The following is a 114,287-nucleotide window of genomic DNA, read 5'->3' on the forward strand; positions in this document are numbered from 1 at the left end:
CCCGAGCGGCCAAAGGGAGCAGACTGTAAATCTGCCGTCACAGACTTCGAAGGTTCGAATCCTTCTCCCACCACCATTCTGCAAATCGCATATGAATCCCAAAAAACTACCCAAGCTTCCTGTTCTGCGGGGAGAGGGATGAGAACCTTCGATTAAGGTTCGTGTCGAGCATCGCGAGACAACGCGCTTCAGCGCGGCCCGCAGGGTGAGGCGCAACGCGCCGAATAATCCTTCTCCCACCACCATTCTGCATATCGCACACGAATCCCAAAAAACTACCCAAGCTTCCTGTTCTGCGGGGAGAGGGATGAGAACCTTCGATCAAGGTTCGTGTCGAGCATCTCGTGACAACGCGCTTCAGCGCGGCCCGCAGGGTGAGGCGCAACGCGCCGAATAATCCTTCTCCCACCACCATTCTGCAAATCGCATATGAATCCCAAAAAACTACCCAAGCTTCCTGTTCTGCGGGGAGAGGGATGAGAACCTTCGATTAAGGTTCGTGTGCAGCATCGCCCTTCTGCGCTACCCGATAATTCCTTACCCGCTTTCGACCAATCTTCCCCTGTTCTGCCATGACTTTATGCATAAAAATCGTTACCATCTCCGGCTATCACTTGCTGAACAATGGTCGATCTCATGAAATTTGTTTCATTTAACATCAATGGGTTGCGCGCCCGCCCGCACCAGCTTCAGGCGCTTGTCGAACAGCATCAGCCGGATGTGATCGGTCTGCAGGAAACCAAAGTTCATGATGACATGTTCCCGCTGGAAGAGGTGTCAAAGCTCGGTTATCACGTCTTCTATCATGGACAGAAAGGCCATTATGGCGTGGCATTGCTCACCAAAGCTCAGCCCGTGTCGGTCAGTCGGGGATTTCCGGATGATGACGAAGAATCCCAGCGCCGTCTGATCGTCGCGGAAATTCCCAGCCCGATTGGCGATATCACCGTAATTAACGGCTATTTCCCACAGGGAGAAAGTCGTGACCATCCCACAAAATTTCCGGCTAAAGAGAAATTCTACCGCGATCTGCAACGTCTGCTGACCGACGATCTGCCTGCTGATAAGCCGGTTCTGATTATGGGCGACATGAATATCAGCAGCACCGATTTGGATATTGGTATTGGTGAGGATAACCGTAAGCGCTGGCTGCGCACCGGCAAATGCTCATTCCTGCCGGAAGAGCGCGAATGGATGGATCGCCTGCTGAGCTGGGGACTGGTTGATACCTGGCGTGAGCACAATCCGGAAGTGGCGGACCGTTTCTCATGGTTCGATTACCGTTCGAAAGGGTTTGATGATAATCGCGGGTTACGTATTGATCTGGTGCTGGCAAGTAAAAACCTGGCGTCACACTGCGTCGAGACCGGCATTGATTATGCTATCCGGAGCATGGAGAAACCTTCTGACCATGCACCCATCTGGTCAACCTTCCGCTTTTAACTGACGGTCGCGTGGCAGAGCGCCACGCGACGGCTATTTGACGATCTTCCAGATCAGGTTGTTGGTGCCAATGGAGTGTTCATCACGGGTGCATTGCAGTAACACACCCTCTGATTTCACCACCGCACCTTCCGTATAATTACGGTTCTCAAAGATACAGCAGCGAAGACAGTCTGGCTGACGTCGCTCAGCCTGCGTCCAGGCTTCGGGGGGGATATCTACTACCACGTCAGTATTCCCACCGCTGTTACCCTGCGGTGGCATCGACTGATAACGACTGTTCGCCTGCGCTGCGCTGGTCGCCAGCGTCAGGGCGATGACCAGTAATACTGAATAACGCCTCATTCCGTCTCCTTCACTTTACGCCTGGTTTTGCGCACCGGACGTTTCTGTCCGGTGGACGGTAATCCCCGAAATGCATGCGCCGCAGGCTGCTGTCGCGCCTGCTGGATAAGCGTCGTTAAGGTCTGCACCAGCGGCTGCATGAACTCATCATAGCGGCAGGCCTTTTCACTGATACGCGTCAGTGTCGATTCCCACTGCGCGGTCATATCCGGGCGGGCAGCCAGATCGGGCAACGAGTGAATAAGGGCACGTCCGGCATCAGTCGAATTGATGTAACGGCCCTTCTTCACCAGGAAGCCACGACGAAACAGTAATTCGATAATGCCGGCGCGTGTGGCTTCCGTTCCTAAACCATCGGTCGCACGCAGCACTTTCTTTAATTCTTTATCCTGAACAAAACGGGCAATACCGGTCATCGCGGAAAGAATGGTGGCATCGGTAAACGGGCGCGGCGGTTGTGTCTGCTTCGCCAGCACCTCGCCCCGCTCGCACAGAAGCTCATCCCCTTTTGCCACTACCGGCAGCGGCATACCATCATTCTCTTCATCCCGCTCTTTACTGCCCAGCAGCGCGCGCCAGCCTGCTTCTGCAAGAAAACGCGCTTTCGCCACGAATTTTCCGCCCGCAATATCAAGGTCGATGACGCATTTGCGGAACACGGAATCGGGGCAGAACTGCATCAGATACTGGCGCGCCACCAGCTCATAAATATTCTGCTCGTTTTCACTGAGCTTAACCGCGCTGGAACGCGCCGTGGGGATAATGGCGTGGTGGGCATCCACTTTTTTATCGTCCCAGCAGCGGTTTCTGCGATCGGCATCGAAGTCTCCGGGCGGGATCAGCTGCGACTGATGGGCTTGTATCGCCTTTAATACCGCATGTCGACCGGCAAAATGCTCTTCCGGCAGGTAACGGCTGTCTGAACGGGGATAGGTAATCAGTTTATGCGTTTCATAGAGCCGCTGGCAGGTATCCAGCACCGTCTGCGCACTCAGCCCGTAGCGTTTAGCCGCCTCGATTTGCAGGCTGGAGAGGGAGAATGGCAGCGGAGCCACTTCATTTTCACGCTTATCACTGTAAGCGGTGACCGTTGCAGGCTGGCCGGTAATGCGCGCCACCACATGATCGGCCAGCGCACGCTTGAGCAGACGGCCCTCTTCATCCTGCCACGGCTCACAGGCTTCGCTGGGGATCCAGCTGGCGATAAACTGAGTGCCATCAGGCGTGATAATATGGGCCTTCACTTCGAAGTAATCTTTCGGCACGAAGTTTTCGATCTCTTCATCGCGCCGGACGACCAGCCCCAGCACCGGCGTCTGTACGCGGCCAACCGACAGCACACCGTCATAGCCCGCATTACGCCCGAGAAGTGTCCAGGCACGGGTCATGTTAATGCCGTAGAGCCAGTCAGCACGCGCGCGGGCCAGCGCGGAAACGCATAACGGGATAAACTCGCGATTCTCACGCAGGCGGTTTACCGCCCGGTCCACCGCCTGAGGATTGAGATCGTTGATCAGGCAGCGCTGCACGTTTTTACGTTTTTCTGGTGACAGATTCAGGTAATCGAGTACCTCATCCACCAGCAACTGCCCTTCCCGATCCGGGTCACCGGCATGCACCACTTCGCTCGCCTGCGCCAGCAATCCCTCAACCACTTTCAGCTGCTTCGCGACCGAGGGACGAGGTTTAAGCTGCCACTTTTCCGGAATGATCGGCAGATCGGCCAGCGACCAGCGCGCATAACGGCTGTCATAACTGTCGGGTTGTGCCTGCTCCAGAAGATGGCCTACGCACCAGGTGACGATCTGATCGTTGCCGCAGGCAATGAAGCCATCACCGCGTCGATGCGGTTTCGGTAATACATCCGCGATAGCACGCCCAAGGCTCGGTTTTTCCGCAATAAACAAACGCATTGAATCAGGTAATCCTTAACATCAGGGGAACACGTTGATAACCGGTTGTTCGCTGTCGGTTTGCATCTCGCGGGCTATGTTAGCCTGGCTGCTCTTCTGGCGTAAGCGTGATACGCGGTGTTAGCGATCGTTCGCACAGGAACCGTGCAAAAGGCAGGGCTGAAGAGCACCCTGCCCGAACCCGCAGACAATCAGAAGTAACGGACGAAAGGCGCAGTGTCTGGCGGGAGCACAGTAGTGCTGGATTTCAGTTGCGGGGTGCCCAGATAGAGAAAGCCGACGATAGCATCCTGCTCGCGGCAGCCAAAGGCCTGGCGTACCTGCTCGTCATCGGTCCAGGCTCCACTGCGCCAGATACCGTTGAAGCCCTGGGCCACGGCCGCCATCTGCATCGCCATCACGGCACAGCTTGCCGAGGCGATCTGTTCCCAGCGCGGCACTTTATGGTGCTCTTCACAATGCGCCACTACCGTGATGATCATCGGCGCGCGAAACGGTGCCTGGCTCGCTTTGTTAATCGCCTTTTCATCCAGCTGATTATCGTGGGCTGCTTTCTCCAGCAGCTGGCTCATCCGGTCGCGTCCCTCATTTTCTACAATGATAAAACGCCAGGGCTGCAGCGTCCCATGATCTGGTGCGCGCATGCCAGCCCGCAGAATGTTTTCCAGCGCGTCACCTGCCGGTGCCGGCTCTGTCAGGCGTGAGGCCGAACGTCGGTTGACCAGTAATTCAAGTGCGTCCATGTTTCTCTCCCGATCTCTGTAATGTGGCCGTTATCCTGGCACAGGCAGATTTTTTGTAACAGTGCACAGTGATTTCCTGCTGACTTTTAACACGCCGCTCTTTAGGATGAGCTCGTCGGGGAAGTCTGGTCCGCGCGGCGGCCACTTCCTGCTACATATTTATGGAGAGTCTGATGCGCACATTGTGGCGAATAATTGCAGGTCTGTTCCGCTGGAGCTGGCGGGTATTGAATTTTATCAGGGAATTTATTCTGAATATTTTCCTGATTTTGTTGATTGTGGTGTGTGCAGGGATCTGGCTGCAGGTCAGCGGATCGGGCGGCAGTTCAGCGCCGATTCAGCAAGGCGCACTGAAAGTCGATCTCAGCGGCGTACTGGTGGATAAACCCTCGGTGAGCAATCGTCTGAGTAAAATCGGCCGCCAGCTGCTGGGTGCCAGCAGTGACCGCCTACAGGAAAATTCGTTGTTTGATGTGGTCGACGCGATTCGCCAGGCAAAAGGCGACAGCAACATTAAAGGCATCGTGCTGGATTTACGCGAATTTGCCGGCGGTGATCAGCCTTCGCTGCAATATGTCGGAAAAGCATTACGGGAATTCCGTGACAGCGGCAAGCCGATTTATGCACTGGGCGACAGCTACAGCCAGGCGCAGTACTACCTTGCCAGCTACGCCACTAAAATCTATCTGTCGCCGCAGGGCAGCGTGGATCTGCATGGTTTCGCCACCAACGGGCTTTACTACAAAACGCTGCTGGATAAGCTGAAAGTCACCTCACACGTTTTCCGTGTCGGGACTTATAAATCCGCGGTAGAACCGTTCCTGCGTGACGATATGTCCCCTGCTGCACGGGATGCTGACAGCCGCTGGGTCGGTCAGCTGTGGCAGAATTACCTGAACACCGTGGCGGCCAATCGTCAGATTACGCCTGAGCAACTCTTCCCGGGCGCAGCGGCAATCATTGCCGGATTGAACGCGGTGAAAGGCGATACCGCGCAATATGCACTGGACAATAAGCTGGTTGATACGCTGGGTTCCCGTGCAGCAGCGGATGAAGAACTGATAAAGACCTTTGGTCTGGATAAGCAGAGCAATGATTATCGCAGCGTCAGCATTTATGACTACAGCGTGAAACCGGCTGGCTCTCAGCAGGATGGCAACATCGCCGTCGTCATGGCCAGCGGAGCCATCATGGATGGCGAAGAGACGCCGGGCAACGTCGGCGGCGACACCACGGCAGCTCAGATTCGCGATGCGCGTCTTGATCCGAAAATCAAAGCGATCATTCTGCGGGTAAACAGCCCGGGCGGCAGCGTCACGGCTTCTGAAGCCATTCGTGAAGAGCTGGCAGCGGCTCAGGCCGCGGGCAAGCCGATCGTGGTTTCAATGGGCGGTATGGCGGCATCCGGTGGTTACTGGATCTCAACACCCGCCAGCTACATCGTGGCGAACCCGAGCACGCTAACCGGCTCGATTGGTATCTTTGGCGTGATCAATACGCTGGAGAACAGTCTGGACAGCATTGGCGTACACACAGATGGTGTCGCGACCTCCCCGCTGGCGGATATCTCTACCACCAAAGCGTTGCCAGCCGAAGTTCAGCAGATGATGCAGCTGACCATCGAAAATGGCTACCGCAACTTTGTGGGTCTGGTGGCGAAGTCGCGTCACAAAACACCAGAGCAGATTGATGCCATTGCCCAGGGCCACGTCTGGACCGGCAGCGATGCAAAAGCCAATGGTCTGGTTGATGCGCTGGGTGACTTTGATGATGCCGTGAAGAAAGCAGGCGAGCTGGCGAAAGTCGATAAACCTATGCTGAGCTGGTATCAGGATGACCCGAGCTTCCTGGATATGATGCTGAGCCAGATGAACGCGTCTGTGCAGGCAGTATTGCCGGATACGCTGAAAGCCTGGCTGCCAGCGCCGATGCTGGATGTGATGAGTGCCATGAAAGCCCAGCCGGGTCTGTTTGACAAACAAAACGATCCTCAGAACCGTTACGCCCTCTGCCTGAACTGCGGCGAAGTGCGATAAACCTCTCAGCCCGGCCGCTGGTCGGGCTGCTTTTCCCCGCTATTCCCCTTATACTGCGCGTTTTATGGCGAGTCTGAGTTCTCTGATGCAAAAGAAAAATATCTATGTAGCCTACACTGGCGGGACAATCGGTATGCAACGCTCGGCGCAGGGCTATATTCCGGTCTCCGGACACCTGCAGCAGCAGCTGGCAAACATGCCCGAGTTCCACCGCCCTGAGATGCCTGATTTCACTATTCACGAATATCAGCCGCTGATCGACTCTTCCGACATGACACCGGAAGACTGGCAGTCTATTGCCGAAGATATTCGCCAAAATTACGATCGCTACGATGGTTTTGTGATTTTGCATGGCACGGACACCATGGCGTTTACCGCGTCAGCCCTCTCTTTTATGCTGGAAAATCTGGCTAAGCCGGTAATTGTGACCGGGTCGCAGATTCCACTGGCTGAGCTGCGCTCAGATGGCCAGCAAAATCTGTTAAATTCGCTTTATGTCGCGGCTAACTATCCGATCAGCGAAGTATCACTGTTTTTTAATAACACCCTTTATCGCGGCAACCGTACGACCAAGGCCCACGCTGACGGCTTTAATGCCTTTGCTTCGCCAAACCTTTCTGCGCTGCTGGAAGCGGGCATTCATATTCGCCGCCTCAATACGCCACCCGCCCCGTCCGGTCAGGGCGAGCTCAGGGTCCACACGATTACGCCTCAGCCTATTGGTGTGGTCACCATCTATCCTGGGATTTCAGCAGACGTTGTGCGCAACTTCCTGCGTCAGCCGGTGAAAGCGTTGATCCTGCGTTCTTACGGCGTGGGTAACGCACCGCAAAACAAAGAATTCCTTGCTGAACTGCAGCAGGCCAGCGAGCGCGGCATCGTGGTGGTGAACCTCACTCAGTGTATTTCTGGCAAAGTGAATATGGGCGGATACGCTACCGGCAATGCACTGGAACATGCTGGCGTAATCAGCGGATTCGACCTCACTGTAGAAGCAGCATTGACCAAATTACACTTTTTACTCAGCCAGGATCTGTCGGCCGATCAAATCCGTGCAAGAATGCAGCAGAATCTGCGCGGTGAACTGACTGAAGACTGAAACGGAGCGACAAATAATGAAGCGGGCACTCATCATTATTGATATCCAGAACGATTTTTGCCCAGGCGGCCCAATGGCCGTTCATGAGGGTGATCACACTGTCGAGGTGGCAAATCGTTACGCACGCATGTTCCGTGAAAACGGTGAGTGCGTTCTGGCCCTGCAGGACTGGCACCCGGCCGATCACGGCAGTTTTGCCTCGATCTCAGGCGAACCGGTTTACACCCTGGGCGAATTAAATGGTCTGGCGCAGATCTGGTGGCCCGATCACGGTATTCAGGGCTCAGCGGGCGCAGATTTTCATCCCGGTCTGGATCGCTCGCTGTTTGATGCGACATTCCACAAAGGCGAAGATCATGATGTCGACAGCTACAGCGCCTTTTTTGACAACGGTCATCGCCGTAAAACCGAACTGGACAGCTGGCTGCGTGAGCGTGGCATTACCCATCTGGTGATGCTGGGGCTGGCGACGGACTACTGCGTGAAATATAGCGTACTGGATGCGCTGGAGCTGGGGTATCACGTTGAGGTGGTCAAAGAGGGTTGCCGCGGAGTGAATCTGAATCCAGAGGACAGTGAGATCGCCTTCGCACAGATGACCGCTCAGGGCGCTATTTTGATTTAAAGATAGAGCTGGCTCGACGCCAGCTCTATTTCGTGCAGATTAGTGCAGATGAATCCGTGTTACATCCGGGTCGATGCCGAACTCTTCTTTCAGTTCTTTTTTCGACTTCATCACCATCTCGCCACCTTTACCGATGGTCATATGCTGTGGCGCGTCGTTGTGCCTTGCCTGCCACATCATTACCAGTTGCAGGCAGTTGTCACGCTGCTCCTGAGTCAGCGCCACACCATCCGGCCACTTACCAATCTCAACCGCCGTCGCCAGCCGCTGATAAACTTCAGGTGTCATTGACGCAAGCATTGCTTCAAGTTGTTCCTTCATTGCCGTTACCCTTTGGTCTGTTCGCCCTGCTCGTCGGTAAAATTCAATGAGGCGGAGTTAACACAGTAGCGTTCGCCAGTCGGTTGCGGGCCATCGGGGAAGACGTGCCCCAGATGCGCATCACAACTGCCACAGCGGATCTCAACACGCTGCATGCCATGTGAATTATCTTCGATGTAACGAATCGCATCATCACTTACTGGCTGATAAAAACTGGGCCAGCCACAGCCAGAATCATACTTGGTCTCAGAGAGAAAGAGTGGCGCCTCACAGACCAGGCAGTGGTAGATCCCTTCCTGCTTGTTGTGGAGCAGTGCGCCGCTGTAAGGCGGTTCCGTTCCGCGCTGCTGTGTCACATAACGCTGCATCTCTGTCAGCTCGGCGATTTTTGCGTCGGTTGCGGTGTCTTTAGCCATTTTAGGATTCCGGGGAAGTGCCATTCTGAAAAATTCGACTATTATTCTAACAAATGATCAACATAACCCGGGTCTTTTTTTGTGCTCACCCTTTCAGCCCGTCTGCTGCTAAGCGGATTTGTGACATCGATCACCTTTTGTTTCGGGCATCCCTATATATTCGGCGATTGAATCGACGAAGCGCGATATGATGAGCGGCGCGCAAGCGGTTGCGCATCGAATAATTCCTTTCAGGCGAATTGACCTGTCGCAACAATTGACACGATTCCGCTTGACGCCTGGTAAGGTTTTTGTAATTTTACAGGCAACTTTTATTCACTAACCAATAGCTGGTGGAATATATGACTATCAAAGTAGGTATCAATGGTTTCGGCCGTATCGGTCGCATCGTTTTCCGTGCTGCTCAAAAGCGTTCTGACATCGAAATCGTTGCTATCAACGACCTGCTGGACGCGGATTACATGGCGTACATGCTGAAGTATGACTCTACTCACGGTCGTTTCGACGGCACCGTAGAAGTTCAGGATGGCGCACTGGTGGTTAACGGTAAAAAAATCCGTGTTACTGCTGAACGTGATCCAGCGAACCTGAAGTGGGATGAAGTGGGCGTTGACGTTGTTGCTGAAGCAACCGGTATCTTCCTGACCGACGAAACCGCACGTAAACACATCACCGCGGGTGCTAAGAAAGTCGTTCTGACCGGTCCATCTAAAGATGACACCCCAATGTTTGTTCGTGGTGCAAACTTCGACAAATATGATGGCCAGGATATCGTTTCTAACGCTTCCTGTACCACCAACTGCCTGGCACCACTGGCCAAAGTGATCAACGACAAGTTCGGCATCGTTGAAGGTCTGATGACCACTGTTCACGCGACCACTGCAACCCAGAAAACCGTTGATGGCCCATCTCACAAAGACTGGCGCGGCGGCCGCGGCGCATCGCAGAACATCATCCCTTCATCAACTGGCGCAGCGAAAGCCGTTGGTAAAGTTCTGCCAGAGCTGAACGGCAAACTGACCGGTATGGCATTCCGCGTACCTACCCCTAACGTTTCCGTTGTTGACCTGACCGTGCGTCTGGAAAAAGCGGCGTCTTACAAAGAAATCTGTGCTGCAATCAAAGCAGCTGCAGAAGGCGAGATGAAAGACGTTCTGGGCTATGTTGAAGATGACGTGGTTTCTACCGACTTCAACGGCGAAATCCTGACTTCAGTGTTTGACGCTAAAGCCGGTATCGCGCTGAACGACAACTTTGTGAAACTGGTTTCCTGGTACGACAACGAAACTGGCTACTCAAACAAAGTTCTCGACCTGATTGCACTGGTTTCTGCTAAATAAGGCAGCCAGACAGCATTGAGAATAAGGGCGACTTCGGTCGCCCTTTTTTTATCCGTACAGGAAGGAAGCGAACATGCAAGATAAGCTGTTTACTCTGCCGGTGGTTAATCAGATTTCCCCTTACCTCACCCAGCGTCAGGTAGGTGAACTCCCGGCGATTGTCATCAGTCACCCTAAGGTTCGGGCTGCGATCACCCTGCAGGGCGCGCACCTGATCGCCTGGCAGCCAAGCGGTGAGAAGCCGGTGCTCTGGCTGAGCGATAAGAGTCTCTTCTCACCAGGCAAAGCAATTCGTGGCGGTGTCCCCATCTGCTGGCCGTGGTTCGGCCCGGCAGGCGAACCGGCACACGGTTTTGCCCGGATTCAGCCGTGGAAGCTGACTGCGCATGATGAGAATGAAGATGGCGTGATGCTGACACTGGTGCTGGAGAGCAATGCACAGACGCTGAAGCTCTGGCCGCATGAGTTTACCCTGATTGCCCGCTTCCGCCTGGGCCAGCATTGTGAGATCGAACTTGAAGCCTACGGTGACTTCGAAGCGACAGCAGCGCTGCACAGCTACTTTACCGTCAGCGACATCAACGGCGTTGAGGTTTCCGGTCTGGGCAATAGTTTTATCGACAAGGTGAATAACGGCGAGGCTGGCAGCAGCGACGGCAAGCAACGTTATCCGGGACGCATTGACCGTATCTTTACCGCCGCAGAAGATTGCTCGGTGATCAATGATACGGCGGATCAACGGCAGATTGAGGTTTATCACCATCACCACAGTGACGTTGTCACGTGGAATCCAGGTGTGGAACTCTCCTGCAGCATGTCGGACATGGCGAATGAGGGTTATAAAACCATGGTCTGCGTGGAGACGGCGCGCATCAGTAAACCGTTACGCAGCGCAGGTGAGAAGCCAGCACGCCTGGCCACGACTTTCCGCCTGAAGAAGAAAGCCGCAGCGGGCGACAAGGTCAGCGGCTAAACGATATCCAGCGGTAACTTATGCTGTGGTGCTGGCCAGGCACGATCGATGAGCTGCAACTCTTCATCGGTCAGGACGACCTCCAGTGCCGCAGCATTTTCCTGCACGTGAACGACTGAGCTGGCTTTGGGAATGGCAATCACCTCAGGCTGACGAATGACCCAGGCCAGCAGAAGCTGCGCGACGCTGATGCCCTTCTGTTGTGCAATCTGCGTCAGTACCGGGTCGGTAAAGAGTGAGTCACGCAGCCGTCCTGCCTGTGCCAGCGGACAGTAGGCCATTATCGGCATCTTACGCTGCTGACATGCCGGCAGCAGATCAAATTCAATACCGCGTGACGCCAGATGATAGAGCACCTGATTGGTCGTACACTGACTTCCTTCCGGTTCATCCCAAAGTTCTGCCATGTCATCTGTGTCAAAATTCGAGACGCCCCAGTGACGGATCTTGCCCTGCTGCTGCAGGCGTTCCATGGCGCGCAGGGTCTCTTCCAGTGGAACATTACCGCGCCAGTGCAACAGGTAAAGGTCAAGATAATCGGTCTGCAGACGGCGCAGGCTGCGCTCACAGGCTTCAATAGCATCCACTTCGCCTGCATTCCACGGATAGACTTTTGATACCAGCAGCGCCTTGTCGCGACGCCCCAGCATGGCCTGCCCGACCACCTCTTCGGCTCCGCCGTCGGCGTACATTTCGGCGGTATCAATCAATTGCAAACCACATTCAAGACCTGCCTGCAGTGCAGCGATTTCAGCGGAACGCTGCGCCGGATTCTCGCCCATGTACCAGGTGCCCTGGCCAATGACCGGCAGATTACTGAAGTCAGCAAAGTTAATCGTGTTGCGCATTCTGCTCTCCCGCCCCCTTTCGGGGCCCTGTAAAAGAACAGAGGGCAATAGATGCCCTCTTTTGGTGCGAATGAAGCGTTATCAGAAGGTGTAGCTGATACCCGTCCAGATTAACGCCTGCCCGCTTTTATCAATCATCGGGCTGTCTTTGATTTCGCTGTCAAAGCGCGTGTAGCGTCCTGTGAGGCTGGCATTCCACTGCGGAGAAATCTGATAGCTGGCATTCAGCTCAACGTAAGGGGACCAGCTGTCATCAGGCGTATAGCGACTAATACCGGTCCGGGCGCTTTCATGGCCGGAGACACCGTAGTAGTAACGGTTTTGATTGGCGCTGTTCCAGATAGCACCAATGCCCGGAGTAAGACTGAAGTCGCCCATCTCAAAGCGATAAAGGTAGGTTAAATCCCACATCATCCCGTTGCTGTTGTTCAGCACATCGCCCAGTAATGAAGTACGGACGATACCCCAGTCAGCAACGTGACGATACGTTGCGCCACCCATCAGCGTCATACGGCGTTTATCCAGCCCTTTCATGTCGCCCAGGTCATTCTCACTGGGTTTGTACTCCTGCGGTGAACCCAGCAGCGTCAGCGACAGCTGGTTCTGGGGATCTTTCCACAGATAGTAGCCACCCTGCAGGCTGCGGAACCAGAAGTCTTCACCCTCATAGTTGATCACCGGAAGGGGGAGATAGCGATCCTGACCGCCGCGATAAGGTGACTGGGCATAGAGTACCGACGCACCAAGAGAAAGCGGTGCGGCAAAGACCTGCGAGCTCAGTAAATAACACGGCAGAAGTGCAACAAGCGTCTTAAATTTGAATTGGTTCACAATTTATTCATTCCATAAATATAACAATCAAACAGGAAGTCTAACGTTTTTTTACGGCTGCATTAACTTATATCGAATTCCTTTAAGTTACTCACCAATCAAAGTGGCATTTAAGGTTAAAAACACGTTAAGTTAAAGCATCACCCATATGAACTCATCTCACGACAAACCTGAAATACTCTTGATCTCCCCCTCATTCACCTAAACCCGTGGAGGAAATTTCCTAGAAGCCATCTACAGTTAGAAGTAACAGCATAGAATTTGACCGAGCAGAGTAACCACAAACGTTGTGTATCCCGATAAAAAAGATCAGGTTGGCATAAGGGTTGCTGTACTCAACAGAGAATATCTTCCGGGAGCTGCTACAAGTCATTAATTGTGCTCCTTACCTGTGCTAAAAACGAAAGGACGGGCATCGCTATGAATATATTCGATCACTATCGTCAGCGTTATGAAGCTGCCAAGGACGAAGAGTTCACACTGCAGGAATTTCTTGCTATCTGTAAGCAGGATCGCAGTGCATACGCCAACGCTGCAGAGCGACTGTTAATGGCTATCGGAGAGCCGGTAATGGTCGACACTGCTCAGGAGCCACGCCTTTCCAGAATATTCTCCAACCGTGTGATGGGACGCTATCCAGCGTTCGAGGAGTTTTACGGCATGGAGGAAGCGATTGAACAGATCGTCTCCTACCTGAAACATGCCGCTCAGGGACTGGAAGAGAAAAAACAGATCCTCTATTTGCTGGGGCCGGTCGGTGGCGGTAAATCCTCACTGGCGGAACGGCTTAAGTCGCTGATGCAGCGGGTGCCTATTTATGTGCTCAGTGCTGACGGCGAACGCAGCCCGGTAAATGACCACCCTCTTTGCCTGTTCAATCCGCAGGAAGATGCGCACATTCTTGAAAAAGAGTATGGCGTACCGCGCCGCTACCTCGGCACGATTATGTCGCCTTGGGCCGCTAAACGTCTGCACGATTTTGGTGGTGATATTTCACGTTTCAAAGTCGTTAAAGTCTGGCCGTCGATTCTGGAACAGCTGGCGATCGCCAAAACTGAACCGGGCGATGAGAACAACCAGGATATCTCTGCGCTGGTGGGTAAAGTGGATATCCGTAAACTGGAAAACCATGCGCAAAACGATCCCGATGCCTACGGCTATTCCGGTGCCCTCTGCCGCGCAAACCAGGGCATCATGGAGTTCGTCGAGATGTTTAAAGCGCCGATTAAAGTGCTGCATCCGTTACTGACGGCGACGCAGGAAGGGAACTATAACGGTACCGAAGGCATTTCGGCCCTGCCGTTCAACGGCATTATTCTGGCGCACTCCAACGAATCTGAATGGGTGACGTTCCGTAACAACAAGAATAATGAGGCGTTCCTTGACCGTGTCTATATCGTCAAGGTGCCCTATTGCCTGCGGGTCTCTGAAGAGATCAAAATCTACGACAAGTTGCTTAACCACAGTGAGCTGGCGACCTCGCCCTGCGCACCTGGCACGCTGGAAACGCTGGCACGCTTCTCTATCCTGTCGCGCCTGAAAGATCCTGAGAACTCCAGTATCTATTCCAAAATGCGGGTGTACGATGGTGAAAGCCTCAAAGATACCGACCCTAAAGCGAAGTCCTGGCAGGAGTATCACGACTACGCCGGTGTGGATGAGGGGATGAACGGTCTCTCGACCCGCTTTGCCTTTAAAATCCTGTCACGGGTGTTTAACTTCGACCACGCTGAAGTGGCCGCCAACCCGGTTCATCTGTTCTATGTGCTGGAGCAGCAGATTGAACGTGAGCAGTTTCCACAGGATCAGGCAGAGAAATACCTTGAACATCTTAAAGGCTATCTGATTCCTAAATACGCTGAGTTTATCGGCAAAGAGATTCAGACTGCTTATCTGGAGTCCTACTCTGAGTATGGTCAGAACATCTTTGACCGCTATGTCACTTATGCTGACTTCTGGATTCAGGATCAGGAGTATCGCGATCCCGATACCGGACAGCTGTTTGATCGTGAATCGCTCAATGCGGAACTGGAGAAAATTGAGAAACCCGCTGGCATCAGTAACCCGAAAGACTTCCGTAATGAGATCGTCAATTTTGTGCTGCGCGCCAGAGCACATAATAATGGTCGCAATCCAAACTGGACCAGTTACGAGAAGTTACGCACGGTAATTGAGAAGAAAATGTTCTCGAATACCGAGGAGTTACTGCCGGTGATTTCGTTCAATACCAAGACCTCTACCGATGAGCAGAAAAAACATGATGATTTTGTCGATCGCATGATGGAAAAAGGCTATACCCGCAAACAGGTTCGCCTGCTGTGTGAATGGTATCTGCGTGTGCGTAAATCGTCCTGATAGAGGTAAGCTTGCCGGTAAGTGATACCGGTCTGACAGGGTCGGGTGCGCCCGACCTGCTTACAATGTAGTTTGGGGGAATACCATGGCCTATTTCATCGATCGCCGGCTTAACGGTAAGAACAAGAGCGCGGTTAACCGCCAGCGCTTTCTTCGCCGTTATAAGTCGCAAATTAAGCAGTCGATCTCCGAGGCCATCAATAAACGCTCGGTGACCGACGTCAGCAGCGGCGAGTCCGTCTCTATACCTATTGACGACATCAATGAGCCGATTTTCCATCAGGGACGCGGCGGAAATCGTCATCGGGTCCATCCGGGTAACGACCATTTTGTGCAGAATGACCGTGTTGAGCGTCCCCAGGGCGGCGGCGGCGGTGGCAGCGGACAGGGTAATGCCAGTCAGGATGGTGAAGGACAGGATGAGTTTGTCTTTCAGATCTCGAAGGATGAGTACCTTGACCTGCTGTTTGAAGACCTTGCCCTGCCTAATCTGCGCCGCAACCAGCATCGTCAGCTTAATGAATATAAGACTCACCGTGCCGGTTTCACCTCTAACGGCGTACCAGCCAATATCAGCGTCGTGCGTTCGCTGCAGAACTCACTGGCGCGTCGTACCGCAATGACGGCAGGGAAACGCCGTATGCTGCATGAACTGGAAGAGACGCTGCAGGAGATTGAGAAAACTGAACCTGCTCAGTTGCTGGAGGAGGAGCGGCTACGCAAAGAGATCGCTGAATTGCGGGCGCGCATCGAACGGGTGCCCTTTATCGACACCTTCGATCTGCGCTACAAAAACTTTGAGAAACGCCCGGAGCCTTCCAGCCAGGCGGTCATGTTCTGTCTGATGGATGTCTCAGGTTCGATGGATCAGGCCACCAAGGATATGGCGAAACGCTTCTATATCCTGCTTTACCTGTTCCTGAGCCGCACCTACAAGAACGTTGATGTGGTTTATATCCGTCATCACACGCAGGCCAAAGAGGTGGACGAACAGGAGTTCTTCTACTCTCAGGAGACGGGCGGCACCATCGTGTCCAGTGCACTGAAACTGATGGATGAAGTCGTAAAAGAACGCTATGACCCGGCGCAGTGGAATATCTACGCGGCGCAGGCATCGGACGGTGACAACTGGGCGGACGATTCACCGCTCTGTCATGAGATTCTGGCGAAGCATATTCTGCCGGTCGTGCGTTATTACAGTTATATCGAAATCACCCGCCGTGCGCATCAGACGCTGTGGCGTGAGTATGAGCATCTGCAGGCAACATTCGATAACTTTGCCATTGAACATATTCGCGAACCGGAAGATATCTATCCGGTGTTCCGATCGCTGTTTCATAAACAGGCAACGGAAGCCTGATCCACCAGGCCGGTTAATCACCGGCTTTTTTTATCTGCCGAATAACCTGCTAAAACAGTCTGTTTTCTCCCGCTTGCCTGCCAACCCCCTCATTCTTCACATTAATCTGATTCCATACCCTCTTCAGCAATTGGTATAATGATCATTTTCACAATGACAACTCCTTGATAAAACATTATCTTTCAGAGATAGCATGGATATTTGTCAGCAGTTGCTGCAGCGCACTGTCATATCTCAGGAGACCGGGTTTGAACCACACTATTGTCTACAGTCTTTTTATCATCGGTTCCGTGCTGGTAGCATCGAGCATTCTGCTCAGCTCTTTCTCATCCCGACTGGGCATTCCTATTCTGGTTATCTTCCTCGCACTGGGTATGCTCACCGGTGTTGATGGTATCGGCGGCATCGCTTTCGATAACTATCCCGCGGCTTACTTAATTTCTAACCTGGCGCTGGCGATCATCCTGCTGGATGGCGGTATGCGAACCAAAGCCAGCTCGTTTAAAGTCGCGCTCGGGCCTGCGCTGTCGCTGGCCACCGTCGGCGTGATGATCACCGCAGGTTTAACGGGCGTCGTGGCCGCATGGCTCTTTAACCTCGACATGATGCAGGGCTTCCTGATTGGCGCCATTATTGGCTCTACGGATGCTGCTGCGGTCTTCTCACTGCTGGGTGACAAAGGCCTGAATGAGCGCGTCAGCTCCACGCTGGAGATTGAATCGGGCAGCAACGACCCGATGGCCGTGTTTCTCACCATTACCCTGATTGAAATGATTGAACAGGGCCGCAGCGGCCTTGACTGGATGTTCCTGGTGCATCTGGTACAGCAGTTCGGTCTGGGTATCGTATTAGGCCTGGGCGGCGGCTGGGCGCTGCAGCAACTGATAAACCGTATCAGTCTGGCTCCTGGCCTTTACCCGTTGCTGGCGTTGAGTGGCGGCATTCTGGTGTTCGCGCTGACCACGGTATTAGAGGGCAGCGGTATTCTGGCGGTCTATCTCTGTGGCTTCTTACTGGGCAACCGCCCGATTCGTAACCGCCACGGCATTCTGCAGACCTTTGACGGTATGGCCTGGCTGAGTCAGATTGGCATGTTCATTGTGCTGGGGCTGCTGGTCACACCCTCTGATTTGTGGCACATCGCGGTGCCAGCCATGCTCCTCTCGCTGTGGCTGATTCTGGTGGCGCGTCCGCTGTCGGTCTTTATTGGCCTGCTGCCATTTCGCAACTTCACGACCCGTGAACGGGTCTTTATCAGCTGGGTCGGCTTACGTGGTGCGGTACCGATTATTCTTGCGGTCTTCCCGATGATGGCAGGCTTAGAGAACGCTTCGCTCTATTTTAATATCGCTTTCTTCGTGGTGCTGGTCTCCCTGATGCTGCAGGGCACCTCACTGGGCTTTGCTGCCAAAAAAGCCAAAGTGGTGGTGCCGCCAACCGCTTCACCTATCAGCCGTGTGGGTCTGGATATTCATCCGGAAAATCCCTGGGAGCAGTTCGTCTACCAGCTCAGCGCCGACAAGTGGTGTGTCGGTGCCGCACTGCGTGACCTGCAGATGCCACGAGAGACGCGTATCGCCGCCCTTTTCCGTGACAATGTGCTGATGCATCCCAATGGCGGGACGCGTCTGAAAGAGAACGACGTTATCTGCGTCATTGGCCGCGAGCGCGATCTTCCCGCGCTGGGCAAGATGTTCAGTCAGTCACCGCCGGTTTCGCTCGACCAGCGCTTCTTCGGCGACTTTATTCTGGATGCAGAAGCTCGCCTGCGCGATGTTGCGCAGATTTACGGACTGGAACTGGATGAGAGCACGAATGATCAGCAGTCACTGGGACAGCTGGTTCTGGCTATGCTCGGCGGTTCACCGGTGGTCGGCGATCAGGTGGAGTGGAATCAACTGACATGGACTGTTGCTGAGAAAGAGGATAACCGTATTGTGAAAATTGGTGTCCGGCCAGCGGAAGAGAAGGAATAATCCTAATGATTCAGCCACGTTATTTTCTCTCAATACGCTAAGCTTAACGTTCTATGCCAGTAAAAACGGGAGAAATGAATGGGACACGTGGTTAAAATTGGTCGTTATGAGATTGTTGATGCCGATCTTGGCGGTGAGAATCCGGACACTGTCAGTATCCCCTGTCACACTAATCCCGGTTTAATTACGCAACTTGATGGCTGGGATCGTGATACCAGCGTCCCGGCCTGGATTGACGGTGAACCGGTGAATCTGCAAATCGGCCATTACGATAAACAGCAGGACCGCTGGATTTTAAAGAAACCTGCCTGATGCGCGATCATTACCGCCAGTCGTCAGATTCGGCGGTAATTCCTAAAAAGCGTCTTAAACAGTTTAGTTATAACTGACCCCTTCCTTATTTTATCTAATTAAATCCACAAGTTAGCTATTTAAAACTTTAATCAGTTTTGATGTTTTCAGATTTTTTCCGTATTAACTCTGTCAAATAACTCCTGCATACTCATTCTCGATGCTGCAACATTCCGTGATTATCATCACGCTTTAATCGTTATCTTTTTTGCAGCTGAACTGGCTTTACTGACTGCAACAGACTGAAAATTATTTTTTAATTTTTCAGAGGCCCACTCCTGAGCGCGCACCTGATTCTGGTCAGGCCATCTTTTACTTGAGAAAGAGAGCAGGTTTTATGGCAAGTACATTGATAATGAATAGCCCGAGCCGCTCATGGAGCGGCACGCGTAAAAATATCATCGTGAAATTCGCCCTGAGCTTTTCCGATCTGATTGCACTTAACCTGGCACTGTTTTTATCTGCCGCGACGATACAAGGTATTTGGGGCGAGCTGGATACCTTTATTCCACCGCACCAGATCGAATATCGTTTCGTGGCACAGTTTATTATGTCAGTAATGTGTACCGGCTGGTTCTGGGTACGTCTGCGTCACTATACTTATCGCAAACCGTTCTGGTTTGAGCTTAAAGAGATCGTTAAAACATTATTTGTTTTTTCACTGCTCGACCTCGCACTGATCGCTTTTTCTAAATGGGACTTCTCCCGCATGGTGTGGGTCTTCAGCTGGACATATGCCCTGCTACTGCTCCCACTGATGCGTGCTCTGGTGAAACGCGCCATCAACAAGGCGGGCCAGTGGCAGAAAGAGACCATCATTATCGGTTCCGGCCGCAATGCCACCGAAGCTTATGCGGCGCTGCAGAGTGAAGAGATCCTGGGCTACAACGTGCAGGCCTTTATCTCGGTTGATGATGTTCCTGCCCAGCAGAGCGTGAATGGCGTGCCCGTTATCACCTGGAAAGACATTAACTGGCAGACCATTGACCGCGATAACGTGCAGTTTATTGTTGCCATGGAGTATGAGCAGCAGCCAATGCGCGATCGCTGGCTGAAATTCCTGTCGAAGATGAACTGCCGTTCAGTCTCAGTGATCCCTACGCTGCGCGGTGTACCGCTTTATGGTACGGACATGTCCTTTATCTTTAGCCATGAAGTGATGATCCTGCGCGTCAGCAACAACCTGGCGAAACACTCCTCCCGTTTCATGAAGCGTGCCTTTGACATCGTGGTGGCGTCAATGCTGCTGCTGTTCCTTGGCCCGATCTTCGCCCTGCTCTGCTACATGGTGAAACGCGATGGCGGCAATGCAATTTATGGTCACGAACGCGTGGGCCAGAATGGCAAAAAATTCAAATGCCTGAAATTCCGTTCCATGGTGACCAATTCAAAAGAGGTGCTGGAGAAATTACTGGCAACCAGTGAAGAGGCGCGGATTGAGTGGGACAAAGATTTCAAACTGAAAAACGACCCGCGCGTGACCCGTATTGGTAGCTTCCTGCGAAAAACCAGTCTGGATGAGTTACCGCAGTTATGGAACGTGATCCGCGGCGAGATGAGCCTGGTGGGTCCGCGTCCGGTTATCGAAGCGGAGCTGGAGCGTTACGCGGGTGATGTCGACTATTACCTGATGGCCAAACCCGGCATGACAGGTCTTTGGCAGGTCAGCGGACGTAACGATATCGACTATGACACTCGCGTCTACTTTGACTCCTGGTATGTCAAAAACTGGGCGCTCTGGACCGATATCGCGATCCTGTTTAAAACCGCAGGGGTGGTATTACGCCGCGACGGCGCCTACTAGGCCTTTAATGCGATGCCTGTTTACAGCAGGCATCGCACTTTCCGCACGACTTCCTCTATCTTTTTTGCCTCTGAATCATTACCCTCTTCGATCGTTTTTCAACAGAACGTTACCCTCTGGTTGTTATGCAAAAATTTACGCTGCTGTTATTAAGCCTGGTGCTGCTGGCACCCTTAGGCATTGATCTCTATTTGCCCACGCTGCCACAAATCGCAGAAGGGCTGGATACGCCGGTTAACCTGGTTCAGACCACGATTCCGCTGTTTCTGCTGGTCATGGGGCTGGGACAACTGGTCACGGGTCCGCTGGTGGACAACTATGGCCGCAAGCCGATTGCCCTGCTGGGACTTGCGCTTTACATCGCCGGCAGTGCTATCGCTGCCACGGCGACATCATTCCCGCTGTTCGTCGTTGCTCGTCTGGTGCAGGGCTGTGGCGTCTGTTGTAGCGCCGTTGTCGCCTTTAGCGGCGTGCGCGACCGCCTGAGTGGCGATGATGCCGCACGCGCCTATGGATTCCTGAACGGCGCACTGAATATCGTTCCGGCACTCGCTCCGTTACTGGGTGGCCTGCTGGCCAGCGCCTTTGACTGGCGCGCGCCCTTCTGGTTCCTCTGCGCCTATGGTCTGCTGATTACGCTGCTGGTGATTATCTGGCTGCCCGAGACGCGCCCGGCAGATACCCTGCGGGTGAAAGGATTACCGGTTAAGCAGTACGCTGAAATCCTGCGTCAGCCGCGTTTTCTGGCGTTCGCTTTTGCCAATGCCGGTGCGCTGGGCATGGTGCTGACCTACGTGTCACTGGCACCACAGGTATTAATGACCGAAGGCGGCCTGACGCCGATCCAGTTCTCGTTTGCTTTCGGGGCCAACGGTTTCTGGATTATGTTTGTCAGCATGTTTGTGAATAAAGCGATTCGCAAAGCGGGTCGCCCTTTCTGTCTGGCAATGGGTTTTTTAACGATGCTGCTGGGGGCGGTACTACTGATGGCGGGAACGCAGATATTTCCGGCGGAAATGCAAACACACTGGGCGCTCTACATGTTCCCGGTGGCGGTATCGGTTGCCGGACTGGCCTTTACGGTAGGACCCGCCACCAGCTATGCGCTGGAGCCGTATCAGCAACAGGCAGGCGTGGCGTCCGCCCTGCAGGGATTTATTCAGATGGCTGGTGGTGCAGCAGGCAGCCTGGTAATCGTTGCGCTGCCGGTGGCGGAGAAGCTCTCGCTGAGCCTGATGATGCTGCTGGGTGCAGCGCTGGCGTTTATCGCCTGGCGCTGCAGCAGAAAGATGCGCGGCAGCCTGACCGCGCTTAAATAACGGTGACCGGAACGCGGGGTGCCAGGGCGCACATCAGCTCATACCCTACCGTTCCGGCTGCTTTTGCGACCTGATCGATTTTCACCTGCTCACCCCACAGCTCAACGGCTGAGCCAATGCCAGCCTGAGGGCAAGGCGTTAAGTCCACGGTAATCATATCCATGGAGACGGCTCCCACCACCTGCGTCATTACACCATCGACGCAGACCGGCGTGCCGGTTGGGGCATGACGCGGATAGCCATCAGCGTAACCGCAGGCCACCACGCCAATCCGCTGCGCCGTGCTGGCATGATAGCGATAGCCGTAACCCACGCCATCGCCAGCCTGTAATTGCTGAACCGCGATAATCTCACTGCTTAAGGTCATCACCGGCTGCAGGCCACTGCCTGCAATGTCCTGCCAGTTACCGCTGGGCGATGCGCCATACAGAATGATGCCAGGACGAACCCAGTCAAAATGCGCTTCAGGATGCCATAAGGTGCAGGCGGAGTTAGAGAGCGATCGCGGGCAGCTCAACCCTTCTGCCGCCTGCTCAATGCGCTGCAGCGGTGCAACTAAACCCTGCGGATTTTCAGCATCGGCGAAATGCGCCATCAGCGTCATCTCACCGACATTGCTCAGCGCCCGCAGTTTCTGCCACGCGCCGTTGACCTGCTCCGGGCGAAAGCCCAGACGGTTCATCCCGCTGTTCATTTTGAGATAAATATCAACCGGGGCAGAGAGTTGGGCACTGGCCAGTGCTTTGATTTGCCAGTTGCTGTGCACACTGGTAGTCAGACGATAGCGATCGATTAACTGCAAATCTTCTGGCTGGAAAAATCCCTCCAGTAACAGAATCGGTTTTTTCCAGCCCTGCTCACGCAGCTGAATCGCCTCCTCCATATTAAGCAGTGCGAAGCCGTCAGTGGCAGATAACGCCTCGCGGACGCGTTCAATACCATGGCCGTAAGCATTCGCTTTCACCACTGACCAGACGCGGGATGCAGGTGCCGCCTGGCGAACGACCGCCAGGTTCTGACGTAACGCCTGCTGATTGATGGTAGCGATAATCGGACGTGACATCCTCTCTCTCCCTGAAGACTTAACGAGTTGCGTTGGCGTTACGCAGCGGCGATGACGTCGCCGCGAAACCGGGTAAGTAGCGGAACACCGCTAAGTCATCCGCCGCAATGGCAGGCTTTTTACCGGAGATGAGATCGGCCAGCAGCTGACCAGAACCACACGCCATCGTCCAGCCCAGCGTACCGTGACCGGTATTGAGCCAGAGATTAGAAATTGGCGTGGCACCCACAATCGGCGTACCGTCTGGCGTCATCGGACGCAGCCCGGTCCAGAAACTCGCCTGCGCGACATGACCGCCTTCAGGATAGAGATCACTGACGACCATCTCCAGCGTTTCCCGACGTGCTTCAGTGAGTCTGGTGTTAAAACCAACAATCTCTGCCATGCCACCCACACGAATACGATCGTCAAAACGGGTCACCGCCACTTTGTAAGTCTCATCCAGAATGGTCGAAACCGGCGCAGCGTCAGGGTTTTTAATCGGAATGGTCAGAGAGTAGCCTTTTAGCGGATAGACCGGGATATCAATGACATTTTTTAACAGCGCGGTGGAGTAAGAACCAAAGGCCACCACATAACTATCCGCCTTGATGATCTCCTCACCACACTTCACACCATAAATACGATTGCCATCGCGCAGCAGGTGGTCAACCGGGGTGTTAAAGCGGAAAACGACGCCCGCCTCTTCGGCCATTTTTGCCAGACGCTGAGTGAAAAGCTGACAGTCACCGGTTTCATCGTTGGGCAGCCGTAATCCGCCAGTGAGTTTATGCTGCGTTGCCGCCAGAGCTGGCTCAACGCGTGACAGTTCATGCGCCTCTAACAGCTCATAGGGCACGCCCGCGTCGCGCAGCACGGCAATATCTTTGCTGGCGCTGTCAAACTGCTGTTGAGTGCGGAACAATTGTAATGTTCCACCCTGACGACCTTCATAGGCGATGCCGGTCTCAGAACGCAGCGCTTTCATGCAGTCGCGACTGTACTCGGCAATCCGTACCATGCGGCTTTTGTTCTGCTGATAGTGGTTGATGTCGCAGTTACGCAGCATGCGCCACATCCACTCCAGCTGAAAACTGCTGCCATCCAGCCGGATAGCCAGCGGCGCGTGGCGCTGAAACATCCACTTCACGGCTTTCAATGGCACGCCTGGCGCGGCCCAGGGTGCGGCATAACCGGGTGAGATCTGACCGGCATTACCCGCGCTGGTCTCCATCGCCGCCGCGGGTTGACGATCGATGACGGTCACCTGATGTCCGGCGCGCGCCAGATACCAGGCGCTTGCCACTCCCACCACACCACTTCCAAGAATTACAACGTGCATAGCTCCCCCACCCGGCATGTAAAAGCATAATTCACTGTTAAGAAGATGATAGTCAGCGGATTTACACAGCGGACATCACCCCATAAATTCAGCATCCATTTCACATCTTTTTCACTTTTCAGGTAACTAAAATCTTGCTGCCCGGCTAATTTCAGCGCTTTATGCGCCTTAATCACGAAAGACAGAAATAAATGACAACAGTGGCAGCTAAATCTGCGCATTGCAGGAGAATCCTTCAACCCCATACATTCCGCTTATAAACAGGATTATATTCCGCATTTTAAATTAATAGTCGCATCAAAGGCTGTTAAATTCTCTGCTGCAACACTCTTAATGATTTTGTGCCAAAGAATTCATTTGAGTTCGCATTTCGGATAAGCGACAGTGGGCTATCATTGTTGTGTTCGCTCAGTTTTTTTCGGGTTCCCTTTTTCAGGACGAAGCCTTAAATAACCAGAACGGGTTGTCTTTCGGGTCAGCCGGTTTGCAAAAAAGAGGTGCGCTATGACGACAATCTTTGACGAAGCCATCAGAGACAGCAAACGACTCAATGACGGACCAGACTGGACATTCGAACTGCTTGATGTCTATTTAGCAGAGATCGACCGGGTGGCTAAACTCTACCGGCTTGATACCTACCCGCACCAAATCGAAGTGATCACCTCTGAACAAATGATGGATGCCTATTCCAGCGTCGGCATGCCCATCAACTATTCACACTGGTCATTCGGTAAAAAGTTTATCGAGACCGAGCAGCGTTATAAGCACGGTCAGCAGGGGCTGGCCTATGAGATTGTCATCAACTCGAACCCCTGCATCGCCTACCTGATGGAAGAGAACACCATGACCATGCAGGCGCTGGTGATGGCGCATGCCTGCTATGGTCACAACTCATTCTTCAAAAATAATTATCTGTTCCGCAGCTGGACCGATGCCGGCTCAATTGTCGATTATCTGCTGTTTGCCAAAAACTATATCAGTGACTGCGAAGAGCGCTATGGCGTCGAAGAGGTCGAGCGACTACTCGATTCCTGCCATGCCTTAATGAATTATGGCGTCGATCGCTATAAACGCCCGCAGAAGATCTCCCTGCAGGAGGAGAAGGCGCGCCAGAAAAGTCGTGAAGAGTATCTGCAAAGTCAGGTAAACACCTTGTGGCGCACGCTGCCACGACGTGAGACCGAGGCGGTGGCTTTTGAAGCCGCACGCTACCCTTCTGAGCCGCAGGAAAACCTGCTCTATTTTATGGAAAAAAACGCCCCGCTGCTGGAGTCCTGGCAGCGTGAGATCCTGCGCATCGTGCGCAAGGTAAGCCAGTATTTCTATCCACAGAAACAGACCCAGGTGATGAATGAGGGCTGGGCAACCTTCTGGCACTACACCATCCTGAATCACCTGTATGACGAAGGCAAAGTGTCGGAACGCTTTATGATGGAGTTCCTGCACAGTCACACCAATGTGGTGTTTCAGCCGCCCTATAACAGTCAGTGGTACAACGGTATCAACCCTTACGCCTTAGGGTTTGCGATGATGCAGGACATCAAGCGCATCTGTCAGTCGCCAACGGAAGAGGACCGCTACTGGTTCCCGGATATCGCCGGTTCCGACTGGCTGGAAACACTGCATTTTGCGATGCGTGAGTTCAAGGATGAGAGTTTTATCAGCCAGTTCCTGTCGCCGAAAGTGATGCGCGATTTCCGGCTGTTCACTGTGCTGGATGATGACCGCAATAACTATCTCGAAATCGCCGCGATCCACGATGAAGCGGGTTACCGGGCGATTCGTCAGCAACTTTCCGCACAGTACAACCTGAGTAATCTTGAGCCTAACATTCAGGTTTACAACGTTGATGTGCGCGGTGACCGTTCGCTGACACTGCGCTATGTGCCGCAGAGCCGCACGCCGCTGGATAAGAGCCGTCGCGAGGTGCTGAAGCATGTGCATCGCCTGTGGGGGTTCGATGTGATTCTGGAACAGCAGAACGAGGATGGCAGTGTGGAGCTGCTGGACCGCAATCCGCCACGGGGTTCTTCACTTTGAGGGGTCAGTTGAAGGTGACGGCTTAGAAACAAAAAACCGGACGCGATGTCCGGTTTTTTTTAACGTTTGTTGCCGAGATCGTCAGGCAAGTTTTTCTGCATGCTGTGCCAGATTTCACCGCTGCGGCGACCATAGTTGCGCACCACATCCACAATCTCATCCTGTCCTGGTTCTTTATCGCACAGCGCCAGAAGCTTAAGATAGAAATCGCGCGCGACCTGGCGAGCTTCCGGGTTAGAGAAGTAGTGACGACCAACGCGAGTATAGAGGCCTTTCAGGCCATTCAGAATCAAACCATAAATCGGGTTACCTGACGCAAATGCCAGGCCACGGAACACCCGATAATCAAGTTCGGTATAGGCATCAGCCTGATCGGCTGCGGCACTGACTGTCTCCAGCACTTCACGGGCTTTATCAGGATGATGGCGCAGCGCACGGCTGATAAAAATCGATGAAATGTTGCTGCGGACAGACAGCAGGTTGTCGATTAACACGGGAACGCTGTCGTGATCGAGACGGGCCAGGGTTTCCAGAATATTGAGGCCGGAGGTCTCCCAGAAATCGTTTACCCGTGTCGGTTTGCCATGCTGAATCGTCAGCCAGCCATCGCGTGCCAGTCGCTGCAGCACCTCACGCAAGGTAGTGCGCGTTACCCCAATCAATTCAGAAAGCTCACGCTCAGCAGGAAGAATCGATCCGGGCGGAAAGCGACTGTTCCAGATGCTTTCAATAATATACTCTTCAGCAAATCCCGCTGGACTCTGAGCCTTTATAACCATAGCAATGTGTTCTCGTTGCTTTTCTCATCATGATGTGGACTCATCATACCAGACGCCCTATAGCGGATATAGCCTGCGTACTCATTAAACCGGGCGTAGTCGCATATTTCAGAATGGCTGACAATCTAATCTGCTGCGCAGAGACAACCGTCATCAGAACAGTTTTATGGGCTGAAACAACCTGTGTCCCCGAACAGCATAATGGCGTTCTGAATGCGTGGACTGTTCGCGCAGGATAGTTGCTGCCAGCCGTTTCACTGACTGCCTTATGCGACCCACTCTCTCCGCCTGACTGATTTCAATCGCCGTGCTGATGCGACCTCCGCGGAGATAGCCTCTGCAGATCCTCATTTAACCTGTTCTGGATCAGAATCAGGTCATGTTTGCACACGATTTTTCCTTGCGACTGGCTGGTTTGCAAACGCTTTTGGTTTACACTGCGTGGCATTAACGTTTACAGGGAATGCAATATGTTGCGATATCTGAATCAATGTTCACGGGGGCGTGGAGCCTGGTTATTACTGGCACTGACGGCGCTTGCACTGGAATTGACGGCACTCTTTTTTCAGCATGTGATGGGCCTGAAGCCCTGCGTAATGTGTATCTATGAGCGTAATGCCCTGTTTGGTGTGTTGGGTGCGGGTCTGGTGGGCGCAATTGCGCCTAAATCGTCGTTGCGTCTGGGCGCGCTGGCCTTGTGGATCTACAGTGCCTGGGAAGGACTGCGTCTCTCCTATGAACATACGATGATTCAGTTGCACCCTAACCCATTCACCACCTGTGATTTCGCCGCACGCTTCCCCAGCGGATTACCGCTGGATAAGTGGATGCCATCCGTGTTTCAGGCTACCGGTGATTGCGCTGATCGCAGCTGGACGTTCCTGACGCTCAGCATGCCACAGTGGATGATTGTGGTATTCGCCGGTTATCTGCTGGTTGCGGCGCTGGTACTGATTGCCCAGCCGCTAAAACCAAAACGTCGCGATCTCTTTAGTCGCTGAGATCAGGAAAGGCTGCCAATGGCAGCCTTTTTTTCATATCCCGACTCACGCGACGCGTTTAGCCGTTGCGATCGGGGCGATCGATAATGTGATCTTCCCAATCCCGCACTTCACTCTCGCGCACGGCAATATACCTTACAGAAATACGCTTCGCGTGCATGGCGGTTTTAGAACCGGCTCGCAGCGGATGCCAGGCGGGGAGATCTTTACCTTCACCCAGCAACCGGTATGCACAGGTACGCGGTAACCAGTTAAACGTGGTCAGATTTTCGCGCGTTAACTTGATGCAATCCTCTTCAAGTTCGAAGCGGCGCTCATAGTTGCGGCACTGGCAGGTTTTAATATTGAGCTGATTACAGGCGACATTGGTGAAGTAGATCTCATCGGTGTCTGCGTCCTGTAACTTGTTCAGGCAACACTGTCCACAACCATCACACAAGGATTCCCATTCCTCATCGCTCATTTGTGCCAGGCGTTTTTGTTGCCAGAAAGGGGTGTCTGTCATGATGATTTGTCCGGGTTGTGCCTAAACCGCACCTTATAAAGCCTATGCTGCGGTGATGCAAGTTTTTAGAGTACGCGCGTGCTGATGCCGTGACCCGCCAGGGAGACTTCCAGCTGATCACCCGAGCGCATCGGGCCCACCCCTTCTGGCGTACCGGTCAGAATCACGTCGCCGGCGCGCAGGGTAAAGTAGTGGCTCATGTGTGCAATCAGCGGCAGGATTTTATGAATCATATCTTCGGTGTTACCGTGCTGCCGCACTTCACCATTCACCACCAGTTTCAGTTCGACATTCTGCGGATCGCCACTGAAGTCTGACACCGGGATAAAACCGGAAACCGGACAGGCGTTATCAAAACCTTTGGATTTTTCCCAGGGCTGGCCTGCTTTTTTCAGCCCGGACTGCAGATCACGCAATGTCAGGTCCAGCGCCACGCCATAACCTGCAATCGCTTTAGCCACATGTGCCTCCGTCGCCTGCTTCAGCGTCCCGCCAATCAGCACGGCCAGTTCGACCTCGTGATGAACTTCGCCAAATGCGTCGGGAATAGAGAGCGGCTGGCGTAAATCACACAGCGCTGTTTCCGGCTTGATAAAGATCACCGGCTCAGTCGGCGTTGCGCTGCCCATTTCTTTAATGTGTTTTGCGTAATTACTGCCCACGCAAACCACTTTACTGACCGGAAAATCTAACAGAGCGCCTTGCCAGTTACGATGCTGATACATGCTCATCCCCTGTTCAGGTTAGGTGTGATGCCAGCGCTGCTGGCGGGTTGATGTTTGCTTTTGTGTTGATCGAAATGCCAACCTCATGGCGTGATAATAAGATCCTTTTAACGGTCCGGGGGATGGAATTTGTCAAAAAGCGTAAATGGCGGCGCTGAGGTGCTGAATAATCGTACAAATCAGGCGAAAAAAATGGGCAGGAAATTTAGAAACGGGTGAAACAGATAAGCTGCGCCGTTAATTTTACGCAGCGTCGGGCAATATTATCCTGCCAGGATGACGCCGACAGGATTTATATTTACAGAAGAATCTGAGTTAAACTTTTTTATCAGCCTCTAAATGAATTTTTAGCAGACTTTCAATCGGCGGAGGAAGTTGCAAATAATAGCCCTGCTCACTCAACCCCTGCTTAACTTTATTGATATCTGCATTTGCCAGCCTGTCGCGGCCCGCCAGCTTTAGCACCATCGCCAACTGCGGCTTGCCAAACCCTTTCAGCAATTCTTCAGGAACGCGCGAGAAATCGTCCTTTTTTTCTACATAGAGATAAGTCTGGTCACGTAACGGGCTTCTGTAGATCACACAAAACATATTTTTTACTCGAATTAACCGGCGTTGAGGCTTGTCTGAATATAGCTGTAACTATAACATGCTTGCAGAACTTCGAATATTCACCGTTAGCGCTTCAGTGATGATTTTATCATCGGCTTGCTAACGGTAGTGAAAACAGGACTGAGTCGGGACAGATGTCGCAAACGCCAATCGAATTCAAAGGTAGCAGTTTCACCCTATCTGTCGTCCATTTGCACCACCATGACCCTGCGGTGATTCGTAAGGCACTTCAGGACAAGATTGATCAGGCTCCGGATTTCCTGAAAAACGCACCGGTTGTACTTAACGTCGCCACATTGAGTGCCGAGGTTAACTGGAAACAGTTGCAGCAGGCGATTCTCGCCACCGGTTTACGTATTGTCGGCGTAAGCGGCTGCAAAAATGACGCACTGAAACGCATGATATCCCGGGCAGGCCTGCCAGTTCTGGCAGAAGGCAAAGAGTCCAGACCGCGTGCAGAAGCGCCACCACCCGTGCCAGTTCCTGAACCGCTGCCGGTGGTCACCGAAACGGTGGCAACGAAAACACGCATCGTGAACACGCCGGTGCGTTCAGGCCAGCAGATTTATGCGCGTGACGCTGATTTGATTATCACCAGCAGCGTCAGCGCCGGCGCCGAACTGGTCGCCGATGGCAACATTCATATTTACGGCATGATGCGCGGTCGCGCACTGGCGGGTGCCAGTGGTGATCGCAATTGCCAGATTTTTTGTACCAACCTGGCCGCCGAGCTGGTCTCGATTGCCGGAGAGTACTGGATCATGGATCAGATCCCGCAAGAATTTTTTGGTAAAGCCGCGCGTCTGTGCCTGCAGGATGGCGCGCTGACTATCCAGACACTTAATTAGGCCCCTTTTCTTTTGTTAAGGAAATCAACATTTATGGCACGCATTATTGTAGTTACATCCGGTAAAGGGGGCGTTGGTAAGACCACGTCAAGCGCGGCCATCGCCACCGGTTTAGCGCAGAAAGGCAAAAAGACGGTCGTTATCGACTTTGATATCGGTCTGCGTAATCTGGATTTGATCATGGGTTGTGAACGCCGCGTGGTTTATGACTTCGTCAACGTTATCCAGGGCGATGCCACGCTGAACCAGGCGCTGATTCGCGACAAACGCACTGAGCAACTCTACATTCTGCCCGCCTCGCAGACCCGTGATAAAGATGCGCTGACTCGCGAAGGTGTTGAAAAAGTTCTGAACGACTTAGCCGCTATGGAATTCGATTTCATCGTCTGCGATTCACCGGCAGGGATTGAAACCGGTGCACTGATGGCGCTCTATTTTGCTGATGAAGCCATTATCACTACGAACCCGGAAGTCTCATCTGTGCGTGACTCCGACCGTATCCTCGGTATTATTTCGTCTAAATCGCGTCGTGCGGAAAACAGTCAGGATCCGGTGAAGGAGCATCTGCTGCTGACCCGCTATAACCCTGGCCGGGTTAACCGTGGCGATATGCTGAGCATGGAAGATGTGCTGGAGATTCTGCGCATTCCTCTGGTTGGCGTGATTCCTGAAGATCAATCGGTGTTACGTGCCTCTAACCAGGGTGAACCGGTGATTCTTGACGGCGAATCTGATGCTGGCAAAGCCTATGCCGATACCGTTGAACGGTTGCTCGGTGAAGTACGCCCCTTCCGCTTTATCGAAGAAGAGAAGAAGGGTTTCCTGAAACGCCTGTTCGGGGGATAAACCATGGCATTACTTGATTTCTTTTTATCCCGGAAGAAGAACACTGCCAACATAGCCAAGGAAAGGCTGCAGATTATCGTGGCAGAACGGAGAAGGGGCGACAGTGAGCCCCATTATCTTCCGCAACTTAAGCGCGACATTCTGGAAGTGATTTGCAGATATGTGAAGATCGATCCCGAAATGGTGACTGTGCAGCTCGATCAGAAAGGTGACGATATCTCGATTCTGGAGCTGAACGTAACGTTGCCGGAAACGGATGAAGTGACTAAATGACGCTGACGGTTTCCTGAATTTCCCCTGCGCTCTGGCAGGGGAAATTTTTACCGTTAACAACCCGCCAGAATCTCCTCAATGCCGGGTTTCAGCAGTTCGCCCCGCCATCCGGTCAGTAACTCCGGTTGACGTCCCTGTGGCTTAAGACCCCAGTGCTGGCTTAATACCTGATTAATCTGACGTCGTGACGCCAGTAATTCCTGACTGAACCCACTCTGCCCGCTGACCTGCTGCACCAGGGCTTTCATCGCTTTAAACACCTGCTTGTAATCAGGATGGTCGATCAGATTGCCCAGCGGAGCCGGCAGTTCACTTTCATCCAGCGCCTCTGCTTCGGCCACCAGCGCCACCAGCGTTTTACCGTGGAAACGGATTTCATGACCTGACAGTCCCAGATGATCCAGCTCACCCAGTGAACCTGGCATAAAGCGCGCGACTTTCCACAGGTGCTCTTCGCGCACAACAAAGTTAACCGCCATATCCTTTTCACGCGCCAGTTTCAGACGCCAGGCCGCCAGTCGCTGCAGCGCGGCCAGTTGACGCGGACGCAATTGCCAGGCATTGGTGATATCCCGCCAGGCTTCATCCGGCGAAAGGCTATCCAGACGACGCTGACAAAGATTGTCGCACTCACTGAGCGCCGCCGCCATGTTGCCGGCCTCTTCAGTGTTGATCATCAGCTGGCGCGCAATCGGCAGCAGATAGTGAACGTCTGCCGCCGCATATTCGCACTGACGCTGGGTCAGAGGGCGTGCCAGCCAGTCGGTGCGTGATTCACTTTTATCGAGTTCGACCTGCGTGAAATGCGCCACCATTGAGGCAAAGCCCCAGGAGAGCGGCTGGCCGGAGAAGGCTGCCAGAATCTGTGTATCGATCATCGGTGTCGGCAGCACGCCGAAACGGTGCAGGAAGACTTCCAGATCTTCACCTCCGGCATGGAGGAATTTGGTGACACGGGTGTCGGTAAGCAACGCAATAAAGGGTGACCAGTCACGGATATTCAGTGGGTCAATCAGCACCAATTGGTGATCGTCGAACAGCTGGATCAGGCCAAGCTGAGGATAGTAAGTACGGGTACGGACAAATTCGGTATCCAGTGCCACCGCCGCCTGCTGGCGCGCTTTCTGACACACGTCTGCCAGTTGATCATCCTGGTCGATAAGGGAATAGTTCACGTCTGATTTCCACCGCAGCTAACAACGCGCGGCGCTCCATGTTAAAAACAATAAAAACGCCGGACATGCCGGCGTTCAACCTCAATTTTGCCCGGATTCAGCTCGCGCCGGGTTTTACCTCGTCACGCAACTCGCGCCGCAGAATCTTGCCGACGTTGGTTTTGGGCAAATCATCACGAAACTCAATGATCTTCGGCACCTTGTAGCCGGTCAACTGACGGCGGCAGTGATCGAGCACGTCTTCTTTAGTCAGTGACGCGTCTTTTTTCACGATACAGACTTTTACGGCTTCGCCAGAAAGATCGCTCGGCACACCAATTGCCGCCGCTTCACGCACTTTAGGATGCTGCATCAGCACATCTTCGATTTCATTCGGATAGACATTAAAACCGGAGACCAGAATCATATCTTTTTTGCGGTCAACGATGCGGATAAAGCCTTCCTGATCAACGGTAACAATATCACCGCTGTGGAGCCAGCCATTTTTCAGCACTTCCGCTGTCGCTTCCGGATGCTGCCAGTAGCCCAGCATCACCTGGGGACCTTTGATGCAGAGCTCACCCGGCTCACCTGGCGGCACTTCGTTGCCATCGTCATCCAGAATCCGCACGTCTGTCGAGGGCACCGGCAGGCCGATACTGCCGGTATGACAGCTGATGTCATACGGATTGACTGACACCAGCGGCGAACATTCGGTCAGGCCATAGCCTTCCAGCAGATAGTGTCCGGTTAGCTTTTCCCAGCGTTCCGCCACCACTTTCTGCACAGCCATCCCGCCACCGGCCGAAAGACGCAGCGTTGAGAAATCGAGCTTATTGAACTGCTCATCGTTGAGCAGCGCATTGAACAGCGTGTTCACGCCAGTGATCGCGGTAAACGGAAATTTACCCAGCTCCTTAACGAAGCCAGGAATATCACGCGGATTCGTGATCAGCAGATTCTGACCGCCCAGCTCCAGGAAAAGCAGGCCATTCACTGTTAAAGCGAAAATGTGATAAAGCGGCAGCGCAGTGACGACAAACTCTTTACCGTCGCGCAGCACTTTACCGTAAGTCGCGCGGGTCTGCTCCAGGTTCGCCTGCATGTTGCGATGGGTCAGCATTGCCCCTTTGGCTACGCCGGTCGTGCCGCCGGTGTACTGCAGGAAAGCGAGATCGTCATTTGAGACGGTCGGACGCTGATAATTGAGTGTGGCACCCACGTCCAGAACATGACGAAAGGAGATGGCGCCAGGCAGATGATATTTAGGCACCAGCTTCTTCACATACTTGACGATAAAGTTAACCAGCGTCGCTTTTATGGGTGCCAGCTGATCGCCCATCCGCGTCAGAATGACATGACGCACCGCGGTTTCCGCCACCACTTTTTCCAGCGTGTGGGCAAAATTCGAGACGATGACGATGGCGCTGGCACCGCTGTCATTGAGCTGATGCCTGAGTTCACGTGGCGTATAGAGCGGGTTAACGTTGACCACCACCATGCCAGCGCGCAGCACACCAATCAGGGCCACCGGATACTGCAATAAGTTAGGCATCATCAGGGCCACGCGGTCACCCGCTTTCAGGCCCAGTTGCTGCTGGAGATAGGCGGCAAACGCGCGGCTCTTCTCCTCCAGCTGACGGTAACTCATCTTCTGACCCATGTTTATAAACGCGGGTTGATCAGCGTAGCGTTTTACGGCCTGCTCAAACAGATCCACCAGCGAGGTGTAACGATCTGCACTTATTTCGGCAGGCACATCTGCCGGGTAGCGTTTCAGCCAAACCTTATTCAAGGATTCACCCCGATAATTATGTTGTATTTCCATCGCTGCCTCAGCCAATCTGTTTTGTTAACAATATTTTAACTGATTGTACCAGTTTGCCTGGTTTGGCATGTTGAGGTTGCGAAGTGCATCACTAAATTTCGTGCAGCGAAAACAGGCAAATAAAAAGCCCGGCAGCGAGCACCGCAACCGGGCTGGATATCACCTTTTTCACCGTTACTCGGTCAGTATGGTTTGCACCTCAGTCGGCCCACTGTTAACCATACCCCAGTAAGGATTTGGGCCCCAGTAGCCGCCGCGATGACGAGTCGGACCATACCAGATCCAGGGATCCATTGGCTGAGGCGGTGCTGTTACCTGTTGCGCGAGACGCCAGCGCTGGTAACCTCGTACATCGATAACGGCAAATTTATAATCTGCCTCACCAATTTTGCCCTGCTCCGTTCCCTTCAGGGTACCCAGCACAGTGACATACTGGTTTCTGACATCCACTGGATCAACGAAGCCGTGGATATCGGCATAAATCCGCCCCACCGACGCCGCCCCCAGACGCGGTCTGGCGCTATCGTCCAGCGGCTGTGCAGCAATCTCAAGCCGGGTTTTGCCGTTCAGATTAGTGACATTCACGACCTTGCCGCCAAAGCGAGATTCCTGCCCGACGAAGATCGAAGGATCGCTCATGACCCGCAACAAATCCTGCTGCGGCTGAGGCGAGCTGCCCTGCAGTGTGTCGGGAATCGAGACACAACCGGTTAACGCCAGCACACAGGTCAGCAGCAGACCTGAAAGCCCTTTACCACACATTGACGACATAGACGTTCTCCCGTTAGGTAAAGACTTAGACTGGACGCATAACAATAAGTTGCGTGCATTTTACCGGCCAGGTAATTTTTTCCAGGCGACTTCATTGCGCAGATAAGTGGGCTCCGCCGTCTCCGGCAGCAGCGTATTCCCCTGCGCCAGAGCAAGTATCGCCAGCGGCAGCATATCCTGAGCGGCAGGCAGCGTGACCTCACTGGCAACCAGCGTCAGTTCATGTCCCTGCTGCAGGCCAGGATAAGCCTGCCAGCCGGTGCCAGCGGTCATCCATTCACCAGAGAGCGACTGCATGCGTGCCAGTGCCGCTTCCGGCGACAACACACTTTCGCTGGCTTCGCCCTGCCAGGCACCGTGCTCATCACGCTGATATTCGGCCCAATAGACTTCGCCCATCCGCGCGTCAATCGCCGTTAATACCCGGGTTGCCCCGTGAAGGCGCCATGCGCCTTCCGCCAGCGTCGCGAGGGTAGAAACCGCGATCATCGGCAGTGCTGCGCCCAGTGCAAGGCCCTGCGCAATGCCAATGCCAATGCGTACGCCAGTAAAACTGCCCGGGCCGCGACCAAAGGCGAGCGCGTCCAGTTCGGTCAGTTCCAGCTGCTGTGCCAGCAGGAGCTCTTCGACCAGCGGTAAAATACGCTGGGTATGATCACGCGGGGCGATCTCGAATCGGGCATCAATCTGTTGCTGATTCAGCAAGGCAGCTGAACAGGCTTCTGTCGCCGTATCCAGCGCTAAAATTCGGGCTGACATGACCACCTCAGAAGAAAGAAAACGGCGCGCATATTAGCATAAAATTATGCGTCTGGTTCGGGTTGCTGACGGATAAAGGCGATGGCACGATCAATGTCCCGGGTGCGCGGCGTAGGTGGCAGGCTGTTGAGAAACAACGCGCCATAAGGACGCGATACGAGGCGCTGATCGCAAATCACCAGCACACCCCGATCATCCGTATCACGGATCAACCGCCCCACCCCCTGCTTCAGCGTGATCACGGCATCCGGTAGCTGCACATCCGTGAAGGGATCGCCGCCACGAATCCGGCAATCTTCCATTCTGGCTTTTAACAGGGGATCTTCCGGCGAGGTGAACGGCAGTTTATCGATAATAACCAGCGACAACGCATCACCCCGCACATCAACCCCTTCCCAGAAACTGCTGGTCGCCACCAGCAGGGCGTTGCCTTTGTCGATGAACTGTTTCAGTAACTGACCTTTGCTGGTTTCACCCTGTACCAGCACAGGCAGGGTCATTGAGGCGCGAAATTCTGCCGCCAGTTCACGCATCATCAGGTGCGATGTGCAGAGGAAGAAACAGCGGCCTTTGTTGGCATCGATCAGCGGTTTCATCATCGCGGCCAGCTGGCGGGCGCCGCCGGGACGGTTAGGCTCAGGCAGATTGCGCGGCACGCAGAGCAGTGCCTGCTTCGCAAAATCAAACGGGCTATTCAGAATCAGGCTCTTTGCCGCATTCACACCCAGTCGTTCGGCGAAATGGGCCATTTTTTCATCCACCGCCAGGGTGGCCGAGGTGAAGATCCACGCCGCTTTACGGTTGTCCATCACTTCCCGGAATCGTTCAGCGACCGAGAGCGGCGTCAGCGCCAGAATAAAATGACGCGACGTACATTCATACCAGTAGCTGTAGCCCGGCTCGTTAATCGCCCGTAACCGTTTTAAGCGGGTACGGTAAAGCGCGGCGCGCTCAAAGGCGGCATCCAGCAGAGCTGAACGACCCAGCGAGAGTTTGATAACGTCGTAACAGAGCTCCAGCGCATCGTCCAGCAAGGTGAACATGCGCAGTATCTGGTTATCGCTCAGCAGTTCGCGTAAATTACCGCGATAACCCGGATCGCCTAATGACAGGCGGAAATCCTGTGCGCATTGCGCCAGTCGATCAGCTGATTTCTGCAGTTGCTGGGCATCACGCACTTCCGTGCGGTAGGCGGTAATAATATCTTTAGCCAGATCGAGTAACTGGCGGCTGGAGAGTTGCTGACCAAAATACTGGCTGGCGATATCGGGCAACTGATGGGCTTCATCGAAGATCATCACATCAGCCTCGGGAATCAATTCGCCAAAGCCCCCCTCTTTTACCACCAGGTCGGCAAGAAACAAATGGTGGTTAACGACCACCACATCAGCGTCCATGGCGCGCTTACGTGCCATGACCACAAAACACTCTTTATAGCGCGGACAATCCGTGCCCAGGCAGTTGTCGTTGGTGCTGGTCACCAGCGGCCAGATCGGGCTATCTTCGGTCACACCCGCACAGCTGCTGATGTCGCCATCTTTTGTCTGTGATGACCAACTGCGCAGCGTCACCAGATCGGTTAGCGCCTGCACGGTGAGCTCACCACCGGCCATCGACTGCTGTTCCATGCGTTCCAGGCAGAGATAGTTAGAGCGCCCTTTCAGCAAGGCCGTTTTCCCTTTGAACTTCAGTGCCTTAATCATGGTGGGCAGATCGCGGCCATAAAGCTGATCCTGCAGCGCTTTTGAGCCGGTGGAGACAATGACTTTTTTTCCGGCCCGCAAGGCGGGTGCCAGGTAAGCATAGGTTTTGCCGGTGCCGGTGCCGGCTTCAACCACCAGTTCACCCTGCTGTTTTACGGCTTCAGATACCGCCTGCGCCATCTCACGTTGTGCTTCACGCGGTTTAAAACCTGCGATCGCCAACGCCAGTGCGCCATCCACTGCAAAATCGTCTGCCACATACCCTCTCTAAGAACGGCAAAAACACTGTAATTATGTCAGTATTGGATAAACAAATCAAAATCGATAAATATCAACAGGTTGAGGTTTTAGCCGTTTCAGGTGCGGCGGTACGTGACCCGAAAGTACGATAAGAAAACCTGAAATTTTAGCGCTTCATTAAATACCCTGCTGAATAAGCTAATTAATAACAGGGACTTTATTCCATTCGCTTTTTAATCTGTAAGGCGATAAACCGCCGTGCATCCGCGCAGGAATCGCTAAAGGTTTTCATCGATGCGAATGTCAGTGAGACTAATGACTGAAGGATTTTATCCGGGCAGTTTATCTGAACAACCCGAGCGGTCAGAGGGTCATCACCAGGGTGTTGTTTAGCCAGATTCCAGCAACCCGGGTAAAGCTGAAAAGGCGCGGACAGAAGTGAGTCAATGAGACCGGTGTAGAAACCGCAAAACTGCGCGACTGACGGTTTTGCGGCGTGAGTCAGAATTCAGAAGAAATGGAGGTCGTCAGACAACCGTTTCAAACGCCTAAACATCCTTTTCTAAGGGATCGTTTTCCTCATCCTCTTCTTCATCTTCCGGATAGATCTCAGCATCATCTGGCAGCGGTTCATCGTAATCAGGACGTTCAGACATAATTACCTCCGGTGATAAATAGCAAGGCTGCTATTTCAACTGATCATAGTTAACACTCACTGGAGGCCGCACACTTTCCACCTGAAATGTGAACCAAACGTGAATTCACTGTAATGGACTGAAAACAGCCCAACCGCACCTTGCTAATGATGCAGGTACAGTGCACCCGCCAGCATGATGATGAACAGCACGGCAAAGGTAACAAATCCCTGCTTACTGCCTTTGGATAACCCCACAAATGCCGCGATAACAATAAACAGCAGCGTCAGAGCGCCAGCCATTACCCAAAAAAGATACTGCGTATTCGCCATGCTTTAATCCTCAACCTGTGGCGCAATCTCATGACTGATTTATAACATTTTTAAGCCGCCAGTTCCCCTAATTCCGTGTTTCTTATCCCCTGTCAGCGCTAACAGCAGGCGCGATTAAGGACACTTCATTGTCAGCGCAGTTAGCGCCACAGTGTGATGCAGTTATCAAATGCAAATGAACACATCAGGTAATCAAAAGGCAGGATTATAATGATTAAATCAGCTTACTGTTGGGATGTGGCACCCGTAGGCTGATGTGCTGAGACTGGCTTAACATTGCCCTTCAGGTGATGTTTCGCAGATGGCTAAACCCGACTGCCTGTTTCAGGCGGAGGTACATCATGAATTATGTCCGCATCGGATCTCTGGCTGGCGTACTGCTGCTCTGCGGCTGCCAGGCACCTACCCCTGATCAGGCTCGTCTGCAGCAACCCGTTTTCCAGGGCCAAAGCGCCCGCACCGTCCCTCAGCTCAGCGACTGTATTTATCGCGGCTGGTCCACCACCAGCGTCATTGCACGGGATAACACCACCCACACCCAGCCGAACGGCAGTGAGATCAGCGTCTTTACCTGGGAAGATTCTATTTTTGCGGATGTTTCGCCCCGCCGAAAAGGTGCTGATGTGAAATATTTCACCACCTTCCGGATGTCCCCGGACGTGATGGCAGACAGACAGGCGATTGTTGAGCGCTGCCTGTAAAGCGTAAGAGGTGACAGCGATATCAGGAGTGTGCCAGGCTAATGCGCAATTAACCAGGGAGAAACCGATGAGTATTACCCGCATTGACCCGGAACATCGTATGTCCGAAGCCGTCATTCATAACGACACAATCTATTACACCAGTGTGCCCGAAAATCTGGATGCCGACGCAGAAGCACAGACCGCCAATGCGCTGGCGGTGATTGACGCCATTCTGACCCGGCTCGGTAGCGATAAAAGCAAAATTCTGGATGCGACGCTGTTCCTGGTAGATAAAGCCGACTTCCCCGCCATGAACCGCGCCTGGGATGCCTGGGTTTCGCCGGGCAATGCGCCGGTGCGCTGTACGGTTCAGGCCGGTCTGCTAAATCCAAAATACAAGATCGAAATTAAAATCATTGCTGCACGTTAAACCTGCCGGGCGTTATTCCTCTTCGTTTTCGTCATCTTCGTCTTCGAATAACGCCCGAATACGTTCGCCCTTGTGATTTTCGCGGATTTCCTGCGCCACCTGGGCGATTGCTTCACCGCTCGATAGTCCGCCTGCCATCAGCGCCTGAATACGTTCGACGGCCTGTTGTTGTTGCTCATGAGAGAGAGCCGGTAATCCAATAAACATTTTTTACTCCTGCGTTGGGTCAGACAGTATCCCACGTGGAACTAACAGGTGCCAGTGAGGAAAAAATATGTCAGTCTGACCGCCTCTTAGCTTTCTGATTTGTCTGCCCGATGATTGTTGAAACCCTCACGCTTGATTATACCCCCGATGCGCTGACTCAGCGTTTCGCCACCCTTGCCCATCTGCCCTGGGCGATGCTGCTCTCCTCCGCGCAGGCCAGCCACAGTGACAACCGTTTTGATCTTCTGACCGCCGATCCCCGCGCCACCCTGGTGACCCGCGGCGCAATCACGACGCTCAGCGACCCAACCGGTACAACCGAATCAACCGCCGATCCCCTGTTGCTGGTGCAGCAACAGTGTGATGCGCTGGGCGTCACACCTGCATCCAGCGAGACGCTGCCGTTTCAGGGCGGTGCGCTGGGGCTGTTTGGTTATGACCTGGGCCGCCGGTTTGAGTCCCTGCCGCAGCGGGCTGCAGCCGATCTCACTACGCCTGACATGGCCACAGGAATCTATGACTGGGCATTGATTGCCGACCATCATCAGCAAACCCTGACGCTCGTGGCGTTGAGCAATGTTGAAGAACGTGCCGCCTGGCTGGCACAGTGGCCTGTACGCGAAACTGTACCCTTTTCGCTGACAAGCCGCTGGCGCTCTAATATGAGCTATGCCGAATACGCCGCGCGCTTTGCCGCCGTTCAGGCTTATATTCAGGCCGGTGACTGTTATCAGGTAAACCTGGCACAGCGTTTTCAGGCGGGTTATCAGGGTGATGAGTGGCAGGCATTCACTCTCCTCAATGCGGCTAACCGCGCACCCTTCAGCGCGTTTCTGCGGCTGCCTGACAGTGCAATTCTCAGCCTGTCGCCGGAACGCTTCCTGTCGCTGAATAACAAGCAGATTGAAACTCGCCCCATTAAAGGGACCCGACCACGCTGTGACGACCCGATTGCCGACGCACAACAGGCGGAGTCGTTGCGCCATGCGGAGAAAGATCGGGCTGAAAATCTGATGATTGTTGATTTGCTGCGCAACGATATTGGCCGTGTGGCGCGACCCGGTTCGGTTACGGTGCCAGAGCTGTTTGTGGTTGAACCCTTCCCCGCCGTGCATCACCTGGTGAGCACGGTGCGGGCGCAGCTACCTGACAGCCTGCAGGCCACTGATTTACTGCGCGCCTGTTTTCCTGGCGGCTCGATAACCGGTGCACCTAAGATTCGGGCAATGGAGATTATTGATGAGCTGGAACCGCAGCGCCGCAATGCCTGGTGCGGCAGCATCGGCTATATCAGCCTGTGTGGCCGGATGGATACCAGCATCACGATTCGCACGCTAATCGCCGAAGGCCAGCAACTCTACTGCTCTGCCGGTGGCGGATTGGTGGCTGACAGCGATCCGGAAGCGGAGTATCAGGAAACGCTCGATAAAGTCAGCCGGATCTTACCGACACTTGAGCAGGCAGGAGGTTCAGTTGGCACTGACGATTGATGTTTTTCGCAGCCGTTTTTTATTGCAGCAACCCGCCCGCAGCACCCAGCGTCTCTCAGGACGTCATGCTGCGGTGCTGGTGCCTATTGTGGCCCGTCCTGAGCCGGGTTTGTTGCTGACGCAGCGTTCGCAGGCCCTGCGCAAGCACGCCGGACAGGTCGCCTTTCCCGGCGGGATGCAGGATGACACCGACGCCTCACTGATCAACACAGCACTCCGTGAAGCGCAGGAAGAGGTCGGCATCGATCCGCAGCAGGTCGAGATACTGGGTGCGCTGCCTGCCGTCACCAGCAGCACCGGCTTCCAGGTCACGCCCGTGCTGGGCATTATTCCGGCCGATTTACGACTTACTCTTAACCCGGATGAGGTCAGCAGTGCTTTTGAGATGCCGCTGGCCGAAGCTCTGCAGCTAAGCCGCTACAGCGCGCTGGAGGTGCATCGGGCCGGTGTACGCCATCCGGTCTGGCTCTCGCGCTACCAGGATTATCTGGTGTGGGGCATGACCGCCGGAATCATCCGTTCATTGAGCACCCAGATCGCCTTCTGAAACCTTTTTGCCTGTTTTTTCACAGATGCTCGCCAGCGACCTGCCGGGCTGCGCTATAATTTTTTCTATCTTTTTAGATAAGTTTATTTCATGCGAAAAAGCGCTCTTTTCCGGTGCATGACTATTACTATGGGCGCCATAAACTGCCCCGGCAGACTGAGAATAATTGTGAGGAGTGTCACCTGTGATTAGTGTTTTCGACATGTTCAAAGTGGGCATCGGCCCATCGAGTTCGCATACTGTCGGCCCGATGAAAGCGGGTAAGCAGTTTGTGGATTTGCTGTGCGAACAGGAAAAGCTTCAGGAGGTGACCCGAATCGCCGTAGATGTCTATGGTTCTCTGTCTCTGACCGGCAAAGGCCATCATACGGATATCGCGATCATCATGGGTCTGGCGGGTGAATCGCCCGATACCGTGGATATTGATGCGATACCCGCGTTTATTAAAGATGTCGAACAGCGTGAGCGGCTGCTGCTGGCGAAAGGCGCGCATGAAGTCGATTTTCCGCGCGAAGGCGGCATGGTGTTCCGCAGCGAGAACCTCTCGCTGCATGAAAATGGTCTGCGTCTGCTGGCGTTTGCAGGTGACCTGCTGATTCTGTCGAAGACCTATTACTCCGTTGGCGGCGGTTTCATCGTTGATGAAGAGCACTTTGGGCAGTCGGCACTGGATGAAGTGTCAGTGCCATGGCCGTTTCATTCCGCTAAAGATCTGCTGGCGCACTGCCATGAGACCGGCCTCTCCCTCTCTGGCCTGGTGATGAAAAATGAGCTGGCGCTGCACAGCCGCGATGAGATCTATGCCTATTTCACCGATATCTGGCAGACGATGCAGGCCTGTATCGATCGCGGTCTGAATACCGAAGGTGTGTTGCCCGGACCGCTGCGCGTGCCACGTCGTGCTGCCTCACTGCGTCGCCTCCTGACCTCCTCCACTAAGCACTCCAGTGACCCGATGATTGTTATCGACTGGATTAATATGTATGCACTGGCCGTCAACGAAGAGAACGCCGCAGGAGGTCGTGTCGTCACCGCACCAACAAACGGTGCCTGTGGCATCGTGCCGGCGGTGCTGGCTTATTACGATCACTTTATCGAGCCGGTAACCCCCGATATTTTTCTGCGCTATTTCCTTGCCTCCGGCGCCATTGGCGTACTGTACAAAATGAACGCATCTATTTCCGGTGCTGAAGTGGGTTGCCAGGGTGAAGTGGGTGTGGCCTGCTCCATGGCGGCGGCCGGTCTGGCCGAGTTGCTGGGCGGCAGTCCTGAGCAAGTCTGCGTGGCCGCTGAAATTGGCATGGAGCACAACCTGGGACTAACCTGTGACCCGGTTGCCGGTCAGGTTCAGGTGCCCTGCATTGAGCGCAATGCGATCGCCTCAGTTAAAGCCATTAACGCGGCGCGAATGGCACTGCGTCGTACCAGCGAACCTCGCGTCTCGCTGGATAAGGTTATTGAGACGATGTATGAAACGGGCAAAGATATGAACGCTAAATACCGCGAAACCTCACGCGGCGGTCTGGCAATTAAAGTGCAGTGTGATTGAACGAAACGTTTAAATGTTTAAATAACGTTCAACTGTAATAAAATCCGCATCCTGCGCTATCTCAGCGCAGGTTTTAACGGTAGAGTGTTTTCCGCGCAACCGTCCGGCTTTCGTCGCTTTCCAGACCCGCTTTTCTGCATTTCGGCCTCAATATTGATCTGGCCGTGCCGATACTAACCCCGTAATTTTTTGCTTTATTCTGGCTTTTTGGGAAGGTGGATACTGATGTTTATGGCCCAGCAATTTGTTGGACAATTCAGACGCAAGCGTTTGCTCATAGCATTCTCAATCGCCATCGTGGTCATGATATTGACGCTGGCCTTTCGCTATTTTGAAGAAAAGTCACGTATTGAACGTCAGGCAATGGATTTCGCCAATAAAGCGATTATGCGGTTTGACCGGATGTTTTCGCCGCTGGAAGTTTCCGCGAATAATACGCTGGGCCTCGTGGGTGTACCCTGCAACAATGTTCGTTTTCCACTCATCGAAAAAATCTCTTCTCTGCAGACGCTCCGGGCGATTCTGCTGGTGGATAACGATGTACTTTACTGCTCCAGTGTTTATGGACCCCGCGCGATTCCTTTTAGCCAGACCTGGCCCGACCTTGCCTATAATGGCGAGCGTATGACCCTCTCAACCGATGATTATCTTCTCAAAGGCTCACCGATTTTAATGTTGTGGACGCCAAAAAGCCCGGATAACCGCTCAGGCATTTTGCAGGTAATTAACATCGAAATGATGAGCAATTATCTGCTGGAGCCGCAGTTACCCTGGGTTGAACGCGCCGTGTTTAACGTTAACGGACAGAGCCTGGAGTATGGTAATCCGTTGATCGAGTCGACAGTCGCTGCAGACGATGAGGTGAGCTATGAACAAGGCTCGCTGCGCTATCCATTCACGCTTACACTCTATGGCCCCTCTCCTACCCGATCGGCGCTGGCAACGCTTCCCTCACAGCTGCCGCTGGCAGTGCTGCTGAGCCTGCTTATGGGCTATATCGTCTGGCTGGCAACCGCAAATCGCATGAGCCTGAGCTGGCAAATCAGTTATGGCATTACCGCCCGCGAGTTTATGGTTTATTGCCAGCCACTGATCAATAGCAAAAGTGGTCAGTGCGACGGTATTGAGATACTGATGCGCTGGCATAATGCCCGTCAGGGCTGGATTGCACCGGATGTTTTTATTCCGCTGGCTGAGCGCCAGAATCTGATCAAGCCGCTGACGCGCTTTGTGCTGAATGAAGTGGTGAGTCAGCTACCGCTATTGCCCACGGATCCCGCCTTCCATATCGCTATCAACGTGGCTGCCAGTCATTTCCGGGACGGCGCAATTATTGAAGATCTGCAAAAGCTGTGGTGGCCCGCCTCGCCAGTGCCGACACTGATGGTGGAGCTCACCGAGCGGGATGCACTCCCGGTGGTGGATCAATCGGTCATTACGCAGCTGCATGATATCGGCGTTCAGCTGGCGATTGATGACTTCGGCACCGGTCATAGTTCACTCTCCTATCTGAAAGACCTGCAGCCCGACGTGCTGAAAATAGACAAAATTTTCACAGCAGCTATCGGCACTGACGCCATCAACGCGACGGTAACGGATATGGTGATTTCGCTGGCCCAGCGCCTGAACATCAGTCTGGTTGCTGAGGGCGTGGAAACGGCTGTGCAGGCGGCTTATCTGCGCGAACGCGGCGTGGATCATCTGCAGGGTTACTATTTTGCCCGTCCGATGCCGCTGCAGGATTTTCCGGCGTGGCTGTTACTGCACCAGGCCGATACCCACAGATAAAAAAACAGCCGCGACGTTGAAGCAGCGGCTGTCGGGAAGATTTACCGCGGCCGGTTATGCCAGCCGCGCCTTAGCAACAACGTGAAGAATTAACCCTCTTCATCTTCGTCATGCGGTTTATCTTTGGTGACACGCACCAGATCGATGCGGTAGTCGGTCGCTTCGATGATCTGGAAGTGCAGCGGAGTGATATCAATTACATCGCCAGGCAGCGGTAACTGCCCTTTCTGCTCAATCAGCAGACCGGCCAGCGAGGCGTGGTCCTCTGTCGGATCGACCAGCTCATGGAAATCGAGCAGTTGCTGCAGCGAATGCAGATCGGTCCCGCCCTTAACTAACCAGCCATCACCGTCCGCCACAATATCAGGCGTTTCATCTTCATCCGGGAATTCACCCGCGATCGCTTCCAGCACGTCCAGTGGCGTGATCAAACCCTGGACCACACCAAACTCGTTGGTGACGATAACGAAGCTACCTTTGGCACGGCGCAGCACGCCAAGCAGGTTAATCGGATCCAGCGTCTCCGGCACCACAATGGTCGGGCTATTGGCCGCAAAGGTTGCCACATCCACGCCATGCTCCAGCGCCACCAGCAGCTCTTTAGCGCGCACTACGCCGACAATTTCGTCCAGCTCACCCCGGCAGACCGGAAACAGACTGTGGGGGGTATCAAGCAGCTGACCGCGAATCTCATCCACCGGACGATTCGCATCAACCCAGGAGATTTCACCGCGCGGCGTCATGATGCTGCGAATTGAACGTGACGCCAGGGTCAGTACGCCATTAATCATGTAACGTTCTTCATCTTTAAACGCTTCCTGCGGCATCGCTTCCGCCAGCGCAGCCTCTTCGCTGCTGCTGGTGTTGCTGTTACTGGCCATCTGGGCACGATTGCGGCCTCCCATCAGGCGCAGAATCGCCTCTGCGGTACGTTCACGCATCGGACGGTTGGACTGATGGCGGATAAAGTTTCGACGCGCAATCTGGTTAAACATCTCAATCAGAATTGAGAAGCCGATTGCCGCATAGAGATAACCTTTAGGAATATGGAAGCCGAAGCCTTCTGCTACCAGTGACAGACCGATCATTAACAGGAAGCTCAGACAGAGCACCACCACGGTCGGATGCGCGTTAACGAAGTTAGTTAACGGCTTAGACGCCAGCAGCATCACACCCATCGCAATCACCACAGCCGTCATCATCACCGGCAGGTGGTTGACCATACCTACAGCCGTAATCACAGCATCCAGCGAGAAGACCGCATCCAGCACCACAATCTGCGTCACGACTGCCCAGAAACTGGCATATCCCCGATTACCTGATCCGTCGAGCTGCCGGTTCTCCAGCCTCTCGTGCAACTCCATCGTCGCCTTAAATAACAGGAACAGACCACCCGCCAGCAGAATTAAATCACGACCCGCAAAGCTGAAACCGCCTACGCTGAAAAGAGGTGTTGTCAGCGTCACCATCCAGGAAATCAGTGACAGCAGGCCCAGACGCATAATCAGTGCCAGCGACAGGCCAATCAAACGGGCCTTGTCACGCTGCTTTGGCGGCAGTTTGTCGGCCAGAATGGCAATAAACACCAGGTTATCGATGCCGAGTACGATTTCCAGCACGATGAGCGTCAGTAAACCCGCCCAGATTGAGGGGTCGAATAAAAATTCCATTATTTATGACTCCAGAACAGGGAACAGATTGAGCCGGTGCGTATCAGCGCAGTGAAACGTGACATCCGGATGGTCGGTAAAGCGTTGAAAACGCCGCGAGGCGAAGGGTGACGCGCCAGCAGGCGCAAAGAACAGGTTAAGCGACGTCGGTGACGATCCATAAAGGTGGGCTGAAGCCCGTTACTCCTGAGTATTAAACAGAACGTTAATGTATCAGGTCGGTGATTTGCGTCAAAAAATTTTCTTATTTTTACAATCTGCAGAGCGGATGATCGGGCGCATAAAAAGGGTGACTCGCCTCTTCACAGGGTGAATAGCTGACAGACATCACATAATTTATTTTTTCGATCACTAAAATAAATCGCGACTTTATCGCCTTAACGTCATTAACCCATGTTTTTTCGACGCTAAACCGATTAATCGAATCACCCGGTTAAAACAATAACCAAAGCATGACTCAATACAGTTCATTGACTCAGATGAGCATCTCTAGCGAACGGAGGTAGCACGTGACCATTGCGATTGTAATTGGTACACACGGCTGGGCAGCGGAACAACTGCTGAAAACAGCAGAAATGCTGTTGGGCGAGCAGGACAATGTCGGCTGGATAGATTTTGTCCCTGGTGAAAATGCAGAAACGCTGATTGAAAAATATAATGCACGACTGGCAGAACTGGATACCAGCAAAGGGGTCCTGTTTTTAGTCGATACCTGGGGTGGCAGCCCGTTTAATGCGGCCAGCCGTATCGTCGTCGATAAGCCCCAGTATGAGGTCATCGCCGGGGTCAATATCCCGATGCTGGTCGAAACCCTGATGGCGCGCGATGACGATCCCGGATTTGACGAACTGGTCGCCGTCGCGGTCGAAACTGGCCGTGAAGGGGTTAAAGCCCTGAAAGCCAAAGAAGAAGCACCGGCACCGGCTGCGGTAAAACCGGCCGTTGCAGCGCAACCGGCTAAACCGATGGCACCTGGCGATCACATGAAAATCGGACTGACGCGCATAGATGACCGTCTGATTCATGGACAGGTCGCGACACGCTGGACGAAAGAGACCAACGTTCAACGCATTATCGTGGTCAGTGATGAAGTGGCCAACGACCACGTGCGTAAAACCCTGCTGACGCAGGTCGCCCCGCCCGGCGTGACAGCCCATGTGGTGGATGTCGATAAAATGGTGCGGGTGTGGAATAACCCGAAGTATGGTCAGGATCGCGTGATGCTGCTGTTTACCAATCCCACCGATGTTCTGCGCGTCGTGGAACAGGGTGTGGATATTAAAACGGTGAACATCGGCGGGATGGCATTTCGCCAGGGAAAAACCCAGGTGAATAATGCAATCTCGGTTGATGAAAAAGATATTGCCGCCTTCCGAAAACTCAACGAACGCAATATTGAACTGGAAGTGCGTAAAGTTTCCAGTGACCAGAAACTGAAAATGATGGATCTGATTGCGAAAGTTAACGCGTAACAGAAGCACTTCTGCGCCTGCGTTTCCGGGCTCGTCGTTATCCTGCTGAGGACAAGAAGTATGATGGAAATAACCTCGCTACAAATTATTTTAATTTTTATTGTCGCCTGCATTGCCGGTATGGGGTCGATTCTGGATGAGTTTCAGTTTCACCGACCGCTGGTGGCCTGTACTCTGATTGGTATCGTGCTGGGTGATATGAAAACCGGCATTATCATCGGTGGTACGCTGGAGATGATTGCACTGGGCTGGATGAACATCGGTGCCGCCGTGGCCCCTGATGCCGCCCTCGCCTCCATTATCTCGACCATCCTGGTGATCGCCGGCGGTCAGAGTGTGGGTGCCGGTATCGCGCTGGCCATTCCGCTGGCGGCGGCCGGACAGGTGCTGACCATTATCGTGCGTACCCTGACTGTGGCCTTCCAGCACGCAGCTGATAAAGCCGCCGAAAAAGGTAACCTCACGGCCATCTCCTGGATCCATGTCTCTGCCCTGTTGTTGCAGGCGATGCGTATCGCTATTCCGGCGCTGATTGTGGCGATTTCGGTCGGCACCAGTGCGGTTCACGCCCTGCTCAGTTCTATCCCTGAAGTCGTCACCAACGGTCTGAATATCGCGGGTGGCATGATTGTGGTCGTCGGTTACGCGATGGTCATCAACATGATGCGCGCAGGCTACCTGATGCCGTTCTTCTATCTCGGCTTCGTCACCGCGGCGTTTACCAACTTTAACCTGGTGGCGCTGGGCGTGATTGGCGTGGTCATGGCCGTGCTCTACATCCAGCTCAGCCCGAAATACAACCGTGTAGCAGGCGCACCCAATGGTGCAGCAACCGCAAACGATCTTGATAACGAACTCGATTAAGGAACAGGTGAGCACATGGTTGATATTACGAAAGTCGAAAAGAAACTGACAGCCGGAGATGTTCGCGCCGTCTTTATGCGCTCGAACCTGTTCCAGGGCTCATGGAACTTTGAACGTATGCAGGCGCTGGGCTTCTGCTTCTCTATGGTGCCGGTGATCCGCCGTCTCTATCCGGAGAACAATGATGAGCGTAAGCAGGCAATAAAGCGTCATCTGGAGTTCTTTAACACCCATCCTTATGTGGCCGCGCCGGTACTGGGCGTCACCATGGCGATGGAAGAGCAGCGTGCCAACGGCGCACCCATCGACGATGCGGCGATTAACGGCCTGAAAGTCGGCCTGATGGGACCGCTGGCCGGTGTCGGCGACCCGATCTTCTGGGGCACGGTACGTCCGGTGTTTGCCGCGCTGGGTGCCGGTATCGCAATGAGCGGCAGTCTGCTGGGGCCGTTGCTGTTCTTTGTGCTGTTTAACCTGGCGCGTCTGCTAACCCGCTACTACGGCGTGGCGTATGGCTATCGTAAAGGAATCGACATTGTCAGCGACATGGGCGGCGGTTTTCTGCAGAAGCTCACGGAGGGCGCCTCGATTCTGGGCCTGTTTGTCATGGGGGCGCTGGTCAACAAGTGGACGCACGTTAACATCCCGCTGGTCGTCTCGCGCATCACCGACTCCACTGGTAAAACCACCGTCACCACGGTTCAGTCGATCCTTGATCAACTGATGCCGGGCGTGGTGCCGCTGCTGCTGACCTTTGGCTGTATGTGGCTGTTGCGTCGTAAAGTGAACGCGCTGTGGATTATCGTCGGCTTCTTCGCCATCGGTATCTTTGGTTACTGGATCGGCCTGCTCGGTCTGTAATTTCACCCGGCCGGGAGCCTGCGCTCCCGGCTTTTAAGCGTGGTGAGCTGAGCCACAACCGGCTGAGCTCACCCTGTTTGAGGTAGATGTGATGTCTTTAACTGACGCGTTGATTGCGTGTTGTATCGCCGCCCTGATGGGGTTTGCCGTTTACCATGAGGCGATTCTGCCGCGTCGGCATGGCCCCACCCGCTTAAGGGTCACGCTGCGCAGGCAGCATAAACTCGACAGCCTGATTTTTATCGGTCTGCTGCTGATTTTGCTGTGGAACAACGTCAGTCATCACGGCCCGCAGCTCACCACCTCTCTGCTGATGATGCTGAGTTTTCTGGCGTTCTGGCTCTTCTGGCTGCGAAAACCTACGCTACTGATGAAGAATGATGGATTGTTTTACGCCGGTGTCTGGATCGATTACCGGCGGATTCAGGGGATGAATCTCTCTGAGGATGGCATTCTGGTGATTCAGCTTGAACAGCGTCGACTGCTGATCGCGGTGCAGCAACTCGACGATCTGGAGCGCATCTATAACACCCTGGTAGAAGCGCGTTAGTCGCGCTGCCACATCGTCAGGCTAAAGTCGGCATCGCAGCTGAACTGCTCGCTCTGCTGCAGCGTTTGCCAGACCTCCTCCCGCGCCCGCCAGGCGAATGGCGTCATCTGCAACAGGGTTGTCGCCGCTGCGCCGGTTAATGCCATCGGGTAACGCAGCGCCTGCTGTGTCACCTGCGTGAATCCGGGGTACGCTTTCTGCTCCGGCACATGCAACTGCACTTCGCGGTAAATCAGCGCTTTAAACTGTTGCAGATGATGCGGGCCAGGTGTGACCGTCAATACCAGGCCACCCGGCTTCAGCACGCGTGCCAGTTCTGCTTCATTGCAGGGGGCGTAGATGCGTACCACCGCATCCAGGGCCTGATCGGCAAAGGGTAAGCGCTGGCTGGAGGCGACGCAGAAGCGCACCGCAGGATAGCGCTTTGCCGCCAGACGGATTGCCATTCGGGCAACATCCAGCCCATAAATCTGTGCCTCTCCGCCTGCCGCCTCAGCCAGTGCGGCGGTGTAGTAGCCTTCGCCACAGCCTATATCAAGAATTTTGCACGCCGGCTGGGTCAGTGCCGGGCTGAGCAGGCTGACCACCTGATCACGAAGCGGTTGGTAGTAGCCTGCCTCAAGAAACGTCCGCCGTGCCTGCATCATCTCTGCACTGTCACCTGGCTCCCGTGAGCGTTTGTGCTGAACGGGCAGCAAATTGACGTAGCCTTCTTTCGCCTGATCAAACTGATGGCGATTTTCACAGCACCAGCTGCGGTTTGTGAAGGTCAGAGGTGAGTGGCAAAGAGGGCAAATCAGGGACATAAGGTGCTCCGGCATCAGATAACGCGGCGCAGTGTAACCTTATCGTTTACGCATCGGAAGCATAAAGAAAGCCCCGGCTGAGAAGCCAGGGCTTTGAGATTCCGTGTCAGGGTGCGACGCACCGAGGCGGAGTCGAATCAGATAGCAGTTACGTTAACTGCTGCCGGGCCTTTCTGGCCGTCCTGAATTTCGAACTCAACGCTCTGGCCTTCAGCCAGGGTTTTGAAACCATTGCCCTGGATAGCAGAGAAGTGTACGAACACATCTTTGCTGCCGTCAGCAGGGGTGATAAAACCAAAACCTTTAGACTCGTTGAACCACTTAACCTGACCTTTAATCTTTGCCATTTTGCAAATTCCTTTAGATGTTTATTTAGCCCGAAGGCTGTCATACAGAAAAACCAGAGACATTACTGCATGAGGCACTAATTAAGGTTCGGCAAGGAAGCGGTATTCAACGTCAACGTCTTTACTCGTACTTCTTTACTGAAGATGCCATGCATAAACAGAACTGTACCTCGTTTAACTCAGGAATTGTTATCACATATCCTAAAAATAATGGCAAGCCATTTTTAGGGGCTCAGAGAGCCTGTGCACATAATTGCCAAAAGGCTCACATTGCCTGTCAGGTGGGTTTACGCATGTCTGCACGAATAAGGCCCCTGCCCGGCCAGCGCGGTGCCACGTTGCGGCTGCCAGTATGAATTCGATGGATACCATAAGAAATTAATATTTCACAAATATGGCAATTGCAGAATGATAAAGCGAAGCGGTAACGGTTGAAGATATCAGAAATCTGACGTCAATCCTGTACACCGCTGTTTATTTTTGTACAAACAACATTTTTTTGCACCAAAACCATGAGTAACACATTAGCCTTGCGTCAAATAAAAGCATCGAAGACAATTTTTCTTATTAATAATTTAACTTTCGATTTGAAAAATTGATATCAGATAAAAAAGTACTGGCTTTTATTTATCCATCAGGGTTTAGGATAATTCCTGGGCGTCATTATTCAGCCTTCGGCTTTCACCTATTCGCCAGGGCGTGAAGCCGTCGTTTCGCTCGTTTGCCCGCAGCAGCGCATCTGCCAGTTCTTTTGGTGGCGCATCCAGTGACTCATCGGCCAGTTCGTACACACCCCAGTGGATCGGCAGCGTTAACGGCCTGCCGGCTGCCTGCCACAGCGCCACCGCCTGATCGGGATTCATATGCTGGCTTGCCATGAACCATTCAGGTGCATAGGCGCCAATCGGCAAAGCGGCCAGGTTGAACGGCCCCAGTCTGCCTGGAATGTCCAGCAGGCTGTCGCTATAACCGCTGTCGCCCGAAAACCAGAAACGTACGGAGGCAGACCGCACAACCCAGCCGCACCAGAGCGAACGGTTTCGATCGCGTAGCGTTCTCATGCTCCAGTGACGTGCCGGAACGGCATCAAAACAGAGGCCATTGACCGCAGTCTGCTGCCACCAGTCGAGCTGATGCACCTGTTTCACGCCCCGCGCCCTGCACCACTTAGCCAGACCCAGCGGCACAATAAAGGTTGCCTGAGGGAAACGCCGGACAATAGCTTTAACGGTCGTCCGATCAAGATGATCGTAATGGTTATGAGAAATCAGCACCACATCCAGACGCGGCAGATCAGCGATACTGAGCGGCGCAGGTGTTTTTCGCTGTGGTCCGGCAAATGAGAACGGCGAAGCGCGTGAGCCGAGTGCAGGATCGATCAGGATATATTGCTCGTTCAGCCGCAACAGCACGGCAGCATGCCCCAGCCACCAGATGCGATCGTCACTGCCGCGGATGTCGGCTGGCTGCCACCATTGATCGGTGAACGCCGCATAGCCCTGCTGTGGAGGATGCGGCAGCCCCTGAGCCTTACGCTCTCTGCGCCAGCGCTGCAGATCGCCTGGCTGGCGCTGCTCCGGTTCTGGACTACAGAACCCCTCGGGCGTATGGTGCGCTTTACTGCTGTCATACCACGGATTTTTCCAGGCCATCCTGCCTCTCTGCTGTGATTAACGTTCCGGAATTAACCGGATAAAGTCCCGTTTCTCCGCATCTTCATCGGTTTTTTTGACCTCGGAGACGGGCTGCATCTCAATCAGACGGCGCAGCAACTGGTTCTGTTTCTTCTGCTCTTCCAGCAACGACGCCAGTAAGTGAATTTGCTCTCCGGCGCGAACGCTGGCCCGGTTAACAAAGAACCAGGCAATAAACGCCACAATTAAAATAATGACCATCAGGCCATAACTGACCAGCGGTCCCGGATTTGCGGCTAACTCATTCATAACTGCCTCATAAAACAAAGTGAAAACGCCAACCCCCTATTCTACCTTTAGCCATCACAAAAGATAATGGGGATCACGTCAATGCAGATTTTGCCGTTTCAGTTATCTCTGATCGATCCTGCCTGAAAACCGAGGCATGCTGATATCATCATAACCGGCAGCACCAGGTTGTGCGCTGAGTTATCTTTCACAAGGAGACATAATGAAACTGTTGATTCGCACGATAGGCTTGCTAGCGGTGATCTGGCTGGCGATGCTGTTTACCGGCTATGGCGTATTAACCGGCAGCACTAAAAATGCAGCCGGACTTGGCCTGCAATGCAGTTATCTGACCGCTCGCGGCGTGATCAGCGCGCAGTATCTGCACACTGACAGTGGTGTAGTGGGCGTAACGGATTGCCCGTTGCTGAAGAAAAGCGGAGAAGTGATCGATAACTAGTAGAATGGCGGGCCGGATGGCCCGCTGTTTTCAGAACGGGTAGTCGTGATAGCCCATCTCTGATGAAAGCGTGCGCGCCGCACGATGCAGCATGGCCACGTAATCCTGACGGGCATCTTCTGAAAAACGAATGGTGGGAAAAGAGATACTGAGTCCCGCAATCACCACGCCAAATCGGTCGAATACCGGCACGGCGAGGCAGCGCAATCCCTCTTCCTGTTCTTCATTATCCTCACCATAACCCTGCGCTCTGACCTGATCCAGCGTCGTAATCAACGCCTCCGCGCTTAACAGCGTATTGGCCGTGCTACGTTTAAACTCCACATCCCGTAGAATCTCCTCCACTTCGCTTCGGTCGCGCCAGGCCAGCAGCACTTTACCGATCGCAGTGGTATGCAGCGGATTACGACGACCAATGCGTGAATACATACGCAGGTTATAGAGCGAGTCGATTTTGTGGATGTAGACAATACTGTCCTCTTCCAGCGCGCCCAGATGAATCGTCTCTTTGGTCAGACGCGACAACTCACGCATCTGCACATCCGCGCTGCGGATTAAATCAACGTTCTGTAATGCTTTTGCACCCAGCTCAAACAGCTTCAGCGTCAGTGAGTACTTCTCGCTCTCGCCTTCCTGCGTGACATAGCCCAGCGACTTCATGGTCTGCAGAAAACGGTAGACGGTGCTTTTTGACATCATGACGCGCTGCGCGAGCTCAGTAATACCATGATCGCGCTCTTCGCCCAGCGCCTGCAAAATGCCAAACACTTTAAGAACAGAAGAGACCGAATCAGGCTGTTTATCATTTTCACCAATGGACATCGCGCACCTTATTAAACCTGTTTCAAAAAAAATGGAACGGATAGTCAGTATAGAGTGAGGCGCAGCATGGCAGCAATGCTTTAACCCATGCGTCATATTTTAAGACAGTTTTTTATCCGTTCGATCGCTGCATTTCAGCGTTAATTTCATTAGCATGATGATATTCATCCTCTTTAGTAATTAACTTATGACTCTTTCTCCTCCGCAGGATGGATTACCAGGCCGTCAGCGCTATATGGCTATTGCCACAATCGCTATCGGGCTGACCATGGCGGTGCTGGATGGCGCGATTGCCAACGTCGCCCTGCCGACCATTTCGCGTGAACTCAATGCAAGCCCGGCGCAGTCAATCTGGATAGTGAATGCCTATCAGATTGCGATTATCGTCTCGCTGCTGTCGCTCTCGTTTCTGGGCGATATGCTGGGCTATCGGCGCGTCTACCAGGCCGGCCTGGCGCTGTTTATTGCCACCTCGCTGTTCTGCGCCTTCTCGACCACGCTAACCATGCTGACCTTTGCCCGCGTGCTGCAGGGGTTAGGTGGCGCCGCGCTGATGAGTGTGAACACTGCGTTGATACGCATTATTTATCCCCAGCGCTATCTGGGACGCGGCATGGCAATTAACTCGCTGGTGGTGGCGGTGTCGACCGCGGCAGGCCCGACAGTAGCGGCTGCGATTCTGTCAGTGGCGAGCTGGAAATGGCTGTTTCTGATTAACGTCCCGCTGGGTGCTATTGCATTGTGGCTGGCGCTGCGCACACTGCCCGATAATCCGCAAAAAGCCACCGCACAGAAATTTGATGTGCCCAGCGCGATCATGAATGCCCTGTTCTTTGGTCTGATCATCTCCGCATTGAGCGGTTTTGCGCAGGGTCAGAGTCATCTGCTGGTGCTGTCGGAGGTCGTTGTTCTGTTGGTGACAGGCTGGTTCTTTATTCGTCGTCAGTTAAACATGGCGGTGCCGCTGCTGCCGGTTGATCTGTTGCGTATCCCCATTTTCAGCCTGTCGATGGGCACGTCGGTCTGCTCCTTCTGCGCGCAGATGCTGGCGATGGTCTCACTGCCCTTCTTCCTGCAAAACGTCCTGCAGCGTGATGAGGTGGCAACCGGTTTACTTCTGACGCCCTGGCCGCTGGCGACCATGGTGTTTGCGCCAATAGCCGGCCGGCTGATTGAGCGGGTGCATGCCGGGCTGCTGGGAGGAATCGGGCTGGCGATGTTCGCCCTGGGGCTGTTCCTGCTCGCCTGGCTGCCAGCAAACCCTGGCGATGGTGATATTATCTGGCGCATGATGCTGTGCGGTGCCGGTTTTGGGCTGTTCCAGTCACCTAACAACCACACAATTGTCACCTCTGCTCCACGTAACCGCAGCGGCGCTGCCAGCGGCATGCTGGGTACCGCGCGCCTGCTGGGTCAGAGTATGGGTGCTGCGCTGGTTGCGCTGATGTTTAATCTGTTTGATGAGCGTGGCACGCACGTTTCGCTGCTGCTGGCGGGCAGCTTTGCCGCCGTGGCGGCGCTGGTGAGCGTGTCGCGCATGACGCAGACCCGCGCCTGATGGCAGCGAAAAAGCGAACGCCTTACAGCATGTGAACCGATTCGCTGTAAGGCCGGGTCTGCACAGGGAACCCTGACAAATCAAAAAGACGACTGTCATCCCAGACGGTCGTCCTGCACGATTACGCACCTCATCCCTGATGTGCGCCCATAAACGGGCCAACGCTTTGCGTTGTTTAAAAACGCTCCCGGCGTTTTTGTACAGGCGTCGGGACGTTATCCTCCTCTCTCTGGGTTCCCTGCTCTTTGAGCTAAGATACTGGAGCTAAGATATTGCTGTCTGATTCAATCTGATGCTGATTTCTAAAACAGAAAAGGCGACCCGCGGGTCGCCTTATTTGCTCGGCTTAGTGCTACTTCAGATACTGACCGCTGCGCAGTGCTTCAATACGCTTATCTAACGGCGGATGCGACATAAACAGCTCACTGAATGATTTGCCTTTGCCGTTGATGCAGAACGCCATCATGCTGCTCGGCTCCTGCGGTTCATAGCTGGTTTTCAGACGCTGTAACGCCGCAATCATCTTCTCACGACCAACCAGCTTCGCTGAACCGGCATCGGCATGGAACTCACGGTGACGGGAGAACCACATGGTAATGATGCTGGCGAGAATACCAAACACCAGTTCCAGCACCATCGACACCGCAAAGTAGACCAGCGGATTGCCGTTGCTGCTCTCCTCACCATCACGGTTGCCGGACATAAAGCCTGCCGCGATCTGCGCCAGAATGCGTGAAACGAAAATCACAAAGGTGTTCACCACGCCCTGGATTAGCGTCATGGTGATCATGTCGCCATTAGCGATGTGCGACACTTCGTGTGCCAGTACCGCTTCCGCTTCATCACGGCTCATGTTTTGCAGCAGACCGGTTGAGACAGCAACCAGTGAGGCGTTACGTCGTGCGCCGGTCGCAAAGGCGTTGATGTCAGGTGCGTGATAGATTGCGACCTGTGGCATCGCAATGCCCGCCTGCTGGGCCTGACGGCCAATAGTATCCACCAGCCAGCGCTCGGTTTCGTTGCGTGGCTGTTCAATCACTTCACCGCCAACCGATCGCAGCGCCATCCACTTCGACATCAGCAGTGAAACAAACGCACCGCCGAAGCCAAACAGGCCTGCCATGATCATCAGGCCCTGAACACTGCTTGACTGGATCCCTGTCAGGCTGAGAATCAGCCCGAATACCAACATCACAGCCAGGTTGGTCATCAGGAAAAGAGCAATACGCATCATTTTTGTTAATCTTCCTCAGTAGTTCACGCGCCTATACGCGGATCCATATCCTATGGGCATTGGGCTGCTTTTCAAGCAACCTTAACGTTTAAGTGCCTAAAAAGACATAACTTTACATTCTGACACGCCTGATGAGCAACCCAGCCTGCAGGCGGCTTCTCGCGCGCTAATCATTGGTTAATGGGAACTTTTACGGACGCAAAAAAAAGCACCGCTTAGCGGTGCTTTTTCTGGCAACAGCGGCTTATTTCGCCGCGGGTGCGTCTGGCTGGGATTTCTCCAGCTGGGCAAGATCATTTGCGATCTTCACCGTCTCGTCGAGATACGGATCCGGTTCTTTATAATCTTTCGGCAGCTCATCCAGGTTTTTCAGCGGTTTTTTGCCTTCTGCCTGATAGCGCGCGTTGATGCGCTCCAGTCGTGATGCATCATCTTCGTGGTTCTCTTTCTCGCGCTGAGCAAGATTAAGTGACACGATATTGCGCTTATCTTTCAGGGCATTGTAACGGGCAATGTCCTTCATGATGTACTGAAACTCGCGATCCTGTGCGATGCGATCAGCATGCTGCTTCGTCAGCTGCGCAACCAGCGGTTTAACATCACCGGTTTTGGTGTAGGTTGCCGCTTTGATGCTGTCCCACGGCAGTGCGTTATCCTCAAATTTCTCACCGGTTTCAGCCGCTTCTACGCCGGTTGGCATCAGCAGATCCGGCGTGACGCCTTTGCGCTGTGTACTGCCGCCGTTAATGCGATAGAACTTCTGGATGGTATAAGAAACGGAGCCTAACGCTGGCCACTCCGGACGCAGCATCTGATCATAGATGCGGTTCAGAGAGCGATACTGCTGAACGGTGCCTTTACCAAAGGTTGGCTCGCCAACAATCACTGCACGACCATAATCCTGCATCGCGGCAGCGAAGATCTCAGAGGCTGAGGCGCTGAAGCGATCGACCAGCACCACCAGCGGACCTTTATAGTAAACAACGCCGTCGTTATCGCTGTCTTCGCGCACCCGACCATTGTTGTCGCGAACCTGCACCACCGGACCACTCGGAATAAACAGGCCGGAAAGGGATACCGCTTCGGTCAGCGCTCCGCCGCCGTTGGTACGCAGGTCGATGACCACGCTGTCGACGTTCTGTTTCTGCAATTTCTGCAGCTGGACCTTCACGTCGTCGGTCAGACCGACATAGAAGCCAGGAATATCGAGCACGCCGACTTTCTGCTTGCCGACATTTTTAATGGTCAACTTCACCGCACGGTCTTCCAGACGGATTTTCTCACGCGTCAGCGTGACAGTACGGGTTTTCGTGCCCTTACCGGCTGGCAGAACTTCCAGGCGCACTTTGCTGCCTTTAGGCCCTTTGATTTTTGCAACAACATCATCAAGACGCCAGCCGATAACATCTTCCATTGGCTTGCCTGGCTGCCCGACACCCACAATGCGATCGCCAACGGTAATGGCTTTGCTTTTCGCTGCCGGACCGCCTGCCACCATTGAGTTGATCACGGTGTAGTCGTCATCCATCTGCAGAACCGCACCGATGCCTTCCAGAGAGAGGCTCATCTCCGTGTTGAACTGCTCGGTGTTACGCGGCGACAGATAGCTGGTGTGGGGATCGATTTCGCGGGCGAAAGCGTTCATCACCAGCTGGAAAACATCTTCACCGTTGCTCTGGGCCAGACGGCGGATCGCGAAGTTGTAACGCTTAGTCAGAACGTCGCGAATCTCATTGTCATCTTTACCGGCCAGCTTCAGGCTCAGCTGGTCATATTTAACCTTGGCATCCCAGAGCGCGTTTAGTTCAGCCTCATTTTTCGGCCATGGCGCTTTGGCGCGGTCAATGTCGATAGTGTCATTGCCGCTGAAATTCATCGGACGCGCCAGCACCGTCAGCGCATACTGATAGCGCTCAAAACGGCGCTTCTGCGCCAGATTATAAATATCGTAAAAAAGATCCAGCTTGCCACTGCGGAGCTCATCGCCCACGGTGGTTTTTTTGCTGGCAAACTGCGCCACATCCGATGCCAGCAGCACATTGTGGCTGTAGTCGAGCATGTTCAGATAGCGATCAAAAATTTTCGCTGAAAAGTTCTGATCCAGATCGAACTGGCGATAGTGGGAACGGGTAAAGCGCGACGTGACGCGCTCACTGACAGTGGGATCCTGCGGGTCTTCGTGAAGCTGGGGAATCTGGTCGGCGCGCGTAATGTTCTCTGCGCCGAAGGATGGGCCTGCTAATAGCAGGCCCGCAATAAGTCCAACTTTAAAAAGGGTGTTCATGCCGGGGTTAGCCTCCGTTTCAGAACTGCAAGTGTTCTGCGCGCACAATCATTGCCATGCCGGAAGCGAGCTGGACCCGAACGCCGTCTTTTGATACTTCAAGAACGGTAGCGTCCATCGCACTTTTGCCTGCTTTAACTTTAATACTCTGGCCGGGTTGCAAAGTTGAGGTATCAGTGATGGGTCGGGCTTCCTGCTCCGGACGTGGGGCTGGCTTGCGATGCTGTGAAGCGGTCGCACGCGGTGCTGCAGTGGTCTGCGGACGCGGTTTACGCGCAGCGTCACCTTCTGCAGGCTTACGAGCCGCGGGCTTGCGTGGACGACGCGGTGCTGCGCCCTCTTCGCTTTCACCGGCTTCACGACGTGCAGCGCGCTGCTGGTCACGCTGCGCCTGGACGCGGGCTTTCGCTTCTTCCAGCTGCTTGCGTGCATGCTCTACGTGTTGCTCATCCAGCACGCCACAGGCGTTGCCGTCGAGATCGACACGGATAGCACCGGCTTTAATGCCGTACAGATAACGCCAGCTTGACGTATAAAGACGCAGCGCGGAACGCAGCTGTGTTTTGCTCAGACCCATTTCGCCCTGAACACGCTCGACCAGATCCTGAAAGATACCGATTTTGAGCGGACGCGCTTCACCTTCAGCGCTAAAGCAGTGCGGAAAGCGCTCCGCCAGAAAAGTGATGACTTCTTTACTGCTATTCAACTTAGGTTGATTTTCCATGAAATTTCCTGATTACAACGGGTTTGCCGACCAGCGCAGGCATGAACAGGCGACATTATAATGACAACATCGCTAAATGCCATGTGATCCAGTCGATTAGCTGCGCGTCAGCTGCAGATATTTTTCTAAGTCGCTGTTCGCAAGCACTTCACAAAGCCCATCAGTCAGTGTGACCAGCCCCGATTCGTCTTCGCTGTCAAAGCGATTGTATGTCACGCTGTCGATGTCCAGCACGCCAACCACCGTGCCATTCACTTTCAGAGGAATCACAATCTCAGCATTGCTGGCAGCGTCACAGGCAATGTGGCCCGGGAAGGCATGCACATCGTCAACGCGTTGCACTTTTTCTTCTGCCAGCGCCGTGCCACACACACCTTTACCGACCGGAATGCGCACACAGGCAATTTTGCCCTGGAAAGGACCCAGCACCAGCGTATCGGCTTCCGTCAGCAGGTAGAAACCCGCCCAGTTCACGCCATCGAGACGTTCATACAGCAGCGCGCTGAAGTTTCCCATCGCGGCGAGGAACGCCGTTTCTCCCGCCAGTAAGGCGCGCATATCGCGATTCAAATCGGCGTAAAAGGCAGTTTTGTTCATTATCCAACCGTTACCAATGACATCTGTACAGGAGATACAGACCGTTCGTTAAAAATAAGTTTTAAATATCCAGAGCCACAAGGTGAATCATAGCGTTAGTTGCTATACCCTTAGCATTCTGTGGATCGAAGCGTGATGCCCGAGACAGGCACACAGACAATGTCTTAATGACCGATATCTGTTACTTCTGAAGAGCGAAGATTGCATCACCCTATGAAAATTCACGCTATCAGCCAGACATTGCCTCACGCACGTTATCAGCGTTGCCCGCAATGCGATACCCTTTTTTCCTTACCGGATGTGAAATCGCATCAGTCGGCTTATTGCCCGCGCTGTAACGCCGAGATTCTCAGTGGTCGGGACTGGTCAATGACTCGCCTTATGGCGATGGCCGCCACCATGATGGTATTGATGCCCTTTGCATTCTCATTGCCGCTGGTGGATATCCGGCTGCTTGGCATGCGCATCAATGCCAGCGTGCTGGAAGGCGTGATCCAGATGACCCAGCAGGGTGATGTACTGACCGCCTCAATGGTGGCGTTCTGCACCATTGGCGCACCGGTGACGCTGGTGGCCGGCATCTGTTATCTCGGCATTGGTCATCAGCTTGGTATGAACCTGCGACCGGTGCTGCTGATGCTGGAGAAGCTGAAAGAGTGGGTCATGCTCGATATCTATCTGATCGGCATCGCCGTGGCGTCGATTAAAGTGCAGGACTATGCGTCGCTGGAGATCGGTTACGGGCTGGCAGCTTACATTGCCCTGACGGTACTGAGCGTGCTCACGATGATCCACCTGAATATTGAGCAGCTGTGGGAGCATTTCTACCCGCAACGTCCCGGCAATATGGCCCGCAACGAGATGCAGGTCTGTCTGAACTGTCACAACACGGGCGTAGCCGATGAACGGGGCCGCTGCCCGCGTTGCCATACGCCGCTCGACTTCCGGCGCCGTCACAGCCTTCAGAAATCCTGGGCCGCACTGATCGCCTCGATTGTGCTGCTGATTCCTGCGAACCTGATGCCCATTTCCGTGGTTTATCTGAATGGTTCACGGCGTGAAGACACGATCTTTTCCGGCATCCTGGGGCTGGCTGAAGGCAACATTCCGGTGGCAGCAATTGTTTTTATCGCCAGTATTTTAGTGCCCTTTATCAAGGTGCTGGTGATGCTGACGCTGTTGCTCAGTATTCATTTTCGCTGTGAACAGGGGCTGAGAACCCGCATACGGTTACTGCGCTTTGTCACCTGGGTTGGCCGCTGGTCAATGCTCGATCTGTTTGTCATTTCGTTAACCATGTCGCTGGTCAACCGTGATCAGCTGCTGGCTTTTACCATGGGACCGGCGGCGCTGTTTTTTGGCGCGGCCGTCATCCTGACCATTATGTCTGTTGAGTGGCTGGACAGCCGCCTGCTCTGGGATGCACATGCAACAGGAAACGCCGACTACACCGACTAACGCCACGCTGCGCAATAAGCGTAAAATTTCGCCTTTCTGGTTGCTGCCGATCATTGCGATGCTCATCGCAGGCTGGCTGCTCTGGGCTAACTATCAGGAGCGCGGCACCACCATCACCATCAATTTCCAGACGGCGGATGGTATCGTGCCGGGCCGCACACCGATCCGGTATCAGGGTGTGGAAGTGGGCACCGTGCAGGGCATTAATCTCAGCGACGATTATCGCCGCATTCAGATTAAAGCCAGCATCAAAAGCGATATGCGCGACGCGCTGCGTGAAGACACGCAGTTCTGGCTGGTGACGCCTAAAGCCTCACTGGCAGGTGTGTCGGGGCTGGATGCGCTGGTCGGCGGTAACTATATCGGGATGATGCCAGGCAAAGGTAAACCCAGCGAGGCGTTTACCGCGCTGGATACTCAACCTAAATATCGCGTGAATACCGGCGAACTGATGATTCATCTGCATGCGCCGGATCTTGGCTCGCTCAATACCGGCTCGCTGGTCTATTACCGCAAAATTCCGGTTGGCCGTGTCTATGACTACAGCATTGATAATAAAGCTGATGGCGTGGCAATTGATGTACTGATTGACCGTCGCTTTATCAATCTGGTGAAGACCAACAGCCGCTTCTGGAATGTGTCGGGCGTCAATGCTGATGTCAGCCTGAGCGGTGCTAAAGTCCAGCTTGAGAGCCTGGCAGCGCTGGTGAATGGCGCGATTGCGTTTGACTCCCCACAAGGTTCGGAAACCGCCAAGGCTGAACAAAATTACCGGCTCTATCCCGATCTGGCACACAGTCAGCGTGGCGTTCAGATCACACTGGACCTGCCTGACGGAAAAAATCTCAAGGCAGACAGCACCCCGCTGATGTATCAGGGCCTGGAGGTCGGCACACTGACCAAACTGAACCTGCTGGATGGCGGCAAAGTCACCGGCGAGCTGACCATCGATCCTTCCGTGGTGGGTCTGATGCGCAGCGGCACCCGCATTGAGATGCACAGCCCGAAAATCAGCCTGACGGATACCAGCCTCAGCTCCCTGCTGACCGGCAACACGCTGGAACTGGTGCCTGGCGAAGGCGAGCCGCAACAGCACTTCACCGTGCTGCCATCCAGCGAGACCCTGCTGCAGAAACCTAACGTGCTGACGGTCAAACTCAGTGCACCGGAGAGTTATGGTATCGATCAGGGCCAGCCGCTGATGCTGCACGGTATGCAGATTGGCCAGGTGATATCACGTTCGCTGGATGAAAATGGCGTTAACTTCGTGGTGGCGGTTAATCCTGAAAATCGCGATCTGGTGCATGGCGACAGCAAATTTATCGTTAACAGCCGCCTTGATGTGAAGTTTGGCCTTGATGGCATGCAGGTGTTAGGCGCCAGCGCCCGTGAGTGGGTAGATGGCGGTATCCGGCTGGATCCGGGCAAAAAAGGTGAGCCGAAAAGTGCCTATCCGCTGTTCGCTGATGCTGAAAAAGCGGAAGAAGGCATCACAGGTGATGGCCCTTCTACAACGCTGACGCTGACCGCCAACAGCCTGCCTGACGTGCAGGCCGGTTCTGTCGTGCTTTATCGCAAGTATCAGGTGGGGGAAATTGTCAAAGTCACACCGCGCGCGGATGCCTTTGATATTGCGGTCCACATCCAGCCGGAATATCGCAAGCTACTGACCAGCGAGAGCGTGTTCTGGGCTGAGGGCGGCGCACGTGTGAGCCTTAACGGCAGCGGCCTGACGGTGCAGGCATCGCCGCTTAACCGTGCGCTGAAAGGCGCAATCAGCTTCGACAATATGAGTGGTGCGCAGTCGGCCAAAGGGGCAAAACGCGTGCTCTATCCGTCTGAGACGGCGGCACGCGCGGTGGGCAGTCAGATTACGCTGCACACCTACGACGCCAGTAAGCTCTCGGCCGGTATGCCGATTCGTTATCTGGGAATTAATGTCGGCCAGGTAGAGTCACTGTCGCTGAGCAAAGATAACAACCAGGTCGTAGCGAAAGCGGTGCTCTATCCGGAGTATGTGAATGATTTCGCCCGTCTCGGCAGCCGTTTCTCCGTGGTTTCACCGGAGATTTCCGCCACCGGAGTGAATCATCTGGAAACCCTGTTGCAGCCTTACGTTAACGTGGATCCAGGCAAAGGCGGTGCGGTGCGCACCTTCGAGCTGCAGGAGAGCACGATCACCGATTCACGTTACCTGAATGGCCTGAACATTTATGTTGATGCCACGGAGGCAGGCTCGCTGTCGCTGGGCACGCCGGTGCTGTTCCGCGGTGTCGAAGTGGGTACGGTGACCGGCACCTCGCTGGGTACGATGGCAGATCGCGTGCAGATCGCCCTGCGCATCAGTAAGAAGTACCAGCATCTGGTGCGTAATAACTCGGTGTTCTGGCAGGCGTCCGGTTACAACCTCGACTTCGGCCTGGTGGGCGGCGTGGTGAAAACCGGTACCTTCCAGCAGTTTATTCGCGGTGGCATTCAGTTTGCGACGCCGCCGACGGTGCCGCTGGCACCGCAGGCGAATCCGGATAAACACTTCCTGCTGCAGGATGAAGCGCCGAAAGAGTGGCGTAACTGGGGAACGGCGATTCCGTCTCCGCGTTAATTGAGTCTGAACGGGCCGCTTCTTTCAGACGGCTCAAAACGTAAAGCGATGGGAGTATACGCCTGTAGCAAAGCATCGCGGCCCAGGGATGGGCCGCGCTGAGCATGCCAGGGATGCCCGGCCCTCGCCGTCCCTGGCGCGGGACGCTTTCCTCTTCTGCCCGTGTTCCCTGCGCGTTGAGTTTATCCGTTGCGGCCAGATTCACCCTGATTTGGGTTTATCAGCAGCCTCAAACGGGCAGCAAGGCTACCCGTTTCCTTTCCGCATGATACACTGCCGCCTTTGCCTTAACTGGAATGTGCCCGTGTCCGAAGCTTCTTCGTTTTTCCCCGCCGATTTTCTCTCGTTAATGCGTCAGAGCCTGCCCGATGAGGGGAGCTTCGCGCAATTTATTGCGTACAGTCAGCAACCCCTGCGCCGCAGTATTCGCGTCAATACCCTGAAGATAAGCGTGGCCGATTTCCTGAGCCAGACTGCAGGTTATGGCTGGCAGCTGACGCCCGTGCCGTGGTGCGAAGAGGGATTCTGGATCAGCCGGGAAGATGAGAGCCTGCCGCTGGGCAGCGTCGCTGAGCACCTCAGCGGCCTGTTCTACATTCAGGAAGCCAGCTCCATGCTGCCGGTAACCGCCCTGTTTGACACTCAGCCAGAGGTCAGCGCGGTGATGGATATGGCGGCGGCGCCGGGTTCTAAAACCACCCAGATCGCTGCGCGGATGGGCAATCAGGGCGTTATCCTGGCAAACGAATTCTCCTCCAGCCGGGTAAAAGTGCTGCACGCCAACATCAGCCGCTGCGGCGTCAGCAACAGTGCCTTAACGCACTTTGACGCGCGGGTATTTGGCCCAGCATTGCCGGAACAGTTCGACGCCATCCTGCTCGACGCGCCCTGCTCCGGCGAAGGGGTGATTCGCAAAGATGCTGACGCGCTGAAAAACTGGTCGCTGGCCAGCACAGAAGCGATCGCCGATACTCAGCGCGATCTGCTCGACAGCGCCTTTCACGCACTCAAAGCGGGCGGCACGCTGGTTTACTCGACCTGTACCCTGAACCAGATTGAGAATCAGCAGGTGATTGACTGGCTGTTGCAGCGCTACCCGGATGCAGTTGAGGTCGTGCCGCTGGAGGGGCTGTTTAGCGGTGCCGAAAAGGCCGCGACGCCAGAAGGTTATCTGCATGTCTTCCCGCAGATGTTCGACAGCGAAGGTTTCTTCGTGGCCCGTCTGCGTAAAACCGCATCGGTCGAGCCCCTTCCAGTGCCAGGTTATAAAGTCGGTAAGCTGCCCTTCTCTCACCTTAGCCGCAAACTGGAAAGTGAGATCGCGCAGGCCGCCGCGGCCGTCTCTATAAGATGGGATGACTCACTGGAGCTGTGGCAGCGTGATAAAGAGATCTGGCTATTCCCTAAAGCCGTCACCCCGCTGCTTGGCAAAGTGCGGTTTTCACGCATTGGCCTGAAGCTGGCAGAAACGTTTGCCAAAGGCTATCGCTGGCAACATGAAGCGGTGATTGCACTGGCGCAGCCCGATACGACGCAGACCTTTGAGCTAACGGCGGCAGAGGCGGAAGAGTGGTATCGCGGCCGGGATATCTATCCGGAAACCGCACCCGCAAACAACGAGATGATTGTGACGTATCAGCACCAGCCGCTGGGGCTGGCAAAGAAAGTCGGTACCCGCATCAAGAACAGCTACCCACGTGAACTGGTTCGCGACGGACGCCTGTTCCGGTAACTCATTTTAGTCGCAGCAGGGTCAGATGATTGCCAAACACTGCACCGGTATCGATATAGTGCAGATTGGCAATCGTCAGCGATTGTTTTAGTGGCGTGTGCCCAAAGTAAAAGGCGTCCGCGCCACGGATGCCTGCCTGTTCACCTGACTCAATACCCTCCAGCCGCTGACGGCTCCAGACCACCTGTTGCCAGTCGAGTGGCTTATTGAGCGCGTATTCCTGAGCAGGATAATCCGCATGAGCAATGACAATAATGCGCTCGCCGAGTTGCAGATGAAGGATCAGCGGCAGCTCGCGGCAGCGGCGCAGCGCGTGACGTGCCGCGATCAGCGCCGCGCCACGCAGACGAAAAAACCAGTCTCCCCCGTTCATCTGCCAGAGCGCCATCTCCTGGCCCTGCAACGCCGACAGCGCCATTTCCTCATGATTTCCCCGTACGCAGCGAAACCAGGGTTCCTGCAGCAGCGCCAGACAACCCAGACTGTCCGGCCCGCGATCGATAATGTCGCCAACCGAAATCAGTAAGTCCTGCTGCGGATCAAACTTATGCTGCTCCAGCAATAGATCCAGTTCGCGACGGCAACCATGCAGATCGCCAACGACCCAGATCCGCCGCCACTTCGCGCCATTCAGGACGTGGTAACACATCGCTGCCCCCGCCTCTCTGCTGAAAATATCCCCAAAGTATAGTCAGAGCTCAACCTGAACCGGCATGGGGAAAAGGAAAGCTGAGTGCAAAGGAAGCAGGCAGAGAGTGTAAGGCTATTGGGGGAAGAGAAATTTATGGCGGGTGAAAAGTGCGTCCCTTCCGGCGCTTATCTCCGGCACTCAGTTAAGGTGGTAGCTCTGTAAGGGACGTAATTTATGATAACGACATCAGAGACGACAGGCTATTCTGTCCGAAACATTTTCGTTGTCATTTGAGATCAACTGCGCAGTTTAGCCGGGTATTTTTGCAACTTCTCTGCCGGACGCACCGGACGGCGCACCAGTTCGCCGCTGCAGTTGGGACAAATATGCGCGAGATGCTCATCGCAGTCAGCGCAGAATGTGCATTCAAACGAGCAGATGCGAGCCGCCAGAGAGGATGGCGGAAGATCAACATCGCAGCGTTCACAGTTGGGGCGAAGTTCCAGCATAGAGTGACTCCTGAAGAAGTGTATCCGTCAGCATCGCGTTTACTGGCCCGGATGTCGAGCCAGTAAACGGACAGGTGTGCGCCAGATCCGGACATCCTGCTTAAACCGTACAGACAGCGGCGAGCGTCGCAATGCCATGCGGGCGCTATTTATTTTGCTGATTCTCAGGGATATCATCCGTCAAATTTTCTTCGACCCTCGTGTCTTCGTCACTTTCGCGTTCATCTTCCGGCTCCTGACCGCCCATTGACGCATGAATCACCTCCTCTTCCAGCGTTGGGATCAGCGCAGCACCCAGTGGCGAGGTCGCCAGACTGTCAGGCATCACCACGTGCGGCAGCGGCACTTCGGTCGTCGGAAGCGGGCCAGGCGCTCGGACAAAGCTCAGTCCGCCGATCACCAGCGCGCAGAGCATAAAGAAGAGATAGAGCATATTGCTGCCGAGCGGCTCCATCAGCGCGCCCACCACCAGCGGCCCGATACTGGCGCCGATACCAAACGCCATCAGCAGACAGGCGGTTAACGAGACACGACGCTCGGGGGCAACCTGATCGTTGGCCAGCGCCACCTGCAACGGATAGAGCGCAAACTGCATCATGCTGGCAGCAAAGGCGATGCCGATCATCCAGTGGAAGGTCAGGTGCGGCAACACCACCAGCGGCACACAGGCTACGGCAAACAGGATGGCAATGATAAACAGCAGTCGCTGACGATCGAAGCGGTCAGAAAGCCAGCTCAGCGGAAATTGCGATACCAGACCGGCAAAAATCGTCAGACTCATAAAATAGCCGGTCTGGCTGGTAGTAAATCCCTTACTGCTGCCGTAGACCGGTGCCAGGCCGTAGAACGCGCCAATGGCCATACCGGTCACCAGTGTGGTGCCGAGAAGTTTGGGGATCGCATGGATAAAGTAGCCCAGCTCCATCGGCGCAGGTGTCATCGGCCTGACGTGAGTGCGGGTCGTCAGCGCAATTGGCACCAGACAGAGTGCGAAACAGAGTGCCACAATCAGCAGGGTGCTGACGCCAAAGCCCGATTGCAGGCTCAGTATCACCTGTCCGCCACTGAGTCCAAGATAAGTGGCGACCATGTATAAGCCGAAAATCATGCCGCGCTGGGATGATTCCGCCTGATCGTTAAGCCAGCTCTCCAGCACCATGTACTGACACATCATGCAGAGCCCGATAATCAGACGCAGAAAGACCCACAACGGAATAAAGTCGGTGAGCCCGTGACCAACCACAGACGCGGTAATGATCCCGGCACAGGCCACGTAGGCGCGTATATGGCCGACGCGGGCTATCAGGTTGTGCCCCACTTTGCCGCCGATCACCAGTCCGATGTAGTTGGCCGCAATGATTGAGCCAATCAGCGCGCCGTTGACATGCTCGCTGGCCAGCCGTAATGAGACATAGGTGGTCAGCAAACCGGAACCGAGCAGCATCAGCAACGTGGTCGTGTAAAGCGGCAGAAACGTACTGAATATTTTTCCCATCATGACTCCCTGTCTGTGCTTTTCTGGCATCAGGCCAGAAAGCCCTAAAGATAGTCGATTTCGTCAGGTGAAGACGGTTAGTTCAGGACGACGGTAGCGAAAAAAAAGCCCGCCAGCAATTGCTCACTGACGGGCCCTGATTCAGACGCTCGGGAAGCTGATGTTGCTGCCCGGTGCTTCACGGTTGAGATGGATGAAGTTCAGGTGTCGCTCATACTGATCCAGTATGTCGATAATTACCTGCTCTTTGCTGTAATCCATCAAGTCGTTGCCCTGGCTGCCCTCCATCAGGAAAGTTTCCAGGCGGTAGTAGGTCGACTTACCGCTCCGGGCGCGATAGGTAAAGCCCGGGATCGAATATTGCTGCGGCCAGACCTGATAGATAAAGTCCTGCTCTTCGCCCAGATGAACGCGCAGATCCAGATAGCCAATCGGGTTAGCCTCATCTGCCTCAACGCTTTCCAGCGTCACGCGGCCATCACGCAACTCCAGCTCCTTCGCCACCTCCTGCATCGCCGGATAAATGGTCTTTTCCATCATCTGCTGGGTGTAGCGCGAGCCAGGATAGTTCATCAGACGCGACAGGCGTTTCTTCCAGGTCAGACGATCGGTGGCATGCGCCAGATAAGGCGCAGTGTCGCGCGTGGCGCTGGCCCGACGGTGGTCTTCAATCTTCAGAGATTTAAACAGCCCGGCCATCACAAAGAAGATAACAAAGCTGAACGGCAGCCCCATGATCACCGTGGTGTTCTGCAAGGCAGTGATACCGTTGGTCATCAGCATGCTCAGGGTCAGTACCCCAATCGCCACGGACCAGAAGATGCGCAGCCAGTTCGGTGCATCGCTATTGATGTCTTTCAGGCGTGAGGTGAAGTTACCCAGTACCAGCGAACCGGAATCCGCCGAGGTCACATAGAACAGCATACCGGTGATGGTGGCGATCGATGCGCTGAGTTTAAACGCCGGATATTGCGCCAGCAGGCTATAGAAGCCGCGTTCTGCATGATTCATCACTTCCTGCGCAAACTCGGTATTGCCATGAATGATCTGATACAGCGCGGCATTACCGAACACAGAGAGCCACAGCAGCGTAAAGGTGAAAGGAATAATCAGCGTGCCCAGTACGAATTCACGGATGGTACGACCGCGTGAGATACGTGCCAGGAACAGGCCGACAAATGGCGACCAGGCCACCCACCACGCCCAGAAGAAGAGCGTCCAGCTGTTCATCCATTGGGTCGGACGATCAAAGGCAAAGGTATTAAGCGTCATGCCCATAAAGCGGTTGATGTAATCGCCGACGTTCAGTACCAGCGCATTCAGCAGGAACTCGGTGTTGCCAAAGAACAACACAAACAGAATCAGCCCCAGAGCCATGATCACGTTGAGCTCAGAGAGAAAACGAATTCCTTTATCGACGCCTGATGTGACAGAGATTGTAGCGATCACGACGGAAAGGACTATCAGCGCAGCCTGTGCGGTAAGGCCTTCCGGAATATCAAACAGCACTTTCAGGCCGTAGTTCAGCTGTACGACCCCTATCCCTAATGTGGTGGCGATACCAAAAATGGTGCCGACCACGGCTGCGATATCCACCGTGTGACCAATCGGGCCATAGATGCGTTTACCAAAAATAGGATAGAGCGCCGAACGGATAGTCAGTGGCAGATTATAACGATAGCTGAAGTAGCCCAGTGCGATGCCCATCAGTGCATACATCGACCAGCCGGTCAGTCCGTAGTGGAACAGCGTCCAGACCATCGCCTGACGGGCCGCTTCAAGGGTCTGCCCTGCGCCCTCCGGTGGCTGCATGTACTGCGTCACCGGTTCAGCGACCGAGAAGAACATCAGGTCGATGCCGATCCCGGCGGCAAACAGCATGGCAGACCAGCTGAGCACGCTGAACTCGGGTTTGGAGTGCTCAGGCCCGAGCTTGATCGAGCCAAAGCGTGAGCAGGCCATGTAGAGCACAAACACGATATAGAGCGTGGCAGCCAGCATGTAGTACCAGCCAAAGGTGGCGGAGACCCAGTTTACCGCCTTGAGGATCCAGCTCGCGGCCAGTTCACTGTAGAGAATCGTCACAAGTGAAAACGTCAGAATCAATCCGGCAGAGGTATAAAATACAACGGGATTGAGTCTGTCTTTTTCACCGGCAGGTGGATTATTCATCGATTACCTCTGGTTAATGTCCTGAAAATACGCAATGGATACGTTGTGCCGCCCCCGGACTACGGGCCGTGCGGCTATGTTTCTATCTGTGACTTCCTGTTAGAGCGTGCAGCAAGCCAGCCTATTTTAGCACTCATTGCCGTTTCGCTTTTGCTACATTTTGAGAACAGCATCCTAACAAAGTTTCTTTTTATATTGAACGTGCAATCAAAAAAAGTTTAAATAGGGGCTCGATTTGAGGGTGGAGCTGGAGCAATGCCAAAGGTAGGGATGCAGCCGATACGACGTCGGCAACTGATTGATGCGACCCTGAGCACGATTAATGAAGTAGGGATTAATGATGCCACTATCGCCCAGATCGCCCGTCGGGCGGGTGTGTCCACCGGCATCATCAGTCACTATTTCAAAGATAAGAACGGTTTGCTGGAAGCAACAATGCGTGATGTCACGCGCCAGCTCCGTGAGGCAGTACTGTCGCGGTTACAACCGCTTCGCGATGCACCGGCAGAAGAGCGCCTGCGTGCCATCGTTGACGGGAATTTTGATGAAACTCAGGTGCACACGGCAGTGATGAAAGCCTGGCTCGACTTCTGGTCGAGCAGCATGCATCAACCCCAGCTCAACCGCCTGGAGCGGGTCAGCAGCAGGCGACTCTACTCTACGCTGGTGGTCGAGTTCCGGCGTGAACTGCCACTGGAAAAGGCACGACTGGCCGCACATGGTCTGGCCGCCCTGATAGATGGTCTCTGGCTCCGCGCCGCGCTGAGTGGAAAGCCCTTCAGCCCGGTCATCGCCCGTACACTGACCACCCAATTCATCCGTCAGCAACTGGCTGGCGAGCACGAATAACGGAAGGAGAAAACATGTCCCGATTTACCGAGCAGAAACTCTACATTGATGGCGCTTATGTTGCCGCAGCGTCTGGCGAAACATTCCAGACGATTAATCCGGTCAACGGCGAAGTGCTGGCAGAGGTTCATGCCGCCGGCCAGGAAGATGTCAATCGCGCCGTTGCTGCCGCCAGAAAAGGCCAGAAAGTCTGGGCCGCGATGACCGCCATGGAGCGTTCGCGCATCCTGCGTCGCGCTGTTGATATTCTGCGTGAGCGGAATGATGCGCTGGCTGAGCTGGAAATGCTCGACACCGGTAAGCCTTACAGCGAAACCTCAGCGGTCGATATCGTCACCGGTGCAGACGTGCTGGAGTATTACGCAGGGCTCGTTCCGGCGCTGGAAGGTCAGCAGATCCCCCTGCGTGAAACCTCTTTCGTCTATACACGCCGCGAACCGCTGGGCGTAGTCGCCGGTATCGGTGCCTGGAACTACCCGATTCAGATCGCCCTGTGGAAATCAGCCCCAGCGCTGGCTGCGGGTAACGCAATGATTTTCAAACCCAGCGAAGTGACGCCGCTTACTGCCCTGAAGCTGGCTGAAATCTACACCGAAGCAGGTGTGCCGGATGGCGTGTTTAACGTACTGCCGGGCATCGGTTCGGTCACCGGCCAGTTGCTCACTGAGCATCCTGGCATCGACAAAGTCTCCTTCACCGGCGGCGTTGTCAGCGGCAAAAAAGTAATGGCGAATGCAGCGGGTTCAACGCTGAAAGAAGTCACCATGGAACTGGGCGGTAAATCCCCGCTGATTATCTTTGATGATGCCGATCTCGATCTGGCCGCCGACATCGCCATGATGGCGAACTTCTACAGCTCCGGACAGGTCTGCACCAACGGCACCCGCGTCTTTATTCCTGCAAAACTGAAAGCGGCATTCGAAGCCAAAATCAGCGAACGCGTTGCCCGTATTCAGGCCGGCGATCTGCGTGATCCCGCCACCAACTTTGGCCCGCTGGTCAGCTTCAGCCATCGCGATAACGTGATGCGCTACATCGAATCGGGCATTGCTGAAGGCGCACGCCTGCTGTGCGGCGGTAAACGTCTGACCGGTGGTGATTTCGACCAGGGTGCCTGGGTTGCACCGACTGTGTTTACCGACTGCCGTGATGAGATGAAGATCGTCCGTGAAGAGATCTTCGGACCGGTCATGTCGATCCTGAGCTATGAAACCGAAGAAGAAGTGATTCGCCGTGCCAACGACACCGAATTTGGTCTGGCCGCCGGACTGGTGACGCAGGATCTTAATAAAGCGCACCGCGTGATTCATCAGATCGAAGCAGGAATCTGCTGGATTAATACCTGGGGCGAATCAGCCGCAGAGATGCCAGTGGGTGGCTATAAGCACTCCGGCATTGGCCGTGAGAATGGCCTGATGACACTGCAGAGCTACACCCAGGTGAAGTCCGTGCAGGTTGAGCTGACGCGTTTTCAGTCAGTCTTTTAATCACTTAACCTGAGGAACGACGAATGGAATATGATTACATTGTTATTGGCGCCGGATCCGCAGGAAACGTTCTGGCTACCCGCCTGACCGAAGAGAGCAACGTCAGCGTTCTGTTGCTCGAAGCGGGCGGTCCGGATTACCGTTTTGATTTTCGCACTCAGATGCCTGCTGCCCTCGCCTTCCCGCTGCAGGGAAAACGCTATAACTGGGCGTATGAGACTGAGCCAGAGCCGTACATGAACAATCGCCGCATGGAATGTGGTCGCGGAAAAGGCCTGGGCGGTTCATCACTGATTAACGGTATGTGTTACATCCGTGGTAACGCAATGGACCTCGATAACTGGGCCAGTGAACCAGGGCTGGAGAACTGGAGCTATCTGGACTGCCTGCCTTATTACCGTAAAGCGGAAACCCGTGATATCGGCCCGAACGATTTCCACGGTGGAGATGGCCCGGTATGCGTCGCCACGCCTAAAGCCGGCAATAACGTGCTGTTTGAAGCCATGATTGAGGCAGGCGTGCAGGCGGGTTATCCGCGCACTGATGACCTCAACGGCTATCAGCAGGAAGGTTTTGGTCCGATGGATCGTACCGTAACACCAAACGGTCGCCGTTCCAGCACCGCACGTGGCTATCTCGACATGGCCAAAGGCCGTGCAAACCTGAAGATCATTACTCATGCCACCACCGATCGCATTGTGTTCGATGGCAAACGCGCAGTCGGCGTGGAATATCTGCAGGGCGACAGCAACACCATTAATAAAGTGACCGCTCGCCGTGAAGTGCTGCTGTGTGCCGGTGCTATTGCCTCGCCGCAGATCCTGCAGCGTTCTGGCGTGGGCTCACCGGAGCTGCTGAAGCAGTTCGATATTCCACTGGTTCACGATCTGCCGGGCGTGGGTGAAAACCTGCAGGACCATCTGGAGATGTATCTTCAGTATGAGTGTAAAGAGCCGGTTTCAATCTATCCGGCCCTTAAGTGGTGGAACCAGCCGAAAATCGGTGCAGAGTGGATGTTTAATGGCACCGGTATCGGCGCCAGTAACCAGTTTGAAGCGGGTGGTTTTATCCGTAGCCGCGAAGAGTTCAGCTGGCCGAACATTCAGTATCACTTCCTGCCGGTAGCGATTAATTACAACGGTTCTAACGCCGTTGATGCGCATGGCTTCCAGTGTCACGTCGGCTCGATGCGTTCGCCAAGCCGCGGTCATGTGCGCCTGAAGTCACGCGATCCGCGTCGTCATCCGGCCATTCTGTTTAACTACATGTCGCATGAGCAGGACTGGCATGAGTTCCGCGATGCTATCCGCATCACGCGCCAGATCATCAATCAGCCAGCGCTGGATAAGTATCGTGGACGTGAAATCAGTCCGGGCCTGGATTGCCAGACGGATGAACAGCTGGACGAATTCGTCCGTAATCACGGCGAAACCGCTTATCACCCGTGCGGTACCTGTAAGATGGGTAACGATCCAATGTCTGTCGTTGATGGCGAAGGTCGCGTGCATGGGCTGGAAGGATTACGCGTGGTGGATGCGTCGATTATGCCGTTGATCATCACCGGTAACCTGAATGCGACCACCATCATGATTGGCGAGAAGATTGCCGATAAGATCCGTGGACGCGACCCACTGCCACGCAGCACCGCTTCATACTATGTTGCTGGTGACGCCCCGGTTCGTACAGTCCCCCAGCGTGCTGAATAGTTAGTTACAGTGTCACTTATAAGGTGCCGGGCAGACTGTTATCCGGCACTTTTTTTGCCCGATTTATCGCACTTATTATTACACGCCATCATTTTCTAAACTCGCCCCGGTAAACCCCTGAACCTTAACCGCAATCAAACCAGGCAGTATCTGCTGTTTATTTGATGATTTGCAGAATGCTGTAAACCCAGCATCTGTTTTACCGGAGACACTATTCGTCCACTGATGAGAAGCAACAATGTGGATGCGTTGTAAATTTTATGAGCAGAATGTTCATGTCCTGCCTCTTCCCCGCTTTCCCCTCTTGCTGGAATGCCGCCGATCAGCACTGGCGTAACGCCCTGTAGTTTCCTCACCACATCGATACTGTTTTGAGTCTGCCTGCACACTGTGCGTTATGGCAGGTCGTCATTTTTCGTTGCTGGAGAGTTCCCATGCGCGCCTGGGTTTTATTGTCACTCGCGATTATCACTGAAATTATTGGCACCCTTTTTATGAAATGGTCCAGCCTCAACGGCAGCCACTCAGGCTACCTGATGATGCTGGGCATGATTGCCTGTTCTTATATCCTGCTGAGCTTCACCATTAAACGTATAGCTCTGGGCGTGGCTTACGCCCTGTGGGAAGGCGCTGGCATCCTGCTGATTACATTATTCAGCGTACAGCTGTTTGATGAAGTGTTGTCTGCGATGAAAGTCTGCGGACTGATGACGCTGGTCGCTGGCATTGTGTTGATCAAAACCGGCATGCACTCATCAGCGGAGGTTAATCATGGTCATCGCTGATTTCGTCCACGCAGCCTGGCTGGCGCTGGCTATCGTGCTGGAGATTGCCGCCAATATATTCCTTAAATATTCTGATGGGTTTAAAAGACCGCTGCACGGTCTGCTTTCACTCTGCTGTGTCCTGCTTGCGTTCAGCGCACTGGCTCAGGCGGTAAAAGGTATTGCTCTGTCGATTGCCTATGCGGTCTGGGGTGGTTTTGGAATTATCGCGACTGTCACGACCGGCTGGGTATTATTCGATCAACGGCTGAATCGTAAAGGCTGGGCAGGCCTGACCCTGCTGCTGGCCGGCATGATCCTGTTAAAGCTGGCATAACAGGCATTTTGATTCAGTTATTTTTGTTATGGGTGTGCCTTCGTACACCCTTAACTTTCCGTGCTCTCTTCTCCAGTTTCAGTTGATTTCCCCTTCCCGACCGCGTCGGAATCTTCTCACTTTTGTAAAGACCCGTTTACATATCTGTTGTCTTAAGGCTTAGTGAGCGCCAAAAGTCGGATAAAAACGAGGAAGAGTTATGTCTGCAACACGAGGTTGGTCCACGGAGCTGGAGGGGTTACGCGGCATCGCCTCTCTCTGGGTACTGGTTGGCCATATCAGCTTACTGATACATTGCCACATCACACTGATTTCATCGCCTGGCATCGGGGTCGATCTGTTTATTCTGTTATCGGGTTATCTGATGGCGAAAAACTATGTTGAACGTCAGCAGAAAGAGCCGTGGCAGAGCATGGAGACCATTAAAAAGTTCTGGATCCGTCGCTTCTTCCGTATCGCCCCGCTCTACTATCTGCTTTTAATCATCGCGCTGATTTATGGCCCGTGGTTTGGCGAGATGCGTGACACTATCGCCCATTTTTATTCCGGCACCGCCACTGAATCGTCGCGTTACACCGATCAGTCGCTGGCAAACATCCTCACTCACTTCAGCTTCCTGTTCGGCCTGCTGCCCGAATATGGTTTCAATACCGTGCTGCCTGACTGGAGCATCGGGCTGGAGATGCAGTTCTATGTGCTGTTTCCGTTCATTATGCTGGTGACGCTGCGCTTTGGTTATGCGGCCTCACTGATAGGCATTATGGCGCTCTGCTGCGCCGGACGGTATGTGCTGGCAGATTATTATGAGGCGTTTGAAATGCCTTCCATGATTCTGATAAAGCTAAATATGTTCCTGGCGGGCATGCTGCTGGCCGAAGCAATTCGCCGTAAATCCCTGCTCTATGTCGCCTTCGCGCTGCTCGGCCCGGTCGTCAGCGTGGCAATGGGAATGGGCGCGATCAAGCTGCAGGTGATAATGGAAGCGCTGATGATTGTCGGGATGGCAGCAATTCTGTGGCAATACCCACAGGGCAGCCTGATGGCAACGCTGATTGCTCTGCCACGTAAGCTGCTGAACAACCGTCTCAGCACCTGGCTGGGTGACGTCTCGTTCTCGGTCTACCTGCTGCACCTGCTGATTGTGATCCCGATGATTGCGCTGCTGCTCACTCACACCGACATTGAGTTTAAGAGCGACATGATGCGCTTCCTGATCGTCTGTGTCTCAACCATCCCGCTAACCTATGCCCTGGCCTCTTTACTCTATAAGTATGTTGAGAAGCCCGGCATTCAGATGGGTAAACGCGTGCTGAAGCCGAAGCTGGCCGATCAGACCAGTTGAGTTTTTAACACCGGCCGTTCTTTTTTTTAAAAAGCCCCGGATGGGGCTTTTTTATTGCCGCTTACACAATCTATCTGCTCTGAACAGGTGTTTATCACATGCCGTCGCCAGCACGCCTGCTGAGGTGAACTAGACTTTGCTGGTCGAACTCCACACCACCCGCTAAATGTCTGGCAGAAAAACATACCATTGCCAAAACGCGGTATCAGGATTTAAAACGAGGATAAGCATTATGGAAAAGAAGAAGTGGTTTGTTTCTTACGTGATCAAACCAGAAGGTGAAAATCATGTCACGACTCACGCCTTTATTGAGGGCGACGATGTCGAGGAGGCGCTGGAAACCTTTATGTTCGAAACCAAAAAAAATCTGTCGCTGGAAACCGAAGAGCTGATACTGCTGTCAGTGAGTCTGGTATAACGTCAATTCAACCTCGCCATCGCGGGGTTGTTTGCCCTGTGAGAGGGTCATTTTATTAATGCTTTCCCTGGTGTGGCACTCAGTTACTGATTGGGATAAGGCCAGGCATGATCCACGCCTGTTGATGACAGTAACCCTGTCAAAATCAGATATGCCAGTATCAGAACAAAGAGCACAATCGCTGTTATTTCAATGGATTTAAGTAAGTGATGCTTCGCCATAAATAACCCTCCTTCGCGTGTGTGTAATAGCCTTTCACCCCATAAACTATAATGTTACCGGTAAAGTTCAAGTCAAAATCACATCATGAAACATAAAGACTGGCTTATTAATGGTTAGAAGGATTGTGCTCTGAAGGGCTCAGAGAGATCTTAACGATATTAAAAAGCCCGCAGGATGCGGGCCTTTGCAGGAGTCAGATGAACTTTAATCAGCAGAGTGACAGGTGAAGTCGATTACCATCCTGCCACGGATTTTGCCCTGCACCATCTCATCAAAGATGTCATTGACCTCACCAATCTTCCTTTTGGTCACTTTAGGCACGACTTTCCCTTCTGCCGCAAACTGGAAGGCTTCTGCCAAATCGTTTCGCGTTCCGACCAGTGATCCCACCACCTGAATGCCATCAAGTACCAGACGGGGAATATTTAGACTCATCGCTTCCGGCGGCAGTCCGACAGCCACGACGCGCCCTCCTGCTCTCACCGCATCCACCGCCGAGTTAAAGGCCGCTTTAGCCACCGCCGTCACCACAGCAGCATGTGCTCCACCGGTTTTCTCCTGAATAATGCGCGCTGCATCTTCGCTGGCCGAATTGACCACCAGATCGGCTCCCATCTCCTTCGCCAGTGCCAGCTGACCATCACTGACATCAACCGCGATCACTTTGGCGTTGAAGACATTTTTTGCATATTGCAGCGCGAGATTTCCCAGCCCGCCAAGACCATAAATGGCCAGCCATTGTCCCGGTTTAACTTCTGACACCTTAACCGCTTTATAGGTGGTGACACCGGCACAGGTGACGCTACTGGCAGCGTAAGGATCAAGTCCATCAGGGACTTTGACCGAGTAATCTGCAACGACAATGCACTCTTCAGCCATGCCGCCATCGGCTGTGAAACCGGCATTGATTACCGATCTGCAGAGGGTTTCGTTACCGGAGTTACAGTATTCGCAGTGACCGCAGCCCTTGAAAAACCAGGCGACGCTGGCCCGATCGCCAGGCTTGAGTGACGTCACATCCGGTGCGACTTCCTCAACGATACCGATCCCTTCATGACCCAGGGTCACACCCGTTTTATCGCCGAAATCACCGTTCTTAACATGCAAATCGGTATGGCATACACCACAGCATTCCATCCTGAGCCGGGCTTCACCGGTTTTGAGAGGACGCAGCGTCTTCTCAACAACTTCAACCTTGTGTTCACTATTAGCAATTGCCGCTTTCATAAACGTTACTCCTTTTGATTGAATCTCAAGAATATGCCATACGGGAATGATGGCAAGATTACAGATTAGCTTTGGGTGCGGGACAGAAAGAGTTGTTGCTGCCTTTGTGAGTGAAGTCAGTTTTGAGGTGCGTTACTAAAGGGATTTTGCGTGTTAAAGCTTTGGAAATCATGAGTGACTTACTGGATGCGTGAAGCACGTTTATCGTGAAGAACCTTTTCAGACGGCGATTACCGGTTAAAAGGGGCGATAGCGCCCCTGTTCATCTAAATGCTTCGTATCAATTACTCAGCGGAGTCGCTCGGTTGCCAGCGGTGAATGCCACTGTCAGTTGCCGGTCCCCTGTGTTCAGTAGAATCATCCGAGGCTGGCGGTGGCCCCAGATGCTGAGAAGCGTTATTTTCTGATGCGGCTGGTCCGGCATGGTGGCTCCAGCCATTATCATTTTGCTGGTCCTGATAAGACGCATGGTGATGATGCCATTCAGATGATGGGCCGCGATGGTATCCTCCCTCTGCCATCACACAACCAGACATGGATGCACTCGCTAACGCTACGAGCGCACAAGGAATAACTTTTTTTAAGAACATAATAAACCCTGGTTAAAAATCACCGGGGCAGGTTACGACGTGGTTTTTATACGTTAAATAAACGTGGAGGACCGTTCGGGGAAGATGTTTAGATATATTAATTGAGATCAATTTTGAGGAGAAGCGTCCGGAAAGCCTCTGTTCTGCTGGCAGTAAAATGGGGGGTATCATGAGTATTAAGGGGACCCAAAGTAAGAATAACAGAGCAGTTATTAAGATGATTTACATATCAGAAAATAAGAAATAGCGCGAGCCTGATTCTATCATATCTCAGACAGGACTTAACCAGAGAAACCAGATTATATAATCGCTAAATGGCAGCCAACCTCACTAAGGAGATCATTTTTCGTCACACTTCACACTTTAACGCTATCGATTAAATCAGGATCACGAAGATCTCTTAACAAACCTAATACCATCGATTGTATTTAATATACACATAAGAAACAACCATCACCCATATTATGCTAATAATCGCCGCATGTTCAGAAATAAATCGAATGAAAATATAAACTCCTGCAACAATCAAAACAGCAGGAATTAAATAGATAAATGATTGCATGAGCCATAAAAATACACGCTTCACTTATTCAACCTCTCATTTATAGCATCTGATTTTTATTCGTTGTAAACACTGCATCTACGTGAAATAGTGTCATGATCATTTTAATATCCAATAAGCATATAGAATGTCAGAAGAAACATCCAATCAGACTGGACGAGATGTTATAACGCGCATGGCGTAGCCATTTTCCTGCCGCAACGGGCTGGCTATGCGTAACTGATGTTAGCTTTAGCTTGTGGGGAAAATAAAATCTAAATCATGAATGAACAACCCGAAGACATTCAGCGCCCGCGCGGGTAAAACCCGCTCCTGGAATGCGCCGTCAATGGGTGAGCAGGTGCTTGTACTGTGCCTCGGTGGTGAACTTGATACCGGCTTTGTGCTGCCGGGAATTTTCTCTTATGGCAATCCGGCTCCGTCTGCCTGGGCCGATGCGCTGGTCATTTCCTGACGATGCGGTGATCGAATACGAGCCGGAAACCGGCGCACTGACCGCAACCGGCATACAGACGGCAACCATCAAAGCGACGGTAAAATCCTGTTCGACTCGCCAGAAGTGGAATGCGCAACGCTGCTCAAAACGGCGCAGCTGGAAGTCAAAAAGGGCGGCACGATGAAAGCCAACATTAGCGTGCCGGACCATCGCGGTGAAACGGCTTACCCGATTTCAGGCGGCGCGCCGGTGAAAATCACGGTACTGGGCGACAATCCGGCGGACAACATAACGCATTCTCCGGCAACCGCGTTTGACAAGTGGGACGGCGAAAAGTGGGTAACCGACGGCGATGCGCAGCAGCAGTCACTGCTTGACGCAGCGGCCAGCGAAAAGTCAGCGGGCGTGAGTGAGGTCAACGGAATTACTCAGGCATGGCAGACGCAGCTGCTGCCCGGCATCATTACTGATGCGGATAAAGCCACGCTGACCACCTGGATGAAGTACGTGCAGGCGGTACAGGCTGCAGATATCACAAATGCGCCAGCTATCAGCTGGCCGAAAACGCCTGAATAGAAAATTCGTTTTACGCCCGTAGCTTTCTATTAAAATTTTCAATGGCAGAATGTTTAATTCTGCCATTGAATCATTTCATCAAGTCGATTCAGAATGTCGGGGAAATAGCTTTCATCAAGGCCAAAGCTGCCTTTAACCTGGACGCTGTCGGCATGTGGTTCCGGGCGAAGAATGAAATCAACAGTTACGCCATCAATACTTTTTTCATTGGTCAGTATCATGTCCAGTTGATGAATATCGCTCTGATAGTTAAACGACCTGATCTTTTGCTGATTAATAAGCGCCTGATGAAAAGCTGAGAATTCTTTTTTCAGCATTTTCAATTCTCCAACGGTGAACTCCGTTTTAAATGCCACTTTCAGGCCGCTTACCGAAAACTCCACCCAGGACTGTATCCAGTCCCAGTGATGGTTAACAGGATCGGCTTCGTTATCCACTACGCGTTCAAAGGGAGCGATTGCGAATGTAAACTCTTCATTCCTGATATCAAACATTGAAATTTCCTTGTCAGCTAATAAAAATATTTAAAATGAGATATTGTCCAGTCTGATTCCCTGACTATTACTTCAAATTTGTATTTCTGATGAACATATTCCCTTCGCTGCTTATCGTAGCGCAGTTTATAAATATCCGTTTCGTATCGGAACATTCCTTTTCCTTCACGAGGGTCTGGCATTCGCTTACCAAAACGAATAGCTCTTTTCTGAATCTGCAAAGGTACATACCGACTGGGTTCAAGCATATGTTTTGCTGCTGTTTCGGTCATTTTCAAATTGCGCGCATGCAGCCCGATTTTAAGCCGCCCTCGCAAAAGAGATATGGTCCCTTGACTGATTCTGGCTGTAACAGCCGCGCGCGCGCCTGACTCAAACAAAACGCGACCAGTGCGAAGAATACGGAAAACACCAAACGCAAATAATGCAATATCAGTGGGATCAATCAGGGGTGTTTCAAGCGGCGCTTCTTCCAGCCTGACAAAATGTCCCTGCACATCATAAATCTGCCATAAGCCCGGAGCCTGTACCACCGTGTAACCGATACACATTCCGCTGGCTTCATCTGTTACGGGCTTTGCATTTCGGGGCAAATGGCGGGGCCGAATCTCAAAAAAACGCCCTGAGGCAGTCTCGACTCAAATGTGTAGTAACGTCCGAATTCCTGTTTTGCTGCTGTTCCTGAAATCATTCTCAATCCCTCGTTCATGACAATGGCTGTTTTATAGTGCCACAAGAAGATAAAACAATCATTTTCTGATAGATGCCCATGATCCTGTTAACAGACGGCAACTGCGTGTGCCCCTTTCCCTGATGTCAGACCATGAGCACTCCCTCAAAACAGCATGCATCAAATGTCTGATTATCTTTATGGTGTCCGCATCATCTAAATAAACGATGCCAGGCGCACAATTTCTACCACAATCGTAAAATGTTCTAAATCGTTCAGGATATTGATGCTGAAAATGCAACATAAGCGTACTTATTGCGACAGGGTATAAGCAGGCTGCGTAGTTATTTACTAAAGGATAGAAACGGCAGGTTTAGTAAACTCAATCCACTGGCGTTGATGGCGAAGAAAAATAGCGACAAAGTGGCGGCACAGAGTCCAGCAGAGTAGAACAGGAAGTAACAGGAGCGGGCTTAACTGATTGATTTCACGTTAAGTCATTGATACGAAGTGCCAACCAAAAAAAGACCGAATACGATTATACCTTATAATTATCATTAACTTAATGCGCATAATGGCGATAATTTGGCTATTGTGCCAAAAAACTCTCAAATTTCATGATGGGTGCCAGGGTGGCGACAATCGGTGTGAATGCAGATTGTCAATCTCACCTTTAGCCCACTGTACTTTGCCACTGCGAGTTATCCCTGAAACGTGTTCAGTTTGCGAAGTCTCATAATATCCACAGGCTAAGTGATCAACCATTTGACGTCTGGCTGCTACAACGGACCAAGAGTTCCAAAAATCATCTGTTTTGATTGCAATATTCACTGCTCCTTCGTGCTGCACACTTGGATAAGCGATTGCAGACAAATGTGGGAGCTTTTCAAAAAAAGATTTTGCGATGTAAGATGAAATTCGATACCCGTCACGGTCTTGTGTTAATTGCTCAAATAGAAAAGCATCAGTTATAAGAAGAGCTTTCGCATGATTTGGATTACAAGCATTCAGCATAGCGTCGAAATCAGCGGCCTCTTTACCCTTTAGAAAACGGCCGTGGCCGCGCTGTATCAGCATGATTTCGCCTATGGGTGCAACCCGGCATGCCAAGCCCTCGCGGATTTGCAATTCAACTAGTAATGCAATATTGCTATCTATATTAATTTCACGATATGCAGTTTCTGCTCTATCAGCCACATAAAGAACGGGAAAACCTTCAGGATTAACTCGCCCGGCCATCGCATTACCATCAATTTTCCATAGAAAATCCTGAATTGATTCAGGATAATAATCACCATCAATTTTTCTTGCACGTTTAAATACGAAGGAAGATGAAAATTTAATATTAAAAATCACATGAGCTTGAATTAATTCACTTATAAATCGATGCTTAGCATCAAGTGATGAAAGTTCAAAATCATTAATTCTTGCAACCAAATAATCTAATGCTAAAGGAGGAAATTCTTCCGTTATAGTTTTCATGACTAAGTTGCTCCTTTTTTTAAAAATTATAATCCATTGTTAACACCACTTTACCGGCAGCCTTTACCTCTTCAATGCCGCAAGTAAAATTATTACCTTTAGCCGTCACGCTAATCCTTCGGCCTGGCAAAAGAGCTATGTCATAAACATCATACTTATCATCAATACCTAGCAACCACCGGCCGTTGCTGATGCCCGTAATATTTAGATCAATGATCCATGCCCCAGTATTACTTGTAATAAATACTGGGTTATTGAGTAAATGTTGAATAAAGCTTAAATCACCCTTCCAGGTTCCCGCGTCTTTAAGTACACCTGCTTCCAAATTCTTATGTGGAATATGTTCGCCATCATTATCTTTTTCGCAATTACTACTTTGACTCCCCTTCCCTGTTGCCAGCCATCTTAATGACGCGCCAGTATCGAGAGCACATGTCACAACAACATCGCCTGGGAAATAGTTTCTGCGTACCCAAGTGCTGACTGTACCTGATGAAATTCCGAGCAAATCACAAAGCTGTTTTTGAAGGGTAAAGCCGTAGGCGTCCATGATGCGGCGCAATATAGGCTTGCCGCCATTAGAGGTGATCTCGTTGTAAAGTGCTGCACCTTTAAGAGACAGAGAATCAGTTACCTCTTCAAAACTTGCATTTGCAAACTTACCAGTAGTAAGCCAGTTGAGATTGCTATCTGTGTCTAAAGCACATTTCACGAATGCACTGCCGGGAACGCTATTACGCTGTACCCAATTGCTCACGTTCGCCGCTGGTACTCCTAGGCATTCAGCTAAAGCCTTCTGAGTAGTAACGCCATAGGCAGAGCACAGACGCTCAACAATTTCTAAGGCTGAACCTTCGCTAAAATCCATATACCACCAAATAAATAAACAATTGTTGTTTTATAAACATTATTTGTTGATCTAGGATGTAGCACACCACATGAAACACCGTAGAACAAAACGACTCGAAGGAGATACTGCGTTATGCATATTGAAAATGCAAACAACCAGAACGCATTTGACTTAGTACAATCTCAAGATTTTATTGCGAATGTCGCAGCGATTTTGATGCCAGCCATCAGTGACGCGGTAAACGACGCCGTAAACAAAGCCGTCACGCTCGCCACATCCCCAACAATGTCTAAGCAAGACTTTGCTGCAGCCAACCGCATTAGCCTGTCAGTGCTGGAGAAATGGATTGCTAACGGGGTTGTACTACTCGCACCTACCCCATCTTTCACGTATACGCAGAACCGCACGAATCGTAAGACAGGCGAAGTGGTAGAAACCACCATGACGAAACATGGCAATCCACTTATCAATGTTGCTGCATGGCGTGAGAAGAACCGCCAACAAGCAATCAAATGCCGCTATATCAAACCATAACTTGATTTTGCAAGTTAAGAAGGATCTGAGCATGTTTGATTTCAAGGTTTCTACCCATACCCATTACGACGATGCCTGTCGCAAATTCGCGTTAGCTCACAACATGGAAGACGTCGCTAAGCAGTCCGGCATGCGTGCGCAAACGTTGCGTAACAAGCTGAATCCAGACCAGCCACATCAGCTTACCGTCTTAGAGGTTTTAGCCCTAACCGATGTCACTGAGGATGCAACGTTGGTTGATGGCCTGCTGGCGCAAATCCAGTGCCTCCCCTGTGTGCCGGTAAATGAAGTCGCGGATGAAAAATTTCCCCTTTATGTCATGAAAGCTACTGCAGAAGTGGGCCAGTTAGCAGCAGGCGCAACCTCTACAGAACCTATGACAGCCAACTGTAAACGTGGCCTTCTGCAAAACGTTAATAGCGGTATTCGCTGCTTAACACTGGCTGCAATGGCGGTACAGGCGCGTATTCAGTCTAACCCGGCACTGTCCTCAACCGTCGATGCCATCAGCGGAAGGCCACACAATCAAGATTGGAGAGCTTTCTTACTGGAGCGGAACAAGCGGCTATCTGTTCCATAGACGTCGCAAAAATGCCGCCCCATTAAAGCGCTTCAATGCACTAGCGAGAAAAAGAGGCATACAGTTGCCTGATTAATAAAACGGCAGTCGGACTAATCTGAGCCGCACGATTGTTTACGATTTTAGTTCATCATGACACTGTTTATACATACAGTACATTTTGACTAAAAGGAGTTAATCATTTGATGAAAATAGATAATCTAAGTGAAACGGTTGCACGCATTCAGTTCATTGCTGACGTATCGCTGATCGCACATTGCAAAGAAGATGAATTAAAAATGGCACTGTCGATGATTAGCGACATGGCAGGGACAATCGACACAGCTATTTTCGAAGCCGCTATTTACTGCCAGGCAGAATGATTAATTGCCCCTTCCCTACCGTTCACTAGCCACCTTTAAGGTGGCTTTTTGCTTCTGCATCAAAGTGCATATGCTTGCATTAATCCGCATGATCCAAAGTGGATCGCTAAGCGTCTGTAAGACCAGAGCTGGCGCGCTCAGAGGTTGTACATGCAAATGCATGAAAAGCGATACATAAAGCGGGCAGGCGTGGCGGGGATAGCATTGCGCGCGAGGGGTACAAACATGCATGCGGAGGCTGCGCCAGGGGCACGGAGGGGCACGCAATGGTTTGATGAGATTGAACTGGTGAAGAGGATTTGAGCCTCGCAAATCGGGCCTGAGAGCGGCAGATGAGGTATGGCACTGATCGGAATTAATATGATAAATTTTTGACCAATACGGTTAACCATGTAAGGGAATAATATGGATACAACTGAGCAGTTAAACGGGACTTACTTCTATGGCGGGCTTACCAACCTTTCCCCGGCAGAGCTTTATTTCTGGATTATGATTGATGTGACCGCTGAGCATTTTAGCGGTGCAAAGGATATCATAGCCATAGCTGCAATTTACTCGGGACAGAATACGATTGACGTGTCAGGAAAGTTAAAGGGTGCCTGGAAAGGTACCTCTTATGCCTCGGTGTATTCTCGCAAGCTGTTGCGCGATTACCGTCTCCCGTTCAGGTTGCCTACGTGGATACAAAACCCTAAAAAACCATTCCAAATTAAAATGTTGATGACCCATAAATTGGGTACTTTCGTCGGTCGCACAATACCGGTTTTAGGATGGGTAATTATGGCCGCTGATGTGGCGGAGATAGGCTGGAAAACTACGGTAAAATACAACCTTATTGCCCATAAGGACGACAGAATATGGTAAGTGAGGATATAGAGAAGGCAGTATTTGCGCTGGTTGAAGATTATAACGGCAGAAGCTTGTTTACATTAAAACGTTACAAGCTTGAGCTGGACACTGATCTGAACAACGACTTTCGCATGGATCCCATCGACGCTTATGAATTACTTGAGCGGTATGCTGACAGTTTTGGCATTGACCCCGGCACCATCTCTTTTAACGACTATTTCCCGGAAGATTTCACCGCACCGCATGATCCGCTTACTCTCCGTTTGTTGGTTGAGTCTGCACAGGCCGGGCGCTGGTTGGGTAAATAACTAACGCCTGCACAGGCAGGCGTTACATCTTCAGTTTGTTGCCGCTTCCAGCGAATAAGGGCGGAAGGCGATCACCTCTTCGCCCAGCCAGTTATTGATTTCCTTCAGACGTTCCTGCAGCGGTGTCAGTTTGTTACGCACAAACACCTATGCCGCTTTCACCGCATCACCGAATCCGCCGGAGTTGTCCGGGATAATCCCCATCATCTGCGGCGGCACGCGGTGTGCGCTTAGCAGGTCGTCGCGGCTGGCCTTCTTGATGTTAAAGAAATCGTCCTTCGTCGCTACCTCGCTGAGCGGCAGAATCTTGATCCCGTCCGGCTTACCGTTCGGCGCGTACATAAACAGGTTGCGGAAGTTGCCGATCCCTTTCGTGTCGCGCATAGCCTGGCGCATCCGGTCAACGTCGCTGCTGCTCTGCGCCGCGTCGGTCATATACAGGATGTAACCGGCGTGCGCGCCGTTCTGATAATACTTGCGGCGGAACAGCGTTGCCGCCTCATTCAGCCAGGCGGAGTTAAGCGCGCTGAGGTATTCCGGCAGGCCGTACAGCTCCTGATTGATATCCGGCTCCAGCAGATGAAACACGCTGCCGGCCGAAAATTCATGCGGCTCTTTCCAGTCATTCACAAACCAGTAAACGCCATCCTTAACGCCTCTGCGGGTGAATTTGGCCGGAGTGGTTTCAAGGCGCAGCGGCTTACCCAAGCCATTACGGCGCAGCTCGGCAAAGGCGTTACCGAAGACCAGATAATCCAGCGCAAACTTGCTGAACTCCTGCTGACTCATCATTGGGTGCGGGATGAATGTTGATGCCAGAATGTTGCGCTTTACATAAATCGGCGAGCTGTGATGCACGGCCGCACGCAGGCTTTTCGCCAGGCCGTTAAAGCTGACCGGCGGCTCAAACCAGCGCCCGTTACCGATGCATCAGCCATCAGCCCGTCGCCCGCCGTTGTTACCGTGACTGTGCTCGCGCGTGAGGGCAACGGCGTGGCCGGTGATGATTTGCTGGCCGTGGTTAACGCTGCGCTCAATGACGAAGACGTGCGCCCGGTTGCTGACCGGGTGAGCGTGCAGTCAGCGAAGATTGTTAGTTACGAAATCGAGGCCGAGCTTTACCTCTATCCGGGGCCGGAAGCGGAGCCAATCCGTGCCGCTTCAGAGGCAAAACTCGCCGCCTTTGTCAGCGCACAAAAGCGTCTCGGCCGTGACATTCGCCTGTCTGCGCTGTATGCCGCCATGCACGTTGAGGGCGTGCAGCGCGTCAACCTTATCAAGCCTTCCGCTGACGTGGTGCTAGACAAAACCCAGGCCGCTTACTGCACAGGATACGCGCTGACCGTGGGAGGCTCGGATGAGTGATCGCCTGCTGCCGACCGGCTCGTCAGCGCTTGAGGTTGCTGCCGCCGAGGCTCTTGCAAGCCCCGGTACGATGAGCGTGCCGCTGCGCCAGTTATGGAATCCGCAAGCCTGCCCGGTTGAGCTTCTGCCCTATCTGGCGTGGGCGTGGTCAGTTGATCGCTGGGATTCAGCCTGGCCGGAATCAACAAAGCGCGCCGTGGTTGCCGCCTCGCAGTACGTGCATCGGCACAAGGGAACGATTGGCGCTATACGCCGCGTCGTTGAGCCTCTGGGCTATCTCATCAGAATCATTGAGTGGTGGAAAACCGGCGAAGCGCCTGGCACGTTCCGGCTGGATGTGGGCGTACTCGATACCGGCATTACTGAGGAAATGTATAACGAGCTTGAGCGCCTGATAGCCGATGCGAAGCCCTGCAGCCGTCACCTTATCGGCCTGTCTATCAATCTTGACGTGAACGGCGCGCTGCCGGTTGCCGTTGCCAGCTACAGCGGCGACGAGCTGACCGTTTATCCCTATACCCCTGAACTTATCAGCGTCGGCGGGCCGGGTTATTCCGGCGTGGCGGTGCATCTTATTGACCTGACGGAAGTGAGCGCATGACGACAAAATATTTTGCCCTGCTGACCAATCAGGGCGCGGCTAAGCTGGCGAACGCCGCCGCACTCGGCACGAAAGTAAACATCGCCTCGATGGGCGTCGGCGACGGTGGCGGCACACTGCCGACCCCTGATGCGGCACAGACAAAGCTCATTGGCGAGAAGCGACGCGCGCAGCTTAATTCGCTGACCGTTGACGCGGCAAACAGCAGCCAGATTATCGCAGAGCAGATTATCCCGGAAAGCGAGGGCGGTTTCTGGATCCGTGAAATCGGCCTGTATGACGCTGACGGCGTGCTGATTGCCGTTGCTAACTGCCCGGAGACTTACAAGCCTCAGCTGGCCGAAGGAAGCGGCCGGACGCAGACCGTGCGCATGATTTTAATCGTGAACAGCACAACCGCCGTCACGCTGAAAATTGATCCGTCAGTGGTGCTGGCAACGCGTAAGTATGTTGATGACGCTGTGATCGAGGTGAAAGCCTACGCTGACGAGATGATGGCAAAGCATCTCAAAAGCGCTAATCCGCATGGTCAGTACCCGTTAATTGAAAACGCATTAAAGGAAATGGCCGATGCCGGGCTGTTGCCTGACGTTCTGAAAAATCTTGGCATCAGCGATAAGTTTTCCGGCCGTTTTATCGGGTACCAGATTTTCACCACGCCCGGAGCAGTTAACTACAAACCCACGCCGGGAACGAAACGAATCAAGATTATCCTGACCGGAGGTGGTGGCCGGGGTTATGGTTATCTTGCCTGGGGATCGAGTTATGTTTCCCGTGGTGCGGGCGGGGGAGCAGGCGGAACGGTAATCGCTTGGCTGAACGTGGATGAGACAAAAAATTATCCTGGCGTAGTCGGTAGAGGCAGTAACGAAACCGACGGCGCGACTAGCAGTACCTTTAACGGTCAGCTGACAGCGGGCAATGGCTATAATATGACTTCCGGTGATGCCGGTGGCGTTGGCGGCTCGGCCATAGGCGGATTGTTAAATATACAGGGGGGTGATGGCAGCGACGCGCCCGGACTGATTACGGCCTCAAGCAACCCTTACCGGGGCGGCTCTGGTGACGTCGGCGTCAGTTACTGGGGCGGCGGTAGCCGTAGCGGGGAAAGCTCATCATCAGGCAAAAAAAATACCTATGGTGCAGGCGGCGGAGGTACAACGCGTACCGATCCCTTTATCGGAAGTTATGGATCTGACGGTATTATTTATATTGAGGAGTTCAGCTGATGAAAACCTACGCCCGGATTGAAGATAAGCGAGTTGCGGAAATTGTCTCTATGAGTGTCAAGCCAGAGAAACTCTATCATCCGTCACTGGAGTGGGTAGATATTACCGCATTGTCTGAACAGCCCGGCTGTAATTATCTCTACAGTGACGGCGTATTTACAGCGCCATTTGTGGATGCCAAAGATGCTGGCTTTCTGGCCAGCAGCCGTTTGTCGGCAGAAATGGACGAAGCTAATCGTACTATAACCCCTTTGCAGGATGCGGTTGATATCAGCATTGCAACTGACGAGGAACTAACGCGACTGGCTGCATGGAAAAGATACCGCGTTATGCTGAGTCGGACGGATATCACGACCGCGCCAGATATCAGCTGGCCAGATAAGCCTGAATAAAAAATTCATTTTACGCCCGAAGTTTTCAGTTAAAAATTCTCAATGGCAAAATGTTTAATTCTGCCATTGAATCATTTCATCAAGCCGCTTCAGAATGTCAGGAAAATAGCTTTCATTAAGGCTGAAGTCACCTTTAACCTGAACGCTGTCGGCGTGTGGTTCAGGGCGGATATCAAACTCCACTATAACACCTTCTTTACCCGTAACTTTTCTGATAACCATATTGAGCTGGCCACGTTCGCTGCGAAAATTAAAAGGTTTTAATTCACGCTGCGTGATAAGTGCCTGGTAATGTGCGAAAAACTCATCCTTTAAAATCTTTAGCTCGCCGATGGTAAATTCAGTTTGAAACTGCATTTTAAGGCCGCTAACAGAGAACTCAATCCAGGACTGGATCCAGTCCCATAGATGATCAACCGGGTCGGCCTCATCGTCTGAGATTCTTTCAAAGGGAGAAATTACAAATGTGAAATCTTCATTGCGCAAATCAAACATACAAGTTGTCCAGTCTGTCAATCCATGTATTTAAAATGCGATATCGTCCAGTCTGACTCACGCACGACGACTTCAAGTCGTGTATTCTTTATACTCATATTCCATTGTTTGCTTATTAAAGCGTAGTTTAAACAATCTCGTCTCATATCTGAACATACCTTCACCTTTGCGGGGATCTGCCATCCGCCTGCCATAGCGAATCGCTCTTTCCTGAATTTGCAGAGGGACATAGCGACTCGGTTCATACATATGTTTTGCAGCAGTCTCGGTCATTTTAAGGTTACGTGCATGCAGCCCGAGTTTAAGTCTGCTGCGCAGAAAGGATATAGTGGAGTGACTGAGCTTCGCATAAACAGCGGCACGTGCCCCTGATTCAAACAGCACCCGCCCTGTACCAAGGATACGAAAAATACCCAAGCCAAACAGGGCAATATCAGTGGGATCGATCAGGGGTGTTTCAAGCGGCGCTTCTTCCAGCCTGACAAAATGCCCCTGAACATCATAAATCTGCCACAAACCCGGAGCCTGTGCTACTGAGTTACCGATACACATTCCGCTGGCTTCATCTGTTACGGGCTTTGCATTTTGGGGCAAATGGTCGGGCCGAATCTCAAAAAAAACGCCCTGAGGCAGTCTCGACTCAAATGTGTAGTAACGTCCGGGTTCCTGTTTTGCTGCTGTTCCTGAAATCATTCTCAATCCCTCGTTCATGACAATGGCTGTTTATAGTGCCACAGGAAGATAAAACAATCATTTCCCATAGATGCCCGTGCTCCTGTTAACAGACGGCAACTGCGTGTGCCCCTTTCCCTGATGTCAGACCATGAGCACTCCCTTAAAACAGCATGCATCAAATGCCTGATTATCTTTATGGTGTCCGCATCGTCTGAGTCAACGATGCCAGGCGCACAATTTCTACCACTATCGTAAAATGTTCTAAATCGTTCAGGATATTGATGCTGAAAATGCAACATAAGCGTACTTATTGCGACAGGGTATAAGCAGGCTGCGTAGTTATTTACTAAAGGATAGAAACGACAGGTTCAGTAAACTCAATCCGCTGGCGTTGGTGGCGAAGAAAAATAGCGACAAAGTGGCGGCACAGAGTCCAGCAGAGTAGAACAGGAAGTAACAGGAGCGGGCTTAACTGATTGATTTCACTTTAAGTCATTGATACGAAGTGCCAACCAAAAAAAGACCGAATACGATTCCTGTTTACGATATATAGGGGTTTTCCTGTTATTTAACAGTGGGTTGAATAACAAAAGCACCCCTTTTGATGGTTGCAATACTTACTAATGCACCCGTTCAAGATCAAACGCTTGCGAGTTATTTCGTTTCCGGTTCGGGAAATTTTCGGTATCGCTAATTTATCGGCCTGTCAGGCTCATGTACTGACACAATCTCGGCCGTCACCTTCCCCAGCACGATAATCCCTTCCATACCCTCTCCGTAGATCGTCTCGCCGTCTGAGGTGATAATTCCCGATCTGAACAATCTCCCAAGCTGCGAATAGTCTCCGAGCTGGAATGCTACTTTGTCGCCTGTCCTGCCCTGCACCGTTCTGTCGACAATCGCAAATCCGACCGGCGTTTCGATCATCAGCATGTGAGTCGGATGCGGCATAAGAAGTTTGTTCAGGTCGATACGACCTTCAACATAGTCAGACGCAGGTGATGGAAAGCCCATATCAGATTCCCCCGTTCGGGTTGAACTGACGGTAGGTCTTAGCCTCACCCTCATGCGTAGATGCATCGCGGAACGTCGCCGTGTTTGCCTTTATCCACTGGTTAGCCTCACGCAGGCTGAAGTGCCAGTTAACCAGCCCCAGCTGATGGACAAACTCCTGCGTCCTGACGATAACGCCCAGCCCCGGCTCTCGCCTCATGGCAGCCATGAATGCCGCCTTAATATCACCTTCTCTCGCCATCATAAATCCTCCTCTGATAAATACTGTGTGAATAAACAGTAATATCGATCGATAAGATTGATCAAGGCGGACCAGTTAACAGATTTGTAAAGGACTTGAGATGGAAGGGTTTTTAATCGTGCGGGATTGGCGATGGGTAACTAATCTCAAATGACCCACCCCGTAGCCTGCTCAGATAGGAGTGCAAGAGTCATTGCCCGGTCGCCGGGCCTTTTTCAAAGGCGTGGATTCAGGATGCGGGCTTTTCAGGCCATTTAATATCGGGTGCCTTTGTCAGGTCGATGCGATTAACCGCCACCCGGTACTTCTTCCAATCCTTGATTGCAGCCTCTTCTTCTTCAGTAGCCTCACCTATATCAACAGCATCCTGAAGTGGCGCCATGAGGTTAGCAGCCTCATACAGCCGCTGAATTTTTTCAGCCTGAGCCTCCTGCTGGTGCTGCTCTGCAGTTTTAACTGGATTCTTCTCTACACGCGGTCCGTTTTCGTCAAAAATGGAATAGTATCCCTCGGGAGGTGAGCACCAGTTTTTATAGTCCTCTTCACTTATTTCATTGAAGTCCGATAGCGTGAGGCCCGTCTGAATCAGAGTGGCTTCTTTAGCGGACTCGGTGTCCATGAAGTAGAACCCCCGAACGCCCTCTTTAGTTGTGTACATCATGTGTTGACTACTCCGATGGCTGTATAATTTAACTGGACCTGTGATGTGACAGGCGTCCCGTCTTTGTTCGTGATAAAAGCCTGAAATCCGCCTGCACCGATATAGGTGATACTGATAAAAAGCGTCGAGGCCACCTGCCCGTTACCATTACACACAACAACACTGGTCGGCGCGGATGCAAATGCTGTAGCAAATGTCACTGTCGCCGTTCCCTGGCTCGGAACCGGAGCAGCAGCATCACAAACAACCCTTACAGACTGAGTCTGGGATACCGGCGCAACTGCTGCCCTGCTGCTGCCAGAAATGCCAAGGTTAACAGCTGTTTGCCCTGACACTGCGCGACTTGAGAAAGAAAGCGCTCCTGACAAAACTCCGCCGCTTTTATCGTATTTATTGCTGAGGGATGTTGTGAGCGAATTCCAGGATGGGCCGCTGTACTGACTTCCATCAGGCAGGGTGACCGTTATATTTCCGCTACCATAATAAACCTGTTGCCAGTTAGCCTTGTCCAGATTAAGCCCGCGAATAGCTTTCGCAACATCGGCGGCCACCTGTGCAGTAATCCCGACAAGTGCCGCATTTGGGACTGCAGTCCATGCCACACCAGATGCGTTAGGTCCGTTGTAAGCAGTAATGAGAGTAACGCCTGTTGCTGAGTTGACCGACTGCACGCCGAGCGTATAGGTAATGCCGCCAACAACCGCAACAATAAAGTCATTCGCTTTCAGCTCAGTCGTGAAGCTGGTACCCGATCCATTCACAGCTGTTGAGTTGTTTGTTAATGCAATAGTGCCTGCTGGCATAGCTTTCTCCGGGCAATAAAAAACCCGGCGCGGTGGCCGGGTTCATTGATTTGAGTTATTTACTATTTATCGCAGGTGCTTTTGGTGAAGTTCGCCTTTGATACCCACTTCCATCCAAACGGGTTTCCCGCGTAATATTGTGTCTGATTGGCTACTTTCTTAATGCCGTAAATCGGAACGGATACGTCCTGACCACCAATCCGGGCAGTCGCTGAGCACTGCTGAGGTGGTAAAACCTGACAGCCAGCAAGAGCAGATACGGCAAGACATAACACAATCTTTTTCATGATTTTCATCCTTGTTTGAGTTATGCATCTTATACATACATACCCAAAATACATCAAACAAATTGATGTATTTCAAAGATCGATTTTATTAATATCTCTGAACGTTAACTGCTACCAGACGGTTTCGGTAGTTAGTCATGGTTCCTGTGCCTCCCCCTCCAGTATTAAGGTTTCCAATATAGCCACTGGTAACCTGTGTTGTGCTGCCATTAAATCTGGCGCTGCTTGCATATTGAGCAACAACCGGATAAACCTGACCTCCCTGACTCACTGTCCCCGTGTAATTACCAGTGTAAGCAGGAGCCACTGCCCACTCGCCTGACAATGTGAAGTTGGCGTTGAATCCTGAACCCGAGTCAGACCCCTCATCTCCGAGCTTTTGCACATCTCGCAGGACCTTTGTCTCATTCGTTAAAATGCATCTGCCCTGAGAATCATTTATTTGAATGCCCCATGCAGGGACTGGCTGAAATTGGTAACCAAAAATATAAACATTGACCGTTCTTGCGGCTCCAGCACAGCGCAAGCTCCAGACTCCCCCGGATAACTCCATCGCTTCACAAGTGTTTTGGCCGCTTCCCTGAGCGCCATTACTGTTGACGAAAACAAATCTGATGACACCATCGTTATTGAATAGATTAATTACAGCCCCACTCCCTGATGCAGCCGGCACACTAAGCACTCGTTTTTCAAGAAGCGTTAATGGCATTGTGTCACCGATATAAAACGGTATTCCTGCTGAGTCTGTCAGCATTGCTCCATAGGACATATCACCTCACGAACACCAGAATGTTTCCCGGAACATTTGGAAAGGTGCCAGATGAATAGTCAGAGCTTGCTACCTGACTAACAATTATACTGGCACCGCTCGCATATATTTTCTTTCTGCCCGTCCCATTCCTGTCACCGCTGGGCTGAAAGAGATAATCGAGTAAATAACCTGACGGCAATGAAAATGCCTGATTGTCATTGCTTGTAGCGTCGATGGACATAACACCGAGCGCATTGACCTTGACTAGGCCGGTGTTGTTATCGACGCCATTGGCATCCCATGTTCCGAAACCATATGCCATCAGCTTAATTTCCCCATCCTGACGCGCAGGACACCGTTACCATCGTAAACGGATATCTGATTGTTGGTTTGCACCATTCTTCCGTTACCCGGCTCATAACCATTATTTTCAAATACACCACTCTTATTTAGAGCCCATCCTGTTGCGCCTGATACGAAGTTGGTGGATTGAATAACGTTTCCGATTTTTGCATTGGTTATGGATCCATCTTGGATAAATGTGTCTCGCATAAACACCTGCCCGTTAACTGCAGTAAAGGCGAGCTGGTAAGTTCCGTTTGTGGTGTTGTAGATGCCAAAATTGTCTGCACTGAATAAAGCGAATGACTGCGTCGTTCCCCCGTTACCCTCTACACCGAGCTGCATACCAGCGACGAACTTATTGCCGTTACTGTCCACCTGAACTTTCACGCCCCACTGAGCAGAGAGCTTGCCGCTGAGGTCTGAGTAAGCACTAGAGACCTGCTGCACTGACGCGGTGTTCTGGTCTGACTGAGCCTGTATCTGCTCAAACTTCTGAGCATAGGCACTGTCATTATTGGCAACTGTCTGCCGAACGGAAATGATGTCAGCACGGTTGCGCCCATATGCTTCAAACTGGTGATCGACTGATGCGTCTAGGTTCAGGGCGTTCTGAAGTATCCCTTCAATGTTTGTATCGATATTGGATGTAAGGCGGTCGAATGCTTCTGACTCTCTTATCGCCTTGTCGATATAATCGATCATGCCCGGGATGTCAGAGGATGCCTGACCAGAAGCCTGCACAAAAGGCGAAACACCAAATGCGTTCTTGGTCCTGACGTACATGTAATAGGTGTGGTCCGCCTTAAGGCCGTGCAGCGTCCACTGTGACGCCCTGCCGAGAAACTGCGCTTCCGTCTCTACAGCGCCGATTGAGCTGGCTGGAACCTCACCCGTGTACCAGAATTCAAATGTCGTATCTGTTGTTGCTGACACGTTCATAACCGGCACGATATCGGCTGAGAAGATGCCCGGGGTCCATTGAATGAATGTTGGTGCAGAAGGCGCGCCAATAACCAGGCTGACCTGAGTTTCAGCACCCTTCATGCCATTCTCATTACGGCCGCGAACGCCAAGCGTATAAATGCCTGCATCAAGTCCGTAGAAGTCATAGCGGAACTGGTCAGTTTCGTACTGAGCAACAACCTTGCCGTCTGCGTTATAAATATAGAGTTCGAACACGATCTTCTTGGTCAGTGTCGCCGTCTGCCACGTTGCAGTTACCTGCACAGTCTCGCTATTGACATTAATTATGCGCAGGTTTTCGATGTTCGGGACGCGATATCCATTCAGGGTATCGTTAGGCGTTTCAAATACAGCGCCGTCATCCACGATGGCCTGTTTGTTCGGGTCGTATAGCGTTGCTGAGATGCTGTAGACAGAATTGTTTTCGTCTTCAGATACTCCCATGACACGAAACAGGCGCGTGGCTACATCACCTGTAGAGATGACAAATATCGTTCCGTCTTTGACCCAGTTAGGCGTAGTTCTCAGAGTGATGATTCGACCTGAAACTGATGCGATCTGATAGCGTGTAAATTTGCCGTCAGAACCCATGAGCGACATTGTGTCACCGCCGCCTGCCAGAGATGAAACATCTGCGTCTACAGTTATCACCGCGCCGCTGTGAGAGATAATGCGACCGCCAAGGCGGGTTGCGGCATAGTTGTTATCCATGACTTCAATGACATCACCCGGCATAAAGGCAATAGCATCTCGCGCCATCTTGAAGGTGACCTTCTTCGTTTCCCTCTTCGCGGTTTCAAGAAGCCACTTGCCGGCACGAAACGCCTGGCCGCGCGAAGTGCATCCAAATGCTTCGAGCGTGGTCTCGTTATAGCCGTACCGGTCAATCATCTGGTCATCAGACACGTATTCTTTGACCTGCTCCCAACCGTTGTTTGGGTCTGTCCACGACACCACAACAGCATTGAATCGCTCTGACCGTTTCATTGAGCTGTAAGTAAACAGCCCGTCCACAATACTGGCGTTGGTTACAGCTGCCACCGGATCCTGCGGGTTGTCCAGCATGATTGAGAATCGCATGCCGTCCCACAGAGCAATTCCTCGGAACATACCTGCAATCTTGTCGAGAATGTCGCGGGCGCTTGATTGCTCAGTGATATAAGCATTAAGGGTGAAGCGTGGTTCTTTGCCGCCATAGCCATCATCGACAAGCTGATCGCAGAACTGAGACAGAACATACAGGCTGCCGTCATCAACATCGATGTATCCGGCGCGCTTCGCCAGTCCATAACGCGTATTTTTCACTAAAGCGCGAAACAGCCAGGCGGGGTTGTTGGTCCATGAGGATTTAAACCCGCCGGTCCAAATGCCAGTGTATGTTCTGGCGATCGGGTCATAGTTATCAGGTACATCAACAATAATCCCTCGCAGATGATATGTACGGGTTGGAGTGTCGGTGTACTGATCACGGTCAATCACTGCGCCCGCAACAGCAGCATAAGGATATGAAAGACGGTCGTCGGTGATTTCAGTAAAGCTGTTCCAGATGGTGCCATTGGTCATCAGGTCGCTTGAGCTGTCAGGAGTGACGCGGCGCAGACGGATATCAAATGGCTTTTGCAGAGGAGCATCAATGATATGAGCCTCAAGGTACTCGCCTGATATTTTCCCGCTGATGGTGACGGTCTTCTGAATATTCCATGAACCAGCCGTTCCATTGCGCGTCTCGATGACCATGGTTACCGCAGTTTCGTGCTGGTTTCCCTTGGTATCCTGCTCCACCAGCCCAGTTACGCCGATGTTCATTCGCACCCGGGTCACATCAGTGTCGGTTACCGTACGCACCAGAGGCGTGCTCTGGGTTACATCTGTATTAACGACCGTGGTTGATTCAATCGCGTCGAAGCCGGTGATCGGGGACTGATTTGCAGAGCCGGGCCGCCATGCCACGCTGACACCGTTGATAGTGACGTTGCCGGCTGCATCAGTAACGGGGGTTTTATTCAGCTTGAATGATGAAAGGTGACTCTGGTCTACCGGTCCGTAAATCGGACCTTCACTAATTAGATCGAGGACTTTGAGAAACTGCTTTGATTTGAGGTTGTCGTCGATAAGTTTGGGAGTGCTACCGCCACCGCCGCCTGAGCTCATGCTTTCACCTTAACTGATGGAAATATCCCAGTCCTGATTGTTGCTGGTATCAATGCCGAGAGAGATAATGTTGCTGCCAACCACCATTTCACCAACGAGTATTGGAACCGCCCGGCCTTGGCCGACTCGGTTCTCTGCGCTGGTGAATGAGTTGTTGGTAATGGAATTTGTGTCCTGGTCTGCTGAGCTCTGCGTCTTCATGTGTGAGGTCATATAGAGCGAGTAAGCGACAGAGGCGACCGTGACGGCCACCATGATCCATACGGCCGCTACGGCACTGATTGATCCCTCCACAATCGGCACGAAGAGGACTGTCGCGCCGTCTTTAAGGTGCCTGTTCATGTGGAATTCGAGGTTATCAGCAGACACGTCACCTCCATCGATGCGCAGTCGCAGCCGGGTTTTATAGAAATCGCGTTTAAACTCGGGGCATTGAGCAAGCAGAAGTCGCAGGCCTTGCGAGGGTGTATCGACGTTCAGAGTGATTTGGCGGAAATGTCGTCGGAGATTCCCCGCAAATCTAAAGATGAGCATTGTTCATGCCTCCATATAGAGTGCGTCAGGCTTACATAGGATTGCCGGTAGGGCTCGCGGCGGCTGAGGCGTCCGGCCAGTTCGTGATGAAGAACGGTATTTTCTCCAAGCCAGAGCATTGCGTGGCAGGGATCTGACTCAGGGAAGGCACGCCTAATGATCACATCACCCGGCAGAATTTCGGCCGGAGTAACTTCGTAAAATCCGTTGGCAGCCATATTCTTCAGATAGAGGTTTTCTCCCCTAACCCACCATCCGTTAGTGCGTTCGAAGTCTGGCAGGTCAATACCGCTCAGGTGGTAGGCGTCCCTGAAAAGCGTGTAGCAATCCATCACGCCATGTTCGAATCGGCGTCCCAGCAAATGCGGTACCGGCCGGAGCTTTCGAAGCCTGCCGGCGCTCGCCAGCCACCACTCAATGCCGGTGGATATCTGCGCCACCCTGTCAGCAGCCGAAAGAACGAGCTTTGGCTCTGGATGAGAATGAAAAACGGCGGTGATTTCTCCCGCCGCTTCCGCTCTCATCCAGTCTGTATCGCTTATGCGAAAGTTTCGCCCCGGGTCTGGGTGCTGGTTATCACAGCGCATGAGCCGCTCACCATCAACAATCAGGCCACAAACCTCATCGCGGGATAGCGCCGCATATGCCAGGCATTCATCCTCAATCATCATGACACCTTTGCAGAGCCTGGATAGCCACCATAGGGAAGCGGTTCAGGTTTAGGGAATCGCATCCGGCAACCGGTGAGGTGCTTTGAGCACTTATCCCGTGACATGTCCGAGGTTGGGTTATCTTTCTCATCGGCCACCGGCCCGCCTGAATAATCACAGCCGTCGCCGCGGTAAACCCATTGGCAAACATCAGCCAGAATGGTTCGCGCCGGTATGATGGCGTTATCGCAGTCGACCGGCGTTGCGAGGTTATAGGTGACAGTCTCGAATGTCTCTTCTGCCATCTCCTCAATGACGTAACGAGATACAGCTTCCATAGTCGGGTCTGCATCTGCATTTCCGTTCGGGAAGTTGACCGCATCCAGATGCTTTACCAGCACCTGACGGCGCGTCAACACCGCACCAAGCGCATCATCGAAATCATGGTTGATGCCGGTGATAAGCCCGGAGATGTTCGCTACCTTCATCGTCGGACGTGAGTAGGTGCCTTCGGACTTGGTTTCGAACCCTTCAACCGCGATAGGATACGCTGAGTACTGTCGGCCCTGCCAGATGACGTCGCCGTAATAGCCGTTTGTGCCTGCATGGAAGCGGATCACATCGCCGCCGAATGACTGCAGGTCAACTTCTAACAGGTCAAGCATCGCGCCAACGCCCGAGTCAGTACTCTCGATGATTAGTTCTGCTGGTATGTCTCTCATCGCGGCACCTGCTCAAACGTGGCGGTTAGCTCGTGCTGATTACCGGTTTTCTTAAGTGACCATGACCGGCATACGAACATCCGCTGAACGCCCGTGTCGGATGGCGTCCAGTAGAACGACTCAACAGCCATTCTCGCTTTCAGAAATGCTTCTGCGGCTTTCGCTACATTCGGACGGGAGCACTTCGCATCGTCATACCCGACAAACGTCAGCGAGTAACTGTCCATGAGTGGGTTAATTCCCTTGGTCTGACGCTGCTCGTAGCCGTCACCAAGTTTAACTACGGACGCGTTAGGCGCACGCGAAACCGTGAAGCCCTTTTGAGGGCTCCATGTGAAAGTTTCTGGCATGGGTTATCTACCTTTACTGAGTAAGCCTGAAGGGCGCTGCTGGTCTTTGATAGTGCGAATGGCAACGGTCTGCATCATCTGCGCCATTTGCTTCTGCGTGGCTTCGTCAACGCCGCCTGTAGTCTGGATATCGAAATTGAAATTCATTACCAAACCACCGCCGGTACTGCCCCCACCGTCAATATCCCGGTTGCTGATTACCGAGCCATTATCACCGGGAATCATGTACTGGCTGCCATTGCTGGCTTTGAAGATTTCAGGCTTACCACCTTCACCTACCCGGTACATACTGCTGGCGTTAACGGGACCACCGTGCTCGCGCATTCCTGCAAGAGACATGGTTTGCGCAGCGGTCATTGCCGTGGTGTAGCCAGTCAAGCCGGCAGCAGCCGCGCCGCCAGAAGTGGCAATAGATGCAGCCATTGCAGCCGGTGAATATGCTGCAAGCAGCGTTGCGGCAGAGGCGGCTCCCATCGCGGTTGATGATGCCAGGGCTGCAGCGGACGTAGCCTGGTTGGAAAGTATTGCTGCCTGCTGAGCTGTTTGACCAATGACCTGCGATTTAACCCATTCCAGACCCATCTGAACCAAACTACTAACCACTGAGTTCAGAATGGTGCTACCGATATTGGCAAATGCCTCTCCAAGGCTTTGCGTTCCGTTCAGCAGGCCCGTGATAGCGTTTGACGCCCCGCCCTGAAGCGAGTCTATAGCGGTCGCCAGAAGCTCATTAGACTGGCTCTGGCTACGATAGATTTCCCACTGCGCGGCAATTCGCTGCTGCTCATACTCTGTATTAGCAGCATTCCGCAACGCCAAGCCTTGCTGCTCAGTAACCAGTCTCTGTTGCTCGAACTGCTGGATGAGCGCGAGCTTTTGAGCATTTTGGTTAGCAAGTTGCTGGACAGGGTCGACAGTGCCAACGGCTTCCTGAGCTGGCGAAACCGCCTGTTGCGCGCGTATTTTGGCAATATTGATCTGGTATTGCTTCTCCAGCTGTTCGGCTGTTGCATCGGCCTGTTGCTGAGTGATTTTCTTCGCAGATAAAGCAGTTTTCAGATCCTCTAAATCCTGCTTATAGCTAGAGTTTTCCCGTGCTTCGGGCAGAAGCTTTTCTGCCGCAGCCTGAGCGCGGATTGCATTGCCAGTATCCCATTTTGCTGCTGCATACTCGCCAGCAAGCTTGACCTGCTCTGGGGTAGCTGATGATCCAAGGGATTGCTGCGCTGTCAGTATCGCCTGGTCTCTGCTTAACTGTCGGGTCGACTCTCCTGCCAGCTCAGACTGTTCTTTCAGCTTCGCCAGCTTTTCAGCTACTGACTCTGCCGATGACGCCGACCGCTTAGCTTGAGACTCTGCATCTGACGCCGCTTTCTTTCTGGCATCTTCAGCCTGCTGGAGATCGAAGTTTTCCCCAGCAAGGCGTTTAGCAGCTGCAATCTGATTAGGGTTGCTGGTTACCTTGGCTTGCTCCATGCCAGCCTTAGTGACTGCTCGCAGGCGTTCGTCCTGAATTTTAAGCAACTCGTTTTGCTGCTCGAGCCCCAAGATCGCCTCATCCCCTTTTGGCGTCGCTGGAGACACCTGCAGTGATTTGGGGTTGTATGCCTGACCGGCTTGGTTGGCGCGGTTTATCTGATCAGCTGTTGTGCCAAACGCTTTTGCAACTGCACCCTGAACTCTCTCGAGGGTAGTGCCACGCTCAATTAACCTGTCGTGTATGCCCATTGCAGTCAGCATGTTATTGCTTAGCGTAACCTGCGCGTCGTCGCGAAGTTTCGTGGTATTGGCTAACTTGCTTTCAGTGTTTTCAAGATCGCGTTGCTTCTGGTTAATCTGATCGGTAAGTTGGGCGGCGCGCAATAACAGGCCGTTACCTTGCTCTATCGTTGTGCCGTACTTTTTCCCAGATGCCTCCGCCTCATCTCTCTTTCTGGTAAGTTCTGCAATTTCATCTTTGAGGTCTGACACCACATCTTGCTGACCTCGCAATGCAGTATTTGCATCGGCGATCGTGCCACGCAGCGAGGTATTACTCATTGCTTTGAGCGAGTCGGTTAGACGGTCTACTCCATCCGCAAACGAGATTGCTTCCTGCTTTGCCTGCTGGGACTGCTGCCAGAAATAGAAGATTGCTGCACCTGCCAGCATAGCCACGCCAGCGGGGCCGCCGACAAGACCAAGTGCTCCGCGCAGCAATCCAAGAGACGTTGAGGCAGCGCGTGTGGCAATCACTGATGCTTCCTGAGATGCGATATACCGTCCATTGGCAGCAGTGGCCACGCCTGTTGCATCAGCCGCAGCAATACGGGCTGCACTGACTGATGCCTCTGCTGAGGCAATGGCGGCGGCTCTGGCTTCTGCTGTGGCTGCTTCTGCTGCTGCTAAGCGAGTATTCAACGCAGCGGATGCCTGTTGTAACTGTGCCATGCGTGTAGCAGTGGCAACGCGCCCCTGATCCGTAATTTGTGCACGCAAGCGCTGTGCTTCGAGTGCCTTTTCTGACTCAATTTGAGCGATGGTAGTACGGATTGAAGCCGATTCAGCCTCCGCTAACTGCACCTCAGCAGCAACAGAGGCCTGCGTGCTGCGCATCGTCGCCAGGCGTCCTTCTGCTAACTGCAGCGTCTGGATGGTTGCTGCTTTCTCTACGTTAGCGAGGCGCAGTTTAGCGGACGCCTCTAGCTCAGCATCTTTCGCAGCAACTTCTGATGCTTTCGCTGATGCGATAGTCGCGGCTGTGTCTTTTAACTTTGCTGCAGTAGCCATAACCAGTGCACCGGCAAAGCGGCTACCCATCGCCGCAGTCAGCGTAACGAGCACGGCACTGATGGTGTCGAGATTCTGAGAAAGGGAAATAATTCCCGAATTGAATGCCTTAATCCCGGTCGAGACGGTTGAGCTTTCGCCAACAAACTTGGTGATGTTGTTGGTAGCGATCGTAAACGCCTGGCTCATTGTGGTCGCGGTGTTGGAAAACTCTTTGGCGATTGCGTCGCTCTGCTTCAGCAGGCCGTTTACTACAACTTCCGTGGTTAGCTTCCCTTCAGCAGCCATTGCGCGCAGCTGACCAATGGTCACGCCGAGTGAGTCAGCCAACGCGACAGCCAGACGGCTACCGTTCTCAGATATGGAGTTAAATTCTTCGCCGCGCAGAACGCCAGACGCAAGCGCCTGAGAGAGCTGCGTCATTGTAGAGCTGGCTTCTTCAGTTGTTGCACCTGAAACAGCCAGTCCTTTGTTGATAGTCGATGTCAGAGTGATCAGGTCTTTAGTGCTTGTGCCGGCGCTGCGGGTTGATCGCTCAAGGCGACCGTAGAGGGTGGCGGTCGCTTCAAGTCCTGAACGGGTGCTTTGCGCTATGTCGAACACGCGCTGAGTGACGTCGGCAAGTTGCTCGGTGGTGCGTACGGAGTTTACGAGCTTGTTGTTGACCGTTACCCACTCATTGCCCCATTCCGCGACTTGGTGAACAGATAACGCGGCAAGGAGGCCTTTAGCTACTCCTGTCAGGCTAGAAACAGCGCCTTCCATGTAAGATATCGACTTTTCTGTTTTGCTAACGCTGGCCTCGAGTCGACCCATGCTGCCACTCATACCACTTAACGCGGCATCGACTTCTCTCCGCGCCGCAATGAGTTTGGCCGTCTCCATATCAATTTCGTAGACGATACTGCCTGCGTTATAAGCACCAGCCATCATGATCTCCAGGCATAAAAAAACCCCGCCTGAGCGAGGTTATGTGTTCGATACCGAATTTAAATTTTCGATTTGCTGACCGAATAGGATTCGACTGTACCGTTATGTGTTTTGACTGTGAGCACCTTTGCATCTGCGCCGAAAGCGCTACCAATGCTGTAAGTCCACATCAGCAATTCATTACCATCTGAATCCACAGTTGTGGTAGATGGTTTGCCAAAGTAGGAGATCACTTCCTGCTTAGTGGTTTCTCCTTTGTGAACGTTTGCCAAGTTCGACTCATCAAAGTTTGTGCCGGTGTAGACGCAGCCAGATAGCAAAACCGCAGCAATGGCGCTAAAAATTAGTTTTTTCATATCCCTATCCCCATTAGTGTCAGTGTGTTAAATCCTAGCACGTCGTGGTAGCAAGATGGCGCAAAGAAAAAGCCACCCGAAGGTGGCTTGATGTCAGATGTGATTTTCACATCCAATCTGTGATTTATCGATAATCTGTGTTCCCTCAACGCGGAAACCGTAAGTGCCGAAGAGGAAGGCATGGTTTAACTGATAAATAACTACATCACTTAAGCCAACCGCACACTTGTCTTTCTCAATGGCGTGGTCCATCGCTGTTTTAACATTAGGAATACCTAACGGGAAAATTACGATCGGCGCTTTGTCCTCGCCAGTAACTCGAGCGCCTTTTTCAAACTTGGCGGCATTAAGATTGTAATTTTTAGTGCTCGCGACGGTCATATCAGCCACGCGTACAGTGCATCCTGAAAGTAAAAGCGCTCCGAGCGCCAATGCTAAAACCTTTTTCATTTAATGTTTCCCTTGATTGCAATCGGAAACATCCTATCATTAATTCTTTACATTGCAATGTAAGAAAGCAGCCACAAAAGCGATAGCATTATATTAAATTAGCTCTGCTTGGTTGCTGCCATTTTCCTTTTCTTTCTAGCAAGGTAGTCATCAGCCACCGCATCATACTCTTCTTTGGTGAAGCCTTTCTGATCCGGAAACTTCGCAGCCAGCAGCATCTGGAACTCGGTCATCGTCAGTTTTTCAGCCTCATCGCGACTCATATCCAAATGCGTGCGGGCGGCGCTGATGTATTCAAACGCATTGAATTCAGATGATGCCTGCGCGCCTTCGTGCCGCTGAAGCTTACGCACTTTAGCTTTGCCAATGATTCCGTGCTGAATCAGAGCCTGTGCGATAAGGATCATGTCACCTACCGGCATGGATCCTTTGCGATAAACAAAAGACCATTTACCTGACTTGCCAACCCGCAACTCGCCAATCAGCGGGCTCGCGTCTTCATCTGTGCAGGCATTCAGCACGCTCATTGCTGCGTATACCGCTTGCTTACTGAATTGAGGTGATGCCACATACCGGCTAAGCCATTTTGGTACGCTGCCATAAGCATCAATCGCTTTGCGCATCAGTGACGAAAATTCATCATTGTGCAGGTAATGGAATGCCTGGACGACTTCTTCCGGATCACCAATCTTCATCATGTTGATGAATGAAGGCCTGAAGAAGTAGTCACGATCGCTGAGTGACATAACGCATTCACCGATTTCTTTCGCGGGAACCATATTGCCTCCATAAACATTATCAAGGGCTGATAACCAGCCCTTTGGAATGGTTACGAAGCAGTGACAGTCACAGCGGAAGTCGCGGTGAAATTACCGTCATTGGATTTGAAGGTGATCGTCGCGGAACCAGCAGCAACTGCGGTGACCAGGCCAGTGCTGTTCACTGTTGCTTTGGTGGCATCTGAAGTTGTCCATGTGCCGGTGCGGTCGGTTGCATCGGTTGGCTGTACTGCGCCAGTCAATTGACGCGTCGCGCCAACAGCGAGTGATGCAGTGGCTGGTGTAACAGTAACGCCGGTTGCCGGTATTGTTTCGTCAGTATCGAGCACCTGAATAGTCGTTGCATCGCCCACCTTGAACTCCGTGGTAAATGTTACGATGTCATTCGTGCCGCCATCAGAACTCAGCGCTGTAACGACCATGTAACCCTGGAATGTGACTTCGCCATATTCCATACGAACCCAGATTCCAGGCTGGCGACGCGCTTTAAGCTCGGCAGCAAAGTACTTGATAAAGCGGCCTACACCGTACTGGTCGAGCTTGCCCTTTTTGCGCACTTCACCTTCAAAACTGATCGTGAAATCAGAGTTGGTGATGATGCTTTCAACGAAGCCGCCACCATCATCAGCATCTGATGTCACCGTATTAGGGGAGAAGTCCCACCCTTTGCTTGTGCCGGCTGCCAGTGCTTTCCATTCCGATTCCTGCGGCAGTACATCGCTGCAGCCATCGGCAACTTCAAGCACAACGGCGCCACCGAACAAACGTTCGTTGCTGTTCTGGCATTCAGCCATGTTTAATTCCTCTTTGACGTTTTAGGAGCTGCCGAAAGTGGCAACAAACTGAAGCCGATAGACCAGGCGGCCTTCGGTTGTTTGGACGGGGGCGGGAATGCCTCCGAGGTTTTCCAGATAACCGACGCAAGCATCAGCCATTGGGTTTTGCTGAACGTAATCGATGACGTCCTGTACACGCTGATCCACTATGCCATTCGCGCTCTTAGCGCCGATGACATCGACCATCACGTAATAGTCACCGCCAAGCTGGTTGCGTACAGGCCCACCGCCATTAGGACGGAAAACCATGAAGTTATCGGTGAGCTTTCCCGTGTCATTCCACACAAGAAGCTGAGGGAGATAGCCGGAAGTAAGTGCTGCATCATTGAAGTAGTTCAGCACGCGCTTGTGCATCGGAGGGGTCACAGTGACATCTCCTTTTTAATAGTGCGGTCAATCAGCTCGCGCGAATCTTCGAAGCCCTTAGTCAGGAACTCTTTCTGAGCGGTTGAGCGCCGGAAGTTTTGCGGGATGTTAGGATCGTGAACATAGACGGCATAGTTAGCTGAGTAGCCCACTCGGCCGGTCAGTCGCGTTCCTTTAATGTCCAGCTCTCGATACTGACTGTTGATAAGCGTGGAGGTGTCGATAGGCGTGTACAGTGCTGCCTGAGATGAGCCGATGATTAATGCGCTCTGCAGTGCCCTGACAGCCTTCCTGCCCTGAATGTCGCCAATTAGTGCGTTGAGGTTCTGCTGGGCCTGCCGGATGCCGCGGACTTTTACTCCCATATCAGCCCCCCGTCAGAATTGCATAATCATCAGCCAGCCGCTCAAAGGTGTCTGCATAGCGAATTGCCTGCATAACCTCATCAGCGCCCACGGCGATCGGGTCAGGATTGCTCGACGCACCAATCAGGATGTAATCACCGGTGGCCTTCACATCGGTGCTGGTTGCAAAGTTGACGGTAAGCGTCACCTGAGCAACGCGCTCATCGTGGCGTAAGCCCTTCCAAGTTTTTCCGTCGAAATTGATGTAGTTACCCGCTGCATCGCGGAAGCCTTCCCAGATGTAATCAACGTACTGACGACGCACGTCATCAACTGAACCTGCTTGGGCATCAGCCAGTGAGGACAGCGCAGAGCCTTTGTTGAATACCGGGTCACGCCAGTTGAATTTGAAACCGGAGTCATGAATTGGGACCATGGTGCCATCGAAGGTGTAGCTCTTCGCATCCAGAGCCGCACCAATCTGACCGGACATTGAAGTGTGAGCCCAGCCACGGCCGCCGGTGCGAGCATATTCATACACGGACTCTTCCAGGCGCACTGAACGAGCCAGCGGCATCAGGTCATTGAGCAGGGTGAACTCGGTGTTTGGCTCGAACTGGGTGAGCACAGTCTGATCGTAAGCGCGGTAGAGGCGACGAATGTCATCAACAGCGTTTACTGCATCAAGTACTGGAGCGCCCTCTGCCTCACCACGCCACTGAGTGCGAGCCAGAAAGTCAGCCGCAGCCTGTGCGCTGGCATTACGTGCAGCGGTCAGCTTTTTAAATTGACCAGAGTTGGCTGCGAGGTTGCCGGTCTCGGTCGCCTTTTTAGTGGAGAATACAAACATTCGGTGCTCCTTACTTAATGACAACGCGCAGGAGGTCACCTGCTGTCGCGATAGTGTATGGACGGTCCTCTTCCACGTAAGCGCGGACAGACTCGTCGGTTGCAACAGCTTTCACGCGACCATTTGCGATCGACAGTGGCTGGCCCTTGGTATAAGTGCCGGTTGCGGCTGGCACGTTGAAGAACACACCAGGCGTTGGGTGCATCGCTACAACCAACTCACCAGCCAAGATGGTGTCATCCACCGTCTTGCAACGCAGGTAGTCATAGTTAGCGACATACAGAATCGCCTGCTCATTGCCTGCAACTGATGCGGTGAACTTCTTCGTGGTGTTATCGAAGAAGCCGATAGTGCCAGGCTTGGTGTCAGCAGACGCAGCGCCTTCGCGATGAAGTTGCGGGTTAGCAAAGATGCCGCCCGCGTGAATTACGTTCTTTCCGTCTTTGGCCATCATTTACTCCGGCATTTCGCTGACTGATTGATTGGTAGCGGTCTGACGGAAAGAACCGTTCAGGCCGGTAGTGGTCTGGCACTGTGCATACAGGCCGTCAAGCGCTGCGCCATCGAGAGCGTTGACAGCCAGATCATCGAGGCCAAACTTCGCTTTTACAGCAGTGCGTTTTTCGCCCTTCTCTTTGTCGGCGTTAACCGCAAGGCCGCTTTCAATGGTGGTCAGTTTGTCGGCAAATGGCTTGAACCATGCCGGGGCCTGCTCGCTGTTTGCTGCGGTCTCTTTGGCCTTCTTGTCGTCCGCTTCTTTCTTCAGGCGAGCGGCCTTTTCTTCAGGCGTTTCTTTGTTGTCAGCCGCTTTTTCGGCAGCCATCTGGTTATATGCGTCCATCAACTCGGCATCGGTCTTGCCTTCAGTCGGCTTACCAGCTGCTTTCAGCGCATTTACGATCAGCTCTTTCATCGGATCTCTTTCTCCGTTGGTTTTAATTTCGTACTCAGTAGGTTTGCGCACGACTTCTTGTGGTTCGCCGACGAATTGGGCTAGGCCTTCATCATCGATGAGGTATTTCTGTTTGAAATAGCGGGTGTCATCACGGTAGATGAAGGTGTCCGGCCACACAGTTTCGGGCCAGAGCCAGTTATCATCAGCCCGGCCTTCACGAAGCTTGTCGCTTATGGCTCGCTGGATGTCATCGAATGAGAAACTGGAGGCATTAGTGAAGAAGAATTTCGTTTTATTCAGCAGCCCCTCACGGGTGCAGTCTGCAGCATCAGCCAAGCTGGCTATCTCAATTTCCTGGTCATCACCTTCAGCATTAACGAAGATTCCAACACCCTCTCCCGGCGTTCCCGCACCAGGCTCATCAAGCAGCACAGCCACATGGTCGAACATCATGTTGGTAGCGATTTCGGTGTATTTTTTACCCTTCGATTCGCCGTTAGCTGCGATGCCGGAGTAGAGGAGCCCGGTAGAGATATGGATCGGGTCAACGTTAGTGCCAGCGGCCATCTCATCAAGCCTATTCACTAGGCGCTTACCCTTTTCGCTGGATTCGGCGTAACGACGGTCAACGTACATGTCGCCGGTCACCTTGCCGGCGGCGTGACTCACATTCTGCAGCCATGCGCCAACGTGGTAGTTGTTCACTGCGCGAACATCCCGGGCCGATACGTGCTTGCCATCAACCTTAGGGTGACCTAATGGCATCGGGTTTCGTTCTAGCGTGTTATATGCCTTGCCAATTTCTGCTGCCGGGTACAACTTCCGGTTCATCACGATATCGTCGACAACGGGCGTGATGCCGCGAACCACAATGTGTGGTTTATCGTCGATGGTTTCGGTAGTGATGTTTGAAGCGGAGTTGACGACGGTCAGCACGTTAACGCGATTGCGCTTCATGCTGTGTCCTCATAAGTAGCAATAAAAAACCCGCCGTAGCGGGTTATTTCAATCTAGGTACTTTTGCAATTCATACATCGAGTTTACTTCGGATATTTGACAAGACAGCGCAATATCTCGAAGGCTTCCTATTTTGAAGGTATAGGGTTCTGATAATATTGCGTCTCTATTTAAGCAAACTCTGTATTCGCTTTGGTGACTATATTCGCTTTGCTTATGAAAGACAGCATCATCGAAGTTTTCAAGAGATAGACTCTTTTCTTTATCGTAATAGGTCACTTCCTTAGCAATCAGTCCTCTTACAGCACCTGAACTTATCAGCTTGTCCGCTGCTTTTCTAACTCGGCTAATGAATTCTGGGACGCTTGGTATGATAACTGCGAACTCACCTATATTTTTAGCCTCTTCAGGTAGAGTGAAGTATCTTTGCAATTTATTGAAATCATCTTCAGAAATGCGGTCATCCAAGGAAATGCCATGACTATGCAGGTAGGTCAGACATAAAACATTTATGTTCTCATGCGCATTTCGCTTGATAACAACAGGCGCAGCTAAATCTTTACTGGTTATTGTAAATGGCTCCATGCCAGGTGGGTTAAACTTAATTTGCAAACCCTCTGGCACCAACCAAGCACTGACACCTTCATTTTTATCGCCGATATTTCCAGATTGCGCCTCCTCGTAATCCCTAAAGTACTTAATGGTGTTCATGTACAAATCACCATTTAAAAAATCTTCGCGGTACTTATCCTGTGAAAAAACCTTCACAAAAAAACCAAAGCTTTTATTCATTGTTCAGTCCCTTCTTGTTGATGAGACATGTAAATTATTATTTTTTTTGCCTAGGCCCAAGCTTTTCTTTCGTTCGATAGTCGATCGACCAA

113 protein-coding genes, 2 other RNA genes and 3 pseudogenes (1 of these 118 running past the window's edge) are annotated in these 114,287 nt (G+C 52.8%); 52 read left to right on the forward strand and 66 right to left on the reverse strand.

Annotated features, from left to right (window positions below; translation table 11 throughout):
• The first annotated feature begins 117 nt into the window (after positions 1-117).
• The 3 genes from Q7C21_RS14115 (at position 118) to xthA (ending at position 1,443) form a co-directional block, all read left to right on the forward strand.
• A non-coding RNA gene (locus tag Q7C21_RS14115) (RtT sRNA) lies at positions 118-245 on the forward strand.
• A 41-nt stretch (positions 246-286) separates the two neighbouring features.
• Positions 287-414: non-coding RNA, RtT sRNA (locus tag Q7C21_RS14120), on the forward strand.
• 222 nt (positions 415-636) lie between these two features.
• Entirely contained in the window at positions 637-1,443 is an 807-nt protein-coding gene (gene xthA / locus Q7C21_RS14125) for an exodeoxyribonuclease III (RefSeq protein WP_033762790.1), read from the forward strand.
• A gap of 33 nt (positions 1,444-1,476) precedes the next feature.
• Here xthA and Q7C21_RS14130 read toward each other — a convergent pair whose 3' ends face one another.
• From Q7C21_RS14130 to Q7C21_RS14140, 3 genes are all read right to left on the reverse strand, one after another.
• Entirely contained in the window at positions 1,477-1,788 is a 312-nt protein-coding gene (locus Q7C21_RS14130; RefSeq protein WP_154926320.1) for a DUF1496 domain-containing protein, read from the reverse strand.
• Positions 1,785-3,701, reverse strand: a complete 1,917-nt coding sequence (locus Q7C21_RS14135) for a DNA topoisomerase III (RefSeq protein WP_286863405.1) — start codon at positions 3,699-3,701, stop codon at positions 1,785-1,787. Before Q7C21_RS14135 ends, Q7C21_RS14130 begins: the two co-directional genes overlap by 4 nt.
• A 191-nt stretch (positions 3,702-3,892) precedes the next feature.
• The gene (locus tag Q7C21_RS14140; RefSeq protein ID WP_375150804.1) at positions 3,893-4,444 is read right to left on the reverse strand and encodes an NAD(P)H nitroreductase; all 552 of its coding nucleotides are present in this window, start codon (positions 4,442-4,444) and stop codon (positions 3,893-3,895) included.
• Between the two features lie 173 nt (positions 4,445-4,617).
• Between Q7C21_RS14140 and sppA the strand changes: the two genes are divergently transcribed.
• From sppA to pncA, 3 genes are all read left to right on the forward strand, one after another.
• Positions 4,618-6,480 carry a signal peptide peptidase SppA gene (sppA, locus tag Q7C21_RS14145; protein WP_375150805.1) on the forward strand — a complete coding sequence of 621 codons (1,863 nt, stop codon included), beginning with the start codon at positions 4,618-4,620 and terminating at the stop codon, positions 6,478-6,480.
• A gap of 85 nt (positions 6,481-6,565) precedes the next feature.
• Positions 6,566-7,579 carry an asparaginase gene (ansA, locus tag Q7C21_RS14150; protein WP_008925303.1) on the forward strand — a complete coding sequence of 338 codons (1,014 nt, stop codon included), beginning with the start codon at positions 6,566-6,568 and terminating at the stop codon, positions 7,577-7,579.
• 16 nt (positions 7,580-7,595) lie between these two features.
• Complete coding sequence (gene pncA, locus Q7C21_RS14155) at positions 7,596-8,204, forward strand: bifunctional nicotinamidase/pyrazinamidase (protein WP_003852752.1); 609 nt, start codon at positions 7,596-7,598, stop codon at positions 8,202-8,204.
• Between the two features lie 39 nt (positions 8,205-8,243).
• On the opposite strand, the gene Q7C21_RS14160 is transcribed toward pncA, so the two are convergent.
• Positions 8,244-8,525, reverse strand: a complete 282-nt coding sequence (locus tag Q7C21_RS14160) for a YeaC family protein (protein ID WP_003852750.1) — start codon at positions 8,523-8,525, stop codon at positions 8,244-8,246.
• 5 nt (positions 8,526-8,530) lie between these two features.
• On the reverse strand, positions 8,531-8,941 hold the full coding sequence (msrB, locus tag Q7C21_RS14165) for a peptide-methionine (R)-S-oxide reductase MsrB (RefSeq protein WP_003852748.1): 411 nt from the start codon (positions 8,939-8,941) through the stop codon (positions 8,531-8,533).
• 341 nt (positions 8,942-9,282) lie between these two features.
• Here msrB and gapA point away from each other — a divergent pair, with 341 nt between their 5' ends.
• Positions 9,283-10,281 (forward strand): glyceraldehyde-3-phosphate dehydrogenase, encoded by a 999-nt coding sequence (gapA, locus tag Q7C21_RS14170; protein WP_003852747.1) that lies wholly within the window; start codon positions 9,283-9,285, stop codon positions 10,279-10,281.
• A gap of 73 nt (positions 10,282-10,354) precedes the next feature.
• Entirely contained in the window at positions 10,355-11,254 is a 900-nt protein-coding gene (locus Q7C21_RS14175) for a D-hexose-6-phosphate mutarotase (protein ID WP_003852745.1), read from the forward strand.
• Here the strand turns inward: Q7C21_RS14175 and Q7C21_RS14180 are convergent.
• Together Q7C21_RS14180 and Q7C21_RS14185 are read right to left on the reverse strand one after the other, a co-directional pair.
• Positions 11,251-12,102 (reverse strand): aldo/keto reductase, encoded by an 852-nt coding sequence (locus Q7C21_RS14180; RefSeq protein ID WP_375150806.1) that lies wholly within the window; start codon positions 12,100-12,102, stop codon positions 11,251-11,253. The genes Q7C21_RS14175 and Q7C21_RS14180 overlap by 4 nt on opposite strands.
• A gap of 81 nt (positions 12,103-12,183) precedes the next feature.
• Positions 12,184-12,933 carry a MipA/OmpV family protein gene (locus tag Q7C21_RS14185; RefSeq protein ID WP_375150807.1) on the reverse strand — a complete coding sequence of 250 codons (750 nt, stop codon included), beginning with the start codon at positions 12,931-12,933 and terminating at the stop codon, positions 12,184-12,186.
• Between the two features lie 420 nt (positions 12,934-13,353).
• Between Q7C21_RS14185 and yeaG the strand changes: the two genes are divergently transcribed.
• The 6 genes from yeaG (at position 13,354) to Q7C21_RS14215 (ending at position 22,098) form a co-directional block, all read left to right on the forward strand.
• Positions 13,354-15,288, forward strand: coding sequence for a protein kinase YeaG (gene yeaG / locus Q7C21_RS14190; protein WP_003852739.1), 1,935 nt, complete (start codon positions 13,354-13,356; stop codon positions 15,286-15,288).
• 85 nt (positions 15,289-15,373) lie between these two features.
• Positions 15,374-16,648: a YeaH/YhbH family protein gene (locus Q7C21_RS14195; RefSeq protein ID WP_003852738.1), complete on the forward strand. Its 1,275-nt coding sequence runs from the start codon at positions 15,374-15,376 to the stop codon at positions 16,646-16,648.
• 248 nt (positions 16,649-16,896) lie between these two features.
• Entirely contained in the window at positions 16,897-18,624 is a 1,728-nt protein-coding gene (locus tag Q7C21_RS14200; RefSeq protein ID WP_003852737.1) for a potassium/proton antiporter, read from the forward strand.
• 78 nt (positions 18,625-18,702) lie between these two features.
• Positions 18,703-18,936: a DUF1480 family protein gene (locus Q7C21_RS14205; RefSeq protein WP_003852736.1), complete on the forward strand. Its 234-nt coding sequence runs from the start codon at positions 18,703-18,705 to the stop codon at positions 18,934-18,936.
• A 376-nt stretch (positions 18,937-19,312) separates the two neighbouring features.
• Positions 19,313-20,779 carry an undecaprenyl-phosphate galactose phosphotransferase WbaP gene (gene wbaP / locus Q7C21_RS14210; RefSeq protein ID WP_008925307.1) on the forward strand — a complete coding sequence of 489 codons (1,467 nt, stop codon included), beginning with the start codon at positions 19,313-19,315 and terminating at the stop codon, positions 20,777-20,779.
• 125 nt (positions 20,780-20,904) lie between these two features.
• Positions 20,905-22,098, forward strand: a complete 1,194-nt coding sequence (locus tag Q7C21_RS14215; protein WP_008925308.1) for a multidrug effflux MFS transporter — start codon at positions 20,905-20,907, stop codon at positions 22,096-22,098.
• Here Q7C21_RS14215 and dadX read toward each other — a convergent pair.
• Together dadX and Q7C21_RS14225 are read right to left on the reverse strand one after the other, a co-directional pair.
• The gene (gene dadX, locus Q7C21_RS14220) at positions 22,091-23,161 is read right to left on the reverse strand and encodes a catabolic alanine racemase DadX (protein WP_039660087.1); all 1,071 of its coding nucleotides are present in this window, start codon (positions 23,159-23,161) and stop codon (positions 22,091-22,093) included. The two genes, Q7C21_RS14215 and dadX, sit on opposite strands and share 8 nt — an antisense overlap.
• 19 nt (positions 23,162-23,180) lie before the next feature.
• Entirely contained in the window at positions 23,181-24,482 is a 1,302-nt protein-coding gene (locus Q7C21_RS14225; RefSeq protein ID WP_033762787.1) for a D-amino acid dehydrogenase, read from the reverse strand.
• A 504-nt stretch (positions 24,483-24,986) separates the two neighbouring features.
• Here Q7C21_RS14225 and Q7C21_RS14230 point away from each other — a divergent pair.
• Entirely contained in the window at positions 24,987-26,522 is a 1,536-nt protein-coding gene (locus Q7C21_RS14230; RefSeq protein WP_003852729.1) for a SpoVR family protein, read from the forward strand.
• 59 nt (positions 26,523-26,581) lie between these two features.
• On the opposite strand, the gene fadR is transcribed toward Q7C21_RS14230, so the two are convergent.
• Entirely contained in the window at positions 26,582-27,301 is a 720-nt protein-coding gene (gene fadR / locus Q7C21_RS14235; protein ID WP_003852726.1) for a fatty acid metabolism transcriptional regulator FadR, read from the reverse strand.
• Between the two features lie 470 nt (positions 27,302-27,771).
• Here fadR and dsbB point away from each other — a divergent pair, with 470 nt between their 5' ends.
• Positions 27,772-28,302, forward strand: a complete 531-nt coding sequence (gene dsbB / locus Q7C21_RS14240) for a disulfide bond formation protein DsbB (protein WP_078804466.1) — start codon at positions 27,772-27,774, stop codon at positions 28,300-28,302.
• Positions 28,303-28,360: 58 nt separating this feature from the next.
• Here the strand turns inward: dsbB and Q7C21_RS14245 are convergent, their stop codons facing one another.
• From Q7C21_RS14245 to Q7C21_RS14255, 3 genes are all read right to left on the reverse strand, one after another.
• Positions 28,361-28,807: a YcgN family cysteine cluster protein gene (locus Q7C21_RS14245; RefSeq protein WP_003852723.1), complete on the reverse strand. Its 447-nt coding sequence runs from the start codon at positions 28,805-28,807 to the stop codon at positions 28,361-28,363.
• 65 nt (positions 28,808-28,872) lie between these two features.
• A complete protein-coding gene (locus Q7C21_RS14250) occupies positions 28,873-29,532 on the reverse strand; it encodes a fumarylacetoacetate hydrolase family protein (RefSeq protein ID WP_003852721.1) in 660 nt (219 codons plus the stop codon).
• A gap of 315 nt (positions 29,533-29,847) precedes the next feature.
• Positions 29,848-30,123 (reverse strand): YcgL domain-containing protein, encoded by a 276-nt coding sequence (locus Q7C21_RS14255; protein WP_003852719.1) that lies wholly within the window; start codon positions 30,121-30,123, stop codon positions 29,848-29,850.
• A gap of 155 nt (positions 30,124-30,278) precedes the next feature.
• On the opposite strand from Q7C21_RS14255, the gene minC reads away from it, so the two are divergent.
• Genes minC through minE form a run of 3 tightly spaced genes read left to right on the forward strand, consistent with a single transcriptional unit; the run spans position 30,279 to position 32,111 of the window.
• The gene (gene minC, locus Q7C21_RS14260; protein ID WP_008925313.1) at positions 30,279-30,992 is read left to right on the forward strand and encodes a septum site-determining protein MinC; all 714 of its coding nucleotides are present in this window, start codon (positions 30,279-30,281) and stop codon (positions 30,990-30,992) included.
• 33 nt (positions 30,993-31,025) lie between these two features.
• Entirely contained in the window at positions 31,026-31,838 is an 813-nt protein-coding gene (gene minD / locus Q7C21_RS14265; RefSeq protein ID WP_003852716.1) for a septum site-determining protein MinD, read from the forward strand.
• Positions 31,839-31,841: 3 nt separating this feature from the next.
• Positions 31,842-32,111: a cell division topological specificity factor MinE gene (gene minE / locus Q7C21_RS14270; protein ID WP_008925314.1), complete on the forward strand. Its 270-nt coding sequence runs from the start codon at positions 31,842-31,844 to the stop codon at positions 32,109-32,111.
• A gap of 53 nt (positions 32,112-32,164) precedes the next feature.
• Here minE and rnd read toward each other — a convergent pair whose 3' ends face one another.
• The 6 genes from rnd to Q7C21_RS14300 all read right to left on the reverse strand — a co-directional run bounded on the left by rnd (position 32,165) and on the right by Q7C21_RS14300 (position 39,533).
• Positions 32,165-33,286, reverse strand: coding sequence for a ribonuclease D (gene rnd / locus Q7C21_RS14275; protein WP_003852713.1), 1,122 nt, complete (start codon positions 33,284-33,286; stop codon positions 32,165-32,167).
• 97 nt (positions 33,287-33,383) lie between these two features.
• Positions 33,384-35,060, reverse strand: a complete 1,677-nt coding sequence (gene fadD, locus Q7C21_RS14280) for a long-chain-fatty-acid--CoA ligase FadD (protein WP_128755131.1) — start codon at positions 35,058-35,060, stop codon at positions 33,384-33,386.
• A gap of 207 nt (positions 35,061-35,267) precedes the next feature.
• Positions 35,268-35,864 carry a Slp family lipoprotein gene (locus Q7C21_RS14285; protein ID WP_003852709.1) on the reverse strand — a complete coding sequence of 199 codons (597 nt, stop codon included), beginning with the start codon at positions 35,862-35,864 and terminating at the stop codon, positions 35,268-35,270.
• 60 nt (positions 35,865-35,924) lie between these two features.
• On the reverse strand, positions 35,925-36,623 hold the full coding sequence (gene tsaB, locus Q7C21_RS14290; protein WP_003852707.1) for a tRNA (adenosine(37)-N6)-threonylcarbamoyltransferase complex dimerization subunit type 1 TsaB: 699 nt from the start codon (positions 36,621-36,623) through the stop codon (positions 35,925-35,927).
• 44 nt (positions 36,624-36,667) lie between these two features.
• The gene (locus tag Q7C21_RS14295) at positions 36,668-38,584 is read right to left on the reverse strand and encodes an ATP-dependent DNA helicase (RefSeq protein WP_008925318.1); all 1,917 of its coding nucleotides are present in this window, start codon (positions 38,582-38,584) and stop codon (positions 36,668-36,670) included.
• 781 nt (positions 38,585-39,365) lie between these two features.
• Positions 39,366-39,533, reverse strand: a complete 168-nt coding sequence (locus tag Q7C21_RS14300) for a hypothetical protein (RefSeq protein ID WP_003852701.1) — start codon at positions 39,531-39,533, stop codon at positions 39,366-39,368.
• A 341-nt stretch (positions 39,534-39,874) separates the two neighbouring features.
• On the opposite strand from Q7C21_RS14300, the gene Q7C21_RS14305 reads away from it, so the two are divergent.
• Both Q7C21_RS14305 and Q7C21_RS14310 read left to right on the forward strand, forming a co-directional pair.
• On the forward strand, positions 39,875-40,234 hold the full coding sequence (locus Q7C21_RS14305) for a hypothetical protein (protein ID WP_105099121.1): 360 nt from the start codon (positions 39,875-39,877) through the stop codon (positions 40,232-40,234).
• A gap of 67 nt (positions 40,235-40,301) precedes the next feature.
• The gene (locus Q7C21_RS14310) at positions 40,302-40,646 is read left to right on the forward strand and encodes a RidA family protein (protein ID WP_003852699.1); all 345 of its coding nucleotides are present in this window, start codon (positions 40,302-40,304) and stop codon (positions 40,644-40,646) included.
• Positions 40,647-40,658: 12 nt separating this feature from the next.
• On the opposite strand, the gene Q7C21_RS14315 is transcribed toward Q7C21_RS14310, so the two are convergent.
• Complete coding sequence (locus tag Q7C21_RS14315) at positions 40,659-40,853, reverse strand: YoaH family protein (protein WP_003852697.1); 195 nt, start codon at positions 40,851-40,853, stop codon at positions 40,659-40,661.
• A 110-nt stretch (positions 40,854-40,963) separates the two neighbouring features.
• On the opposite strand from Q7C21_RS14315, the gene pabB reads away from it, so the two are divergent.
• The 4 genes from pabB to Q7C21_RS14335 all read left to right on the forward strand — a co-directional run bounded on the left by pabB (position 40,964) and on the right by Q7C21_RS14335 (position 46,227).
• Positions 40,964-42,343: an aminodeoxychorismate synthase component 1 gene (gene pabB / locus Q7C21_RS14320; protein ID WP_140915461.1), complete on the forward strand. Its 1,380-nt coding sequence runs from the start codon at positions 40,964-40,966 to the stop codon at positions 42,341-42,343.
• Positions 42,327-42,890: a CoA pyrophosphatase gene (locus Q7C21_RS14325; protein WP_003852695.1), complete on the forward strand. Its 564-nt coding sequence runs from the start codon at positions 42,327-42,329 to the stop codon at positions 42,888-42,890. Before pabB ends, Q7C21_RS14325 begins: the two co-directional genes overlap by 17 nt.
• 184 nt (positions 42,891-43,074) lie before the next feature.
• Positions 43,075-44,439: an L-serine ammonia-lyase gene (locus Q7C21_RS14330; protein ID WP_003852693.1), complete on the forward strand. Its 1,365-nt coding sequence runs from the start codon at positions 43,075-43,077 to the stop codon at positions 44,437-44,439.
• A gap of 225 nt (positions 44,440-44,664) precedes the next feature.
• Positions 44,665-46,227: an EAL domain-containing protein gene (locus tag Q7C21_RS14335; protein ID WP_110411356.1), complete on the forward strand. Its 1,563-nt coding sequence runs from the start codon at positions 44,665-44,667 to the stop codon at positions 46,225-46,227.
• Positions 46,228-46,316: 89 nt separating this feature from the next.
• Here Q7C21_RS14335 and Q7C21_RS14340 read toward each other — a convergent pair whose 3' ends face one another.
• Positions 46,317-47,897 carry a TerC family protein gene (locus tag Q7C21_RS14340; protein WP_003852691.1) on the reverse strand — a complete coding sequence of 527 codons (1,581 nt, stop codon included), beginning with the start codon at positions 47,895-47,897 and terminating at the stop codon, positions 46,317-46,319.
• A 509-nt stretch (positions 47,898-48,406) separates the two neighbouring features.
• Between Q7C21_RS14340 and manX the strand changes: the two genes are divergently transcribed.
• The 4 genes from manX to Q7C21_RS14360 all read left to right on the forward strand — a co-directional run bounded on the left by manX (position 48,407) and on the right by Q7C21_RS14360 (position 51,644).
• A complete protein-coding gene (gene manX / locus Q7C21_RS14345; protein ID WP_286863359.1) occupies positions 48,407-49,369 on the forward strand; it encodes a PTS mannose transporter subunit IIAB in 963 nt (320 codons plus the stop codon).
• Positions 49,370-49,432: 63 nt separating this feature from the next.
• Entirely contained in the window at positions 49,433-50,233 is an 801-nt protein-coding gene (locus Q7C21_RS14350; protein WP_033743088.1) for a PTS mannose/fructose/sorbose transporter subunit IIC, read from the forward strand.
• A 15-nt stretch (positions 50,234-50,248) separates the two neighbouring features.
• The gene (locus tag Q7C21_RS14355; protein ID WP_003852687.1) at positions 50,249-51,094 is read left to right on the forward strand and encodes a PTS mannose transporter subunit IID; all 846 of its coding nucleotides are present in this window, start codon (positions 50,249-50,251) and stop codon (positions 51,092-51,094) included.
• Between the two features lie 91 nt (positions 51,095-51,185).
• Positions 51,186-51,644 (forward strand): DUF986 family protein, encoded by a 459-nt coding sequence (locus Q7C21_RS14360; RefSeq protein ID WP_003852686.1) that lies wholly within the window; start codon positions 51,186-51,188, stop codon positions 51,642-51,644.
• Here Q7C21_RS14360 and rlmA read toward each other — a convergent pair.
• The 4 genes from rlmA to Q7C21_RS14380 form a co-directional block, all read right to left on the reverse strand.
• Entirely contained in the window at positions 51,641-52,450 is an 810-nt protein-coding gene (gene rlmA, locus Q7C21_RS14365) for a 23S rRNA (guanine(745)-N(1))-methyltransferase (RefSeq protein WP_003852685.1), read from the reverse strand. The genes Q7C21_RS14360 and rlmA overlap by 4 nt on opposite strands.
• 137 nt (positions 52,451-52,587) lie before the next feature.
• Complete coding sequence (gene cspE / locus Q7C21_RS14370; protein WP_003852684.1) at positions 52,588-52,797, reverse strand: transcription antiterminator/RNA stability regulator CspE; 210 nt, start codon at positions 52,795-52,797, stop codon at positions 52,588-52,590.
• 641 nt (positions 52,798-53,438) lie between these two features.
• Positions 53,439-54,449, reverse strand: coding sequence for an MBL fold metallo-hydrolase (locus tag Q7C21_RS14375; protein ID WP_008925325.1), 1,011 nt, complete (start codon positions 54,447-54,449; stop codon positions 53,439-53,441).
• Between the two features lie 18 nt (positions 54,450-54,467).
• A complete protein-coding gene (locus Q7C21_RS14380) occupies positions 54,468-54,740 on the reverse strand; it encodes a YebO family protein (RefSeq protein ID WP_008925326.1) in 273 nt (90 codons plus the stop codon).
• Positions 54,741-54,942: 202 nt separating this feature from the next.
• Between Q7C21_RS14380 and Q7C21_RS14385 the strand changes: the two genes are divergently transcribed.
• A complete protein-coding gene (locus tag Q7C21_RS14385; RefSeq protein ID WP_003852681.1) occupies positions 54,943-55,179 on the forward strand; it encodes a YobH family protein in 237 nt (78 codons plus the stop codon).
• A 30-nt stretch (positions 55,180-55,209) separates the two neighbouring features.
• Here Q7C21_RS14385 and kdgR read toward each other — a convergent pair whose 3' ends face one another.
• Complete coding sequence (gene kdgR / locus Q7C21_RS14390; protein WP_003852680.1) at positions 55,210-56,001, reverse strand: DNA-binding transcriptional regulator KdgR; 792 nt, start codon at positions 55,999-56,001, stop codon at positions 55,210-55,212.
• A gap of 187 nt (positions 56,002-56,188) precedes the next feature.
• On the opposite strand from kdgR, the gene Q7C21_RS14395 reads away from it, so the two are divergent.
• On the forward strand, positions 56,189-57,559 hold the full coding sequence (locus Q7C21_RS14395; RefSeq protein ID WP_008925327.1) for an MFS transporter: 1,371 nt from the start codon (positions 56,189-56,191) through the stop codon (positions 57,557-57,559).
• A 352-nt stretch (positions 57,560-57,911) separates the two neighbouring features.
• Here Q7C21_RS14395 and htpX read toward each other — a convergent pair whose 3' ends face one another.
• From htpX to Q7C21_RS14415, 4 genes are all read right to left on the reverse strand, one after another.
• A complete protein-coding gene (gene htpX, locus Q7C21_RS14400) occupies positions 57,912-58,793 on the reverse strand; it encodes a protease HtpX (RefSeq protein WP_003852678.1) in 882 nt (293 codons plus the stop codon).
• Between the two features lie 244 nt (positions 58,794-59,037).
• Positions 59,038-61,077, reverse strand: coding sequence for a carboxy terminal-processing peptidase (gene prc / locus Q7C21_RS14405; RefSeq protein ID WP_003852677.1), 2,040 nt, complete (start codon positions 61,075-61,077; stop codon positions 59,038-59,040).
• Positions 61,078-61,096: 19 nt separating this feature from the next.
• A complete protein-coding gene (proQ, locus tag Q7C21_RS14410; protein ID WP_003852676.1) occupies positions 61,097-61,801 on the reverse strand; it encodes an RNA chaperone ProQ in 705 nt (234 codons plus the stop codon).
• A gap of 96 nt (positions 61,802-61,897) precedes the next feature.
• Entirely contained in the window at positions 61,898-62,398 is a 501-nt protein-coding gene (locus Q7C21_RS14415; RefSeq protein ID WP_003852675.1) for a GAF domain-containing protein, read from the reverse strand.
• A 213-nt stretch (positions 62,399-62,611) separates the two neighbouring features.
• Between Q7C21_RS14415 and yebS the strand changes: the two genes are divergently transcribed.
• The 3 genes from yebS (at position 62,612) to rsmF (ending at position 68,190) form a co-directional block, all read left to right on the forward strand.
• Entirely contained in the window at positions 62,612-63,856 is a 1,245-nt protein-coding gene (gene yebS, locus Q7C21_RS14420; protein ID WP_003852674.1) for a membrane integrity lipid transport subunit YebS, read from the forward strand.
• Positions 63,825-66,458: a PqiB family protein gene (locus Q7C21_RS14425; RefSeq protein ID WP_003852673.1), complete on the forward strand. Its 2,634-nt coding sequence runs from the start codon at positions 63,825-63,827 to the stop codon at positions 66,456-66,458. The genes yebS and Q7C21_RS14425 overlap by 32 nt, the downstream gene beginning before the upstream one ends.
• Before the next feature lie 304 nt (positions 66,459-66,762).
• Complete coding sequence (gene rsmF, locus Q7C21_RS14430) at positions 66,763-68,190, forward strand: 16S rRNA (cytosine(1407)-C(5))-methyltransferase RsmF (RefSeq protein ID WP_197066365.1); 1,428 nt, start codon at positions 66,763-66,765, stop codon at positions 68,188-68,190.
• Between the two features lies 1 nt (position 68,191).
• Here rsmF and Q7C21_RS14435 read toward each other — a convergent pair whose 3' ends face one another.
• The 4 genes from Q7C21_RS14435 to Q7C21_RS14450 form a co-directional block, all read right to left on the reverse strand.
• Positions 68,192-68,839 carry a metallophosphoesterase gene (locus Q7C21_RS14435; RefSeq protein WP_003852671.1) on the reverse strand — a complete coding sequence of 216 codons (648 nt, stop codon included), beginning with the start codon at positions 68,837-68,839 and terminating at the stop codon, positions 68,192-68,194.
• Between the two features lie 278 nt (positions 68,840-69,117).
• A complete protein-coding gene (locus tag Q7C21_RS14440; protein WP_003852670.1) occupies positions 69,118-69,330 on the reverse strand; it encodes a DUF1272 domain-containing protein in 213 nt (70 codons plus the stop codon).
• A 145-nt stretch (positions 69,331-69,475) separates the two neighbouring features.
• Positions 69,476-70,825, reverse strand: a complete 1,350-nt coding sequence (locus Q7C21_RS14445; protein ID WP_375150860.1) for an MFS transporter — start codon at positions 70,823-70,825, stop codon at positions 69,476-69,478.
• 141 nt (positions 70,826-70,966) lie between these two features.
• A complete protein-coding gene (locus Q7C21_RS14450; protein WP_078804474.1) occupies positions 70,967-72,997 on the reverse strand; it encodes a choline transporter in 2,031 nt (676 codons plus the stop codon).
• Positions 72,998-73,252: 255 nt separating this feature from the next.
• Here Q7C21_RS14450 and betI point away from each other — a divergent pair, with 255 nt between their 5' ends.
• From betI to Q7C21_RS14485, 7 genes are all read left to right on the forward strand, one after another.
• On the forward strand, positions 73,253-73,846 hold the full coding sequence (gene betI, locus Q7C21_RS14455; protein WP_008925333.1) for a transcriptional regulator BetI: 594 nt from the start codon (positions 73,253-73,255) through the stop codon (positions 73,844-73,846).
• A 14-nt stretch (positions 73,847-73,860) separates the two neighbouring features.
• Positions 73,861-75,333, forward strand: coding sequence for a betaine-aldehyde dehydrogenase (betB, locus tag Q7C21_RS14460; protein WP_003852666.1), 1,473 nt, complete (start codon positions 73,861-73,863; stop codon positions 75,331-75,333).
• A 23-nt stretch (positions 75,334-75,356) separates the two neighbouring features.
• Positions 75,357-77,039 carry a choline dehydrogenase gene (gene betA, locus Q7C21_RS14465; RefSeq protein ID WP_003852665.1) on the forward strand — a complete coding sequence of 561 codons (1,683 nt, stop codon included), beginning with the start codon at positions 75,357-75,359 and terminating at the stop codon, positions 77,037-77,039.
• Between the two features lie 434 nt (positions 77,040-77,473).
• Positions 77,474-77,824, forward strand: coding sequence for a multidrug/spermidine efflux SMR transporter subunit MdtJ (mdtJ, locus tag Q7C21_RS14470; protein ID WP_312544803.1), 351 nt, complete (start codon positions 77,474-77,476; stop codon positions 77,822-77,824).
• Positions 77,811-78,140: a multidrug/spermidine efflux SMR transporter subunit MdtI gene (gene mdtI, locus Q7C21_RS14475; protein ID WP_375150808.1), complete on the forward strand. Its 330-nt coding sequence runs from the start codon at positions 77,811-77,813 to the stop codon at positions 78,138-78,140. Before mdtJ ends, mdtI begins: the two co-directional genes overlap by 14 nt.
• Positions 78,141-78,339: 199 nt before the next feature.
• Positions 78,340-79,482 carry an acyltransferase gene (locus Q7C21_RS14480; protein WP_008925336.1) on the forward strand — a complete coding sequence of 381 codons (1,143 nt, stop codon included), beginning with the start codon at positions 78,340-78,342 and terminating at the stop codon, positions 79,480-79,482.
• 232 nt (positions 79,483-79,714) lie between these two features.
• Positions 79,715-79,900, forward strand: a complete 186-nt coding sequence (locus Q7C21_RS14485; RefSeq protein ID WP_375150809.1) for a hypothetical protein — start codon at positions 79,715-79,717, stop codon at positions 79,898-79,900.
• A 426-nt stretch (positions 79,901-80,326) separates the two neighbouring features.
• On the opposite strand, the gene adhP is transcribed toward Q7C21_RS14485, so the two are convergent.
• Positions 80,327-81,349: an alcohol dehydrogenase AdhP gene (adhP, locus tag Q7C21_RS14490; RefSeq protein ID WP_375150810.1), complete on the reverse strand. Its 1,023-nt coding sequence runs from the start codon at positions 81,347-81,349 to the stop codon at positions 80,327-80,329.
• Positions 81,350-82,787: 1,438 nt separating this feature from the next.
• Here adhP and Q7C21_RS14495 point away from each other — a divergent pair.
• A pseudogene (locus tag Q7C21_RS14495) lies at positions 82,788-83,135 on the forward strand (phage baseplate assembly protein V); the annotation flags it as partial.
• Entirely contained in the window at positions 83,118-83,513 is a 396-nt protein-coding gene (locus tag Q7C21_RS14500) for a tail fiber assembly protein (protein ID WP_078804517.1), read from the forward strand. The pseudogene Q7C21_RS14495 and the gene Q7C21_RS14500, both read left to right, overlap by 18 nt.
• A 53-nt stretch (positions 83,514-83,566) precedes the next feature.
• Here the strand turns inward: Q7C21_RS14500 and Q7C21_RS14505 are convergent, their stop codons facing one another.
• The 4 genes from Q7C21_RS14505 to Q7C21_RS14520 form a co-directional block, all read right to left on the reverse strand.
• Positions 83,567-84,007 carry a hypothetical protein gene (locus tag Q7C21_RS14505; RefSeq protein WP_008925341.1) on the reverse strand — a complete coding sequence of 147 codons (441 nt, stop codon included), beginning with the start codon at positions 84,005-84,007 and terminating at the stop codon, positions 83,567-83,569.
• Positions 84,008-84,024: 17 nt separating this feature from the next.
• Complete coding sequence (locus Q7C21_RS14510; RefSeq protein ID WP_154926344.1) at positions 84,025-84,558, reverse strand: hypothetical protein; 534 nt, start codon at positions 84,556-84,558, stop codon at positions 84,025-84,027.
• Positions 84,559-85,292: 734 nt separating this feature from the next.
• A complete protein-coding gene (locus Q7C21_RS14515; RefSeq protein ID WP_187513503.1) occupies positions 85,293-86,159 on the reverse strand; it encodes an RES domain-containing protein in 867 nt (288 codons plus the stop codon).
• Between the two features lie 19 nt (positions 86,160-86,178).
• Positions 86,179-87,027, reverse strand: a complete 849-nt coding sequence (locus Q7C21_RS14520; protein ID WP_154926347.1) for a phage repressor protein CI — start codon at positions 87,025-87,027, stop codon at positions 86,179-86,181.
• Between the two features lie 114 nt (positions 87,028-87,141).
• On the opposite strand from Q7C21_RS14520, the gene Q7C21_RS14525 reads away from it, so the two are divergent.
• From Q7C21_RS14525 to Q7C21_RS14545, 5 genes are all read left to right on the forward strand, one after another.
• The gene (locus Q7C21_RS14525) at positions 87,142-87,543 is read left to right on the forward strand and encodes a hypothetical protein (protein ID WP_154926349.1); all 402 of its coding nucleotides are present in this window, start codon (positions 87,142-87,144) and stop codon (positions 87,541-87,543) included.
• Between the two features lie 31 nt (positions 87,544-87,574).
• The gene (locus Q7C21_RS14530; protein WP_261766301.1) at positions 87,575-88,123 is read left to right on the forward strand and encodes a phage regulatory CII family protein; all 549 of its coding nucleotides are present in this window, start codon (positions 87,575-87,577) and stop codon (positions 88,121-88,123) included.
• A 185-nt stretch (positions 88,124-88,308) separates the two neighbouring features.
• Positions 88,309-88,485, forward strand: a complete 177-nt coding sequence (locus tag Q7C21_RS14535) for a hypothetical protein (protein ID WP_008925343.1) — start codon at positions 88,309-88,311, stop codon at positions 88,483-88,485.
• Positions 88,486-88,890: 405 nt separating this feature from the next.
• Positions 88,891-89,349: an STM2901 family protein gene (locus Q7C21_RS14540; RefSeq protein ID WP_039660063.1), complete on the forward strand. Its 459-nt coding sequence runs from the start codon at positions 88,891-88,893 to the stop codon at positions 89,347-89,349.
• On the forward strand, positions 89,343-89,642 hold the full coding sequence (locus tag Q7C21_RS14545; protein ID WP_003854584.1) for a DUF1493 family protein: 300 nt from the start codon (positions 89,343-89,345) through the stop codon (positions 89,640-89,642). Before Q7C21_RS14540 ends, Q7C21_RS14545 begins: the two co-directional genes overlap by 7 nt.
• A 30-nt stretch (positions 89,643-89,672) precedes the next feature.
• On the opposite strand, the pseudogene Q7C21_RS14550 reads toward Q7C21_RS14545, so the two are convergent.
• Positions 89,673-90,572 (reverse strand): annotated as a pseudogene (locus Q7C21_RS14550) (phage portal protein); the annotation flags it as partial.
• On the opposite strand from Q7C21_RS14550, the pseudogene Q7C21_RS14555 reads away from it, so the two are divergent.
• The 4 genes and pseudogenes from Q7C21_RS14555 to Q7C21_RS14570 form a co-directional block, all read left to right on the forward strand.
• A pseudogene (locus tag Q7C21_RS14555) lies at positions 90,561-91,007 on the forward strand (baseplate J/gp47 family protein); the annotation flags it as partial. The pseudogenes Q7C21_RS14550 and Q7C21_RS14555 sit on opposite strands and share 12 nt — an antisense overlap.
• Positions 91,000-91,608, forward strand: a complete 609-nt coding sequence (locus Q7C21_RS14560) for a phage tail protein I (protein WP_008925347.1) — start codon at positions 91,000-91,002, stop codon at positions 91,606-91,608. The pseudogene Q7C21_RS14555 and the gene Q7C21_RS14560, both read left to right, overlap by 8 nt.
• Positions 91,605-92,837, forward strand: a complete 1,233-nt coding sequence (locus Q7C21_RS14565) for a phage tail protein (protein ID WP_154926353.1) — start codon at positions 91,605-91,607, stop codon at positions 92,835-92,837. Before Q7C21_RS14560 ends, Q7C21_RS14565 begins: the two co-directional genes overlap by 4 nt.
• On the forward strand, positions 92,837-93,229 hold the full coding sequence (locus Q7C21_RS14570) for a tail fiber assembly protein (RefSeq protein ID WP_008925349.1): 393 nt from the start codon (positions 92,837-92,839) through the stop codon (positions 93,227-93,229). Before Q7C21_RS14565 ends, Q7C21_RS14570 begins: the two co-directional genes overlap by 1 nt.
• Positions 93,230-93,283: 54 nt before the next feature.
• Here the strand turns inward: Q7C21_RS14570 and Q7C21_RS14575 are convergent, their stop codons facing one another.
• From Q7C21_RS14575 to Q7C21_RS14700, 26 genes are all read right to left on the reverse strand, one after another.
• Positions 93,284-93,724 carry a hypothetical protein gene (locus Q7C21_RS14575; protein ID WP_003854558.1) on the reverse strand — a complete coding sequence of 147 codons (441 nt, stop codon included), beginning with the start codon at positions 93,722-93,724 and terminating at the stop codon, positions 93,284-93,286.
• Positions 93,725-93,796: 72 nt separating this feature from the next.
• A complete protein-coding gene (locus tag Q7C21_RS14580; RefSeq protein WP_261766303.1) occupies positions 93,797-94,417 on the reverse strand; it encodes a hypothetical protein in 621 nt (206 codons plus the stop codon).
• Positions 94,418-95,089: 672 nt separating this feature from the next.
• Entirely contained in the window at positions 95,090-95,413 is a 324-nt protein-coding gene (locus tag Q7C21_RS14585) for a phage repressor protein (RefSeq protein ID WP_375150811.1), read from the reverse strand.
• 1 nt (position 95,414) lies between these two features.
• Entirely contained in the window at positions 95,415-95,657 is a 243-nt protein-coding gene (locus tag Q7C21_RS14590) for a DNA polymerase V (RefSeq protein ID WP_375150812.1), read from the reverse strand.
• A gap of 226 nt (positions 95,658-95,883) precedes the next feature.
• Positions 95,884-96,315, reverse strand: coding sequence for a tail fiber assembly protein (locus Q7C21_RS14595; protein WP_375150813.1), 432 nt, complete (start codon positions 96,313-96,315; stop codon positions 95,884-95,886).
• Complete coding sequence (locus tag Q7C21_RS14600) at positions 96,312-97,118, reverse strand: hypothetical protein (protein ID WP_238329298.1); 807 nt, start codon at positions 97,116-97,118, stop codon at positions 96,312-96,314. The genes Q7C21_RS14595 and Q7C21_RS14600 overlap by 4 nt, the downstream gene beginning before the upstream one ends.
• Positions 97,119-97,180: 62 nt before the next feature.
• Positions 97,181-97,405 carry a cor protein gene (locus Q7C21_RS14605; RefSeq protein WP_182629588.1) on the reverse strand — a complete coding sequence of 75 codons (225 nt, stop codon included), beginning with the start codon at positions 97,403-97,405 and terminating at the stop codon, positions 97,181-97,183.
• A gap of 88 nt (positions 97,406-97,493) precedes the next feature.
• Complete coding sequence (locus Q7C21_RS14610; protein ID WP_375150814.1) at positions 97,494-98,174, reverse strand: hypothetical protein; 681 nt, start codon at positions 98,172-98,174, stop codon at positions 97,494-97,496.
• A gap of 1 nt (position 98,175) precedes the next feature.
• Complete coding sequence (locus tag Q7C21_RS14615) at positions 98,176-98,478, reverse strand: hypothetical protein (protein WP_375150815.1); 303 nt, start codon at positions 98,476-98,478, stop codon at positions 98,176-98,178.
• Positions 98,478-101,615 (reverse strand): host specificity protein J, encoded by a 3,138-nt coding sequence (locus Q7C21_RS14620; protein ID WP_375150816.1) that lies wholly within the window; start codon positions 101,613-101,615, stop codon positions 98,478-98,480. Before Q7C21_RS14620 ends, Q7C21_RS14615 begins: the two co-directional genes overlap by 1 nt.
• Before the next feature lie 9 nt (positions 101,616-101,624).
• The gene (locus Q7C21_RS14625; RefSeq protein WP_375150817.1) at positions 101,625-102,149 is read right to left on the reverse strand and encodes a tail assembly protein; all 525 of its coding nucleotides are present in this window, start codon (positions 102,147-102,149) and stop codon (positions 101,625-101,627) included.
• Positions 102,092-102,820, reverse strand: a complete 729-nt coding sequence (locus Q7C21_RS14630) for a C40 family peptidase (RefSeq protein ID WP_375150818.1) — start codon at positions 102,818-102,820, stop codon at positions 102,092-102,094. The genes Q7C21_RS14625 and Q7C21_RS14630 overlap by 58 nt, the downstream gene beginning before the upstream one ends.
• On the reverse strand, positions 102,817-103,521 hold the full coding sequence (locus Q7C21_RS14635; RefSeq protein ID WP_375150819.1) for a phage minor tail protein L: 705 nt from the start codon (positions 103,519-103,521) through the stop codon (positions 102,817-102,819). Before Q7C21_RS14635 ends, Q7C21_RS14630 begins: the two co-directional genes overlap by 4 nt.
• Positions 103,518-103,871 carry a phage tail protein gene (locus Q7C21_RS14640; RefSeq protein ID WP_375150820.1) on the reverse strand — a complete coding sequence of 118 codons (354 nt, stop codon included), beginning with the start codon at positions 103,869-103,871 and terminating at the stop codon, positions 103,518-103,520. The genes Q7C21_RS14635 and Q7C21_RS14640 overlap by 4 nt, the downstream gene beginning before the upstream one ends.
• A gap of 3 nt (positions 103,872-103,874) precedes the next feature.
• Complete coding sequence (locus tag Q7C21_RS14645) at positions 103,875-107,573, reverse strand: tape measure protein (RefSeq protein WP_375150821.1); 3,699 nt, start codon at positions 107,571-107,573, stop codon at positions 103,875-103,877.
• A gap of 56 nt (positions 107,574-107,629) precedes the next feature.
• Positions 107,630-107,926, reverse strand: coding sequence for a hypothetical protein (locus tag Q7C21_RS14650; RefSeq protein WP_375150822.1), 297 nt, complete (start codon positions 107,924-107,926; stop codon positions 107,630-107,632).
• 93 nt (positions 107,927-108,019) lie between these two features.
• Positions 108,020-108,376 (reverse strand): hypothetical protein, encoded by a 357-nt coding sequence (locus Q7C21_RS14655; RefSeq protein ID WP_283543653.1) that lies wholly within the window; start codon positions 108,374-108,376, stop codon positions 108,020-108,022.
• Positions 108,377-108,474: 98 nt separating this feature from the next.
• Entirely contained in the window at positions 108,475-109,155 is a 681-nt protein-coding gene (locus Q7C21_RS14660) for a DUF6246 family protein (protein WP_375150823.1), read from the reverse strand.
• A 50-nt stretch (positions 109,156-109,205) separates the two neighbouring features.
• A complete protein-coding gene (locus Q7C21_RS14665) occupies positions 109,206-109,949 on the reverse strand; it encodes an Ig domain-containing protein (protein WP_375150824.1) in 744 nt (247 codons plus the stop codon).
• 21 nt (positions 109,950-109,970) lie between these two features.
• Positions 109,971-110,357, reverse strand: a complete 387-nt coding sequence (locus Q7C21_RS14670) for a hypothetical protein (protein ID WP_375150825.1) — start codon at positions 110,355-110,357, stop codon at positions 109,971-109,973.
• Complete coding sequence (locus Q7C21_RS14675; protein ID WP_375150826.1) at positions 110,354-110,722, reverse strand: HK97 gp10 family phage protein; 369 nt, start codon at positions 110,720-110,722, stop codon at positions 110,354-110,356. The genes Q7C21_RS14670 and Q7C21_RS14675 overlap by 4 nt, the downstream gene beginning before the upstream one ends.
• A 1-nt stretch (position 110,723) precedes the next feature.
• Positions 110,724-111,551 (reverse strand): major capsid protein, encoded by an 828-nt coding sequence (locus Q7C21_RS14680; RefSeq protein WP_375150827.1) that lies wholly within the window; start codon positions 111,549-111,551, stop codon positions 110,724-110,726.
• Positions 111,552-111,561: 10 nt separating this feature from the next.
• Positions 111,562-112,002, reverse strand: a complete 441-nt coding sequence (locus tag Q7C21_RS14685; protein ID WP_375150861.1) for a hypothetical protein — start codon at positions 112,000-112,002, stop codon at positions 111,562-111,564.
• 3 nt (positions 112,003-112,005) lie between these two features.
• The gene (locus Q7C21_RS14690) at positions 112,006-113,403 is read right to left on the reverse strand and encodes a DUF2213 domain-containing protein (RefSeq protein ID WP_375150828.1); all 1,398 of its coding nucleotides are present in this window, start codon (positions 113,401-113,403) and stop codon (positions 112,006-112,008) included.
• 48 nt (positions 113,404-113,451) lie between these two features.
• Positions 113,452-114,195: a hypothetical protein gene (locus Q7C21_RS14695; protein ID WP_375150829.1), complete on the reverse strand. Its 744-nt coding sequence runs from the start codon at positions 114,193-114,195 to the stop codon at positions 113,452-113,454.
• Between the two features lie 50 nt (positions 114,196-114,245).
• On the reverse strand, positions 114,246-114,287 hold the end of the coding sequence (locus Q7C21_RS14700) for a phage minor head protein (protein ID WP_375150830.1). It continues 936 nt past the right edge of the window; the window shows 42 of its 978 coding nt (coding positions 937-978); the start codon falls outside the window, past its right edge; the stop codon is at positions 114,246-114,248.

The sequence above is a fragment of the Pantoea sp. ANP04 genome, assembly GCF_041982285.1.
Taxonomy (GTDB): Bacteria; Pseudomonadota; Gammaproteobacteria; order Enterobacterales; family Enterobacteriaceae; genus Pantoea; species Pantoea eucalypti.

Excerpts from the sequence above, each read along its gene's own strand:
- Q7C21_RS14500 (WP_078804517.1), top strand. The coding sequence starts at position 83,118 with ATGAAAGCCAACATTAGCGTGCCGGACCATCGCGGTGAAACGGCTTAC.
- Q7C21_RS14685 (WP_375150861.1), bottom strand. The coding sequence starts at position 112,002 with ATGGCCAAAGACGGAAAGAACGTAATTCACGCGGGCGGCATCTTTGCT.
- Q7C21_RS14310 (WP_003852699.1), top strand. The coding sequence starts at position 40,302 with ATGAGTATTACCCGCATTGACCCGGAACATCGTATGTCCGAAGCCGTC.
- Q7C21_RS14225 (WP_033762787.1), bottom strand. The coding sequence starts at position 24,482 with ATGCACGTTGTAATTCTTGGAAGTGGTGTGGTGGGAGTGGCAAGCGCC.
- Q7C21_RS14580 (WP_261766303.1), bottom strand. The coding sequence starts at position 94,417 with ATGATTTCAGGAACAGCAGCAAAACAGGAACCCGGACGTTACTACACA.
- Q7C21_RS14215 (WP_008925308.1), top strand. The coding sequence starts at position 20,905 with ATGCAAAAATTTACGCTGCTGTTATTAAGCCTGGTGCTGCTGGCACCC.
- Q7C21_RS14565 (WP_154926353.1), top strand. The coding sequence starts at position 91,605 with ATGACGACAAAATATTTTGCCCTGCTGACCAATCAGGGCGCGGCTAAG.
- cspE (WP_003852684.1), bottom strand. The coding sequence starts at position 52,797 with ATGGCAAAGATTAAAGGTCAGGTTAAGTGGTTCAACGAGTCTAAAGGT.
- Q7C21_RS14595 (WP_375150813.1), bottom strand. The coding sequence starts at position 96,315 with ATGATGTACACAACTAAAGAGGGCGTTCGGGGGTTCTACTTCATGGAC.
- htpX (WP_003852678.1), bottom strand. The coding sequence starts at position 58,793 with ATGATGCGTATTGCTCTTTTCCTGATGACCAACCTGGCTGTGATGTTG.
- gapA (WP_003852747.1), top strand. The coding sequence starts at position 9,283 with ATGACTATCAAAGTAGGTATCAATGGTTTCGGCCGTATCGGTCGCATC.
- betI (WP_008925333.1), top strand. The coding sequence starts at position 73,253 with ATGCCAAAGGTAGGGATGCAGCCGATACGACGTCGGCAACTGATTGAT.
- Q7C21_RS14640 (WP_375150820.1), bottom strand. The coding sequence starts at position 103,871 with ATGCCAGAAACTTTCACATGGAGCCCTCAAAAGGGCTTCACGGTTTCG.
- Q7C21_RS14600 (WP_238329298.1), bottom strand. The coding sequence starts at position 97,118 with ATGCCAGCAGGCACTATTGCATTAACAAACAACTCAACAGCTGTGAAT.
- Q7C21_RS14575 (WP_003854558.1), bottom strand. The coding sequence starts at position 93,724 with ATGTTTGATTTGCGCAATGAAGATTTCACATTTGTAATTTCTCCCTTT.
- Q7C21_RS14175 (WP_003852745.1), top strand. The coding sequence starts at position 10,355 with ATGCAAGATAAGCTGTTTACTCTGCCGGTGGTTAATCAGATTTCCCCT.
- Q7C21_RS14355 (WP_003852687.1), top strand. The coding sequence starts at position 50,249 with ATGGTTGATATTACGAAAGTCGAAAAGAAACTGACAGCCGGAGATGTT.
- Q7C21_RS14480 (WP_008925336.1), top strand. The coding sequence starts at position 78,340 with ATGTCTGCAACACGAGGTTGGTCCACGGAGCTGGAGGGGTTACGCGGC.
- ansA (WP_008925303.1), top strand. The coding sequence starts at position 6,566 with ATGCAAAAGAAAAATATCTATGTAGCCTACACTGGCGGGACAATCGGT.
- Q7C21_RS14315 (WP_003852697.1), bottom strand. The coding sequence starts at position 40,853 with ATGTTTATTGGATTACCGGCTCTCTCTCATGAGCAACAACAACAGGCC.
- yeaG (WP_003852739.1), top strand. The coding sequence starts at position 13,354 with ATGAATATATTCGATCACTATCGTCAGCGTTATGAAGCTGCCAAGGAC.
- Q7C21_RS14180 (WP_375150806.1), bottom strand. The coding sequence starts at position 12,102 with ATGCGCAACACGATTAACTTTGCTGACTTCAGTAATCTGCCGGTCATT.
- Q7C21_RS14425 (WP_003852673.1), top strand. The coding sequence starts at position 63,825 with ATGCAACAGGAAACGCCGACTACACCGACTAACGCCACGCTGCGCAAT.
- Q7C21_RS14585 (WP_375150811.1), bottom strand. The coding sequence starts at position 95,413 with ATGGGCTTTCCATCACCTGCGTCTGACTATGTTGAAGGTCGTATCGAC.
- Q7C21_RS14305 (WP_105099121.1), top strand. The coding sequence starts at position 39,875 with ATGAATTATGTCCGCATCGGATCTCTGGCTGGCGTACTGCTGCTCTGC.
- Q7C21_RS14445 (WP_375150860.1), bottom strand. The coding sequence starts at position 70,825 with ATGGGAAAAATATTCAGTACGTTTCTGCCGCTTTACACGACCACGTTG.
- Q7C21_RS14615 (WP_375150815.1), bottom strand. The coding sequence starts at position 98,478 with ATGGCATATGGTTTCGGAACATGGGATGCCAATGGCGTCGATAACAAC.
- Q7C21_RS14560 (WP_008925347.1), top strand. The coding sequence starts at position 91,000 with ATGAGTGATCGCCTGCTGCCGACCGGCTCGTCAGCGCTTGAGGTTGCT.
- Q7C21_RS14645 (WP_375150821.1), bottom strand. The coding sequence starts at position 107,573 with ATGATGGCTGGTGCTTATAACGCAGGCAGTATCGTCTACGAAATTGAT.
- Q7C21_RS14535 (WP_008925343.1), top strand. The coding sequence starts at position 88,309 with ATGAAAATAGATAATCTAAGTGAAACGGTTGCACGCATTCAGTTCATT.
- Q7C21_RS14695 (WP_375150829.1), bottom strand. The coding sequence starts at position 114,195 with ATGAATAAAAGCTTTGGTTTTTTTGTGAAGGTTTTTTCACAGGATAAG.
- Q7C21_RS14380 (WP_008925326.1), bottom strand. The coding sequence starts at position 54,740 with ATGAATGAGTTAGCCGCAAATCCGGGACCGCTGGTCAGTTATGGCCTG.
- Q7C21_RS14505 (WP_008925341.1), bottom strand. The coding sequence starts at position 84,007 with ATGTTTGATATCAGGAATGAAGAGTTTACATTCGCAATCGCTCCCTTT.
- Q7C21_RS14610 (WP_375150814.1), bottom strand. The coding sequence starts at position 98,174 with ATGTCCTATGGAGCAATGCTGACAGACTCAGCAGGAATACCGTTTTAT.
- Q7C21_RS14285 (WP_003852709.1), bottom strand. The coding sequence starts at position 35,864 with ATGTCGTCAATGTGTGGTAAAGGGCTTTCAGGTCTGCTGCTGACCTGT.
- tsaB (WP_003852707.1), bottom strand. The coding sequence starts at position 36,623 with ATGTCAGCCCGAATTTTAGCGCTGGATACGGCGACAGAAGCCTGTTCA.
- Q7C21_RS14250 (WP_003852721.1), bottom strand. The coding sequence starts at position 29,532 with ATGTATCAGCATCGTAACTGGCAAGGCGCTCTGTTAGATTTTCCGGTC.
- Q7C21_RS14665 (WP_375150824.1), bottom strand. The coding sequence starts at position 109,949 with ATGGCTGAATGCCAGAACAGCAACGAACGTTTGTTCGGTGGCGCCGTT.
- Q7C21_RS14440 (WP_003852670.1), bottom strand. The coding sequence starts at position 69,330 with ATGCTGGAACTTCGCCCCAACTGTGAACGCTGCGATGTTGATCTTCCG.
- yebS (WP_003852674.1), top strand. The coding sequence starts at position 62,612 with ATGAAAATTCACGCTATCAGCCAGACATTGCCTCACGCACGTTATCAG.
- sppA (WP_375150805.1), top strand. The coding sequence starts at position 4,618 with ATGCGCACATTGTGGCGAATAATTGCAGGTCTGTTCCGCTGGAGCTGG.
- Q7C21_RS14660 (WP_375150823.1), bottom strand. The coding sequence starts at position 109,155 with ATGGTTCCCGCGAAAGAAATCGGTGAATGCGTTATGTCACTCAGCGAT.
- Q7C21_RS14350 (WP_033743088.1), top strand. The coding sequence starts at position 49,433 with ATGGAAATAACCTCGCTACAAATTATTTTAATTTTTATTGTCGCCTGC.
- Q7C21_RS14675 (WP_375150826.1), bottom strand. The coding sequence starts at position 110,722 with ATGGGAGTAAAAGTCCGCGGCATCCGGCAGGCCCAGCAGAACCTCAAC.
- Q7C21_RS14450 (WP_078804474.1), bottom strand. The coding sequence starts at position 72,997 with ATGAATAATCCACCTGCCGGTGAAAAAGACAGACTCAATCCCGTTGTA.
- prc (WP_003852677.1), bottom strand. The coding sequence starts at position 61,077 with ATGAACACCCTTTTTAAAGTTGGACTTATTGCGGGCCTGCTATTAGCA.
- minC (WP_008925313.1), top strand. The coding sequence starts at position 30,279 with ATGTCGCAAACGCCAATCGAATTCAAAGGTAGCAGTTTCACCCTATCT.
- Q7C21_RS14160 (WP_003852750.1), bottom strand. The coding sequence starts at position 8,525 with ATGAAGGAACAACTTGAAGCAATGCTTGCGTCAATGACACCTGAAGTT.
- Q7C21_RS14335 (WP_110411356.1), top strand. The coding sequence starts at position 44,665 with ATGTTTATGGCCCAGCAATTTGTTGGACAATTCAGACGCAAGCGTTTG.
- Q7C21_RS14680 (WP_375150827.1), bottom strand. The coding sequence starts at position 111,551 with ATGTTTGTATTCTCCACTAAAAAGGCGACCGAGACCGGCAACCTCGCA.
- mdtJ (WP_312544803.1), top strand. The coding sequence starts at position 77,474 with ATGCGCGCCTGGGTTTTATTGTCACTCGCGATTATCACTGAAATTATT.
- Q7C21_RS14255 (WP_003852719.1), bottom strand. The coding sequence starts at position 30,123 with ATGTTTTGTGTGATCTACAGAAGCCCGTTACGTGACCAGACTTATCTC.
- Q7C21_RS14205 (WP_003852736.1), top strand. The coding sequence starts at position 18,703 with ATGGGACACGTGGTTAAAATTGGTCGTTATGAGATTGTTGATGCCGAT.
- Q7C21_RS14520 (WP_154926347.1), bottom strand. The coding sequence starts at position 87,027 with ATGGATTTTAGCGAAGGTTCAGCCTTAGAAATTGTTGAGCGTCTGTGC.
- Q7C21_RS14690 (WP_375150828.1), bottom strand. The coding sequence starts at position 113,403 with ATGAAGCGCAATCGCGTTAACGTGCTGACCGTCGTCAACTCCGCTTCA.
- dadX (WP_039660087.1), bottom strand. The coding sequence starts at position 23,161 with ATGTCACGTCCGATTATCGCTACCATCAATCAGCAGGCGTTACGTCAG.
- Q7C21_RS14620 (WP_375150816.1), bottom strand. The coding sequence starts at position 101,615 with ATGAGCTCAGGCGGCGGTGGCGGTAGCACTCCCAAACTTATCGACGAC.
- Q7C21_RS14655 (WP_283543653.1), bottom strand. The coding sequence starts at position 108,376 with ATGAAAAAGGTTTTAGCATTGGCGCTCGGAGCGCTTTTACTTTCAGGA.
- xthA (WP_033762790.1), top strand. The coding sequence starts at position 637 with ATGAAATTTGTTTCATTTAACATCAATGGGTTGCGCGCCCGCCCGCAC.
- mdtI (WP_375150808.1), top strand. The coding sequence starts at position 77,811 with ATGGTCATCGCTGATTTCGTCCACGCAGCCTGGCTGGCGCTGGCTATC.
- Q7C21_RS14485 (WP_375150809.1), top strand. The coding sequence starts at position 79,715 with ATGGAAAAGAAGAAGTGGTTTGTTTCTTACGTGATCAAACCAGAAGGT.
- Q7C21_RS14635 (WP_375150819.1), bottom strand. The coding sequence starts at position 103,521 with ATGAGAGACATACCAGCAGAACTAATCATCGAGAGTACTGACTCGGGC.
- wbaP (WP_008925307.1), top strand. The coding sequence starts at position 19,313 with ATGGCAAGTACATTGATAATGAATAGCCCGAGCCGCTCATGGAGCGGC.
- betA (WP_003852665.1), top strand. The coding sequence starts at position 75,357 with ATGGAATATGATTACATTGTTATTGGCGCCGGATCCGCAGGAAACGTT.
- Q7C21_RS14385 (WP_003852681.1), top strand. The coding sequence starts at position 54,943 with ATGAAACTGTTGATTCGCACGATAGGCTTGCTAGCGGTGATCTGGCTG.
- Q7C21_RS14590 (WP_375150812.1), bottom strand. The coding sequence starts at position 95,657 with ATGATGGCGAGAGAAGGTGATATTAAGGCGGCATTCATGGCTGCCATG.
- Q7C21_RS14130 (WP_154926320.1), bottom strand. The coding sequence starts at position 1,788 with ATGAGGCGTTATTCAGTATTACTGGTCATCGCCCTGACGCTGGCGACC.
- Q7C21_RS14435 (WP_003852671.1), bottom strand. The coding sequence starts at position 68,839 with ATGTGTTACCACGTCCTGAATGGCGCGAAGTGGCGGCGGATCTGGGTC.
- kdgR (WP_003852680.1), bottom strand. The coding sequence starts at position 56,001 with ATGTCCATTGGTGAAAATGATAAACAGCCTGATTCGGTCTCTTCTGTT.
- pabB (WP_140915461.1), top strand. The coding sequence starts at position 40,964 with ATGATTGTTGAAACCCTCACGCTTGATTATACCCCCGATGCGCTGACT.
- Q7C21_RS14135 (WP_286863405.1), bottom strand. The coding sequence starts at position 3,701 with ATGCGTTTGTTTATTGCGGAAAAACCGAGCCTTGGGCGTGCTATCGCG.
- adhP (WP_375150810.1), bottom strand. The coding sequence starts at position 81,349 with ATGAAAGCGGCAATTGCTAATAGTGAACACAAGGTTGAAGTTGTTGAG.
- Q7C21_RS14650 (WP_375150822.1), bottom strand. The coding sequence starts at position 107,926 with ATGAAAAAACTAATTTTTAGCGCCATTGCTGCGGTTTTGCTATCTGGC.
- minE (WP_008925314.1), top strand. The coding sequence starts at position 31,842 with ATGGCATTACTTGATTTCTTTTTATCCCGGAAGAAGAACACTGCCAAC.
- msrB (WP_003852748.1), bottom strand. The coding sequence starts at position 8,941 with ATGGCTAAAGACACCGCAACCGACGCAAAAATCGCCGAGCTGACAGAG.
- fadR (WP_003852726.1), bottom strand. The coding sequence starts at position 27,301 with ATGGTTATAAAGGCTCAGAGTCCAGCGGGATTTGCTGAAGAGTATATT.
- Q7C21_RS14230 (WP_003852729.1), top strand. The coding sequence starts at position 24,987 with ATGACGACAATCTTTGACGAAGCCATCAGAGACAGCAAACGACTCAAT.
- Q7C21_RS14570 (WP_008925349.1), top strand. The coding sequence starts at position 92,837 with ATGAAAACCTACGCCCGGATTGAAGATAAGCGAGTTGCGGAAATTGTC.
- Q7C21_RS14360 (WP_003852686.1), top strand. The coding sequence starts at position 51,186 with ATGTCTTTAACTGACGCGTTGATTGCGTGTTGTATCGCCGCCCTGATG.
- Q7C21_RS14195 (WP_003852738.1), top strand. The coding sequence starts at position 15,374 with ATGGCCTATTTCATCGATCGCCGGCTTAACGGTAAGAACAAGAGCGCG.
- Q7C21_RS14375 (WP_008925325.1), bottom strand. The coding sequence starts at position 54,449 with ATGGCCTGGAAAAATCCGTGGTATGACAGCAGTAAAGCGCACCATACG.
- Q7C21_RS14630 (WP_375150818.1), bottom strand. The coding sequence starts at position 102,820 with ATGATGATTGAGGATGAATGCCTGGCATATGCGGCGCTATCCCGCGAT.
- rlmA (WP_003852685.1), bottom strand. The coding sequence starts at position 52,450 with ATGTCCCTGATTTGCCCTCTTTGCCACTCACCTCTGACCTTCACAAAC.
- Q7C21_RS14530 (WP_261766301.1), top strand. The coding sequence starts at position 87,575 with ATGTTTGATTTCAAGGTTTCTACCCATACCCATTACGACGATGCCTGT.
- Q7C21_RS14245 (WP_003852723.1), bottom strand. The coding sequence starts at position 28,807 with ATGACAGACACCCCTTTCTGGCAACAAAAACGCCTGGCACAAATGAGC.
- minD (WP_003852716.1), top strand. The coding sequence starts at position 31,026 with ATGGCACGCATTATTGTAGTTACATCCGGTAAAGGGGGCGTTGGTAAG.
- Q7C21_RS14625 (WP_375150817.1), bottom strand. The coding sequence starts at position 102,149 with ATGCTCATCTTTAGATTTGCGGGGAATCTCCGACGACATTTCCGCCAA.
- Q7C21_RS14540 (WP_039660063.1), top strand. The coding sequence starts at position 88,891 with ATGGATACAACTGAGCAGTTAAACGGGACTTACTTCTATGGCGGGCTT.
- Q7C21_RS14510 (WP_154926344.1), bottom strand. The coding sequence starts at position 84,558 with ATGTGTATCGGTTACACGGTGGTACAGGCTCCGGGCTTATGGCAGATT.
- Q7C21_RS14415 (WP_003852675.1), bottom strand. The coding sequence starts at position 62,398 with ATGAACAAAACTGCCTTTTACGCCGATTTGAATCGCGATATGCGCGCC.
- betB (WP_003852666.1), top strand. The coding sequence starts at position 73,861 with ATGTCCCGATTTACCGAGCAGAAACTCTACATTGATGGCGCTTATGTT.
- Q7C21_RS14545 (WP_003854584.1), top strand. The coding sequence starts at position 89,343 with ATGGTAAGTGAGGATATAGAGAAGGCAGTATTTGCGCTGGTTGAAGAT.
- Q7C21_RS14525 (WP_154926349.1), top strand. The coding sequence starts at position 87,142 with ATGCATATTGAAAATGCAAACAACCAGAACGCATTTGACTTAGTACAA.
- dsbB (WP_078804466.1), top strand. The coding sequence starts at position 27,772 with ATGTTGCGATATCTGAATCAATGTTCACGGGGGCGTGGAGCCTGGTTA.
- Q7C21_RS14605 (WP_182629588.1), bottom strand. The coding sequence starts at position 97,405 with ATGAAAAAGATTGTGTTATGTCTTGCCGTATCTGCTCTTGCTGGCTGT.
- Q7C21_RS14395 (WP_008925327.1), top strand. The coding sequence starts at position 56,189 with ATGACTCTTTCTCCTCCGCAGGATGGATTACCAGGCCGTCAGCGCTAT.
- Q7C21_RS14300 (WP_003852701.1), bottom strand. The coding sequence starts at position 39,533 with ATGGCGAATACGCAGTATCTTTTTTGGGTAATGGCTGGCGCTCTGACG.
- pncA (WP_003852752.1), top strand. The coding sequence starts at position 7,596 with ATGAAGCGGGCACTCATCATTATTGATATCCAGAACGATTTTTGCCCA.
- Q7C21_RS14140 (WP_375150804.1), bottom strand. The coding sequence starts at position 4,444 with ATGGACGCACTTGAATTACTGGTCAACCGACGTTCGGCCTCACGCCTG.
- Q7C21_RS14515 (WP_187513503.1), bottom strand. The coding sequence starts at position 86,159 with ATGAAAACTATAACGGAAGAATTTCCTCCTTTAGCATTAGATTATTTG.
- proQ (WP_003852676.1), bottom strand. The coding sequence starts at position 61,801 with ATGGAAAATCAACCTAAGTTGAATAGCAGTAAAGAAGTCATCACTTTT.
- Q7C21_RS14340 (WP_003852691.1), bottom strand. The coding sequence starts at position 47,897 with ATGGAATTTTTATTCGACCCCTCAATCTGGGCGGGTTTACTGACGCTC.